At 72.7% G+C, this 113337-nt stretch carries 106 protein-coding genes and 1 tRNA gene (2 of these 107 running past the window's edge); 72 read left to right on the top strand and 35 right to left on the bottom strand.

Annotated elements, in window-relative coordinates:
• Positions 1-953, bottom strand: the 5' portion of a protein-coding gene (locus tag O7603_RS20300) for a TlrC/CarA/OleB/SrmB family ABC-F type ribosomal protection protein (protein ID WP_281571383.1). The gene continues 733 nt to the left of window position 1, outside the view; the window shows 953 of its 1686 coding nt (coding positions 1-953); the start codon lies at positions 951-953; its stop codon lies off the left edge, out of view.
• A gap of 125 nt (positions 954-1078) precedes the next feature.
• Entirely contained in the window at positions 1079-1699 is a 621-nt protein-coding gene (locus O7603_RS20295; RefSeq protein ID WP_281571382.1) for a TetR/AcrR family transcriptional regulator, read from the bottom strand.
• A 123-nt stretch (positions 1700-1822) separates the two neighbouring features.
• Here O7603_RS20295 and O7603_RS20290 point away from each other — a divergent pair, with 123 nt between their 5' ends.
• The 6 genes from O7603_RS20290 (at position 1823) to O7603_RS20265 (ending at position 8594) form a co-directional block, all read left to right on the top strand.
• The gene (locus tag O7603_RS20290; protein ID WP_281571381.1) at positions 1823-2683 is read left to right on the top strand and encodes an SDR family oxidoreductase; all 861 of its coding nucleotides are present in this window, start codon (positions 1823-1825) and stop codon (positions 2681-2683) included.
• Between the two features lie 592 nt (positions 2684-3275).
• Positions 3276-3632: a PadR family transcriptional regulator gene (locus O7603_RS20285; RefSeq protein WP_281571380.1), complete on the top strand. Its 357-nt coding sequence runs from the start codon at positions 3276-3278 to the stop codon at positions 3630-3632.
• Between the two features lie 281 nt (positions 3633-3913).
• Positions 3914-4489 (top strand): hypothetical protein, encoded by a 576-nt coding sequence (locus O7603_RS20280; protein WP_281571379.1) that lies wholly within the window; start codon positions 3914-3916, stop codon positions 4487-4489.
• Positions 4490-5150: 661 nt separating this feature from the next.
• Positions 5151-6443, top strand: a complete 1293-nt coding sequence (locus tag O7603_RS20275; RefSeq protein ID WP_281570686.1) for an IS110 family transposase — start codon at positions 5151-5153, stop codon at positions 6441-6443.
• Between the two features lie 331 nt (positions 6444-6774).
• Complete coding sequence (locus O7603_RS20270) at positions 6775-7950, top strand: low temperature requirement protein A (RefSeq protein WP_281571378.1); 1176 nt, start codon at positions 6775-6777, stop codon at positions 7948-7950.
• A 131-nt stretch (positions 7951-8081) separates the two neighbouring features.
• The gene (locus O7603_RS20265; protein ID WP_281571377.1) at positions 8082-8594 is read left to right on the top strand and encodes a hypothetical protein; all 513 of its coding nucleotides are present in this window, start codon (positions 8082-8084) and stop codon (positions 8592-8594) included.
• 498 nt (positions 8595-9092) lie between these two features.
• Here the strand turns inward: O7603_RS20265 and O7603_RS20260 are convergent.
• Positions 9093-9164, bottom strand: a tRNA-Lys gene (locus O7603_RS20260).
• Positions 9165-9279: 115 nt separating this feature from the next.
• Here O7603_RS20260 and O7603_RS20255 point away from each other — a divergent pair.
• Entirely contained in the window at positions 9280-10362 is a 1083-nt protein-coding gene (locus O7603_RS20255; protein WP_281571376.1) for an NAD-dependent epimerase/dehydratase family protein, read from the top strand.
• A gap of 147 nt (positions 10363-10509) precedes the next feature.
• Here O7603_RS20255 and O7603_RS20250 read toward each other — a convergent pair whose 3' ends face one another.
• From O7603_RS20250 to O7603_RS20240, 3 genes are all read right to left on the bottom strand, one after another.
• Positions 10510-11706, bottom strand: a complete 1197-nt coding sequence (locus O7603_RS20250; protein ID WP_281571375.1) for a hypothetical protein — start codon at positions 11704-11706, stop codon at positions 10510-10512.
• A gap of 111 nt (positions 11707-11817) precedes the next feature.
• Positions 11818-13014: a GNAT family N-acetyltransferase gene (locus tag O7603_RS20245; protein WP_281571374.1), complete on the bottom strand. Its 1197-nt coding sequence runs from the start codon at positions 13012-13014 to the stop codon at positions 11818-11820.
• Positions 13015-13017: 3 nt separating this feature from the next.
• The gene (locus O7603_RS20240) at positions 13018-13740 is read right to left on the bottom strand and encodes a protein phosphatase 2C domain-containing protein (protein WP_281571373.1); all 723 of its coding nucleotides are present in this window, start codon (positions 13738-13740) and stop codon (positions 13018-13020) included.
• Between the two features lie 62 nt (positions 13741-13802).
• Here O7603_RS20240 and O7603_RS20235 point away from each other — a divergent pair, with 62 nt between their 5' ends.
• Positions 13803-14855 carry an AAA family ATPase gene (locus O7603_RS20235; RefSeq protein ID WP_281571372.1) on the top strand — a complete coding sequence of 351 codons (1053 nt, stop codon included), beginning with the start codon at positions 13803-13805 and terminating at the stop codon, positions 14853-14855.
• Between the two features lie 65 nt (positions 14856-14920).
• Here the strand turns inward: O7603_RS20235 and O7603_RS20230 are convergent, their stop codons facing one another.
• Positions 14921-15508, bottom strand: a complete 588-nt coding sequence (locus O7603_RS20230; RefSeq protein WP_281571371.1) for an XRE family transcriptional regulator — start codon at positions 15506-15508, stop codon at positions 14921-14923.
• Between the two features lie 80 nt (positions 15509-15588).
• On the opposite strand from O7603_RS20230, the gene O7603_RS20225 reads away from it, so the two are divergent.
• Positions 15589-16980, top strand: coding sequence for a benzoate/H(+) symporter BenE family transporter (locus tag O7603_RS20225; RefSeq protein ID WP_281571370.1), 1392 nt, complete (start codon positions 15589-15591; stop codon positions 16978-16980).
• A gap of 662 nt (positions 16981-17642) precedes the next feature.
• On the opposite strand, the gene O7603_RS20220 is transcribed toward O7603_RS20225, so the two are convergent.
• The 4 genes from O7603_RS20220 to O7603_RS20205 form a co-directional block, all read right to left on the bottom strand.
• Complete coding sequence (locus O7603_RS20220) at positions 17643-18017, bottom strand: hypothetical protein (RefSeq protein WP_281571369.1); 375 nt, start codon at positions 18015-18017, stop codon at positions 17643-17645.
• 67 nt (positions 18018-18084) lie between these two features.
• Positions 18085-18336 (bottom strand): hypothetical protein, encoded by a 252-nt coding sequence (locus O7603_RS20215; RefSeq protein WP_281571368.1) that lies wholly within the window; start codon positions 18334-18336, stop codon positions 18085-18087.
• An 81-nt stretch (positions 18337-18417) separates the two neighbouring features.
• Entirely contained in the window at positions 18418-18891 is a 474-nt protein-coding gene (gene mscL / locus O7603_RS20210) for a large conductance mechanosensitive channel protein MscL (protein WP_281571367.1), read from the bottom strand.
• Between the two features lie 39 nt (positions 18892-18930).
• Positions 18931-19608: an FCD domain-containing protein gene (locus O7603_RS20205; RefSeq protein WP_281571366.1), complete on the bottom strand. Its 678-nt coding sequence runs from the start codon at positions 19606-19608 to the stop codon at positions 18931-18933.
• A gap of 179 nt (positions 19609-19787) precedes the next feature.
• On the opposite strand from O7603_RS20205, the gene O7603_RS20200 reads away from it, so the two are divergent.
• Positions 19788-20942, top strand: coding sequence for an MFS transporter (locus O7603_RS20200; protein WP_281576746.1), 1155 nt, complete (start codon positions 19788-19790; stop codon positions 20940-20942).
• Between the two features lie 10 nt (positions 20943-20952).
• On the opposite strand, the gene O7603_RS20195 is transcribed toward O7603_RS20200, so the two are convergent.
• A complete protein-coding gene (locus O7603_RS20195; protein ID WP_281571365.1) occupies positions 20953-21309 on the bottom strand; it encodes an STAS domain-containing protein in 357 nt (118 codons plus the stop codon).
• 165 nt (positions 21310-21474) lie between these two features.
• On the opposite strand from O7603_RS20195, the gene O7603_RS20190 reads away from it, so the two are divergent.
• From O7603_RS20190 to O7603_RS20165, 6 genes are read left to right on the top strand one after another with little or no spacing between them, the layout of a single operon-like run.
• Complete coding sequence (locus O7603_RS20190; protein WP_281576745.1) at positions 21475-22338, top strand: STAS domain-containing protein; 864 nt, start codon at positions 21475-21477, stop codon at positions 22336-22338.
• The gene (locus O7603_RS20185; RefSeq protein WP_281571364.1) at positions 22338-22757 is read left to right on the top strand and encodes an STAS domain-containing protein; all 420 of its coding nucleotides are present in this window, start codon (positions 22338-22340) and stop codon (positions 22755-22757) included. Before O7603_RS20190 ends, O7603_RS20185 begins: the two co-directional genes overlap by 1 nt.
• A complete protein-coding gene (locus tag O7603_RS20180) occupies positions 22754-23173 on the top strand; it encodes an ATP-binding protein (RefSeq protein WP_281571363.1) in 420 nt (139 codons plus the stop codon). The genes O7603_RS20185 and O7603_RS20180 overlap by 4 nt, the downstream gene beginning before the upstream one ends.
• Positions 23161-24186, top strand: a complete 1026-nt coding sequence (locus tag O7603_RS20175; RefSeq protein ID WP_281571362.1) for a SpoIIE family protein phosphatase — start codon at positions 23161-23163, stop codon at positions 24184-24186. The genes O7603_RS20180 and O7603_RS20175 overlap by 13 nt, the downstream gene beginning before the upstream one ends.
• On the top strand, positions 24183-25544 hold the full coding sequence (locus O7603_RS20170) for a sensor histidine kinase (RefSeq protein WP_281571361.1): 1362 nt from the start codon (positions 24183-24185) through the stop codon (positions 25542-25544). Before O7603_RS20175 ends, O7603_RS20170 begins: the two co-directional genes overlap by 4 nt.
• A gap of 1 nt (position 25545) precedes the next feature.
• On the top strand, positions 25546-27081 hold the full coding sequence (locus tag O7603_RS20165) for a SpoIIE family protein phosphatase (RefSeq protein WP_281571360.1): 1536 nt from the start codon (positions 25546-25548) through the stop codon (positions 27079-27081).
• A 91-nt stretch (positions 27082-27172) separates the two neighbouring features.
• On the opposite strand, the gene O7603_RS20160 is transcribed toward O7603_RS20165, so the two are convergent.
• Complete coding sequence (locus O7603_RS20160) at positions 27173-27988, bottom strand: AraC family transcriptional regulator (RefSeq protein ID WP_281571359.1); 816 nt, start codon at positions 27986-27988, stop codon at positions 27173-27175.
• Between the two features lie 31 nt (positions 27989-28019).
• On the opposite strand from O7603_RS20160, the gene O7603_RS20155 reads away from it, so the two are divergent.
• Positions 28020-28607, top strand: a complete 588-nt coding sequence (locus O7603_RS20155; RefSeq protein WP_281571358.1) for a TIGR03086 family metal-binding protein — start codon at positions 28020-28022, stop codon at positions 28605-28607.
• Positions 28608-28801: 194 nt separating this feature from the next.
• Positions 28802-29098, top strand: coding sequence for a hypothetical protein (locus O7603_RS20150; protein ID WP_281571357.1), 297 nt, complete (start codon positions 28802-28804; stop codon positions 29096-29098).
• A 270-nt stretch (positions 29099-29368) separates the two neighbouring features.
• Here O7603_RS20150 and O7603_RS20145 read toward each other — a convergent pair whose 3' ends face one another.
• The gene (locus O7603_RS20145) at positions 29369-29548 is read right to left on the bottom strand and encodes a hypothetical protein (protein ID WP_281571356.1); all 180 of its coding nucleotides are present in this window, start codon (positions 29546-29548) and stop codon (positions 29369-29371) included.
• A 109-nt stretch (positions 29549-29657) separates the two neighbouring features.
• Here O7603_RS20145 and O7603_RS20140 point away from each other — a divergent pair, with 109 nt between their 5' ends.
• Positions 29658-30605, top strand: a complete 948-nt coding sequence (locus O7603_RS20140; RefSeq protein WP_281571355.1) for a threonine/serine dehydratase — start codon at positions 29658-29660, stop codon at positions 30603-30605.
• A gap of 73 nt (positions 30606-30678) precedes the next feature.
• Here O7603_RS20140 and O7603_RS20135 read toward each other — a convergent pair whose 3' ends face one another.
• The gene (locus O7603_RS20135) at positions 30679-32775 is read right to left on the bottom strand and encodes a S9 family peptidase (RefSeq protein WP_281571354.1); all 2097 of its coding nucleotides are present in this window, start codon (positions 32773-32775) and stop codon (positions 30679-30681) included.
• A 100-nt stretch (positions 32776-32875) separates the two neighbouring features.
• Between O7603_RS20135 and O7603_RS20130 the strand changes: the two genes are divergently transcribed.
• On the top strand, positions 32876-34228 hold the full coding sequence (locus O7603_RS20130; RefSeq protein WP_281571353.1) for an FAD-binding oxidoreductase: 1353 nt from the start codon (positions 32876-32878) through the stop codon (positions 34226-34228).
• A gap of 437 nt (positions 34229-34665) precedes the next feature.
• Here O7603_RS20130 and O7603_RS20125 read toward each other — a convergent pair whose 3' ends face one another.
• The gene (locus O7603_RS20125) at positions 34666-36765 is read right to left on the bottom strand and encodes a SpoIIE family protein phosphatase (RefSeq protein WP_281571352.1); all 2100 of its coding nucleotides are present in this window, start codon (positions 36763-36765) and stop codon (positions 34666-34668) included.
• A gap of 167 nt (positions 36766-36932) precedes the next feature.
• Here O7603_RS20125 and O7603_RS20120 point away from each other — a divergent pair, with 167 nt between their 5' ends.
• The gene (locus tag O7603_RS20120; RefSeq protein ID WP_281571351.1) at positions 36933-41297 is read left to right on the top strand and encodes a HAMP domain-containing protein; all 4365 of its coding nucleotides are present in this window, start codon (positions 36933-36935) and stop codon (positions 41295-41297) included.
• Entirely contained in the window at positions 41294-41848 is a 555-nt protein-coding gene (locus O7603_RS20115; RefSeq protein WP_281571350.1) for a response regulator, read from the top strand. The genes O7603_RS20120 and O7603_RS20115 overlap by 4 nt, the downstream gene beginning before the upstream one ends.
• 179 nt (positions 41849-42027) lie before the next feature.
• On the opposite strand, the gene O7603_RS20110 is transcribed toward O7603_RS20115, so the two are convergent.
• Positions 42028-42363, bottom strand: coding sequence for an STAS domain-containing protein (locus O7603_RS20110; RefSeq protein WP_281571349.1), 336 nt, complete (start codon positions 42361-42363; stop codon positions 42028-42030).
• A gap of 138 nt (positions 42364-42501) precedes the next feature.
• Here O7603_RS20110 and hemL point away from each other — a divergent pair, with 138 nt between their 5' ends.
• From hemL to ccsB, 6 genes are read left to right on the top strand one after another with little or no spacing between them, the layout of a single operon-like run.
• On the top strand, positions 42502-43839 hold the full coding sequence (gene hemL, locus O7603_RS20105; protein WP_281571348.1) for a glutamate-1-semialdehyde 2,1-aminomutase: 1338 nt from the start codon (positions 42502-42504) through the stop codon (positions 43837-43839).
• Between the two features lie 5 nt (positions 43840-43844).
• Positions 43845-44492 (top strand): histidine phosphatase family protein, encoded by a 648-nt coding sequence (locus O7603_RS20100; protein ID WP_281571347.1) that lies wholly within the window; start codon positions 43845-43847, stop codon positions 44490-44492.
• Entirely contained in the window at positions 44492-45064 is a 573-nt protein-coding gene (locus O7603_RS20095) for a TlpA disulfide reductase family protein (RefSeq protein WP_281571346.1), read from the top strand. The genes O7603_RS20100 and O7603_RS20095 overlap by 1 nt, the downstream gene beginning before the upstream one ends.
• The gene (locus O7603_RS20090) at positions 45064-45912 is read left to right on the top strand and encodes a cytochrome c biogenesis protein CcdA (protein WP_281571345.1); all 849 of its coding nucleotides are present in this window, start codon (positions 45064-45066) and stop codon (positions 45910-45912) included. Before O7603_RS20095 ends, O7603_RS20090 begins: the two co-directional genes overlap by 1 nt.
• Entirely contained in the window at positions 45912-47573 is a 1662-nt protein-coding gene (locus O7603_RS20085; protein ID WP_281571344.1) for a cytochrome c biogenesis protein ResB, read from the top strand. Before O7603_RS20090 ends, O7603_RS20085 begins: the two co-directional genes overlap by 1 nt.
• Positions 47573-48559, top strand: coding sequence for a c-type cytochrome biogenesis protein CcsB (gene ccsB, locus O7603_RS20080; RefSeq protein ID WP_281571343.1), 987 nt, complete (start codon positions 47573-47575; stop codon positions 48557-48559). The genes O7603_RS20085 and ccsB overlap by 1 nt, the downstream gene beginning before the upstream one ends.
• Before the next feature lie 95 nt (positions 48560-48654).
• Here ccsB and O7603_RS20075 read toward each other — a convergent pair whose 3' ends face one another.
• Positions 48655-48867 (bottom strand): hypothetical protein, encoded by a 213-nt coding sequence (locus tag O7603_RS20075; protein ID WP_281571342.1) that lies wholly within the window; start codon positions 48865-48867, stop codon positions 48655-48657.
• Between the two features lie 101 nt (positions 48868-48968).
• A complete protein-coding gene (locus O7603_RS20070; RefSeq protein ID WP_281571341.1) occupies positions 48969-49445 on the bottom strand; it encodes a MarR family transcriptional regulator in 477 nt (158 codons plus the stop codon).
• Positions 49446-49554: 109 nt separating this feature from the next.
• Here O7603_RS20070 and O7603_RS20065 point away from each other — a divergent pair, with 109 nt between their 5' ends.
• The gene (locus O7603_RS20065) at positions 49555-50115 is read left to right on the top strand and encodes a carboxymuconolactone decarboxylase family protein (protein WP_281571340.1); all 561 of its coding nucleotides are present in this window, start codon (positions 49555-49557) and stop codon (positions 50113-50115) included.
• 41 nt (positions 50116-50156) lie between these two features.
• Here O7603_RS20065 and O7603_RS20060 read toward each other — a convergent pair whose 3' ends face one another.
• Entirely contained in the window at positions 50157-50972 is an 816-nt protein-coding gene (locus O7603_RS20060) for an alpha/beta hydrolase (RefSeq protein ID WP_281571339.1), read from the bottom strand.
• 195 nt (positions 50973-51167) lie between these two features.
• Here O7603_RS20060 and O7603_RS20055 point away from each other — a divergent pair, with 195 nt between their 5' ends.
• Together O7603_RS20055 and mqnP are read left to right on the top strand one after the other, a co-directional pair.
• A complete protein-coding gene (locus O7603_RS20055) occupies positions 51168-52625 on the top strand; it encodes a menaquinone biosynthesis decarboxylase (protein WP_281571338.1) in 1458 nt (485 codons plus the stop codon).
• A complete protein-coding gene (mqnP, locus tag O7603_RS20050; RefSeq protein WP_281571337.1) occupies positions 52625-53536 on the top strand; it encodes a menaquinone biosynthesis prenyltransferase MqnP in 912 nt (303 codons plus the stop codon). The genes O7603_RS20055 and mqnP overlap by 1 nt, the downstream gene beginning before the upstream one ends.
• Positions 53537-53585: 49 nt before the next feature.
• Here mqnP and O7603_RS20045 read toward each other — a convergent pair whose 3' ends face one another.
• Positions 53586-54644 carry a terpene synthase gene (locus O7603_RS20045; protein WP_281571336.1) on the bottom strand — a complete coding sequence of 353 codons (1059 nt, stop codon included), beginning with the start codon at positions 54642-54644 and terminating at the stop codon, positions 53586-53588.
• A gap of 218 nt (positions 54645-54862) precedes the next feature.
• On the opposite strand from O7603_RS20045, the gene O7603_RS20040 reads away from it, so the two are divergent.
• Positions 54863-55492 carry a UbiX family flavin prenyltransferase gene (locus O7603_RS20040; protein ID WP_281571335.1) on the top strand — a complete coding sequence of 210 codons (630 nt, stop codon included), beginning with the start codon at positions 54863-54865 and terminating at the stop codon, positions 55490-55492.
• A gap of 87 nt (positions 55493-55579) precedes the next feature.
• On the opposite strand, the gene O7603_RS20035 is transcribed toward O7603_RS20040, so the two are convergent.
• Complete coding sequence (locus tag O7603_RS20035; RefSeq protein WP_281576744.1) at positions 55580-55846, bottom strand: BldC family transcriptional regulator; 267 nt, start codon at positions 55844-55846, stop codon at positions 55580-55582.
• Between the two features lie 270 nt (positions 55847-56116).
• Here O7603_RS20035 and O7603_RS20030 point away from each other — a divergent pair, with 270 nt between their 5' ends.
• The 3 genes from O7603_RS20030 to O7603_RS20020 are packed head-to-tail and all read left to right on the top strand — an operon-like array spanning position 56117 to position 58562.
• Positions 56117-56575, top strand: a complete 459-nt coding sequence (locus O7603_RS20030) for an Lrp/AsnC family transcriptional regulator (protein WP_281571334.1) — start codon at positions 56117-56119, stop codon at positions 56573-56575.
• A gap of 48 nt (positions 56576-56623) precedes the next feature.
• Positions 56624-57454 carry an SDR family NAD(P)-dependent oxidoreductase gene (locus O7603_RS20025; protein WP_281571333.1) on the top strand — a complete coding sequence of 277 codons (831 nt, stop codon included), beginning with the start codon at positions 56624-56626 and terminating at the stop codon, positions 57452-57454.
• A gap of 16 nt (positions 57455-57470) precedes the next feature.
• Positions 57471-58562: a PLP-dependent cysteine synthase family protein gene (locus O7603_RS20020; RefSeq protein ID WP_281571332.1), complete on the top strand. Its 1092-nt coding sequence runs from the start codon at positions 57471-57473 to the stop codon at positions 58560-58562.
• Between the two features lie 7 nt (positions 58563-58569).
• Here O7603_RS20020 and O7603_RS20015 read toward each other — a convergent pair whose 3' ends face one another.
• From O7603_RS20015 to O7603_RS20005, 3 genes are all read right to left on the bottom strand, one after another.
• On the bottom strand, positions 58570-59199 hold the full coding sequence (locus O7603_RS20015; RefSeq protein ID WP_281571331.1) for a putative glycolipid-binding domain-containing protein: 630 nt from the start codon (positions 59197-59199) through the stop codon (positions 58570-58572).
• 117 nt (positions 59200-59316) lie between these two features.
• On the bottom strand, positions 59317-61203 hold the full coding sequence (locus O7603_RS20010) for a DEAD/DEAH box helicase (RefSeq protein WP_281571330.1): 1887 nt from the start codon (positions 61201-61203) through the stop codon (positions 59317-59319).
• Positions 61204-61511: 308 nt separating this feature from the next.
• Complete coding sequence (locus tag O7603_RS20005; RefSeq protein WP_281571329.1) at positions 61512-61976, bottom strand: hypothetical protein; 465 nt, start codon at positions 61974-61976, stop codon at positions 61512-61514.
• Here O7603_RS20005 and O7603_RS20000 point away from each other — a divergent pair.
• Entirely contained in the window at positions 61957-62400 is a 444-nt protein-coding gene (locus O7603_RS20000) for a hypothetical protein (RefSeq protein ID WP_281571328.1), read from the top strand. The genes O7603_RS20005 and O7603_RS20000 overlap by 20 nt on opposite strands.
• A 726-nt stretch (positions 62401-63126) precedes the next feature.
• Here the strand turns inward: O7603_RS20000 and O7603_RS19995 are convergent.
• Complete coding sequence (locus O7603_RS19995; RefSeq protein ID WP_281571327.1) at positions 63127-64653, bottom strand: C40 family peptidase; 1527 nt, start codon at positions 64651-64653, stop codon at positions 63127-63129.
• A gap of 238 nt (positions 64654-64891) precedes the next feature.
• On the opposite strand from O7603_RS19995, the gene mqnE reads away from it, so the two are divergent.
• From mqnE to O7603_RS19915, 16 genes are all read left to right on the top strand, one after another.
• Positions 64892-66061 carry an aminofutalosine synthase MqnE gene (mqnE, locus tag O7603_RS19990; protein WP_281571326.1) on the top strand — a complete coding sequence of 390 codons (1170 nt, stop codon included), beginning with the start codon at positions 64892-64894 and terminating at the stop codon, positions 66059-66061.
• Between the two features lie 107 nt (positions 66062-66168).
• Positions 66169-66930, top strand: a complete 762-nt coding sequence (locus tag O7603_RS19985; protein ID WP_281571325.1) for a hypothetical protein — start codon at positions 66169-66171, stop codon at positions 66928-66930.
• A gap of 317 nt (positions 66931-67247) precedes the next feature.
• Positions 67248-67754 (top strand): hypothetical protein, encoded by a 507-nt coding sequence (locus O7603_RS19980; protein ID WP_281571324.1) that lies wholly within the window; start codon positions 67248-67250, stop codon positions 67752-67754.
• Positions 67754-68794 (top strand): phosphate ABC transporter permease subunit PstC, encoded by a 1041-nt coding sequence (pstC, locus tag O7603_RS19975; protein WP_281571323.1) that lies wholly within the window; start codon positions 67754-67756, stop codon positions 68792-68794. The genes O7603_RS19980 and pstC overlap by 1 nt, the downstream gene beginning before the upstream one ends.
• 10 nt (positions 68795-68804) lie before the next feature.
• Positions 68805-70151, top strand: a complete 1347-nt coding sequence (pstA, locus tag O7603_RS19970) for a phosphate ABC transporter permease PstA (RefSeq protein ID WP_281571322.1) — start codon at positions 68805-68807, stop codon at positions 70149-70151.
• A gap of 3 nt (positions 70152-70154) precedes the next feature.
• Positions 70155-71858: a substrate-binding domain-containing protein gene (locus O7603_RS19965; RefSeq protein ID WP_281571321.1), complete on the top strand. Its 1704-nt coding sequence runs from the start codon at positions 70155-70157 to the stop codon at positions 71856-71858.
• Positions 71855-74563, top strand: coding sequence for a hypothetical protein (locus tag O7603_RS19960; protein WP_281571320.1), 2709 nt, complete (start codon positions 71855-71857; stop codon positions 74561-74563). Before O7603_RS19965 ends, O7603_RS19960 begins: the two co-directional genes overlap by 4 nt.
• 187 nt (positions 74564-74750) lie before the next feature.
• Entirely contained in the window at positions 74751-75920 is a 1170-nt protein-coding gene (locus O7603_RS19955; RefSeq protein WP_281571319.1) for a hypothetical protein, read from the top strand.
• 126 nt (positions 75921-76046) lie between these two features.
• Positions 76047-77735 carry an Ig-like domain-containing protein gene (locus O7603_RS19950; protein WP_281571318.1) on the top strand — a complete coding sequence of 563 codons (1689 nt, stop codon included), beginning with the start codon at positions 76047-76049 and terminating at the stop codon, positions 77733-77735.
• A gap of 76 nt (positions 77736-77811) precedes the next feature.
• Complete coding sequence (locus O7603_RS19945) at positions 77812-78819, top strand: sortase (protein WP_281571317.1); 1008 nt, start codon at positions 77812-77814, stop codon at positions 78817-78819.
• 187 nt (positions 78820-79006) lie between these two features.
• Complete coding sequence (gene pstB / locus O7603_RS19940; RefSeq protein WP_281576743.1) at positions 79007-79771, top strand: phosphate ABC transporter ATP-binding protein PstB; 765 nt, start codon at positions 79007-79009, stop codon at positions 79769-79771.
• Positions 79772-79941: 170 nt separating this feature from the next.
• Positions 79942-81147, top strand: coding sequence for an Ig-like domain repeat protein (locus O7603_RS19935; RefSeq protein WP_281571316.1), 1206 nt, complete (start codon positions 79942-79944; stop codon positions 81145-81147).
• 121 nt (positions 81148-81268) lie between these two features.
• A complete protein-coding gene (locus tag O7603_RS19930; RefSeq protein ID WP_281571315.1) occupies positions 81269-82309 on the top strand; it encodes a DUF916 domain-containing protein in 1041 nt (346 codons plus the stop codon).
• Positions 82306-82851 carry a hypothetical protein gene (locus O7603_RS19925; RefSeq protein ID WP_281571314.1) on the top strand — a complete coding sequence of 182 codons (546 nt, stop codon included), beginning with the start codon at positions 82306-82308 and terminating at the stop codon, positions 82849-82851. The genes O7603_RS19930 and O7603_RS19925 overlap by 4 nt, the downstream gene beginning before the upstream one ends.
• Before the next feature lie 87 nt (positions 82852-82938).
• Positions 82939-83361, top strand: coding sequence for a hypothetical protein (locus O7603_RS19920; RefSeq protein ID WP_281571313.1), 423 nt, complete (start codon positions 82939-82941; stop codon positions 83359-83361).
• Between the two features lie 66 nt (positions 83362-83427).
• Entirely contained in the window at positions 83428-83718 is a 291-nt protein-coding gene (locus O7603_RS19915; protein WP_281576742.1) for a DUF4229 domain-containing protein, read from the top strand.
• Between the two features lie 72 nt (positions 83719-83790).
• Here the strand turns inward: O7603_RS19915 and O7603_RS19910 are convergent, their stop codons facing one another.
• Positions 83791-85152, bottom strand: coding sequence for a C39 family peptidase (locus O7603_RS19910; RefSeq protein WP_281571312.1), 1362 nt, complete (start codon positions 85150-85152; stop codon positions 83791-83793).
• 213 nt (positions 85153-85365) lie between these two features.
• Between O7603_RS19910 and O7603_RS19905 the strand changes: the two genes are divergently transcribed.
• The 4 genes from O7603_RS19905 to O7603_RS19890 all read left to right on the top strand — a co-directional run bounded on the left by O7603_RS19905 (position 85366) and on the right by O7603_RS19890 (position 90521).
• Complete coding sequence (locus O7603_RS19905; RefSeq protein ID WP_281571311.1) at positions 85366-87240, top strand: M14 family zinc carboxypeptidase; 1875 nt, start codon at positions 85366-85368, stop codon at positions 87238-87240.
• A 377-nt stretch (positions 87241-87617) separates the two neighbouring features.
• Positions 87618-88553 (top strand): ABC transporter substrate-binding protein, encoded by a 936-nt coding sequence (locus tag O7603_RS19900; RefSeq protein ID WP_281571310.1) that lies wholly within the window; start codon positions 87618-87620, stop codon positions 88551-88553.
• 31 nt (positions 88554-88584) lie between these two features.
• Positions 88585-89673, top strand: a complete 1089-nt coding sequence (locus tag O7603_RS19895) for an iron ABC transporter permease (protein WP_281571309.1) — start codon at positions 88585-88587, stop codon at positions 89671-89673.
• A gap of 86 nt (positions 89674-89759) precedes the next feature.
• Positions 89760-90521 carry an ABC transporter ATP-binding protein gene (locus O7603_RS19890; RefSeq protein WP_281571308.1) on the top strand — a complete coding sequence of 254 codons (762 nt, stop codon included), beginning with the start codon at positions 89760-89762 and terminating at the stop codon, positions 90519-90521.
• Between the two features lie 121 nt (positions 90522-90642).
• Here the strand turns inward: O7603_RS19890 and O7603_RS19885 are convergent, their stop codons facing one another.
• From O7603_RS19885 to O7603_RS19860, 6 genes are all read right to left on the bottom strand, one after another.
• Positions 90643-91410, bottom strand: coding sequence for a VOC family protein (locus tag O7603_RS19885; protein ID WP_281571307.1), 768 nt, complete (start codon positions 91408-91410; stop codon positions 90643-90645).
• 94 nt (positions 91411-91504) lie between these two features.
• Positions 91505-92242 carry an ABC transporter permease gene (locus tag O7603_RS19880; protein ID WP_281571306.1) on the bottom strand — a complete coding sequence of 246 codons (738 nt, stop codon included), beginning with the start codon at positions 92240-92242 and terminating at the stop codon, positions 91505-91507.
• A gap of 10 nt (positions 92243-92252) precedes the next feature.
• Complete coding sequence (locus tag O7603_RS19875; protein WP_281571305.1) at positions 92253-93230, bottom strand: ABC transporter ATP-binding protein; 978 nt, start codon at positions 93228-93230, stop codon at positions 92253-92255.
• The gene (locus O7603_RS19870) at positions 93227-93538 is read right to left on the bottom strand and encodes a transcriptional regulator (protein WP_281571304.1); all 312 of its coding nucleotides are present in this window, start codon (positions 93536-93538) and stop codon (positions 93227-93229) included. Before O7603_RS19870 ends, O7603_RS19875 begins: the two co-directional genes overlap by 4 nt.
• Positions 93535-94173, bottom strand: a complete 639-nt coding sequence (locus O7603_RS19865; RefSeq protein ID WP_281571303.1) for a transporter — start codon at positions 94171-94173, stop codon at positions 93535-93537. Before O7603_RS19865 ends, O7603_RS19870 begins: the two co-directional genes overlap by 4 nt.
• A 54-nt stretch (positions 94174-94227) precedes the next feature.
• Positions 94228-96381, bottom strand: a complete 2154-nt coding sequence (locus O7603_RS19860) for an AAA family ATPase (RefSeq protein ID WP_281571302.1) — start codon at positions 96379-96381, stop codon at positions 94228-94230.
• Between the two features lie 213 nt (positions 96382-96594).
• Between O7603_RS19860 and O7603_RS19855 the strand changes: the two genes are divergently transcribed.
• The 5 genes from O7603_RS19855 to O7603_RS19835 all read left to right on the top strand — a co-directional run bounded on the left by O7603_RS19855 (position 96595) and on the right by O7603_RS19835 (position 100554).
• The gene (locus O7603_RS19855; protein ID WP_281571301.1) at positions 96595-97278 is read left to right on the top strand and encodes a hypothetical protein; all 684 of its coding nucleotides are present in this window, start codon (positions 96595-96597) and stop codon (positions 97276-97278) included.
• Complete coding sequence (locus tag O7603_RS19850; RefSeq protein WP_281571300.1) at positions 97275-97637, top strand: transcriptional regulator; 363 nt, start codon at positions 97275-97277, stop codon at positions 97635-97637. Before O7603_RS19855 ends, O7603_RS19850 begins: the two co-directional genes overlap by 4 nt.
• Before the next feature lie 61 nt (positions 97638-97698).
• The gene (locus O7603_RS19845) at positions 97699-98280 is read left to right on the top strand and encodes a helix-turn-helix domain-containing protein (RefSeq protein ID WP_281571299.1); all 582 of its coding nucleotides are present in this window, start codon (positions 97699-97701) and stop codon (positions 98278-98280) included.
• Between the two features lie 39 nt (positions 98281-98319).
• The gene (locus tag O7603_RS19840) at positions 98320-99669 is read left to right on the top strand and encodes an MFS transporter (RefSeq protein ID WP_281571298.1); all 1350 of its coding nucleotides are present in this window, start codon (positions 98320-98322) and stop codon (positions 99667-99669) included.
• 33 nt (positions 99670-99702) lie between these two features.
• Complete coding sequence (locus O7603_RS19835; protein WP_281571297.1) at positions 99703-100554, top strand: menaquinone biosynthesis protein; 852 nt, start codon at positions 99703-99705, stop codon at positions 100552-100554.
• A gap of 68 nt (positions 100555-100622) precedes the next feature.
• Here O7603_RS19835 and O7603_RS19830 read toward each other — a convergent pair whose 3' ends face one another.
• Complete coding sequence (locus O7603_RS19830; protein ID WP_281571296.1) at positions 100623-101564, bottom strand: serine hydrolase; 942 nt, start codon at positions 101562-101564, stop codon at positions 100623-100625.
• Positions 101564-102547, bottom strand: coding sequence for a hypothetical protein (locus tag O7603_RS19825; RefSeq protein WP_281571295.1), 984 nt, complete (start codon positions 102545-102547; stop codon positions 101564-101566). The genes O7603_RS19830 and O7603_RS19825 overlap by 1 nt, the downstream gene beginning before the upstream one ends.
• A gap of 372 nt (positions 102548-102919) precedes the next feature.
• On the opposite strand from O7603_RS19825, the gene paaA reads away from it, so the two are divergent.
• From paaA to O7603_RS19770, 11 genes are all read left to right on the top strand, one after another.
• Entirely contained in the window at positions 102920-103984 is a 1065-nt protein-coding gene (paaA, locus tag O7603_RS19820; protein ID WP_281571294.1) for a 1,2-phenylacetyl-CoA epoxidase subunit PaaA, read from the top strand.
• The gene (gene paaB, locus O7603_RS19815; protein ID WP_281571293.1) at positions 103981-104301 is read left to right on the top strand and encodes a 1,2-phenylacetyl-CoA epoxidase subunit PaaB; all 321 of its coding nucleotides are present in this window, start codon (positions 103981-103983) and stop codon (positions 104299-104301) included. The genes paaA and paaB overlap by 4 nt, the downstream gene beginning before the upstream one ends.
• On the top strand, positions 104298-105023 hold the full coding sequence (gene paaC / locus O7603_RS19810; RefSeq protein ID WP_281571292.1) for a 1,2-phenylacetyl-CoA epoxidase subunit PaaC: 726 nt from the start codon (positions 104298-104300) through the stop codon (positions 105021-105023). Before paaB ends, paaC begins: the two co-directional genes overlap by 4 nt.
• A gap of 40 nt (positions 105024-105063) precedes the next feature.
• Entirely contained in the window at positions 105064-105540 is a 477-nt protein-coding gene (gene paaD, locus O7603_RS19805) for a 1,2-phenylacetyl-CoA epoxidase subunit PaaD (protein WP_281571291.1), read from the top strand.
• On the top strand, positions 105537-106673 hold the full coding sequence (gene paaE / locus O7603_RS19800; RefSeq protein ID WP_281571290.1) for a 1,2-phenylacetyl-CoA epoxidase subunit PaaE: 1137 nt from the start codon (positions 105537-105539) through the stop codon (positions 106671-106673). The genes paaD and paaE overlap by 4 nt, the downstream gene beginning before the upstream one ends.
• A 172-nt stretch (positions 106674-106845) precedes the next feature.
• Positions 106846-108699 (top strand): FG-GAP-like repeat-containing protein, encoded by a 1854-nt coding sequence (locus O7603_RS19795; protein ID WP_281571289.1) that lies wholly within the window; start codon positions 106846-106848, stop codon positions 108697-108699.
• Positions 108700-108859: 160 nt separating this feature from the next.
• A complete protein-coding gene (gene mqnC / locus O7603_RS19790; RefSeq protein ID WP_281571288.1) occupies positions 108860-110050 on the top strand; it encodes a cyclic dehypoxanthinyl futalosine synthase in 1191 nt (396 codons plus the stop codon).
• A 559-nt stretch (positions 110051-110609) separates the two neighbouring features.
• On the top strand, positions 110610-111806 hold the full coding sequence (locus tag O7603_RS19785) for an LPXTG cell wall anchor domain-containing protein (protein ID WP_281571287.1): 1197 nt from the start codon (positions 110610-110612) through the stop codon (positions 111804-111806).
• A 100-nt stretch (positions 111807-111906) separates the two neighbouring features.
• Positions 111907-112617: a demethylmenaquinone methyltransferase gene (locus tag O7603_RS19780; RefSeq protein ID WP_281571286.1), complete on the top strand. Its 711-nt coding sequence runs from the start codon at positions 111907-111909 to the stop codon at positions 112615-112617.
• 63 nt (positions 112618-112680) lie between these two features.
• Positions 112681-112905: a hypothetical protein gene (locus O7603_RS19775; protein WP_281571285.1), complete on the top strand. Its 225-nt coding sequence runs from the start codon at positions 112681-112683 to the stop codon at positions 112903-112905.
• Between the two features lie 139 nt (positions 112906-113044).
• A protein-coding gene (locus O7603_RS19770) for a geranylgeranyl reductase family protein (RefSeq protein ID WP_281576741.1) crosses the window boundary here: on the top strand, positions 113045-113337 show its 5' portion. It continues 985 nt past the right edge of the window; only the first 293 of its 1278 coding nucleotides appear in the window; it begins with the start codon at positions 113045-113047; the stop codon falls past the right edge of the window.

The following is a 113337-nucleotide window of genomic DNA, read 5'->3' as shown; positions in this document are numbered from 1 at the left end:
GCATTGCGGATGCGCCCCATCGCACCGTGGTCGCGGCCACGGGCCCGGAAGGCGCCGTGCCCGAACTTGGCCATCGGCGCCTTGCGCGGGATCGCGTCCAGGCGGACCGCGTTCGCGGCAGCCAGTTTCCGGTTGCGGGCCAGCTCGGCGCGCCAGTCCTCGTATTCCTGGAGCCGACGCTGGCGTTCGGCGGACTTGGCGGCGAGGTAGCCGTCGTAGCCGTCGCCGTAGCGCGCCACCGTGCCCTCGCCGACTTCCAGGATCGTGGTGGTGACCCGGCCCAGGAACTCCCGGTCGTGGGTCACCGTGAGCACCGTGCCGCGGTGCGCCCGCAGGTGCGCCTCCAGCCAACCCACGGCCTGGTCGTCCAGGTCGTTGGTCGGTTCGTCGAGCAACAGCAGTTCCGGCTGGGACGCCAAGGTGGCGGCCAAGGCCAGCCGCGACCGCTCCCCGCCGGACAGCGTGCCGAGCAACCTCGTACGGTCCAGAGCCGGTAGGCCGAGCCCGTGCAACGCGATGTCCACCCGGGTGTCCGCCGCGTACCCGCCACGCGCCTCGTACCGGGCGACCAGCCCGGCGTAGGCCTCCAGAGCGGCCGCGAGTTCCGCTTCCGCCAGGCTGTGCAGTTCGGTCTCGGCGTCGCGCATCCGCGACTCGAGCTCGCGCAGGTCGGCAAGGGCGAGGTCGATCGCGTCCTGGATCGTGGCTTCAGGCGGCAGCGCCAGCGACTGGGCGAGGTAGCCGACGCCGCCGGGCGCGACCACCGTCACCTCGCCGTTGTCGGGCCGGTCCGCCCCGGCGAGGAGCCGCAACAGCGTGGACTTACCCGCGCCGTTGTCGCCGATGATGCCCGCCTTCTCGCCCGGTTTGACGGTGAAGGACACTGCGTCCAGCACCACGCGGTCGTCGTAACGGCGGGTGACGTTGTGTAGCGAGAGTTGGGCAGTAAGCAAGGAAGAGTCCCCTGATCTCGGCCGAGCCGATCAGAACGGGCAGGCTTGTCGGCGGACACGTCACGGATCTCGATTGGCGACAGGCCCCGATCGGCCCGGCGCGCTGCCGCCGGCCACGGGGGGACTCAACGACCAGACGGGCGTGGACGCAATCCGTTGAGGGCGGTGGTGACGACGCGGTCGGTGTAATCGGCGGTGAGCGGCCCTGTGCGTTGCAGCCAACGGTTGAGCACGGGTCCCCAGATCATCTCTACGGCTACGTCGAGGTCGAGGTCTTCGGCGAGTTGCCCGGCCCGTTGAGCGCTGCGCAGCCGTTGTCGCTTGGCCTCCTTCAACGGCCCGTCCAGCCGTTCGGCGTAGGCGGCTGCCAGCTCGGGATCGTGCGCGATCTCGGTGGCCAGCGCGCGCATCGGCTGGTCGTACCGGGGATCGTTCAACTCCGCGACCGTGGCGCGCAGCACCGCTGTGAGGTCTGCTTCCAGGTCACCGGTGTCGGGCAGCACCGGGGGCTCACCCTCAGCGCCCTCACTGAGCATGAGGAAGGCATCGAAGATGACCGCACCCTTGGACGGCCACCAGCGGTAGATGGTCTGCTTGCCGACGCCGGCACGCGCGGCGATGCCCTCGACACTGAGTTTGGCGTATCCGACCTCCTGCAGGAGATCGAACGCCGCGGTGAGGATCGCCTGCCGCGAGGCTTGGTTCCGGCGGGCCGCGTTGGGCGTCGCTCTGCGCTGCGTCGTCATATGCGCAGCCTAGCAGAACCGAGACGGACCGTCTCGTCTTGACGCATGGCGAGCGAGGCCCTAACGTTGCGGCACAAGCGAGACGGACCGTATCGGCTCGCACCGTCGAGAGGAAACCCGTACATGCGCACCTCCGTCACCACCACTCCGCGTACCTGGTTCATCACCGGCGCCAGCCGCGGTCTGGGCCGCGCGTTCACCGTCGCGGCGCTCGAACGCGGCGACCAGGTGGTCGCCGCTGCCCGGACCATCACCCGAGACGACTTCGATGAGCGATACGGTGACCGGCTGCTCGCCCTGCGGCTCGACGTGACCGACCGGGCGGCGGTCTTCGCCGCCGTGGCCACCGCGGTCGAGCACTTCGGACGGCTCGACATCGTCGTCAACAACGCCGGCACCATGTACATGGGCATGATCGAAGAGTTCACCGAGGCGCAGGCGCGGGCCCAGTTCGAGGTCAACCTGTACGGCGCGCTCTGGGTCAGCCAGGCCGTGCTGCCGCACCTACGCGCCCAGCGGGCCGGCCACATCGTGCAGATCTCCAGCATCGCCGCACTCGGCGGCTTCCCGAGCACCGGCATGTACAGCGCGAGCAAGTTCGCCCTCGAAGGCATGAGCGAGTCCCTGGCGATGGAGGCGGCGGCCTTCGACGTCAAGGTCAGCATCGTGCAGCCCGGCGGCTACTGGACCGACCTGTACACCAGCATGACCTCCACGACGCCCATGGAGGCCTACGGTCCACTGCGCGCGGAGCTGGAACGGCAGTGGGCGGAAGACTCGATCGACAGCGAGCCCCGGCTGGCTGCCGAGGCGCTGCTGAAACTGGTCGACAGCGACGACCCACCGCTGCGGCTCCTGCTCGGCAGCATGGTCTACGACCTGGCGTTCGACATCTCACGCCGGCGAGTGGACACCTGGGCAGGCTGGGAACAGGTCAGCCGAGCCGCCGAGCATGCCGTCCCGGCCACTGGCGGTGCACACTGACGACCCATCGCGATACCAACGGTCGTAGGGCCTCAACGGCCCCCTCCACGCGGTGTGCGCCCGCACCTCGAACATCCAGATCAGTGCGAAGGTCACCGGCAACCACGGCGCGATCCTCAAAGACCAGGTGCAACGCACCACCACGGCCCCCGGGACACGCACGTTTACCCAGATCACGGCGCATCTTGCCAAAGCGGTTCGCGTGCCGCCCATCCGATCTCACGTTTGCTCAGCCGAGGCGCTATGGGCTGCCCTGGCACTGTCAGCTTGGGAATCGGATTGATCTATACCGAGAGTGGCCCTGCTGGTTGGCCGACGAGTACGCAGCGTCTCGATCCGGTGTTGCCGGCTTGCCGTTGTGGACCGGGTTGACCCCTGTGCCGGGCACACACATCGGGCACGTTCGCCGCCTCGGTTTACGAACACTGACCGTGGATGCGACCGGGGCGGCACGGGTGGGCTCGGCCATCGCGTGGGTCGTCGCAGCGCGGCATCCGTGTGGGTGCACGGCGACCCGCTGAGAGTCGAAATGCGAGTCGCCCGTCGTACGTTGACACTTGCGATGCGCGTGTAACACGTATATAAACTTGGCATGAGTATGGGTCAGGGGAGACTTCAAGCTCCCAGCTACTTCGTGCTGGCGTCGTTGCTCGACGGCCCGCGCCACGGTTATGCGATCCTCGGCCAGGTCGAGGCCCTGTCCGAGGGGACGGTGCGGCTGGCCACTGGCACGCTGTACGCCGTGCTCGACCGGCTCCGTGGAGCTGAGCTAGTCGAAGTCGTCAGCGAGGAAATCGTCAATGGGCGCGGCAGGCGGTCTTACGCCTTGACGCCTGCCGGTCGCGAAGTACTTCAAGCGGAGGCAGCCAGGTTGGCCTCTGCCGCGAGCATGGTGACTGATTCCGCTAAGCGGTCGGCTGTTCAGTCGTCAGCGGTGAGGTTCGCGTGAGCGACGAGCTGGCTCGCCGGTACGAGCTTTTGCTTCGCGCCTACCCGGGCCGGCACCGTCGGCAGTGGGGTGATGAGCTACTCGGAACGTTGATGATGCGAGCCGATTCCAGTCGACGTTGGCCGCCGGCTAGTGAGGCGTTAGCGCTGCTGGCGTCCGGGGTGCGTGTTCGGCTGAACTCCGACAAAGATCGGGCGCCACGGGCCGCCTGGCGCACTGGGCTTCGCGTAGCGGTAGTTCTCCTGTTTGCGTCCCAGTTAGGGGACCTGATCATTCGGAACGTGACGTTCGGGCCCGCCGGTCGCAGTGGCCTGTTCGTGCTGGCCTTCGGCACGCTCGCCTTCTTCGCCGTGCTGCGAGATCTTGGCTGGGTGGCGCTGCTGGCCGCACTCGGGTGGCAAGCGACTTATGTGTGGTCGTATGACTCGGTGTCCTGGCCGGTGGCTACCGCGATCATTGTTCTAGCGGTCGTGGTGCTCATCAAGCGCACGCACTCGGGTGCGTTACCAGGCTTCTGGTGGCTATCCGTGCCGGCGGTGACGGCAATCTTCTGGGGGCCCTATTTGCTCTCCGAATCGGTCTACCTCTTCCGCTACCAGCAAGTGATGATGCTGACAGTTGTGGCGCTTTGCGCCGTTGGGACGCTGCTCGACTCGCGGGCTGCGTTCGCAGCGGTAGGCCTGCTCCTGGCGGAAGTCTTGAACGAGACGGTGGCCATTACGTGGGCGGGTGACAATCCGGCTGGCGAGATCTTCTATGCCGTTTCGGTGTCGTGGTGGAGCGCGGTTATGGGCACCACAGCGGCGGCGCTGCTCGTCGGCGGGCATCTGGTCGCTCTGCGCAGGGCCAGTCTGTAGAGCCCCATTTGCCTGCGTGGTCAAGGGCGGCCCGCAGGGCCGTCGCGCAGCGATGCGAAGCACCCTGGAGGTCGGAGGGGCGGCCCCGCATCCTCCGCGCCGCATCCCCACCACGGCCGGCGGTGACTCGCCCTACGGCGCGGCGGTGCGACGACCGCCGCGCCCGGCCGGCTGCCGGCCAACGATCATCAACCACTCTCGGCGCTATCGTCTGCGGCGGCCCTCGGGGCTTCCCGCTGTCCGCGCCAGCCGCCGGGCGTTCTGCCTGGCCGACGTGGAGCGACAGCGGAGCGTCGGGCGCGCGCCCAGGCAGCGGCGCGTGCGGCCCGTCAGGGGCCGCCTTGATATACGTGCATATATGTACAGAAAGTTCTCCCACACCGGCCGGCTGCCGGCGATGTCGTGTCTCAGGACCTGCGTGACAGATCGGTATCAGTTTTCTGGTCCATGGGGACGCCGCGCGTGCGGGAAAATCGGGTTGGTCGCCCGCCGACGTCGGTCGTCCTTGGCGCAGGTGAGGCCGTGTATCAGTTTGACGCTGGGAGCCGCCACGAGGGGCTGCGCATTGTAGCTACGAGCACGAGGGTCCGACTCTTCCTGTTTCCCCGATGGCTCCCGCGGGTGACCGTCCCCGATCCCCCTTTCCTCCTCAGAGGTTGTCATGGAAGAAGTCGATGAGCAGGAGCTACACGTCGAGCGGGTAGCCGCGCTTGATCTTGGCAAGGCGGTGTTGGAGGCGTGTGTGCGGGTGCCGCACGAGTCCAGGCCGGGCCGGCGGATGCAGGAGGTGCGGACCTACCCGACCACCACGGTGGCGTTGCTGCAGATGGCGGACTGGTTCCGCATCTGGGGTGTGACCCGGGTGGTCATGGAAAGCACCAGCGACTACTGGAAAGGTGCCTACTACCTGCTGGAGGCGGAGGGCTTCGAGTGCTGGCTGGTCAACGCCCGGGACGTCAAGAACGTCCCGGGCCGAGCCAAGACCGACAAGCTCGATGTGGTGTGGCTGGCCAAGGTTGCCGAGCGGGGTATGTGCCGACCGTCGCTGGTGCAGCCCCGACCGATCCGGGAGTTACGCAACCTGACCCGGTACCGGCGTTCTCTGATCCGCGATCGCACCCGGGAGATGCAACGGGCGGAGAAGCTGCTTGAGGACGCCCAGATCAAGCTGTCCTCGGTGGTCAGTGAGCTGTTCGGGGTGACCGGGCGGCTGATCCTGGACGCGTTGGTCGCCGGGCAGCGCGACCCGAGGGTGCTCGCGCAGTTGGCCAAGGGCCGCCTACGGCCGAAGATCGCACAGCTGCAGGAGGCGTTGCGCGGGTTCTTCACCGATCATCACGGTGCCATCCTGGCGATGATGCTTTCCAACATCGACCGGCTCACCGCCCAGATCGCCGCCCTGGACACGATGGTCGAGCAGGCGATCACCCCGTTCGCACATCAAGCACAGCAGTTGGCGCAGATCACCGGAGCCGGCCCCATCGCCGCGCAGGAGATCATCGCCGAAGTGGGCGTAGACATGGCCCGGTTCCCGTCCGCCGCCCACCTGGTGTCCTGGGCCAAGTTCTGCCCACAGACCCACGAGTCGGCCGGCAAGAAGAAGAACAAGGGCCGTGCCAAGGGCAACCCCTGGCTGGCCGCCACCCTGGGCAACATCGCCGCGACCGTCGCCCGCAGCGGTGCCGGCTTCCTCGGCGCCCGGCACCGACGCATCGCCCGACGCCGCGGGCCGCAGAAAGCGATTGTCGCCACCGGCAACTGCGTGCTGACCATCGCCTACCATCTGCTGTCCGACCCCACCGCCCAGTTCCACGACCTCGGCGCCGACTACTTCACCACGCGCATCGACAGGAACCGCCGGGCCCGCAGCCTGGCCGCCGCACTGCAAGCCGTCACCGGCCAGAAGATCACCATCCGGGATGGCCAAGCGATCATCGAAGTCCAAGCCGCGTAACCTCACCGCTGTCACGCAACGACAGCACTCCACACGGCACGCTGTCGGGGCGCTGCCCCGACGCTGCCGCCTGCCCACACGTCCGTTGATTTACGGGTCAGGACCTGCGTGACAGTTTGCCACCTCTAGCAGCCCCGACGCCTGGGCCAAGGTCGACGAGCTGGTCAGAACCGGCGGCGACGGCTGGCGGGACCTGATCGGCCTCTACCGTCGCCCGCCACGAGCGGGGCCGTTCGATCCCGGGCCGCAGCAGCACATCCACATCAACCAGCGGTGCCGGGTGGTACGACTGCTTCAAGGCTGACAGAAGCGGCAGAAACGGGGCGAACCGATGACGGGTGGCGCAGCCCGGCTGGTGCGGGGACCGGAGGAGAAGCGGGCGACGTTCCTGGACCTGTTCTTCGACCTGGTGTTTGTCTTCGCGCTCTTCCGGCTCTCGCACGGGCTGCGGGAACAGCTGGACTGGAGCGGCGCCTTCCAAACGCTGGTGTTGCTGCTCGCCGTGTGGTGGGTGTGGGACCAGTCGGCGGCGGCAGGCGACAGGTTCGACCCGCGACGGCCGGCGATGCAGGTGCTGGCCATCGGGTGCATGTTCGGCAGCTTCGTGCTGGCAGCCGCGGTGCCTGAGGCGTTCGGCGCGCATGGCCTGGTCTTCGCCGGCGCGTACGTCGCCGTCCAGGTCGGTCGCAGCCTGTTTCTCGTGATCGTTACGCGGGGCGACAAACGGCAGCGTCCCGAGACGCGGGCGCTGTTCTGGTTCGGCGTGTCGGCGGTGCCATGGCTCGCGGGCGCTGCCGTGCAGGGTTGGCCGCGTGGGGCGCTATGGGCGCTGGCGGTGGTGGTGGAATACACGGTGGCCATACTCGGCTGGCCCACGCCGAGGCTGGGCCGCGTCAGTGCGGCGGAGTTTTCGATCTCGGGTGAGTTCCTGGCCGAGCGGCATCGGCAGTTCGTCATCATCGCGCTCGGCGAGCTGATCCTGGTGGCAGGGCTGGGGCTCAGCAGCAACGGCTTCGAGGCGGACCGCAGCGCGGCGGCCGTGGTGGCGTTCGCGACCACGGTGCTGCTGTGGCGGATCTACATCCACCGTGCTGGGGAGGTTTTGGGCGAGGCCGTCGCCACGGCCCGTGATCCGCTCCGCGTTGCCTTGCCGGCGAGATTCGCCCACCCGGTCATGGTCGGCGGCATCGTCGCGATCTCCGTCAGCGACGAGCTCGTCATCGAGCACCCGCTCGGGAACACACCACCGGCGTGGGCCGCCGTCATCCTCGGCGGACCCGCACTGTTCCTCGCCGGACGGGCCATCTTCGAGTACTCGGTGTTCGGCCGAGTGTCCCGAGGCTGCGTGGCCGGGATCCTCGTACTCCCCGCCACCTCCCCGGCAACGGTCGTCCTGCCGCCGCTCCTGGTCGCCGCCACCGCTGCTCTCGTCCTGGCCGGGATCGCCGTATCCGACGCAGCCCGCGCCCGAGGACGCCCACCCGAGCCGCCCGCACCACCGGGCTAGCCGGAAAGTGTCACCCACGTCCCGAGGCTGTTCTGTCACGGACGTTCTGAGACCCGACATGGCCGGCCGTCGGCCTGTCCCGGCAGCCGGTGGCCGGCAGCCGGGCTGTTTCGTCAGGGCATGCTGGTCACGTGCACATCCCTTGGCGGACCAGCCTTGATGTGTTCGCGCAGATCCTGCGGCGGCACGGTGTCGATCAGGACTCTGTGACCGATGTCGAGGCGGCATGGTGCGCGCTCGCTGAGTTCCTGCAACTGGACATTGACGGCGTCGACCCAACTCCGGACTCCGATGCCGATGGCTTCATCATCCAGTGGGGCCGACGGTCCTGGAGCGACAACCGCCTGATTCTGACGTTCACCCGGCAGCTGGCCATCGCTGATGTCGTTGACCACGACGATCCCTACTGGCAGCGCGACCTATGGCAGCTCGACTTGGAGATGGCCTTCGACGACAAGGCCGATTTGCTCGGCCTTGACAGCCTCGACGTCCATGACACGGGGTTCAGGTTCCCTCCCATCGGGCCGCTGCGCGCCGCGGCGCTGGCGGATACCTGGGCGGAGACGCATCGGCATGTCCCTGTCCGGGCAGCTTGGATCGCGATCCCAGCGAGTAGCGGCTTGTCTTTCGAGTGCGCCTGCTGACACTCAGAAGCGTAGGGTCGAGTGGGCTCGTCAGTCAGGGAAGCGGCGTCACGGCGGCTTGACGTGTCGGCATTCGGCGCTACTCTGGCGCTCGTCGAGCACGCCAGCGCGGCCTTCCTGCCGGATCGCTGGACTCGACGTCGGAGATGCCGAGCGGCCTTCCTGCCGCTGATGCGGGCCACGTCCCGCCGGCTCCTGATCGCATGGCCGCTGTGCCAGTTCCCCGAATCCGCTGAGCGGCCCAGTACGGCCTTCGATGCCGCTGCCGGACATCGGGCCCTTGAATGATCTCGACGAACAGGCCGAGCAGTCGCGAATTGCGCACGAGCGGTCCGTCCGTCATCGTCCGCCCTTCAGCTGTTCGCTTCGTCGCCGCTTCCGAGTGCATCCCCGACACGGAAGTCAGGCTGGCGTCGGTCCGCTGCTGTACTTCGCTGCTGTACCGGCCCTGATCGCAGCCCTCCAAAGCCCGGCCAGGGCCGCTGAGCTGCGGAAGAGTGGGCCGCCAGGGACTCGAACCCTGAACCTATGGATTAAAAGTCCACAGCTCTGCCATTGAGCTAGCGGCCCGCCCGCTCAGGTTACCGGACGGTGGTGAACCGGGAGTGGATCAAGTCCACCGGCGGGGCGAGGGTCGGGGCGGACCGGGGCGGTTGGGGGGCGGCTGGGCGGGTACGAGCCTGGCATGCGGATCGTGGTGGTGGGGGCGACCGGCAACGCGGGCACGGCCCTGTTGCGCCGGTTGCGCCGGGAGCGGGGCGTGGAGCTGGCCGGGGTGGCCCGCCGGTTGCCCGGCCCGGACGCGGGTGAGCCGTACGACCAGGTGGAGTGGCACTCCTGCGACGTGGGCCTGCCCGGCGCGGCGGACCAGCTCGCCGAGGTCTTCGCCGGCGCGGGCGCGGTGGTGCACCTGGCCTGGCAAATCCAGCCCAGCCACGACCAGCGGGTGCTGCGGCGGACCAACGTCGACGGCAGCCGGGCCGTGGTCGACGCGGTGGTCCGGGCCCGGGTGCCGGCCCTGGTGTACGCCTCGTCGGTCGGCACGTACGCGTCCGGGCCGAAGGACCATCCGGTGAGTGAGCGGTGGCCGGCGACGGGGGTGCCCGCGTCGTCGTACAGCCGGGACAAGGCGGCGGTGGAGGCGCTGCTCGACCAGGTCGAGCGGGAGCACCCGGAGCTGCGGGTGGTACGCATGCGGCCCGGGCTGAACTTCCAGCGCGACGCGGCCACCGAGATCAGCCGCTACTTCCTCGGGCCGTTCGCGCCGGTGCGGCTGCTCCGGTTCGGCCGGATCCCGCTGGTGCCGACGCACCGCCGGCTGCGGATGCAGGCCGTGCACACCGATGACGTCGCCGAGGCGTACGCCCGGGGGGCCCTGGGCGACGCGCGCGGCGCCTTCAACCTGGCCGCGGATCCGGTGCTGACCCCGGAGCTGGTGGCCCGGCACTTCCACGGCTGGACGGTGCCGGTCGCCGCCCCGCTGCTGCGCGGCGCGGCGGCGCTGACCTGGCACGCCCGGCTGCAACCGGTCGACGCGGGCTGGGTGGAGCTGGCGCTGAACGTGCCGCTGATGTCCAGTGAGCGGGCTGAGACCGAGCTGGGCTGGCGGCCGACGGTCGACGCGCTGGCGGCGCTGCGGGAGCTGTTCGAGGGGATGGCTGCGCGCGCCCACACGGCCAGCCCGCCGATGTCCGGCGCCGCCGACCTCCCCGGCCGCCCCGCCGGACTCCTCCACGGCCACCTGGCGGGCCACCCCAACCCCTACTGACCCACCCCGCCGCGCATCCCGGCCCGGCCCGGCTCGGCCGGCCGGCGTCGGTGATCATGAAGTTATTGCCGTCGGAGCCGGCGTGTCGGGGCAATAACTTCATGATCAACGGGGTGGTCGACCGGGGTCGGGGGAGGGAGGACGGGGTCAGCTCAGGCGGGAGCCGGGGGTGGCGGGGTTGCGGGCGCCCAGAAAGAAGATGCCGGGGTAGCCGCGGGTCTCGAACTGCTTGCTCGGGTTCTTGCGGAGGGTGGAGTTCTCGATCGTCATGGTGCCGGTGCGGTCGTTGCTGACGAAGAAGATGGCGCCGCCGCCCTCGTTGGCCCGGTTGTTCTCGATCACCGTGCCGGCGATCCGCACCGTGAACGCGTTGCCGTCGCAGTAGATCGCCCCGCCGCTACCGCCGCCGGGCGTGCCGGCCTTCGCCGGGTTGGCGCCGCTGCCGACCGCCGAGTTGCCGGTGAAGACGCTGTTCAACACGGACCACGAGACGCCGATGCTGCTCAGCGCCCCGCCGTTGGCGCAGGTCCCGCCGTCGAAGGTGCTGTTGACCACGTACACCGGCTTGTTGTCGTGCTGGCTGAGCACCCGCAGCGCCGCGCCGCCCAGGTCCGGCCCGGTGCGGTCGCAGCGGTTGTGGACGAAGCGCGAGTTGACCACCTTGACCCGGCCGCCGCGTACGAAGATCGCCCCGCCTCCGCCGCCCTCCGCCTTCTCGCCGGTGGAGTTGCCGTCGGCGAAGGTGAGGTTCTGCACGGTGAGCTGCGGGTGGTCCTGGTTCTGGCAGTGCGACGTGGTCCATCCCTGCGCCTCGTCGCAGGTGTTCATGTAGAGGATCCGGCGCTGGCCCTGCCCGCTCAGGGTGACCTTGCCGCCGCCGTCCAGGACGACCTTCGGACCCTTGGCGTTGCGTACCTTGGCCGTGGCGGTCATCTTGATCGTCACCGGGTCCGGCCCGCAGTTGAAGGTGATGACGCCGCCGGCCGCGACCGCCTTCACCACCGCGGCCGAGGTGCAGCTCGCCGGGGTGCCGGTGCCGACGGTCCGGGTCGGTCGGGAGGTGTCCACCGCGCGCGCCTCGGCCGGCACCGGCGCGTCGCCGTTCGGGTTGCCTGCCCGGAACGCCGGTGTCGGTTTCCGCGACGGGCTCGGGCTCGCGCCCGGGCCGCCGAGACCCGTCCGGGCGGCCGGCGCGACCTGCTGGTCGGCGGTGGACAGGCCGGCGGTCGCCGAGGGCGTGGCACCGGCCGGTGTGTCGGAGTCGCGGTTCGACGAGCCGCAGGCCGGCAGGGTGGCGGCGACGACGCCGAGGGCGAGCAGGACGAGGACAGGCTTGGCGCGCACCCCCCGATGCTAGGGGCCGACACGGCCGGAGGCCCGCCGCGCCGGGCCGGCTTAACCCGTTGCTAAGCCGACCGCGTCCGGATCGACGTCGAGCGGGTCACGGCCGATGGATCAGAAGTCGGCGAAGAGGTACGGCACCTCGCGCGGGAAGATGCGGCGCAGCTCGACGGCGGCGTCCGGCGGCACGTCGCCGAGCCCACGCAGGTGCACCTCGACCGGGTCGAGCACCCCGTACGCCAGGGCCGAGAGCCCGGCGGCGGTGAGCGTGGCGGACGGCGCGGCAGCGTCGACGCCCGAGCCGCTCAGCAGCTCCAGCGACCCGGTGGTGCCGTCCAGCAGGTGGCTGCCGGTCAGCCAGCGGTCCCCGGCCAGCTCGACCCGCACCCGTCCCGGCCCGGCCGGCAGGCCGGTCAGCGCGTCCAGCGAGAGCAGCCGGGCCATCGGGGCCGACGAGCCCGGCCGGGCCACCCGCGCCTCGACGTGCACGGCCAGGTCGGTGAGCCAGAGCTCGGGCAGTTCGTCGGCCGGGACCTGGACGCTGATCCGCTCCACCTGGTCGACGTGCCGGGCGAAGAACTGCAACAGCAGAGCCCGGGCGTACGGATCGGCGGCGAGCAGGTCGTCGGCGGCCAGCTCGCCGCCGTGGTCGTCGATCCGGTACGTCACCACGCCGGTGACCACGTCACCGACCCGGGCGGTGAGCAGCCAGCGCTCGTCCCGGTCGCGTAGCCCGACGTCCCGGTAGTCCGGGAAGGTCGCGAAGCCGTGCCGCTCGCGCAGGAGGCGTTCGGTGAACTCGCGCCAGACCGGGTAGCCGGTGCCGATCCGCTCCCAGCCGACCTCGCCGGGAAGGTCGGCGCCGAGCAGTTGGCCGAGGTCGGCCGGCGAGAACGTGACCGTACGCGGCTTGGGCAGCCCGACGTAGCCGAACCTCGCGTAGAAGCTGGGCCGGAACGGGTAGAGCGCGGTCAGCGTGTGCCCCTCGTCGCGCATCTCGTCGAGGAGCTGGTGCAACAGCGTCCGGACGTGCCCCTGGCGGCGAGCCAGCGGGTGGCTGGCCACCCCGGCGACGCCGGCCATCGGCAGCACCGCGCCGCGCAGGTTCTGCCGCATCGGGATGGCCGAGGCGGCCGCCAGCGGGGCGCCGTCCTCCTCGACGATCAGCGTCCGGTTGCCCTCGTTGTACGGCAGGTAGCCGCGGAACTCGTCGGCCCGGCGCGCGCTGCGCGGGGACGCCTCGAAGGCGTACGCGCCCAGCACGAAGCTCGTGGTCAGGCGCTCCTCGGAGCTGACCCGGCGGATCGCCATGTCTCAGGCCACCAGGGTGACGTCGGAGACCACCACGGTCACGTTGTCCGGCGCGCCGGCCTGGTGGGCGAGCTTGACGAGTTGCTCGCCGCAGAGCTGCCGGTCGCCGTACGCGCCGAGGGCCACCGCGATCGCCTCGTCCTCGACGTAGTCGGAGAGGCCGTCGCTGCACAGCAGCAGCCGGTCGCCGGCCAGGACGGTGAGCGTGCTGATCGACGGCGGAGCGTCCGCGCCCTGCACCGCCCGGGTCACCAGCGACCGCTGCGGGTGGTGTCGCGCCTGCTCGGGGCTGAGCGCCCCCTGGTCGACCAGCGCCTGCACGAAGGTGTCGTCCCGGGTGAGCTGGATCAGCTTGGTGTCCCGGAGCAGGTAGCAGCGGGAGTCGCCGACCTGCGCGAGGACCAGCGTGTCGGCGGCGAGCAGGGCCGCGGTGAGCGTCGTACCCATGCCCTCGCGAGCGGGATCCACGGTGATGGCGGCGTGGATGCGCTGGTTGGCGGTGCTCACCACGGCGCGCAACGCGTCGGTCGCCTCGTCCGGGTCGGTCGGCGGGGTCAGCTCGTCCAGGATCCGGATGACGATCTCGCTCGCCACCTCGCCCGCGGGCAGGCCGCCCATGCCGTCGGCGACGGCGACCAGCCGGTCGCCGGCGAGGGCGGAGTCCTCGTTGTTGGTCCGGACCAGACCGATGTCGTTGAGGATGGCCGAGCGGAGGATCAGCGTCATGGGTCCAGCTTGCCAAGAAGACCCCACCCCCGTCTCTACGCACTACTGCGTAGGGTTGAGGAATGATGCCGGTGTCCATGGTCGGGCGCGCCGGCGAGCTGGCCGAGCTCGACCGGGCGTGGTCCACCGTGGTGGCCGGTCGGCGGCCGGCGCCGACCGTCGCGGTGATCACCGGGGCCGCCGGGGTGGGCAAGAGTCTGCTGGTCGCCGCCGCGCTGGACGGCTTCGCCCCGCGGCCGGCGGTGGTCCTCTCCGGCGCCGCGCGGGTGCACAGCCCCGCACCCTACGACTGGCTGGCGGCGGGGCTCAGCGGGCGGGACACCAGCCGGCTGGACCTGCCTCCCGACGCGCTGGCGTGGTTGGCCCAGCAACCCACCGCTCCGCGCGAGCGGTACGCCCCGGGCACCCTCCTGCGCCTCGCCGTGCGTACCGTCCGGCTGCTGGTCGGCGCCGGGCCCGCTGTCCTGGTGGTGGAGGACCTGCACGCGCTCGACCCGGCGAGCCTCAACCTGATCGGCGAGCTGGCCACCGCCGCCGACCTGCCCGCGCTGCTGGTCGTGGCGACGCGGCCCGCCGCCGAGTCGGTCGCGCCGGATCTCGCGGTCCGCGTCCTGTCCCGCCTCTGCGGGGTACGCGGCGCGGTCCGCCAGCACCTCGGGCCGCTGCGCCCGGCCGAGGTCGCCGAGGTGCTGACCCAGGTGTACGCCGATTCGACCCCGTCCGGCCGGCTCGCGACCGCGGTCTGGCGGCGCACTGGCGGCAACCCGTACGCGCTGACCGAACTGCTCGCCGCGCACTCCGGTGAGCCGCCGGAGGCCCTGCTCCGGTCGCCGCACCGCCCACCGGCGCAGCACGCGCCGGCACGACGTCCGGCGGCGTCCCGGCCGGCCGGCTCCGACGAGGCCGAGTTGACCGGCCGGGAGGTCGAGGTGCTCGGCTGCCTGGTCGCCGGGATGTCCAACAAGCAGGCCGCGAAGGCGCTGGGCATCTCGGTGCGGACCGTCACCGTGCACGTGTCCAACCTGCTGCGCAAGACCGGCTCCGCGTCCCGGACCGAGGTCGCGCTCTGGGCGGTGCAGCACCGGCTCGCGACACCCGCGCCGGTGGACGGCTGAGCTGCCCGCCCCTCCCGGCGTGACGCGGCGGGGCGCTGCGCGGATCGGTAGCGGTCCCCCGCGGCTCAGCCGGTTGCCGGCCGGTCTCCGCCTCCGTGTCGCGGGTAGCGCAGCAGCAGGCTCGCGTCGACCTCGTCGTCGCCCACCGCCGCGTAGCTGTGCGGCACGTCCGAGGTCCAGCGCAGGTGCCCTCCGGCGGCGGCGGTCAGCGGCGCGTCCAGCGGACCGGCCCGTAGCACCCCGGCGAAGACCGTGACGTGCTCGGTGACCCCGGATTGGTGGGCGGGGGAGAGCTGCCCCGGCCCGGGAGCCACCCGCATCCGGTACAGCTCGTAGGTCGCGTCGGTGTCGGTGAAGACCTCCAGCAGGGTGGCGTGGACGGCCGCCCCGTGCACGGTCGGCGTCGCGGCCGGCTCGGCGAGCACGGCGGTCAGCGGCACCCCGAGCTGGGCCGTGACCGCGTACAGCGTCTCCAGCGTCGGGTTGCGGGTGCCGTTCTCCAGACCCGAGAGGGTCGCCTTACCCACCCCGGCGAGCCGGGCGAGGGCGGAGAGCGAGATCCCCCGTTCCTCGCGCAGACCGCGGACCCGGCCGCCGATCACCGTCGGGTCGGCGTCGAGCGGGCGGCGGCGGTCTGGTGACGGCTGGGGCATCCCGCTATGGTGCTACAGACCATCGTTCCGTAAACGGAACAGCGTGCCGAGGCGGCGGGACGGCGTACGGGAGGGCGATCGTGGCGGGACGGATCCAACCGGTGCTGGCCGGCGTGGTGACCGCGCTGGTCGGCTTCGCCAGTTCGTTCACCGTGGTGCTGGCCGGTCTCCGGGCCGCCGGGGCCGATGCCGGACAGGCGGCCTCGGGGCTGCTGGCGCTCTGTGTGGCGTCCGGGCTCGCCGCCGCCTGGCTGGGGCTGCGGCACCGGCTGCCGATGAGCGTTGCGTGGTCCACCCCGGGCGCGGCGTTGCTGGTGGCGACCGGCCCGGTGCCCGGCGGCTGGCCGGCCGCCGTGGGCGCGTTCGTCGTTTCCGGTCTGTTGATCGTGGCGGCCGGGCTGGTCCCGGCGCTGGGCCGCGCGGTCGCGGCCATCCCCAAGCCGGTCGCCGGCGCGATGCTCGCCGGGGTGCTGTTGCCGCTGTGCACCGCGCCGGTGCGCGCCCTGGTCGAGGTGCCGCGGCTGGCCGGCCCGGTGGTCGTCGCCTGGCTGCTGCTGCACCGGTACGCCCGCCGCTGGGCGGTGCCCGGTGCGCTGGTGGTCGCGGTGGTGGCGATCGCGTGGACCTCCACCGGTGCCGGCCTCGGTGCGATCGGGCTGCGGCCGGTGGTCGAGCTGACGCCGCCCGCCTGGGACGCGGCCGCCCTGGTCGGCGTCGCGCTGCCGCTCTTCCTGGTGACGATGGCGGCGCAGAACGTACCCGGGATGGCGGTGCTGGTCGGCTACGGCTACCGGCCGCCGTTCTCCGCCGCGCTGCGGACCACCGGTCTGCTCAGCGTGCTGGCCGCCCCGGCCGGTGGGCACGCGGTGAACCTGGCGGCGATCACCGCCGCGCTGGCCGCCGGGCCGGACGCCCACCCCGACCCGGACCGGCGGTGGATAGCCTCGGTGACGGCCGGCGCCGGGCTGGCCCTGCTCGGGCTGGGCGCGGGGGCGGCCACCGCGCTGGTGGCGACCGCCCCGCCGATCCTGATCGAGGCGGTGGCCGGGCTGGCGCTGCTGGGCGCGCTGGCCACCGCGCTGGCCTCGGCGGTGGCCGAGCCGGCAGGCCGCGAGGCGGCCGTGGTCACCTTCGTGGTCACCGCCTCCGGGGTGACCCTGGTCGGCGTGGGCGGCGCGTTCTGGGGGCTGGTCGCCGGCTGCCTGATGCTCCTGCTCTTCCGCCGCCGCCGCCGACCGGCCGAGCCCGCGCCCGCCGCCGGGCCTGCGTCCGCCACTGGGCCTGCGTCCGTCGCTGAGCCCGCGCCCGTCCCTGAGCCCGCGCTCGCCGGTGGGCCCGGGCTCACTGGTAGGCCCGCGCTCGCAAGTAGGCCGGCTGCGGCGTCGGAGCCGGCTCCGACGGCAGCGGCGACCAGCGCGCCGGGTCACGACGGCGGACCCGGTCGGCCCGGTCGGCGCTCCCAGGCGGACTGAGCTGCGGGAAGCGGCGGAGAAGTTCGTCCGCTGCCGCGGGAGCACCTCGCCACCCCGACGGCCGACACGGCGCCCGGATGGGCGCAGACGGTGCAGCTCGCTCGCCTCACCCAGGTGCGCCTCCAGCCCCCAGCCCGCCGTCACCGGGTCACCGGCGCGCACGCGGACACCGCTCCTTGCCGGTGCTTTAGAGCTGAGTCATTTGGGACATCAGTGGGCCGCGGCGATCGTCGCTCCGGCTGGGCCCGTCGGAGCTGCCCGGGGTGCTCAATGGACGCTGTCGACCTGCCCCAGATCTGGGGCAGCCGATACCGCGAGAGCCCGAACGGCGAGCGGCGACGAGCCGGACCCCGGCTGATCGTGCCGAGCGTCGGCCGAGTCGTTGACGACATCAGCTCTAAGGACGCCGGCGACAGCTGCAGGGGACGCTGGCGGGCGGCAGCTCGGGAGGCGTCGGCGACACGGACGGCCGCTGTGGCGGTGCGATCCGTGCCCCAGACCTGGGGCAGCTCGACAGGACCTGCGGCCCCGCGGCGGCCGACGCCCACCCGGTGAGCCGGCTTCGTCCCGACAGGGCCGTCCGGTCCCTGGCGCCGTGGCCGCCGACGCGGCCGTGCGACGGGAGACCTGCCGACTGAGAGCCGGCGGCGGGAGGTCGGGGCTCACTCCTCGGGGGGTAGGTCGCCGACCGGTACGTCGAGGCGGACCCGGCCGTCGGTGACGGTGGCGATGCGTTCGGCGGGCACGTAGACCGCTCCGGTGCGGGTCAGTTCGGTGGTGACCTTCAGGTAGCCGCCGTGCAGCAGCCGGGCCGCCAGGTCGGCCGGGACGTCCGGCTCCTCGACCGCGGTCGACTCGATCAGCTCGTCCAGGCTGCTGCCGGGGTCGGCGCTCGGCACCTGCGCCGTCGGCGCCTGCACCGTCACCGCGTTCGGGTCACCTCGCTGGACGAGATCCACCGTGCCGACCTCGGTGCCGGCGGCATCGATCACCGGCATGCCGGTGGTGATCCGGGAGATGGTCGTCTGCTGGTTCATTCTGGCGCGGTTCCCGGGGCGGCGCGCCGCTAAACGCCGCCCCGGACCGGTCGACTGGTCGGGCTGGTCAGGCGGTCGGTTGGGTCCAGCCGCCGGGTGGCCGGGGGGAGAGTTCCCGCCAGGTGTCCGTTCCCTCGAGCAACGCCCGGACCGTCTCCTCGGCCTCGTCCGCACTGCCGTGCTCGTAGAAGCGGGAGATCCCCTCGGCGCCGCCGGCCCGCTGCTCGACGTGCCAGCGGTCGCCGTCCACGCGGAGGAACACGTCCCGCCGCGCCAGGCGCCCCCACTTCCCGTTCCACCAGTGCTTCCGCTGCTCCATGCGCGGACTCTATCGAACACACGTACGAGAATGTGCGGCCCCTGCGGGAATCCCGCAGGGGCCGGTGCGCGGGTGTCGGGTTCAGCGCTGGGTGGGCGGTTCGTTCCGTCGGCCGAGCACGTCATCGAGCGCGCCACGCTGCTGCACCGGCGAGTGGTGACCGGCCGCGACCAGGGCGTCCCGGATCTCGGTGAGCAGCTTGATCTCCTCGCTGGGCGCCGCGGGCGGCGGCTCCTCGCCCCGCCGACGCCGCTCCGCCAGCCGGTTCATCGGGTAGACGACCAGGAAGTACAGCGCCGCCGCGGTGAGCAGGAACGTGATCACCGCGTTGATGAAGGCGATCCAGTCGAACGGGATGCCACGGAACTCGGGCGCGGTGCCGGCGAGGCCCTTGTCGCTGCCGGTGATCAGCAGCACGAAGACCCGGATCAGCGGGTCCAGGAACGACTTGGTGAGCTGGGTGACCACTCCGGTGAACGCGGCACCGATGACGACACCGACCGCCAGGTCGACCACGTTGCCGCGCATGATGAAGTCTTTGAAGCCCTTGAGCATCCGTACTCCCGTGCTGTCCGGTTTTCCGTCCGGGACAACCTATGCCCCGGGAGGGGGCTCCAGAAAAGCGGCGGCCTCGCGGGCGGCCCGCTCGGCGTCGCCGGCCCGGATCGCGTCCACCAGTCGGGAATGGTCGACGTGGCGCTCCGGGGCGTCGCCGATCGCCTGGGCGAGGGTGCTGCGCAGGGCCGCGCCGACCGACGCGTACAGCTCGGCGAGCATGGGATTGTGCGCGGCGGCCATCACGGCGCCGTGCAGCGCGCTGTCGGCGGCCACGAACTCGTCGACCCGGCCGCCGCGCCAGGCCGCCTCGCGGGCGTCGAGCGCGGCGTCGAGCGCGGCCAGGTCCGCGGGCGTACGCCGCCGCGCGGCGAGCCGGGCCGCCTCCACCTCGAAGGCGCGCCGCACCTCGATCACCTCGGCCATCCGGTCGTCGGTGAGCCGGCGGGCCACCACCGGGGCCAGTTCGTCGGTCGACACCACGTACGTCCCGGAGCCCTGCCGGCACTCCAGCACGCCGGCGTGCGACAGCGCCCGGACCGCCTCGCGGACCGTGTTGCGCCCCACCCCGAGCGCCGCCACCAGCTGAGGCTCGGTCGGGATGCGGCCGCCGACCGGCCACTCGCCGCCGAGGATCCGCTCCCGGAGCTGGGCGATCGTCTGCTGCACGCGGTGCCCGCGCGGCGGCACCGACACGGAATCAAGCGACGGTGGCACTGGTTACATCACCGGCCCGAAATTCATCCCATGATTGTAGGTTCGTAAGCATGACACCGCCACCAACCGCCGCCGCGACGGAACCGACCATCGGGTCGACCGAAGGCCCGGCGCCCGGCGCCGGCCCGGCGCCGCGCCCGGTCGCTCCGCTGGCCGGCGGCGCCCTGGTGCTGGTCGGCATGCTGCTCGTCGCACTCAACCTGCGCGTCGCGATCACCAGCCTCGGCGCCCTGCTCGACGAGGTCCGTGGTGGTCTCGGGCTCTCCGGCGCGATGGCCGGAGTCGTCACCACGCTGCCCACCCTCGCCTTCGCCGCCTTCGGCGCGCTCACCCCCCGCCTGGTCCGCCGGCACTCCCCGGCCCGGCTGCTGGTGGTGGCGATGGTCGTGCTCACCGCCGGGCAGTTGATCAGGGTCGCGACCGGCTCCGCGGCGGTCTTCCTCGCCGCCAGCGCCCTCGCCCTGGCCGGGATCGCGGTGGCGAACGTGCTGCTGCCGCTCCTGGTCAAGCAGCACTTCCCGCACCGGGTCGGGCTGATCACCGGCGCGTACTCGATGACGCTCACGGTGGGGGCCGCGACGGCCGCCGCGGCGGCGGTGCCGGTCGCGCACCTGTTCGACTCCTGGCGGGCCGGGCTCGCCGTCTGGGCCGGGCTGGCCGCGGTGGCCGTACTCCCGTGGGTGCCCCTGTCGCTGCGGGCGCGGGCGGCCCGGCGGAACCCGACCGCGACGGCGGCCGTGGCCACCGGTCCGCGGATCCGCCCCGGGCGGACCCGGCTCGGCTGGGCGATGGCGATCTACTTCGGGACGCAGTCGCTCGGCGCCTACGCGGTCATGGGCTGGCTGGCCCAGCTCTTCCGGGACGCCGGCTACCGGCCGGAGGACGCCGGCCTGCTGCTGGCCGGAGGGACCGCGCTGGGCGTGCCGATCGCGCTGCTGATGCCGGCCCTCGCCGGTCGACTGCGCTCGCTGCGGCCGCTGATGCTCACGCTCTCCGCCGCGATGGCGCTCGCCTACCTCGGAATGGCGTTCGCGCCGCACGGTGGCGCGTTGATCTGGGTGGTGCTGCTGGCGATCGGGCAGAGCGCCTTCCCGCTGATCCTGGCCGTCATCGGGCTGCGGGCCCGGACCCCCGAGGGGACGGTGGCGCTGTCCGCGTTCACCCAGAGCACCGGGTATCTCATCGGCGGGCTCGGCCCGCTGCTGGTCGGGATCCTCTACGGGGCCACGGGTGGCTGGACGGTGCCGATCGGCTTCCTGCTGGTCGCGCTCGCGGTGCAGACGGCCACCGGCATGGTGATCGCCCGCCCCCAGCACATCGAGGACGAGCGCTGACCAGTACGGGTCAGGAGGTGGCCGGCGTCGGGTCGCCCGCGACGGCCTGCTCGACCGTCGGGTACGTGTGCAGCACCTCGACCAGGCCGCTGACCTCGAGGATGCGCAGCACGCCGCGCTGCGGGGCGGCCAGCCGGACCACGCCGCCGACCTCGTCGCAGCTGTTCTTGGCCCGCACGAACACCGACAGCCCGGTGGAGTCGCAGAAGGAGAGCTCCGCCAGGTCGAACACCAGGCGGCTGCGGCCCTTGTCGAGCAGGTCGGTGATCTGGTCCTGGAGCTGCGGTGCGGTCGCCATGTCCAACTCGCCCGCGACCGACACGACGACCACGTCGCCGCGCTGTTCCGTGTGCACCGTCAAGGACATTCGCCAGACCTCCTGTTATCGGTGGAACGGTATCCCACGATCGGGGTGGAACGCAGAACGGGAGCCGGTATCCGGTGGCGACGATCATTCCTTTGCCCTGGGGCAAGTAGTTGGGCCGGACCCGGTGATAGAGTCCGGCCGGTCCAGGTCGAGGGGGGTATGGCAATGCCGTTGAACGCCGAGGAGAGTGGTCGGCTCACCGCCCTGCTGAGTGAGCAGGCCGAGCGGGTCACGCAGCGCTGGACGGAGATCGTCGCGGAGTCGCTCCGCGGCCGACTCAGCCAGGTCGAGCTGCGCCGGCAGGTCCAGGAGCTGCGCCGCGCGATGATCGCCGCGGGCGAGCAGGGGGTCATCGACCTGGAGGCCGAGCGCGCCGCCGAGCTGCGCGCGGTGCTCGCCGAGCTGTCCCGGGGCCGGGCCCGGCAGGGGTTCTCCGCCACCGAGACCGCGATCAGCGTGTTCGCCCTGAAGGGTGTGCTGCTGGAGCTGCTGGAGACCACGGGCGGCGAGACCACGCTCCGCGACTACGTCGCGTTCTCCGCCCTGGTCGACGACATGGGGCTGTTCACCTTCGACGCCTACGTCCGGACCCGGGAGAGCCTGATCGCCGACCAGGCCGAGCAACTGCTCGAACTCTCCACCCCGGTGGTGAAGCTCTGGGAGGGCGTGGTCGCCGTGCCGCTCGTCGGCACGCTCGACTCGGCGCGGGCCCAGGTGGTGATGGAGCGGCTGCTCCAGACGCTGGTCGACACCGGCTCGCCGTACGCGATCATCGACATCACCGGCGTCCCGGCCGTGGACACCCAGGTCGCCCAGCACATCCTGAAGACCGTGGTGGCCGCCCGGCTGATGGGCGCGGACTGCATCATCTCCGGCATCCGGCCACAGATCGCCCAGACGATCGTGGCGCTCGGCATCGAGTTCGGCGACATCGCCACCAAGGCGAGCCTGGCCGACGCGCTGCGACACGTGCTGCGGCTCTCCGGCGTCGAGACGACGACGCGCCGCCGCCCGCGTCGGGAGGCCTGATGGAACGGGTACCCATCCTCAAGATCGGCGACATCCTGCTGGTCTCCATCCAGGTCGACATGTCCGACCAGACGGCGGTCCAGCTCCAGGAGGATCTCGCCGAGCGGATCGTGGCGACCGGCAGCCACGGCGTGATCATCGACATCACGGCGCTGGACATCGTCGACTCCTTCGTCGGGCGGATGCTCTCGACCATCGCCTCGATCTCCAAGGTGCTCGACGCCGAGACCGTGGTGGTCGGGATGCGCCCGGCGGTCGCCATCACCCTGGTCGAGCTGGGCCTGTCGCTCAACGGCATCCGGACGGCGCTGAACGTGGAACGGGGCATGGAGCTGATCGCGGCCGCGCGCCCCGACGAGTGGGACGAGGACGACGCGCTCGACGACGAGGCGGACGCCGAGACGACGGCGTCGGCATGACCGCCGGCGTCGACCTGGGCCACCCACAGGCGCAGGCGATCCAGAGCGACGAGGACGTGGTACGCGTCCGGCAGCTGGTGCGTACGGTGGCGGTGGCCGCGAAGCTCTCGCTGGTCGACCAGACCAAGCTGGTCACCGCGGCCAGCGAGCTGGCCCGCAACACCCTGGTCTACGGCGGGGGCGGCACGGTCGAGGTGGCGACCGTGGACAACGGCCGGCGCCGCGGCGTACGGATCGTCTTCGCCGACTCCGGCCCCGGCATCGCCGACCTCGACCTGGCGCTCACCGACGGCTACACCACCGGCGGCGGCCTCGGCCTCGGGCTCAGCGGCGCCCGCCGCCTCGTCGACGAATTCGACATCGAGACCGGGGCCGGCATCGGCACCAGGATCACCGTCACCAAGTGGTCCCGGTGACCGAGGACCTGGCCGCCGGGCGCGGCCTGTGGTTCCGGGTCGAGACGAGCAGCGCCGGCAGCGCCGTACGGCGGGCCGCCGAACGTCTAGGCCAGGACCTGGAGCTGGGTGACGCCCGGACGGCCGACCTGGCCATCGTCGCCGCCGAGCTGACCAGCAACCTCGTCAAGCACGCCGACGACGGTGTGCTGCTGCTGCGCCCGGTGCGCCGCGAGAAGATGGCCGGTGTGGAGCTGGTCGCCATCGACTCGGGGCCGGGCATGGCCGACCTCACCGTCTCCTCCCGGGACGGGCACTCGACCGTCGGCACCCTCGGTATCGGCCTCGGGGCGATCGTCCGGCAGGCCACCTGGTTCGACGGCTACTCGCTGCCCGGCCGGGGGACCGTCCTCGCCGTGCAGGTCTGGCCGTCCGGAACGGACGACGAACCGCACTGGGCCGAGGCGCTCACCCGCCCGCTCACCGGCGAGACGGTCAGCGGCGACGGGTTCGCCGTCAGGGTCGCGGAGGGGCGACACCAGGTGCTGGTCTGCGACGGCCTGGGGCACGGCCCGCTGGCGGCCGCCGCGACCGACGCGGCGATCGCCGCCTTCCACACCGCGCCGGTCGGTTCGCCGGCGGCGGTGGTCCAGCACCTGCACCGATCCATGTCGCACACCCGCGGCGCCGCGCTGGCCGTGGCCGAGCTGGACCCGGCGGCCGGTGTGCTTCGCTACGCGGGGCTGGGCAACATCTCCGCGCAGGTGGTGGCCACGGGCGCCCGGCGCCGGGGTCTGGTCTCGCTGCCGGGCATCGCCGGTCACCAGCGCCCGACGGTACGGGAGTACGACTACCCCTTCGAGCCGGGCGCCCTGCTGGTGGCGCACAGTGACGGGGTGGCGGACCGCTGGCAGCTCGACGACTACCCGGGTCTGGCCGAGCGGTCCCCCGTGGTGGTCGCGGCGACACTGCTGCGCGACGCCGGCGTCCGGCGCGACGACGCCTGCGTGCTCGTGGCGAGGGCCTGGGCATGACGGACCAGCTCGACCGCCCGCCCCTGCTCCAGATGGCGCTGCGGGTCGAGCACGACATCTTCGTGGTCCGGCAGCGTGGCCGGGAGGTGGCCGCGGCGGTCGGTCTGGAGCACCAGGACCAGGTCCGGATCGCCACCGCGCTCAGCGAGGTGGCCCGGGACCTGCTGCGCTCGGTCGGCGGCGCGGACGTGAGCTTCCACGCCGACGACGGCCCGGACAGCCGTTGTCATCTCCGGGTGGACCTCGTCCCGATCGGCCCGCTCCCCGGCGACCGGTACGAGCCGGAGTCCGGCGCGGTGGCGCGGCTGGTGGACAGCCTAGGCGTGGTGCGGGTCGGTCGGGATACGGTCGTGAGGATGTCCCGACGTGTGCCGGTCACCGCGCAGGCGCTGACGCCGGAGCGGCTGACCGAGCTTCGTACGGAACTCGGCCAGAGCGTTCCGGGCAGCGCCCTGGACGAGTTGGCGGCGCAGAACGCGCAGTTGATCGCCGCGCTCGACGAGGTACGCAGCCAGCGGGACGAGCTGGCCGTGCTGAACGAGGAGCTCCAGGAGACCAACCGTGGGGTGATGGCGCTCTACGGGCAGCTCTCCGAGGAGTTGGAGGAGACGAACCGGGGCGTGGTGGCGCTCTACGCCGAGTTGGACGAGAAGTCGGCCCAGCTGCGGGCGGCGAGCGAGTCCAAGAGCCGGTTCCTGGCGAACGTCAGTCACGAGCTGCGCGCCCCGGTGACCGCGATCATCGGGCTGGGCCGGCTGCTGGCCGACTCCGCCTCCGACCCGCTCACCGAGGAACAGGCCCAGCAGGTCGGCCTGATCCGCTCCTCGGCCGCCGACCTGCTCACCCTGGTCAACGAGCTGCTCGACCTGGCGAAGGCCGAGTCCGGCCGGATCGAGCCGGAGTGGGCGGAGGTGGATCTCCGGCCGGTCTTCGGCCAGCTGCGTGGCACGCTGCGCGCGCTCGCCACCCGGCCCGGTGTGGAACTGGTGGTGGAGGAGCCGCCGAGCCCCGCGACGCTGCGCACCGACGAGGTGCTGCTCGGCCAGGTGCTGCGCAACCTGCTGCACAACGGCCTCAAGTTCACCGAGCGGGGTGAGGTCCGGCTGCGGGCGCGGCGGACCGACGAGCACTGGTCGTTGAGCGTCTCCGACACCGGCCCCGGCATCGCCCCGGAGCAGCACGAGCGGATTTTCGAGGAGTTCTACCAGGTGCCCGGCGCGACCCGGGTCGGCGGCACCGGTCTCGGCCTGCCGTACGCGCGGCGGCTGGTCACCCTGCTCGGCGGCACCCTGGAGCTGTCCAGTGAGCTGAGCCGGGGCAGCACCTTCACCGTCACCCTGCCGGTGGCCGGAGCCTGACGTGGACGCCCAGTCGACGGTGCTCGTGGTCGACGACAGCCGGACCAAGCGGTATCTCCTGGTCAGCTGGTTGACCCGTGCCGGTTTCCGGGTGCTGGAGGCGGAGAACGGCGCCGAGGCGCTGGCCCGGGTCGACATCGACCCGATCGACCTGGTGGTGCTCGACGTGCGGCTGCCGGACCTGAGCGGGTTCGAGGTCTGCGAGCGGATCAAGGAAGCCCACCCGGCGATGCCCGTGATCCACGTGTCGGCGCACGCGGTGGACGTGGTGGACCGGACCCAGGGGCTGACCCGGGGCGCGGACGCGTACCTCGCCGAGCCGATCGAGCCGGAGGAGCTGGTCGCCACCGCGCACGCGGTGCTCCGCTACTACCAGGCCCGGCAGCGGGCCGAACTGCTCGCCGAACGGCTGCTCGGGCTGGCCGACACCACCGTCGCGGTGCACACGGCGCCGACCTTCACCCGGCTGCTCCAGGCGGCGGCGACCGGCGCCGCGGAGATCTTCAAGAGTCCGGCCGCGGTGGTGGCGGAGACCTTCGACGGTGACTGTCTCGCCGGGGTCACCGTCGGTCCGGGCCGGGAGGCCACCATCGTCCCCTGGGTCGTGGACGACACCGGGGTGCCGATCGGCGCCACGGTCCGGGTCACCGAGCCGGCCGAGTGGGCGCTGGTCGACTGGCCGGTGGACGACACGGTGACCGTGGCCGCCGCCCGGCTCCGGGAGGACCGTGCGCCGCTCTACGTGGTGGTCCCGACCAGCACGCAGACCGCCCGTACGCCGGTGCTGGTGCAGCTCGCCCAGGCGGTGGCGGCGGCGGTGGAGGCGCAGCGCTCCTTCGACGAGGAGCACCGGATCGCGGTCACCCTCCAGCGCAGCCTGCTGCCCCGCCGGATCCCCGAGATCAACGGCCTGGACCTGGCGGTGCGGTACGAACCGGCCAGCGCGCAGACCGAGGTGGGCGGCGACTTCTACGAGCTGGTGATGCTCGACGGGCACCTGCTGCTGGCCATCGGCGACGTGGCCGGGCACTCGCTGCACGCGGCGACGGTGATGGCCGAGTTGCGGCACGCGGTCCGGGCGTACGCGGTGGAGGGGCACCAGCCGGGAGCGATCCTGCACCGGGTGAACGAGCTGATGCGCACGCTGCTCCCCGCCGAGCTGGCCACGCTCTGCGTGCTGCTGCTGCATCCGCCCACCGGCCGCGTCCGGCTGGCCAGCGCGGGCCACCTGCCGCCGCTGCTCAGCCTGGACGGCAAGGTGGAGTTCGTCCAGCACTCCGCGCCGCTGCTCGGCGTCCGGGCCGAGCGCCCGGACGACCTGGAGTTCGTGCTGCCGCCCGGCGCGACGCTGGTCTTCTACACCGACGGCCTGATCGAGCGGCGGGACGCCACGATCGACGACGGCCTCGCCGCGTTGGCCGCGGTCGCCGCGCAGGTCGACGACGACCTGGACCGGTTCTGCCAGCGGCTGCTGGTCGAGCTGGCCCCGGCCGAGATCCAGGACGACGTCGCGGTGGTCGCCCTCCGCCGTCGCTGAGCCGCCGCCCCTGAACCGTCGTCGCTGGGCCGCCGGTGGAGCCGCGACAGCGCCGCGCCGTCCAGCGGGTCGGCCGCCGGGCGCTGCCGGGTCAGCCGAGCGAGCGGGCGTACGCGGCGGGCGAGGTGCCGGTGACGGCGCTGAACTCGCGGACCAGGTGCGCCTGGTCGCTGTAGCCCAGGTCGGCGGCGAGGCGGGCCCAGTCCGGCGGCGGGCCGGTCGCGGCCTGCTCGATCGCCTCCTGGAGGCGGTAGCGGCGGATCACCCACTTCGGACCGACGCCGACCCGGTCCAGGAAGAGGCGCTGCAGCCGGCGGGTGGAGAGCCCGTGGCGGCGGGCGAAGGCGTCCACCCGCAGCACCGCGCGGTCGGTGCGGATCTCCTCCACCAGCCGGATCACCTCGTCGGTCACCGGGTCCGCCTCGGGCGCCCAGCCGGCGAGCAGGTCGTCCAGGGCGTGGCAGCGCTGGGCGTCCGTGCCGTCGCAGATGTTGCCGGAGTGGACGGCGGCCGGCGGCCAGGACGCGGCGAGGTCGGCGAACGGCCGACGGTGGCCGGTCAGCTCGGCGACCGAACGGCGCCAGAAGGGGCGGAAGCCGCCGGGCCGGAACTGCACCCCGCAGACCCGGCCGGTGCCGGACAGGGTGATGGAGAAGAGTTCCAGCCCGACACCCGACACCTCGCCAGCCTCCGGGGCGTCGCCGTGGCGCTGGAAAACCACGTTCACGGCCGGGTGCGGCACGACGTGCTGCGCGAACGGCTCGGTCAGGTCCCAGTCGATCAGCCAGTAGTGCTCGACGTGCCGGCGCAGCGCCTCGGCCGGCAGGTGCCGCCGGAAGTGGACCTGCCGCAGCAACCGGCCCGGGTCGAGGATGCCCCGGTTGTCGCCCCTCGGCTGCTGTCGCATTTCTTCAAGACCACCCTCATACGCTGGCCCTATGGCCACTCAGACTAGCGACCTGCTGGCGGCTGCGGCGCCGCGTACGGTGGCGGTGGTGCGGGGCGTCGCCGACGACCAGCTGCACCTGCCGACGCCCTGCCACGACTATTCGGTCCGAGACCTGCTCAACCATCTCTTCCAGGTGGTGGTCAACTTCCAGGACCTCGCCGCGAAGAGACCGGTGGAATGGTCGGACAAGCCGGACCACCTCGCCGACGGGTGGCGGGACCGGTTCGAGGTGGAGACCGGCCGGTTGATCGCCGCCTGGTCCGACCCGGCCAGCCTGGAGGGCGTCTCGCCCGGGATGGGCATGCCGCAGGCCACGGTGGGCGGCATGGCGCTGCTGGACCTGACCGTGCACGGCTGGGACCTCGCCGCCGCGACCGGCCAGCCGTACGCGCCGGCGCCCGACGCGGTGACCGAGCTGCACGGCCTGGTCGAGCAGTTGGGTCCGACCGCCCGCAAGATGGGCGTCTTCGCCGATCCGACCCCCGACCCGGCTCCCGACCCCGATCCCGAGCTCCAGAGCCTGCACCGCCTCCTGGCCCGCACCGGGCGTAGCCTCACCTGGCCCGCCACCCCCTGACCAGCCGGTCTTCCGCATTTTGCGGAGAAACCGGACTCCTCTTCCGAATGAGTGTGGATCCGTATTCACAGTGCCGACCCCGCATTTTCGGCGGTCGGGCCGCCCATCGACACCCTTGAATGGACTATGTGGATGGGCTAGGTTCACTGCCATCGCTTGATGGAAAGCCCTCAATGTTCGGGGGAGAGGGTCTTGTGAAGAAGCGGTCATTCTTGCTGGCGACATTCGTCGCGGCGTCGGTAGTTCTCCTGGGTGTCTCGGGGCCGGCGCAGGCCGCGCCCACCGGATGCACGACGGGGGCCACCGGCTACACCGCCGGGGCGTACTGCGAGAGCGGCACCGGGCAGTTCCGGGCGAAGACCAGGTGCAACAAGCCATGGGCGCCCGACTACGCCCGCTATGGCGAGTGGATGGGCGTCGGCACGTGGACGTCATTCGCCAAGTGCGACAACGGGCACCTTGCGTTCAATCCCACGTGGGAGACGCGGTAATCACACTGTGCGGTGGGCGCCGGATTCACGATCCGGCGCCCACGCGTGTTCCTGGCGATTTCCCTCCCGGTGAAATGCCGAGCGTTGGTGCTCGTTCCCTGCCGATGGAATGGCGAATAGTCGGCCTGTTCGGGTGTCGCGCCGCGGCATGGCCGTCGACATTCGTCGGTCCGCGGCTGTTCGTTCCGTTCCCGATTGATTTCTCGGAACAGGCTCTCCTGCTGCCGTTCAGCGCGCCGGCTGACCCGGTCGCGGCCGGTCGCGGCGGGGTCAGCCGGCGCCGAGCAGGCCGCTGGACCAGGAGATGACGAGCCCGACGGCGGCCGAGCAGCAGCACACCAGCACGGCCGCGACGATCCCGAGGATCGCCCACACCCGCCGGTCGCCCGCCACGGCCCGCAGGCTCGGCCGGCGGGCCGGCTCCTCGGGCTGGCCGTCGTCGGTGCTCACCGTGCTGTCCCGATCACTCCGGCAGTCTAGGCGGGGTGCGGACCGCGTGCCGGCATCGCGTTCCGTCCGGGGCATGGTGCCCCCCGACCGGGCGGTCCAGGATGGGGAGATGAAGCTGATCTCGATCGCGGACGTCCGGACCGCCGCCGCCGACATCGCCGGTGCGGTGCTGCGTACCCCCCTGCTGCGGGCCGGCTGGGACGCGCGGCTGTGGCTCAAACCGGAGAGCCTGCAGCCGGTGGGGTCGTTCAAGCTGCGGGGGGCGACCCACGCGGTCGCCCGGCTCGACCCGGCGGCCCGGGCTCGTGGCGTCGTCACCCACTCGTCCGGCAACCACGGGCAGGCGCTGGCGTACGCCGCCCGGGAGGCCGGCATCCCGTGCACGGTCGTGGTGCCGGAGGGCGCGCCGGGGGTGAAGGTCGACCGGATCCGGGCCCTCGGCGCCGAGGTGGTGCTCGTGCCACCGGTCCGCCGGCTCGCCGAGGCGGAGCGGATCGTCGCCGAGGCCGGAGCCGCGCTGGTGCCACCCTTCGACGACCGGCGGATCATCGCCGGCCAGGGGACCGTCGGGTTGGAGATCGTGGCGGACCTGCCCGACGTGGACGTGGTGCTGGTGCCGGTCGGCGGCGGCGGTCTCTCCTCCGGGGTGGCCACGGCGGTCAAGGCGCTCCACCCGTCCACCGCGGTGATCGGGGTCGAGCCGCTGCTCGCCGCGGACGCCCGCGAGTCCCTCGCCGCCGGCGAGGTGGTGGTCTGGGACGTCGAGCGGACCTACCGGACGAGTGCCGACGGGTTGCGCACCCAACTATCCGAGCTGACCCTCGCCCACCTGTCGGAGCGGCTTGACGGCATCGTCACGGTGACCGAGGAGGAGATCGCCGCCGCGATGGGCCGGCTGGTCCGCGACGCCCGCCTCGTCGTCGAGCCGAGCGGCGCGGTGGCGGTCGCCGCCCGCCTGTTCCGCGCTGCGGAGCTGCCGTCGGGGCGTACGGTCGCCGTCGTCACCGGCGGCAACGTCGATCCCGCGCTGCTGGCGCGCGTCCTCACCCCGGCCTGATCCCGCCCCCCGCTCACTCCCGAGGGGTGGCCGTCGCGCGTCGGACAGCCACCCCTCCGGGGCCGGTCCGGGGTCAGGCGCGGTGGAGGCGGTCGAGGATCCAGGCGTTGATGAACGCCTCCTCCCGCCACGAGTCGTACCGGCCGCTGGGACCGCCGTGGCCGGCGCCCATCTCGGTCTTCAGCAGGTAGTCGCCCTGCGGCGCGGTCGCCCGCAGCCGGGCGATCCACTTCGCCGGCTCGTGGTAGAGCACCCGGGTGTCGTTCAGGCTGGTCACCGCGAGGATGGCCGGGTAGTCCACCGCCGTCACGTTCTCGTACGGCGTGTAGGACTTCATGTACGCGTACACCTCCGGGTCGTCGAGCGGGTTGCCCCACTCCTCCCACTCGGTGACGGTCAGCGGCAGCGACGGGTCGAGGATCGAGGTGAGGGCGTCCACGAACGGCACCTGCGCGACGATGCCGGTGAAGGCGTCCGGCGCGAGGTTGGCCACCGCGCCCATCAGCAGCCCGCCGGCCGACGCGCCGCGGGCCACCAGCCGGTCGCTCGCCGTCCAGCCCGCCTTGACCAGGTGCCGGGCGCAGGCCACGAAGTCGCTGAAGGTGTTCTTCTTGGCGAGCAGCTTGCCCTGGTCGTACCAGCGACGGCCCAGCTCGCCGCCGCCGCGGATGTGCGCCACCGCGAAGATGACGCCGCGGTCCAGCAGGGAGAGCCGGGCCACCGAGAACCACGGGTCCATGCTGGCCTCGTACGAGCCGTAGCCATAGATCTCGCAGGGGGCGGAACCGTCGCGCGGGGTGTCCCGGCGGCAGACCAGCGAGATGGGCACACGGGTGCCGTCGTCGGCCAGCGCCCAGTCCCGGTGCTGCTCGTAGTCGTCCGGGTCGTACGGCCGCCCGTCCGGGCCGGGCAGCACCGGCTTCCGCTTGCGCAGCACCATGCGCCGGGTCACCAGGTCGTAGTCGTAGATCGAGTCCGGGGTGATCAGCGAGGAGTAGCGCAGCCGGATCTCCCCGGTCCGGTACTCCGGGTTGGCGTCCAGCCCGACGCTGTAGAGCGGCTCGGGGAAGTCGATGTCGTAGGGGTCGCCGCCGCCGATCGGCAGCACCCGCAGCCCGGTGAGCCCGTTGGTCCGCAGCGAGACGACCAGGTGGTCGGCGAAGGCGTCCACCGACTCCAGCCGGGTGCCCGGTGAGTGCGCGATCAGCGGCACCCAGTCACCGGGCGCGTCGGCGGACGTGTAGGCGAGCGCGAAGTCCTCGGCGCCGTCGTTGTGCAGGATCAGGAAGCGGTGCCCGTGGTGCTCCACCGTGTACTCGACGCCCTGCCGGCGGGGCGCGACCACGGCCGGCAGGCCGGTCGGGTTGCCGGCCGGGATCACCCGCACCTCACTGGTGATCTTGCTGTGCACGTCGACCAGGATGAACTTCTCCGACCGGGTCAGCTCGACGCCCACCCAGAACCGCTCGTCGTCCTCCTGGTGCACCACCACGTCGTCCGTGGCCGAGGAGCCGATGGTGTGCCGCCAGACCCGGTACGGCCGCCAGGCGTCGTCGACGGTGACGTAGAAGAGCACCGAGGCGTCGCTCGACCAGGCGGTGCCGTAGAACGTGTCGGGCACCTCGTCGGGGAGCAGCTCGCCGGTGGTGAGGTCCTTGACGCGCAGGGTGAACCGCTCGTCGCCGGAGAAGTCCGTCGAGTACGCGAGCCAGCGCCCGTCCGGGCTCACGTCGAACGCGCCCAGGGAGAAGAAGTCGTGCCCCTCGGCCAGCAGGTTGCCGTCGAGCAGCACCTCCTCGCCGTCCAGCGGCGCGCCGTCGGCGCTGACCGGCGGCTCCGTCTCGCCGTCGCGGACCGCGCGCCGGCAGTGCACGCCGTACTGCTGCCCCTCGACGGTCCGGGTGTAGTACCAGTAGCCGTCCTTGCGGGTCGGCACCGACAGGTCGGTCTCCTGCGTGCGCCGGCGGGTCTCCTCGAACAGCTCCGCGCGCAGCTCGGCGAGGTGCGTCGTGCGGGCCTCGGTGTACGCGTTCTCGGCGGTCAGGTACGCGATCGTCTCCGGGTCGTCCTTGGCGGCCAGCCAGGCGTACTCGTCGACGACGGTGTCACCGTGGTGGGTGCGGTCGCTGGGCACCCGCTTGGCCACGGGCGGGGAAGTCTCGGTGGTCACGGCGTCACGTTACCGGCCGGCTGCCGCCCGCCGCCGGGTACGCGCGCCCGCTTCTGCGTATCGCCACCACGGCCTTTCGAACACATGTACGATGACCGCCATGGCGGCTGCAGCGAGTTCCATCGACAGGTCCGGAGCCCTCGAGATAACCCAGCGGTTGACGGAGATCTGCGGTCCGCCGTTCGCCCGGTTCGCCGGTCCGGCCGACGAGGTCGCCGGTCGGGCCGCCCGCTGGGTCGCGGTCCCGGGCGGCCCGGCCGCGGCGGCGAAGGTGCTCCGGCTGGCGGCCGCGCACGGTCTCACGGTGGTGCCCCGCGGCGCCGGCACGAAGATCGACTGGGGTGCCGTCCCCGAGCAGGTCGACATCATGCTCGACACCGGGCGGCTGGCCGGGATCGGGCACGAGCCGGTGGGTTCCCCGGTGGCCGAGGTCGGCGCGGGCACGCCGCTGCGCGCCGTGCAGGCGACGCTGGAACGCACCGGCCAGCGGCTTGCGGTCGACGCCCCGTCGCCCGGGGCGACGCTGGGCGGCGTGCTCGCCGCGGGTGAGGCGGGGCCGCTGCGGCACCGGCACGGCAGCCCCTGCGACCAGCTGGTCGGCGTCCGCTATCTGACCGCCGACGGTGAGCTGGTCAGCGCCGGCGGAGGCGCGCCCGGGCTGGATCTGGCGCGGCTGCTCTGCGGGTCGCAGGGCGCCCTCGGCGTGCTGGTCTCCGCCTCCCTGCGCGTGCAGCCCGTGCCGGCGAGCCGGCTGTGGGTGTCCCGTCCGGTGTGGACCCCGCTCGAGGTCAACGACCTGGTGCGCACCATCCTCGCCGCGCGCCTCGACCCGGCCGCGATCGAGGTGGACCTGTCGGCCAGCCGGCCGCGTCGACCGATCCGCCCCGACGACCTGGCCGCCGTGGCCCGGGCCCGCCATCCGTCCATGGCCGGGCGGGCCCACGTCCCGTCCCGTGCGGGCAGCCTCGTGGTGCTCCTGGAGGGCGGCCCGGCCGACACCGTCGAGCGGGCCGAGCGCCTGGTGGCCCTGCTCGACGGCGACGCCACGATCACCCACTCCCCGCCGACCTGGTGGCGGCGCTACCCGTTCGGGCCGGGCGACACCGCGCTGCGGATCGAGGTGCCGATCACCGACCTGCACGCCGCCGTCTACGCGCTGCGCGACGCGGCCGGCACGCCGGTGCCGATCCGCGGCTCCGCCGGGCTGGGCGTGGTGCACGCGGCGTTGCCCGGGTCGCTGCCGGCCGACCGGGTGACCTCGATCCTGTCCGCCGTCCGCGGCGTGCTGCTGGCGCGAAAGGGCCGCTGCGTGGTCCTCGCCGCGCCCCCGCCGGTCCGCCGCACGGTCGACCTCTGGGGTCAGCTGACCGGAATTCCCCGGCTGCGCGCGGCCAAGGAGCACCTCGACCCGCACCACCGGCTCGCCCCCGGCCGCCTTCCCGGCGGCCTGTGAGCCAGGAGCCTCGCCACTCCGCGCTGCGGCGTCAACCCCGCAGCTCCGGTCGACCGCCAGCTTCGGTCGACCGCCAGCTTCGGTCGACCGGCGGCTTCGGTCGACCCGTAGCTCCGGTTGACCCGTAGCTTCGGTTGACCCGCAGCTCCGTCACCTTGCTGGTCCGGTCGCTGGCCCGCCGGGATCAGGCGGCCGATGCACTGACGGCATCCTTTAGAGCTGATGTCGTAAACGCATCACGGCCGTCGCCCGGCGCGACGACTTCGCCGGTCGCGTCACCGACCAACGATCCTCGCGGTCGCCCGGAGCGGATCCTGTCCCCGGTCCCTGATGTCGTAGATGACTCAGCTCTAAAGCGTGCGCGAAGGACGTTGTCAGCGAGAGCGGAATCAGCGGGGCAAGGCCAGCGGAGGCACGCTCGGGCTCCGCGGTGTCGGTCAGACGGCGTCGTTGCGGACGACCAGGATGGCGATGTCGTCGCGGGGCGGCTCCACCGAGAAACCGAGCGCGGTGGCCCGCAGCCGCGCGGCGACCACGTCGGCCGAGTAGCCGGCCAGCGGTGCGGCGGCGTCGCGCAGCCGATCAGTGCCGAACAGCTCCCGCCCGCGCCGCCGTTCGGTGACCCCGTCCGTGTAGAAGACCAGCGCGTCCCCCGGGCCGAGCGGCACGTCGGCGGTGGGCGAGGCGATCGTGTCGAGCAGGCCGAGCGCGGTGCCCCCGGCGCCGACGAAGGCGCCGCCGCCCCTGCCGCGCAGCAGCACCGGCCGGTCGTGCCCGGCGAGGTGCAGCGAGACGTCCAACTGGTCGCCGTCGCCCGGCCCCACCGCGGCCAGGGCCAGCGTGCAGTAGCGGCCGCCGCCCCGCTCCACCAGCGTCTCGTTGAGACGGGCGAGCACCTCGGGCAGCGGCTTGCCGTCGCCGACCAGCACCCGGATCACATCCCGGACCAGCCCGGTGACCGCCGCCGCCTGCACCCCCTTGCCGGAGACGTCCCCGATCACCACCAGCCACCGCCCGTCGGGCAGCGGCAGCACGTCGTAGAAGTCGCCGCCGACGTCGGCGTCGCCCCCGGTCGGGACGTACTCGGCGGCGAACCCGATCCCCTCGACCAGCGGCAGCACCGGTGGCAGCAGCGACTGCTGGAGCGTCTGGGCCACCCGGCGGCGTTCGGCGTGGATCCGAGCGTTCTCGATCGCCAGCGCGGCCCGCCGGGCCACGTCCTCCAGCACGGCGACCTCGTCCGGGTCGTGCCGGTGCCGTTGGTGCCGGCCGACGGCCAGGGTGCCGAGCCGCTGACCCCGGGCGATCAGCGGGACGGCGAAGCCCTCCATCGGCCCGCCGAGCGGCACCTGTGCGGCGCTGCGGGACGCCTCGCGCAGCCGGGCCTGGACCGAGTCCGGGCCGGTCTCGGCGAGCACCTTGTGCAGCTGCGGCAGGACCGACTCGTCAGCGTGGGTGGCCGCCGCGAGCCGGAGCCGGCCCCACTCGTCGGTGGTGTGCACCGCGCACCACTGCCCGAGGCGGGGCACCACCAACTGCGGGATGAGCGCCATGGTCAGCTCGACGTCCAGCGACTGGGCGAGCAGTTCGCTCGCCTCCGCCAGGAACGTCAGCCAGGCCTGCCGCCGGACGTCCGCCCGGCGCAACCGGTCGTTCTCGAGGTGCAGCGAGAGCCGCTCGGCCACCAGGACCGCCAGCGGCCGGGCGTACGCCGACGGCGCGGCGTCCAGCTCCAGCTCACCGGCGTACGGGCGGTGCACGCTCAGCGAGACCCGCAGCAGCTCGTTTCCGGGTCGGGGCTGCCGGCCGTAGCGGCCCAGCACCTGCGGGCCGGTCCCGTCGCCCCGGTCCAGCCGGATCACCCCGCCGGCCGCGCCGACCATCTCGGCGACCCGGCTGAGGAGGCTGGTGGCGAAGTCCGGCAGCGGGTCGTCCGCGTTCGGGTCGGGGCTGATCTGCATCAGCTCGCTCATCGCGCCGGCGCTCGGCGCGGAGCTGGACGGCGCGGCCGCGCCGCCCCCGCTGGTGGCCCCGGGCGTGCCCCGGGCCTCGGCGGCGGCCCCCGGAGCGGCCCCGGCGGTGTCCGCCCGGTCGAGCCGGAACCAGACACCCTTTCCGGTGGGCAGGTAGGTGGTGCCCCAGCGGCTGGAGAAGTGGTCGACCAGAAGCAGCCCGCGGCCCCGCTCGGCCACGTCGGCGATCTCGCTGGCCTCGTTGCGGACGCCGACGATCAGCTCCTCGACCGGGCCCGAGGCGAAGTCCGAGACGGTGACGGTCAGCCCCACATCGTCCGCGGCGACCTCGATGTCCAGTTCGGTGCCCGCGTGTTCCACGGCGTTGGTGGTGAGTTCCGTGGTGAGCAGGAGTGCCTCGTTGAGCAGTTCGTCCAGGTGTGCCTCGTCCAGCACCGAGCGGACCAGGGCACGCGCAGCCGCGGGCGTACGCCGGTCGGCGGGAAGGCGGACGCGCCGGACATGCCCGTCCGGGCCGCCGGCCGCCGTGGGCCTCGTCTCCGCCGACACCCCCGTATCCTCCATCGCCGACCCGGTGGGTGCCAAGCCGGTCCCCGGTCGGAGCGTCGCCGATGGCCGTCGCCGGGCGTGGCGCGTGGTCGCCCGGCCTGGCATCGGCGCGTCCGCGGGCACAATATGGGGTGGCCGGTGTGTCGGCAGCGCCGGTGGCCCCCGAGCTGAGACGAGGAATGATGACCACGGCGAAGCAGTCGGTGGCGGATCCTTCCGTTTCCGACCATGAGGCGGTCCTCGGTGAGTTGACCGAGGCGCTGCGCCGCGTGCGTCGCGGTGACCTGAAGGTCCGTCTGCCCCGGCGCGCCGGGCGGGCGGGGGAGGTCGCGGACGCCTTCAACGAGGTGGTCTCGTTGCAGGAGCGGCACCACCTCGACCTGCGGCGGATCAGCCGGATCGTCGGTCGGGACGGTCGGCTCACCGAGCGGCTGGACGACGAGGGACTGGACGGCTCGTGGGCCGAGGGACAGCGGGCGGTCAACTCGCTCATCGACGACCTGGGCCGGCCGACGACCGAGATCGCCCGGGTCATCGTGGCGGTCGCCGACGGCGATCTCTCCCAGCACATGGCGCTGGAGATCGACGGGCGGCCGCTGCGGGGTGAGTACCTGCGCATCGGGCGCACGGTCAACACGATGGTCGACCAGCTGTCGTCGTTCGCCGACGAGGTGACGCGGGTGGCCCGCGAGGTGGGCACCGAGGGCAAGCTGGGTGGTCAGGCCGACGTGCGGGGGGTGGCCGGCACCTGGAAGGACCTCACCGACTCGGTGAACACCATGGCCTCCAACCTGACCGGCCAGGTGCGGTCGATCTCGCAGGTGGCCACCGCGGTGGCGAAGGGCGACCTGTCGCAGAAGATCACGGTCGGGGCGCGCGGCGAGGTCGCCGAGCTGGCCGACACGATGAACTACCTCACCGACACGCTGCGACTCTTCGCCGAGCAGGTGACCCGGGTGGCCCGCGAGGTGGGCACCGAGGGCAACCTGGGCGGCCAGGCCGACGTGCCGAACGTGGCCGGCACCTGGAAGGACCTGACCGACAGCGTCAACTCGATGGCGTCGAACCTGACCAGCCAGGTCCGCAACATCGCCCAGGTCTCCACCGCCGTGGCGCGGGGCGACCTGTCGCAGAAGATCACCGTGGCCGCGCAGGGCGAGATCCTGGAGCTGAAGGACACCGTGAACACGATGGTGGACCAGCTGTCGTCGTTCGCCGACGAGGTGACGCGGGTGGCCCGTGAGGTGGGCATCGAGGGCAAGCTGGGCGGTCAGGCCCAGGTGCGTGGGGTCTCCGGCACCTGGCGGGACCTCACCGAGAACGTCAACCAGCTGGCCGGCAACCTGACCAGCCAGGTCCGCAACATCTCACAGGTCTCCACGGCGGTGGCGAAGGGCGACCTGTCGCAGAAGATCACGGTCGACGCCCAGGGCGAGATCCTGGAGCTCAAGAACACCGTGAACACGATGGTCGACCAGCTCTCGTCGTTCGCCGACGAGGTGACGCGGGTGGCCCGTGAGGTGGGCACCGAGGGCAAGCTGGGCGGTCAGGCGCAGGTCAAGGGGGTCAGCGGCACGTGGCGGGACCTGACCGACAACGTCAACTCGATGGCGTCGAACCTGACCAGCCAGGTCCGCAACATCGCCTCCGTCACCACCGCGGTCGCCAAGGGCGACCTCGGCCAGAAGATCACGGTCGACGCCCGGGGCGAGATCCTGGAGCTGAAGTCGACGGTGAACACGATGGTGGACCAGCTGTCGTCGTTCGCCGACGAGGTGACGCGGGTGGCGCGTGAGGTGGGCACCGAGGGCAAGCTGGGCGGTCAGGCCCAGGTCCGGGGCGTCGCCGGGACCTGGCGGGACCTCACCGACAACGTGAACTCGATGGCCTCGAACCTCACGGCGCAGGTGCGGAACATCGCGCAGGTCTCGACGGCGGTGGCGAAGGGCGACCTGTCGCAGAAGATCACGGTCGACGCCCAGGGCGAGATCCTGGAGCTGAAGTCGACGGTGAACACGATGGTGGACCAGCTGTCGTCGTTCGCCGACGAGGTGACGCGGGTGGCCCGTGAGGTGGGCACCGAGGGCAAGCTGGGCGGCCAGGCGCAGGTGAAGGGCGTCAGCGGCACGTGGCGGGACCTCACCGACAACGTCAACTCGATGGCGTCGAACCTGACCGGCCAGGTCCGCAACATCGCCTCGGTCACCACGGCGGTGGCGAAGGGTGATCTGGGCCAGAAGATCACCGTCGACGCCCAGGGCGAGATCCTCGAGCTGAAGGACACCATCAACACGATGGTCGACCAGCTCTCCTCGTTCGCCGACGAGGTGACCCGGGTGGCCCGCGAGGTGGGCACCGAGGGCAAGCTCGGCGGTCAGGCCCAGGTGCGCGGCGTCTCCGGCACCTGGCGCGACCTCACCGAGAACGTCAACCAGCTCGCGTCCACGCTGACCACCCAGCTCCGGGCGATCGCCCAGGTCTCCACCTCGGTCACCCGGGGCGACCTGACCCAGCGGATCAACGTCAAGGCGCAGGGCGAGGTCGCCGAGCTGAAGGACAACATCAACCAGATGATCGTCACCCTCCGGGAGACGACGAAGAAGAACGCCGAGCAGGGCTGGCTCGACTCCAACCTGGCCCGGATCAGCGGCCTGCTGCAGGGTCAGCGCGACCTCGGCGAGGTCTGCCGCATGATCATGGTGGAGGTGACCCCGCTGGTCGACGCGCAGCTCGGCGCGTTCTTCCTGGAAGACACGTCCGAGGGGACCATGCGGCTGCGGCTGACCGCCTCCTACGGATACGTGGCTCGCGGGCACGACGTCACCTTCGGACCGGGCGAGGGGCTGGTCGGTCAGGCCGCGCTCTCCCGCCGGACCATCCGGGTCAGCGCCTCCCCGGACCGCGCGCTGACCGTACGCTCCGGGCTGGCCGACACGCCGCCGGCCGATCTGGTCGTGCTCCCCGTGCTGTTCGAGGGCGAGCTGCTCGGGGTGATCGAGTTCGCCAGCGTGGTGCCGTTCTCCGAGCTGCACCTGTCGTTCCTGGAGCGGCTGGTGCTGACCATCGGCATCGCGGTCAACACCATCCAGGCCAACCGGCGTACGGAGGAGCTGCTCGCCCAGTCGCAGCGGCTGGCCCACGAGCTCCAGGAGCAGTCGGCGGAGCTGCAGCGCACCAACGCCGAGCTGGAGGAGAAGGCCACCCTCCTGTCGGAGCAGAAGGGCAACATCGAGACCAAGAACCGGGAGATCGAGCTGGCCCGGATCGGTCTGGAGGAGAAGGCGCAGCAGCTCACCCGGGCCTCCGCGTACAAGTCGGAGTTCCTGGCCAACATGAGCCACGAACTGCGGACCCCGCTGAACTCCCTGCTCCTGCTGGCCCGGTTGCTCGCCGAGAACTCGGAGGCGAACCTCACCGCGAAGCAGATCGAGTTCGCCCGCACCATCCACAGCGCCGGGTCCGACCTGCTCTCGCTGATCGACGACATCCTGGACCTGTCCAAGATCGAGGCGGGCCGGATGGACGTCGAGCCGAACGAGGTGCGGTTCTCCGAGATCCGCGGCTACGTCGAGCAGGCGTTCGCCCCGCAGGCCGAGGAGAAGGGCCTGGACTTCCAGGTGCGGGTCAGCAAGGACCTGCCGCCGGCGCTGGTCACCGACGCCCTGCGGCTCCAGCAGATCCTGCGCAACATGCTCTCGAACGCCGTGAAGTTCACCGACAACGGTGCGGTGACGCTGCGCATCGCTCCGGCGGCGGACAACGCGGTGTTCGACGTGCCGGCGCTGACGAACGCCCGTCAGGTGATCGCGTTCACCGTGATCGACACCGGGATCGGGATCTCCGACGACAAGCTGTCGATCATCTTCGAGGCGTTCCAGCAGGCCGACGGCACCACCAGCCGCCGCTACGGCGGCACCGGCCTCGGTCTGTCGATCAGCCGTGACCTGGCGCGACTGCTCGGCGGCACCATCACCGTCTCGTCGGCGCCGGGGCAGGGCTCCACGTTCACGCTGTTCGTCCCGGACGTGCTGGCGCCGGACGCGGTGGTCGCGCCGCTGCCGCCGTCGCCGGCCCGGGCGGGCCTGCCGTCGTCGCTGCTGATGCCGCCGCTGGAGCTGCCGGAGCCGGCTGCCGGCCCGACCACGCGGCAGTTGGACGGGGCGACGGTGCTGATCGTCGACGACGACGTGCGGAACGTGTTCGCCCTGACGTCCGCATTGGAACTGCACGGGATGACCGTGTTGTACTCGGACAACGGGGCGGACGGCGTCCGCCTGCTGGCCGAGCACCCGGAGGTGGACATCGTCCTGATGGACGCCATGATGCCGGACCAGGACGGGTACGAGACCACGCGCCAGATCCGGCGTAACCACCGCTTCGCGGACCTGCCCATCGTCTTCCTAACCGCGAAGGCGATGCCGGGGGACCGGGAGTCGGCGCTGGCGGCCGGGGGCAGCGACTACATCACCAAGCCCGTCGACCTGGACGAGTTGATCGAACTCATGTCGTCCTGGATCAGCGGCAGCCGGACCGAGGAGAACTCGTGACCCAGATGGCGAAGGCGCTGCTCGTCGACGACCGCCGGGAGAACCTGATGGCCCTGGAGGCGATCCTCCAGGGCCTGCCGGTCCAGTCGGTGGCCGTGGAGAGCGGCGAGGCGGCGCTCAAGCAGTTGCTGGTGGACGACTTCGCGGTGATCCTGCTCGACGCGCAGATGCCGGACATGGACGGGTTCGAGACGGCCAGTCACATCAAGCGCCGCGAGCGGACCCGGCACGTGCCGATCATCTTCCTCACCGCCGCCGACCGGGACGCCCAGTTGGCGCTGCGCGGGTACGCGGTCGGCGCGGTCGACTACCTGACCAAGCCGTTCGACCCCTGGGTGCTGCGGGCCAAGGTGTCGGTCTTCGTGGAGCTGTGGGTGAAGACCCGCCAGTTGGCCGCGCAGTCGGACCTGGTGCGGGAGCGCGACGCGCAGTGGCGGATCCTGACCGACGCGGTCGACGAGGCCACGGCGCTGCTCCGCGCCGACGACCCGGACGCCCGCGACCGCGCCGTCGACCTGCTCGAACAGGCACGCTGGGGCAACACCGGCTGACCCCCCCACCCACCCAGCCCCCTGCCCACCCGCCCCGCCCGCCGGCACTCACCCGGTTGATCATGAACTTTGCGGCGCCAAATCCGGCAATCGGTGCCGTAAACCTCATGATCAACGGGGCCCGAAGGGCGGGGGCCGGAAGGGCGGGGGCGGGGAGGGTGGGGGCGGTGCTGGGTGGCTCAGCTGGCCGTCTGGTCGTTGCGGATCATGAGGGCCGAGCGCAGCCCGGTGATGTCCAGCACGCGGAGCAGGAAGTCGCCCACGTGGGTGAGAACCAGGAGACTCTGCGCGTGGCTCGCCTTGCGGCTGAGCACGACCAGGGTGCCCAGCCCCTGCGAGTCGCAGAACGTGACCCCGGCGAGGTCGAGCACGATCCGCGGTGGCGGGTCGGTGAGCACCTCGTTCACGACGGTCGACAGCTGGGCGGCCGTGAGCATGTCGATCTCACCGGCCAGGCGCAGCACAGCTTCGTCGCCCGTCCGGTGTACCGTGATGGACAGTTCGGCACGATCCACCCGGTCAGCCTAACGCGATCCGGTCGACCCGGCCTGTCGAGGCACGACCCAGATCCACTTCCGGCCCGGGTGAGCCGGGTAACCCCTGCCAGGGGTCGTTGCCGTCGCATCCGCCGGCGCTGACACAATGGCGGCATCGTGACCGAGACCCATTCCGCCGGATCCGGCCGCTATCCGGCCGACGCCCCGGCCTCCGAGGCCCTCTTCGACCGCGCCCGCGCCATCGTGCCGGGCGGGGTGAACTCCCCCGTGCGTGCCTTCCGCGCGGTTGGCGGCACCCCGCGCTTCATGGTCCGGGGGGAGGGGCCCTGGCTCTACGACGCCGACGACCGGCGTTATGTGGACCTGGTCTGCTCCTGGGGCCCGCTGGTCCTCGGTCACGCCCACCCGGAGGTGGTCGCCGCCGTGCAGGCCGCAGCCGCCCGGGGCACCAGCTTCGGCACCCCCACCCCCGCCGAGGTGGAGCTGGCCGCGGAGATCGTCGACCGCACCCCGGTCGAGCAGGTCCGGCTGGTCAACTCCGGCACTGAGGCCACCATGTCGGCGATCCGACTGGCCCGGGGCTTCACCGGCCGCTCCAAGATCATCAAGTTCGCCGGCTGCTACCACGGTCACGTGGACGCCCTGCTCGCCGCCGCCGGCTCCGGGGTGGCCACCCTCGGCCTGCCCGACTCGCCCGGGGTCACCGGCGCGGCGGCCAGCGAGACGATCGTGCTGCCGTACAACGACCTCCGCGCGGTGGAGGAGGCCTTCGCCGCCGAGGGGCAGCACATCGCCGCGGTGATCACCGAGGCCGCCGCCGGCAACATGGGCGTCGTCGCCCCGCGCGACGGGTTCAACCAGGCGCTGGCCCGGCTCGCGCACGCGTACGGCGCCCTGCTCGTCGTCGACGAGGTCATGACCGGGTTCCGGGTCTCCCGCTCCGGCTGGCACGGCCTCGACCCGTCCGACGCGGACCTGTGGACGTACGGCAAGGTCATGGGCGGTGGCCTGCCCGCCGCGGCCTTCGGCGGGCGGGCGGAGATCATGGCCCGACTCGCCCCGGCCGGCCCGGTCTACCAGGCGGGCACGCTCTCCGGGAACCCGCTCGCCTGCGCCGCCGGCCTGGCCACCCTGCGCCTCGCCGACGACGCGCTCTACCAGCGCCTCGACGAGACGGCCGCCGTCGTGGGCAAGCTCGCCGCCGACGCGCTCGCCGCCGCCGGCGTCCCGCACCGGCTGTCGTACGCGGGCAGCATGTTCTCGATCTTCTTCACCGACGCCGACGTGGTCGACTACGACAGCGCCCGGACCCAGCAGGTTCCGGCGTTCAAGGCGTTCTTCCACGCGATGCTCGCCGCCGGCGTGTACCTGCCGCCGAGCGCGTTCGAGTCGTGGTTCGTGTCGGCGGCGCTCGACGACGCCGCTCTGGAGCAGATCGCCGACGCGCTGCCCTCGGCTGCGCGGGCGGCGGCAGCGGCGGCTAACGGGGGGTAGGCGCGGTGAGCAAGACGGTGGTCCACGTGCTGCGGCACGGCGAGGTGCACAACCCGGACAAGATCCTCTACGGCCGGCTGCCCGGTTTCCGCCTCTCCGAGCTCGGCGTGCAGATGGCCAAGGCCGCCGCGCAGGGGCTCGCCGAGCGGGATGTGGTGCACGTGGTGGCCAGCCCGCTGGAGCGCGCGCAGCAGACCGCCGAGCCGATCGCCGGGCAGTTCGGCCTGCCGGTCGGGGTGGACGAGCGGCTGATCGAGAGCGCCAACTGGTTCGAGGGCAAGAAGGTCTCGCCGGGCGACGGCTCCTTCCGCGACCCGCGCAACTGGTGGGTGCTGCGCGACCCGGTCACCCCGTCCTGGGGTGAGGCCTACCGGGCGATCGCCGAGCGGATGTTCGCCGCACTGCACGCCGCCCGGATCGCCGCCGAGGGGCGCGAGGCGGTGCTCGTCTCGCACCAGCTGCCGATCTGGACGCTGCGCCGGCACGTCGAGCGCAAGCGCCTCTGGCACGACCCGCGCCGGCGGCAGTGCGGCCTGGCGAGTCTCACCTCGTTCCACTTCGACGGCGCCAAGGTCGTCGGCATCGGCTACTCCGAGCCGGCCGCCCACCTCATCGCGATGTCGCCGACCGCCCGGACGGCCAAGGGGGCCTGATGCGTACCCGGAGGTGGACCGCCGGTCTGCTCGCCGCCGTCGCCGCGGTGGCGCTGGTCGGTTGCACGTCGCAGAGCCAGGAGAAGACCTGCGCCACCTCCGCCGAGGGCGTGATCGAGTGCGCGCCGGACCAGCGGTCCGCGCCACCGAAGATCGCCGGTGACCTGCTCACCGGCGGCAGCTACGACGTCTCCCAGGCCCGCGGTCAGGTCGTCGTGGTCAACTTCTGGGGCTCCTGGTGCGCGCCGTGCCGCGCCGAGGCGGACGACCTGGAGGCCACCTACCAGGCCACCAAGGCCTCCGGCGTGACGTTCCTCGGCATCAACGTGCAGGACAACAAGGACAAGGCGCTCGCGTTCGAGGAGGGCCGGGTCACCTACCCGAGCCTCTTCGACCCACCGAGCCGCCTGGCGCTCGCTCTGGACATCCCGCCGAACACGATCCCGGCCACCGTGGTGCTCGACCGGGACGGCCGGATCGCCGCGGTGATCCGCGCCGCGGTCAAGCAGGACGGCCTGCAACCGATCGTCGAGCAGATCGCCGCCGAGCAGCCCGCGTCCGGTTCCCGCTGATGGGCGAGACGTTCCGGCAGGTCGCCCTCGACGGCCCACTGCTGCTCGCCATCGGCGCGGCCGCCCTCGCCGGGCTGGTCAGCTTCCTGTCGCCGTGCGTGCTGCCGCTGATGCCGGGCTACCTGTCGTACGTCACCGGCCTGGCCGGCGCCGACCTGGAGGGGCGCGGCGCCCGGTCGGGGCCTCCGGTGACGGAGGCGGCCGACGGGCCGAGCGGGGGCACGGCCGTCGCGCTGCGCCAGCGGAGCGCCCGGGCCGCGACCGCGCTGGTGAAGGGCCGGGTGCTCGCCGGGACGCTGCTCTTCATCGCCGGCTTCACCGTCGTGTTCACCGCCACCGCGATCCTCTTCGCGAGCGTGGGGAAGGTCTTCTTCACGTACGAACGGACGCTGGAGATCGTCATCGGCGCGCTGATCATCGTGCTGGGGCTGGCCTTCGTGGGCCTGATCCCCGGCATGGAGCGCGAGTTCCGCATCTCCCGGCTCCCGTCCGCCGGCTTGCTCGGGGCGCCGGTCTTCGGCGCGGTCTTCGCGCTGAGTTGGGTGCCGTGCGTCGGCCCCACCCTGGCGGCCGTGACGGGAATGGCCACCGTCAGCGGGCAGATCGACCGGGCGGTGGTGCTCGCCGTGGCGTACTGCCTCGGGCTGGGGATACCGTTCGTCATCTTCGGGCTGGGCTTCGAGCGCCTGCTCGGGGTCTTCCGCGCGATCCGGCGCAACAGCCGCTGGGTCACCCGGGTCGGCGGGGCCCTGCTGATCCTGATCGGCCTCGCGCTGGTCACCGGTGGCTGGACGAACGTCGTGATCTGGCTGCAGACCACCGTCGGAGTGGGCGAGGTGAGCATCTGATGACCGTCGTGGACGAGCGACCGGCCACGCCCGCGGAGGCGCCCCGGCGCCGCCCCAACCGGGTGCTGGCCCTGCTGCGCAATTCCTGGCGGCAGCTGACCAGCATGCGTACGGCACTGGTGCTGCTGTTCCTGCTCGCGGTCGCGGCCATTCCCGGCTCGGTGCTGCCGCAGCGGAACATCAGCCCGGAGAAGGTCAGGGAGTACTTCGCCGACCACCCCGACCTGGCTCCCCGGCTGGACCAGATCGGCGGCTTCGACGTCTTCAGCTCGGTCTGGTTCTCCGCGATCTACCTGCTGCTCTTCATCTCGCTGATCGGCTGCATCACGCCGCGGCTGCGCGACCACGTTCGGGCGCTGCGGGCCAAGCCGCCGGCCGCGCCGAAGCGGCTGGACCGGCTGCCCCAGCATGCGGTGCTGGCCGCACCGGCCGGGGGCGCGGCGGCGATCGCCGAGGTGCTGCGCCGGCGGCGCTGGCGGGTGACGGTCCGTGGCGACGAGGTCTCCGCCGAGAAGGGCTACTTCAAGGAGTCGGGCAACCTGCTCTTCCACAGCTCGCTGGTGGTCGTGCTGATCGGCGTCGCGCTCGGCTCGTGGTTCGGCTGGAGCGGCAACCGGCTGCTGGTGGCCGGTGAGGAGAAGGCCTTCTGCAACACCCGCCAGCAGTACGCCGAGGCGAAGCTGGGCCCGCGGGTGGACAGCGCTCGACTGCCCGGCTTCTGCCTGACCCTGGACCAGTTCCAGGCCCGGTTCCTGGAGTCGGGGCAGCCGGAGTACTTCAACGCCACGGTGACGGTGGAGGAGCCCGGCCGGGCCACCCGGACCGCCGACTTCTCGGTGAACTCGCCCCTGCGGCTGGACGGTGCCAGCGTCTACCTGCTCGGCCACGGGTACGCCCCGGTCATCCGCTACACCGACCGCTACGGGCGCAGCCAGGTCAGCGCGGAGCCGTTCCTCACCACCGGCGACATGGGCCTGACCAGCGAGGGCCTGGCGGCGTTCCCGGACGCCAACGTCGACCCGGCGACCGGTAAGCGCGACTCGGACCTCCAGGTGGCGTTCACCGGCCTCTACCTGCCGACGGCGCCGGACTCTCCGCCGTACGTGCGGTCGCAGTACCCGACCGAGCGCAACCCCGCGCTCAACCTGGTCGCCTACCGCGGCAACCTCGGCCTGGACGCCGGCATCCCCGGCTCGGTCTACGAGCTGGACCAGCGGCAGGTCCGGATGGGCAAGGTGAAGCAGGTCGGCGAGAAGGTGCTCAAGCAGGGCGAGACCTGGAAGCTGGACGACGGCACCACGGTCGAGTTCCTGGGCACCAGGAGCTACGTCACCCTCAGCGTCCGGCACGACCCCGGGTCGACGCTGCTGCTGGTGAGCTGCGGGACGCTGCTCCTCGGGCTGATGGGGGCGCTGTTCGGCCGGCGGCGCCGGGTCTTCTTCCGGGTGATGCCGGACGGATCCGCGGCCCCCGGGAGCGCAACTCCGACGAGCGGTAGTAGTTTGGTCGAGGTCGGTGGGTTGCCGCGCACCGACTATCCAGGGTTCGCCGACGAGTTCGCGCAGCTCGTCGCCGCGGTGAGCGGTGACGGGCGGCCGGACGACGAGCGGGCCGGCACGGAACGGACCGACCGGGCCGCGGCGCGGGAAGGGACAGAGTGATGTCCGCACTCTCCGATCAGCTGGTGACGTTCGCGATCCTGGCGTACCTCGTCGCGATGATCAGCCACGCCGTCGAGTACGCGCTCGGCAATGCCCGGACGCGGGCCACCGCCGCCGCGCCCGCCCGGGAACTGGTCGGCGCGGGCGTCGGCGCGTCCGGCGGGACGATCACCGCCCCGGCCGCGCCGGTGCCGCCGGTGGTCGTCGCGGCGAACCGGTCCGCCGATCGGGGCCGGCTGGGCGGCCGGGTCGCCGTCTGGGTCACCGCGGTCGCCGTCCTGCTGCACCTCGCGGCCCTGGTCACCCGCGGCGTCGCCGCCGACCGGATGCCGTGGGGCAACATGTACGAGTTCGTGCTCACGGTCTCGTTCATCGGCGCCGCCGCGTGGCTCGTGGTGCTCGCCAAGCGGCCGTCGCTGCGCCGGCTCGGGCTGTTCCTCACCCTGGTGATGGTGCTGCTGCTGGCCACCGCCGAGCTGGTGCTCTACGTGCCCGTCGTTCCGCTGGTGCCTGCGCTCAACTCGTACTGGTTCGTCATCCACGTGTCGACGATCGTCTTCTCCTCCGGGATCTTCCTGCTCGGTGTGGTGCCGGCGGTGGCCTTCCTCATGCGCAACGGCTACGAGCAGGGACGGAACCGCTTCCCGTACACGCTGGCCAAGCGGCTCCCGGCGGCGGCCGCGCTGGAGCGGCTGACCTTCGTGCTGCACGCCTTCTCGTTCCCGGTCTTCACGTTCGCGGTGATCGCGGGCGCCATCTGGGCCGAGGCCGCCTGGGGGCGGCCGTGGGGCTGGGACCCGAAGGAGACCTGGGCGTTCATCTCCTGGGTGGTCTACGCCGGCTACCTGCATGCGCGGGCCACGCCGAGCGTGAAGCGCAACGTGGCGACCTGGATCGCCGTGCTCGGCTTCCTCACCATGCTGATGAACCTGTTCGGCGTGAACATCTACTTCACCGGCCTGCACTCGTACGGCGGCCTGGACTGACGACGCGACTTGTCGGACTGCGCCCATGAGAAACGTCGTTCTACAACTGCGGCGGGCGGCCGTCCGGCGGCCCGACGTGGTCCTGCGCGCCGCTGTCAGGGTGACTGAACGACCCGTGGCCGGCGCTGCCGGAGCAGCTCGTCGACCCGCAGGGTGACCTGGTAGGAGACCTCGGGCACGTCGGCGAGTTCGATCCGCTCGGCGCGCAGCGCGAGCTGGGCGTGCAGTTCCCGGGCGATCGCGTCGCGCACCTCGGCGAGCAGCGGCGACAGGCCGTCCGGGTCCCCGACCACGTAGACGTCCGACATGTCCCCAGCTTCCGCCCCGGCCGGTCCGGCGCGCCAGCGTCGGTGAGTTTTCTCGCCGGCCGGCGAACCTGACCGGGCGCGCCGGTCTGTGCGCATAGCGGTCAGACTCCGAACCAGCCCGGCACGTCGAGGCGGAACCAGTTGGCCGGGGTGACGGCGCGCAGGTCGTCCTCGATGGCGGCCACCCGGTCCGGGCCGAGCGTGGCCACCCACCGCTCACGCAGCTCGTCGAAGACGACCGCCGAGCGGCGTAGCCCGTCGCGCCCGCGCGGGGTCATCCGGACACGCTTTCGTCGGGCGTCGCGCGGGTCGTCGGCGCGCTCCAGGTAGCCGAGTTCGACCAGCCGGTCCACCGTCTTGCCGGCGGCCTGCTTGGAGATGCCCAGCCGCTGGCCCAGCTCGGTCGCGGTGGTCCCGTCGACGCCGACAGCCTGGAGCACGAAGCCGTGCAGCGGCCGCAGCTCGCTGTGCCCCTGCCGCGCCAGCTCCGTGTGCAGGTCGTCGATGAGCGTACGGAAGCCGGCCAGCAGGAGCAGGGGCAGCAGGAAGCCGGGCCGCTCGGGATCAGCGCTTGCCACGTTCGACAACCACGTTTACTATTTCGTCAACCACGTTGACGATCGTACGCCGAGCACCCCCGCCCGCCGGCCCCGGCCGGCGCTGCCCCGCCACGGAAAGCAGGTCATCGTGCCCGAGCGCGACTTCCCCACCCACACGTCCGAGACCGCGCCCGCCGCCGTCCGCCCGACCATGGAGGGCGTACGGCAGAAGTTCGGCTACCTGCCCGTGGCGGTCGCCCGGATGGCCGAGTCGCCGGAGGCCCTCAAGGGGTTCCTCACCGTCAACCGGTTCTTCGAGGCCGCGGCGCTCGCCCCGATCGAGCGGGAGGTGGTGGTGCTGACCGTCGCCACCCGCAACGAGTGCCACGTCTGCGTGGCGCTGCACACCGGCGTCCTGCACCGGAGCGGCGCCGCGCCCGAGTTGATCGAGGCGCTCCGCGCCGGCACGCCGCTGCCCGCGCACCGGCTGGAGGCGCTCCGGCGGTTCGTGCTGGCGGTGCTGGACCATCGGGGCGACGTCCCGGACGACGAGCTGCGCGCGTTCCTCGCGGCCGGCTTCGCCAAGCGCAACGCCCTCGACGTGGTGCTGGGCGTCGGCGCGTACACCATCTCGACCTTCGCCAACCGCCTGGTCGACGCCCCGCTGGACGCCCCGCTCGCCGAGTACGCCTGGACACCCGCCGCCTGACCCTGGCTGCGGCGCCGTGTCGGTGCCCGTTCGTCGTGTGCTCAGACCTCGGCGGCGACCCGGTCGAGCCACTCGGACACCAGCGCGTCGAACAGGGCCGGCTGCTCGATCTGCAGGTTGTGCCCGGCGACGTCCAGCACCGCGAACGTCGCTCGCGGGTAGTGCGGCAGCAGCGCGAACTGGTCGAGGTAGCCCACGCTGTCGTCCTGCCGGCCGGTGAGGACCAGGGTGGGGCGGGGGAACACCGGGCCGTCCTCGGGATCCCGCGCGAGCGTCCACCGCTGCCGGATCCGGGCCATCGCCGCGGCGTCCCGGAGATCGAGGCCGACCAGGATCTCGTCGCTGAACCGCCGCAACGTCTCCGGTGACTGGACGACCGCGATGTCCGCGAACTCCTCGGCGGCCAGGGGATCGGCCGACGCGAGCAGTTCTGGGTCAGCACGCAGCACCTGCCGCCGCGGCACCCGGCGTTCCGCGTGCTCCACCGCCGTGCCGATGGGGCAGATCAGGGCCAGGCCGAGCACCTGGTCGGGGCGGGCCCGGACGAGAGCGCGGGCGAGGTAACCGCCGTAGGACTCGCCGACGAGCAGGAACGGCGTGTCGCCGAACGCCTCGTCCACGACATCCTGAACGGCGTCGAGCACGTCGTCGGAGCTGGCGATCTCCGGCGGGGCCGGCGACGCGCCCATGCCGGGCAGATCCGGGTACAGCCGGCGGTATCCGGTGCGCCCGGCGAACACCGGCTCGAGGCAACCGAGCATCAGGCGGTGGTCGGGCGACCAGCCGTGCAGGGCCAGCACCGGTGCGCCGGCCCCGCGCTCGACGACGTTCAACCGCACCGACGTTCGACGTGACATGGCGGACCCCCTCGCTTCGCGACGCGCCCACGGATGATGCTGCTCGGCACCGACAGATCCGGCCGGGTCGGTGGCTGTTGTGGCGTGGCTCACGGAGACCCGGCGGACCGTTCCGATGGCGCGCGACGCCGACCGGGCCACGGCGCCCCGACCCGGCCGGGAGGGCCCGGGCGGTGGTGGGGGAGACTTGCGGGCATGGCGGCTCGCTTCCCGTACACCGATCTGAAGGAATTCCTCGCCGCGCTGGAGCGCGCGGGCGAACTGCGGCGGGTGGACGTCCCGGTCGACCCGAGCCTGGAGATCAGCGAAGTGGTCACCCGGACGGTCCGCGCGGGCGGGCCGGCGCTGCTCTTCGAGCGGCCGACCCGGGGTGAGATGCCGGTGGCGATCAACTTGTTCGGCACCGAGAAGCGGATGGCGATGGCGCTCGGCGTCGAGTCGCTCGACGAGATCGGCGCGCGGATCGGCGCCCTGGTCAAGCCGGAGCTGCCGGTCGGCTGGTCGGGGATCCGCGAGGGCCTGGGCAAGGTCATGCAGCTCAAGTCGGTGCCGCCGCGCAAGGTGAAGACCGCCCCCTGCCAGCAGGTGGTCTACCGGGGCGACGACGTCGACCTGAACCGCCTGCCAGGCCTGCAGGTCTGGCCGGGCGACGGCGGGATCTTCCACAACTTCGGGCTGACCCACACCAAGCACCCGGAGACCGGCAAGCGCAACCTCGGCCTCTACCGGCTCCAGCAGCACTCCCACAACACGCTCGGGATGCACTGGCAGATCCACAAGGACTCCACCGCCCACCACGCGGTCGCCGAGCGTCTCGGGCAGCGGCTGCCGGTCGCGGTGGCGATCGGCTGCGATCCGGTGGTGTCGTACGCCGCGTCTGCGCCGCTGCCCGGTGACATCGACGAGTACCTGTTCGCGGGCTTCCTGCGGGGTGAGCGGGTCGAGATGGTCGACTGCCTCACCGTGCCGCTCCAGGTGCCGGCGCACGCCCAGGTCGTGCTGGAGGGCTACCTCGAGCCCGGCGAACGGCTGCCCGAGGGGCCGTTCGGCGATCACACCGGCTTCTACACCCCGGTCGAGCCGTTCCCGGTGCTGCACGTCGAGGCGATGACCATGCAGCGCGACCCGGTCTACCACTCGATCATCACGTCGAAGCCGCCGCAGGAGGACCACGGCCTCGGCAAGGCCACCGAGCGGATCTTCCAGCCGCTGCTCAAGCTGCTGATCCCGGACATCGTCGACTACGACCTGCCGGCGGCCGGCGTCTTCCACAACTGCGCGATCGTCTCGATCCGCAAGCGCTACCCGAAGCACGCCCAGAAGGTGATGAACGCGATCTGGGGCGCCCACCTGATGTCGCTGACCAAGCTGATCGTGATCGTCGACGAGGACTGCGACGTGCACGACTACGCCGAGGTCGCCTTCCGCGCCTTCGGAAACGTCGACTACGCCCGGGACCTGCTGCTCACCGAGGGCCCGGTGGACCACCTCGACCACTCGTCGTACCAGCAGTTCTGGGGCGGCAAGGCGGGCATCGACGCGACCCGCAAGCTGCCGGCCGAGGGCTACACCCGGGGCTGGCCGGAGGAGATGCGCATGTCGCCCGAGGTGGTCTCGCTGGTCGACAAGCGCTGGAAGGAGTACGGGATCTGATGGCGGTACTCGACGCGCCGGCGGAACGCCCCGGCCGGGTGAAGTCCTTCCTCCGGCTGGTCACCATCGAGCACTCGGTCTTCGCGCTGCCCTTCGCGTACCTGTCGGCGCTGACCGCGATGCGGGTCCACGGCGGGCACGTGCGCTGGCTGGACCTGCTGCTGATCACCGTGGCGATGGTCGGGGCGCGGACGTTCGCGATGGCCGCCAACCGGATCCTGGACCGGCGGATCGACGCGCGGAACCCGCGAACCGCCGGGCGGGAACTGGTCACCGGGGCGGTCAGCGTGCGGACCGCCTGGACCGGCGCGGTGGTCGCGCTGGTGGTCTTCCTGGTCGCCGCCGCCCTGCTCAACCCGCTCTGCCTGGCGCTCGCCCCGCTCGCCGTGGTGCCGCTGGTCGTCTACCCGTACGGCAAGCGGTTCACGAACTGGCCGCACGCCATCCTGGCGATCGCCCAGGCGGTCGGCCCGGTCGGCGCCTGGCTGGCGGTCACCGGCACCTTTGCCGACTCCGGGCCGGCCTGGCTGCTCGGCGCGGCGGTCGGTCTCTGGATCGGCGGCTTCGACCTGATCTACGCCTGCCAGGACTCCGAGATCGACCGGCAGATCGGGGTGCACAGCGTCCCGGCCCGGTACGGCCGCCGGTTCGCGCTGCACGCCTCCACCGTCGCGCACGTGGTGACCTTCGCGCTGTTCATCTGGTTCGGCGCGCTGGTCGGGTTCGGCTGGCTCTGGTGGATCGGGCTGGCGCTGACCGCGGTCGCCTTCGGCTACCAGCACCTCGTGGTCAGCCCGACCGACCTGAGCAAGGTCAACCGGGCGTTCTTCACCGCGAACGGGTTCGTCGGCATCGCCCTGTTCGTGTTCGCCCTGCTCGATCTGGTGATCCGGCTCGGCCTGCGGCCGTGACCCGGGCCGCCGGCGGTCGAGCCCGGCGTCGCCGGTGGGCGGCCCGCGGTCAACAGCCGGCGGCCGCCGGCGCGGGCTGCGGGGCGGGCTCGATGCGTGCGGCGGGCGCGGGCGGCGTGGCGGGCTCGGGGCGGCTCGCGGGCTCGGGGCACGCACCTGGATAGCGGGCGCTCTCGACCGTCCAGTCGATGGTGCCGCGGACCGCGTTGGCCACCCCGTCGAGCAGGTCGGTGACCGCCTCGTCCAGCGCCGGCCCGAACGACGGCACCGCCGCGCGCACCTCGACGAAGCGCCGCATCGAGGCGCGCCAGCGGTCGGCTACCAGCTGGACCGCCGCCTCGGCCGGCACGCCCCGCTCGCCGGCGACCGCCAGCACCAGGTTGTGCCCGCCGGAGGTGGCCCGGTCCCGCTCCAGCGATGCCAGGTCGTTGTACCAGGAGAGCAGGTCGTTGCCGATGTCGGCGATCTCGCGCAGCAGCGGGTGGTGGTAGACCGGGTCGGGCAGCGGCCGCCCGGTGACGAACTCCACCAGCGGGAACGAGACGTAGGCCGCCGAGGTGGCCCGGCGCAGCTCGACGTACGCGGCGACGCCGGGCGGCCGGCCGGCGGACTTGTCGACCGCCTCGCGCCAGGTGCCCGTCAGGTGGTGGGCGACCGCGTCGGTGAAGCGCTGCCGCCAGCGGGCCGGCATCCGGCGGTGGGGCTCCCGCCACGCCCTGACCAGCAGCCGCCGCAGCGGCCCGACCAGTCCCGGGTGCCGGTGGCGGTGCCCGCCGTGCAGCACCGCCAGCGCGCCGTCGCGCAGCGCCCGGATCCGCGCCGGATCGAGCCGGTCCGGCCCGTCGCAGGCGTCGTCGACCAGGAAGAACCAGGTGAACAACGCGGTCAGCACCCGCAGGTCGGCCTCGGTCGCGGCGGGGTAGAGCCGGCCGGCGTACCGGGCGAAGCCGGCGCGGGCGAGCCGCTGCGCCCCGGCGTCGTCCAGCGGGAGGCCGAGGTCCGGCAGCAGGTCGGCGACCAGCCACTCCTGCACCCGGTCGGCGTACGGCGACAGCCGGGGCGGGATCGGGCACTCGGACCGTAGCGACCAGAGGACTGCGCCGGTCATCCCCCGTCTCCTCCCCGTGCGGCGGGCTGGTGCGATGTGTTGCCGTGCGCATCGACTCGGGCAGCATGTCAGGTGGGCGGGAACACGTGTGGCCCCGCCGGACAACCGGGCGGGAGCGGGACAACCGCCGTTCCCGTGGACATCGCGGCGGGTGGCCGTGGGCCCGAACCTCGGGGGCGATCGCCGGCGGGCAGCGGTGACCAGGCACGCTGGACGGCATGCGTGAACCATGGGTGGTCGGGATCTCCGGTGCGTCCGGCACGCCGTACGCGGCGGCCGTCGTACGCGGGCTGCTCGACGCCGGAGAACCGGTGGACCTCATCGTCTCCCGGGCGGCCCGGCTGACCCTCCTCGACGAGACCGGCCGTCCGTTCCGTGACGCGCACTGGGCCGACGACCTCGCCGGCTGGCTCGACCGTGACCTGGCCGACGCCGACGTGCGGCACTGGCCGGCGGGTGACCTGGCGGCCGGGCCGAGCAGCGGCTCCTACCCGGCGCGCGGGATGGTGGTCGTCCCGGCGAGCACGGCGGCCTGCGCCGGCATCGCCATCGGGCTGTCGAAGGACCTGCTGCAACGGGCGGCCGAGGTCAACCTCAAGGAGCGGCGGCCGGTGGCGGTGGTGCCCCGGGAGACCCCGGTGACCCGCAGCCACCTGGAGCACCTGATCGCGTTGCACGACGCCGGTGCGGTGGTGCTGCCGGCCAGCCCCGGCTTCTACGGCGCAGGCGCGGCGGCCTCGGCCCAACAGTTGGTCGACTTCGTCGCCGGCAAGGTGCTGGACGCGGTCGGTGTGCCGCACACGCTGTTCCGCCGCTGGTCGGGGCAGCTCGGCGCGGCCCGGGACTGACGCCGGGCGGCGGCGGTCAGCGGAGTGTCGGGCCGGAACGCGGACCGGATCCTGTCGCCCGGCCCGCGCGGCGAGTCCCGTACGAGCTCAGTACATCCCGGCGTTGGCCGGACCGGGGCCGGTCGAGGCGGCCGGGCCGACGTTTCGCGGCCTTCCCATGTCGTCGGTCTCGTCCAGCATGCCCTCCCCCTCGAGAAGGGCCCGCACCTCGGATTCCCGAAACCGGCGATGCCCTCCTGGAGTCCGGATGCTGCCGATCCGACCCGCTGCCGCCCATCGCGTCACAGTCTTCGGGTCAACCCGAAACAGCGCGGCGACCTCACCCGGTGTCAGCAGGCGATCTCCAGTGTCCACAGCCCCCTCCTCGCGTTCGACGAAGCCCCCGGCTGAACACACTGCCCCCGGCCGGTGCGAGCCCAGAGCCGTCATGAGGGACGTATGGCAATTACAGCACCAGCGACCTGGCCTGTCCGCCAAACGCGAAAAACGCACTGAGTGGGAAGTTAGTCAATGGTACCGGCGTCGCACTCCCTTGACTCTCCGTACGCGAACTGTCACCTGCTGTCATGTCCAACGGACGCCGGAGTCCGGGCGTTACGCCTCAACCGTTAGGGTCTACAGTCCGTGGACGCCATCGACCTCAGCCTCGTGGAGCTTTTGCGCGGCAACGCCCGCCTCTCCTACGCCGAACTGGCCCGCCAGGTCGGCCTCTCCGCACCGGCGGTGCACGAGCGGGTCGGGAAGCTGGAGGCCGGCGGCGTCCTGCGGGGCTACCGGGCGGACGTCGCACCGGAGGCGATCGGGCTCGGCGTCACCGCCCTGATCGGCATCGTCGAGGACTCGGGCGCGGACACCGACGACGTCCTCGCGGCATTCCGGGCCATGCCCGAGATCGAGTCCTGCTACTTCATGGCCGGAGTCGAGTCGTTCCTGCTCAAGGCGCGGGTGGGCACCATCGCCGAGTTGGAGCAGCTGATCGTACGGCTCAACCGGACGCCGGGCGTGGCGTCCACCCGCACGAGCATCGCGCTCTCCACGAAGTGGGAAAACCGCCCGCAGCCGGTCACCCCGCCCTCCGCCTGACCGGGCGTAGCCCTGGCGCAAGTCGACCGGCGGCGATAGGTTGCGCCGATGATCGCCCCCGCTTCCGGCGCCGCCGTGGTGACCGGCGCCGCCGGCGGACTGGGCCGGGCCGTCGCCGCGGCGCTGCACGCCGACGGCTGGCCCGTCCTGCTCACCGACCTCGACCGGGACGCCGTGGCCACCGCGGCCACGCCGCTCGGTGGCTGGTCCCGCCCGTTGGACGTCCGCGACGAGGCCAGCTGCGCCGAGGTGGCCGCCGAGGCGGCCGCGCACGCCGGCGGCCTGGGCCTCTGGGTCAACAACGCCGGCATCTTGGTCACCGGGCCGGCGTGGGAGCAGGACGGGCCGACTCGCCGCCAGGTGCTCGACGTCAACGCGCTCGGCGCGATGAACGGGACGCTCGCCGCGCTGGACGTGATGCGCGCGCAGGGACGCGGTCACGTGCTCAACATCGTCTCGCTGGCCGGGCTGGTGGCGGCGCCGGGCGAGACGGTCTACGCGGCCAGCAAGCACGCCCTGCTCGCGTTCAGCCTCGGCACCCTCGCCGACCTCCGCATGGCCGGCCACCGCGAGATCCACGTGTCCTGCCTCTGCCCGGACGGGATCTGGACCCCGATGCTGCACGACCGCCTCGACGATCCGGGCGCGGTGGCCTCCTTCACCGGATCGATGCTCACGCCCGACCGGGTGGCCGCCCGGGTCGTCCGGCTGGCCCGGCGGCCACGCCCGGTGGTGGCCCTGCCGCGCTGGCGCGGTGCGCAGGTCCGGCTGCTGGACGCCGCGCCCCGGCTCGCCCTCGGGCTCACCCCGCTGGTCCGCGCGGTCGGCCGAGCCGGACAGCGCCGGCAGCGCCGACGGGCGGGTCCCGGCCCCGCCTGACTGCTACGTTTCCGGGATGGCTCACCTGGATCGATGCGACGAGGCCGGCCGTCGGTGGGTGACCGGGGCGATCGCCACCGTGGAGGCGGACGCCAACCGCTCGGCCGACACGCACCTGCTGCCCTTCCCGCTGCCCCGCGACTGGGGGATCGACCTCTATCTCAAGGATGAGTCGGTGCACCCGACCGGGTCGCTCAAGCACCGGCTGGCCCGCTCGCTCTTCCTCTACGGGCTGTGCAACGGCTGGATCGGGCCGGCGACGACGATCGTCGAGGCGTCGTCCGGCTCGACCGCGGTCTCCGAGGCGTACTTCGCCCGGATGCTGGGGCTGCGGTTCATCGCGGTGATGCCCGCGTCCACCTCGCCCGAGAAGATCGCCCTGATCGAGTTCCAGGGCGGCCGCTGCCACCTCGTGGACGACCCGGCGCAGGTGGTCGTCGAGGCCCGCTGGCTCGCCGAGGACACCGGCGGGCACTTCATGGACCAGTTCACGTACGCCGAGCGGGCCACCGACTGGCGGGGCAATAACAACATCGCCGAGTCGATCTACGCGCAGCTCGCCCTGGAGCGGCACCCGGTGCCCGACTGGATCGTGGTGGGCGCCGGCACCGGCGGCACCAGCGCGACCATCGGCCGCTACGCCCGCTACCGCCGGCTGCCCACCAAGCTCTGCGTGGTCGACCCGGACAACTCGGCGTTCTATCCCGCCTGGCTCGCCGCCGACTGGTCGGTGCAGACCGGGAAGGGCTCCCGAATCGAGGGGATCGGCCGGCCGACCGTCGAGGCGTCCTTCCTGCCGTCGGTGGTGGACCGGATGATGCAGGTGCCGGACGCGGCCTCGATCGCCGCGATGCGGGCCGGCTCGGCGGTGCTCGGCCGCCGCGTGGGCGGCTCGACCGGCACCAACCTGTGGGGTGCCTTCGGGCTGATCGCCGGCATGCTCGCCGACGGGCGGACCGGCTCGGTGGTCACCCTGATCTGCGACGCCGGCGCCCGGTACGCCGACACCTACTACGCCGACGAATGGGTGACCGGCCAAGGCCTCGACCTGGCTCCGCACCTGGCCACCGTCGAACGCTTCCTGAGCACCGGCGCCTGGCCGGCCTGATCCCGGGTCAGCTCGACCCGGCGCGCTCGGCCACTCCCGGGTAGCGCAGCACGTAGCCGTCCGGGTCGAGGTCGATGTCGGCGGTGAACGTGTCGCTGGCGAACCGCACCCGGTCCGGCCCCAGCGGCGTGTAGACCTGCTCGGCGGGGAACACGACCAGGCTGGGCAGGAGCACCCAGGCGACGGTGATCCGCCGCGCCCGCTCGGCGGGCCCCTTGGTCAGCCCGAGCCGGTGCACCGGCAAGGCGTTGAACAGGGGCGAACCGCCGAGGTCGACGTCGAGGGCGTCGGCGAGTCGATCGGGGTCGTCGGTGCCGGGCAGGCCGGCGGGCGCGTGCCCGGCGGCCGACAGCACCGCGTCCAGGTCACCCTGCTCGGCGGTGGTCACCCGCCAGCGCTCGGCCGCCCGTTCCACGCGTACGCTGCGCAGCCAACCCGTCCCCTCGACTTCGATCTCGAACCGGGTGGTGGTCCAGTCCGGCGCGGTGGCCAACTGGTATCGCGCGGTCCACGGGATCGGGTCGACGGCGAGCATGGTGCCCCGGGCAGCGAGCCCCTGGCTGTCGTCGAACAGGGCGTGCTCGCTGCCGGCGGTGTCGGTCCGGGTCCAGAAGAGCGACTTCGGCATGGTCGGCATGAGCCGCACGTTACGCGACCGGACCGACACTGGCAGCGCATGCAGCGCTCAGGCCGCGCGGATCCTGGTCGGCGACCGGCCCGCCAGGGTCGGAGCCCGCCAGGATCCGCGCGCCCGTCAGTGGGTGCGCGCCGGCGGGCGGGCGCCCGGGCCGCGGCGGTCGTCGCGCGGGCGGTCGTCGCGGCCGCGCCCGTCGCCCCGGAAACCGGTCGGGCGGTCGTCGCGGCCGCGCGCGTCGCCGCGGAAACCACCCCGTCGGTCGTCACGCGCGTCGCTGCGGAAACCACCTCGTCGGTCGTCGCGCGCGTCGCCGCGGAAGGCACCAGGCCGGTCGTCGCGGAAGCCGCCTCGCTGCTCGTCGCGCGCGTGCGCGTCGCTGCGGAAACCGGCCGGGCGCTCGTCGCGTCCGCGTCCGTCGGCGCGGAAGCCACCCCGCCGGTCGTCACGCGCGTCGCCGCGGTCGGCGTACCGCCGCTCGCGGTCGCCGTGCCAGCGGCCGCCCGGCGTGTCCCCGTACCGGCGCTCGCCGTACGGCCGGTCGCCGTCCCGCCGCTCGTCGCGGCCGCCGACGTGCCGGTCACCCTGCGGGCGGTCGCCGTAGCCGCCGAAGCGGCGCTCACCGCGGCCGGACCGCTCGCCGAAGCGACGCGGGCCGCCGGCGCGCTCGCCGTGGCGGCGGGGCTCCTCCGGCTCCTCGCGGACCGGCACACCGCTCGGCTCGCGGGCCCCGGTCAGCTCGGCGAGCGCCGGGTCGCCGGCCCGGACCCGGGTCTGCGCCGGCTCGACGCCGGCCTTCTCCAGCATCGCCAGCGTGGTCCGGCGCTGCTTCGGCAGCACCAGCGTGGCCACCGCCCCGGACTCGCCGGCGCGCGCGGTCCGGCCGGCCCGGTGCAGGTAGTCCTTCGGGTCCTTCGGCGGGTCGACGTGCAGCACCAGCGAGACGCCGTCCACGTGGATGCCGCGGGCGGCCACGTCCGTGGCGACCAGCACGTTCATCCGGCCCTCGCGGAACTCGGCTAGGGTGCGCGTACGCATCCGCTGGGTCTTGCCACCGTGCAGCCCGCCGGCCCGTACGCCCACCGCGGCGAGCTGCGAGACCAGTCGGTCCACGCCGAGCTGGGTCCGGGCGAACACCATCGTCCGGCCCTCGCGGGCGGCGATGGACGCTGCCACCGGGAACTTGTCGTGCGGCGGGATCAGCAGCAGGTGGTGGTCCATGGTGGACACGGCCGCGGTCGGCGGCGCGGTGGAGTGCGTCACCGGGTCGGTCATGAAGCGCTTGACCAGCGTGTCGACGTCACCGTCCAGAGTGGCCGAGAAGAGCAGCCGCTGCGCGGTGGCCGGGGTCTTCGCCAGCAGCTCGGTGACCTCCGGCAGGAAGCCCATGTCGGCCATCTGGTCGGCCTCGTCGAGCACGGTCACCTCGACGTCGTCGAGGCGGCAGACACCCCGCTCGATCAGGTCGCCGAGCCGGCCCGGAGTGGCCACGACGATCTCGACACCACGGCGCAGCGCGTCGATCTGCCGGTCGTAGGGCACCCCGCCGACGGCGGTCTTGAGGAAGACGCCGACCGCCTTGCCCAGCGGCAGCAGCGCGTCGTTGACCTGCATGGCCAGCTCGCGGGTGGGCACCAGGACCAGGGCGCGCGGGTGCAGGGGCCGGGCCCGCTCACCGGCGGCGACCCGGGCGAGCAGCGGCAGGCCGAAGGCCAGCGTCTTGCCGGAGCCGGTCTGGCCCCGGCCGAGGACGTCCCGGCCGGCGAGCGCGTCCGGGACGGTCGCGCTCTGGATCTCGAACGGGGTGGTGATGCCCTGCCGGGCGAGCGCCCGGACCAGTGGCTCGGGCAGGCCAAGCGCCGCGAAGTCCCTGGTGTCGGTGGTGGTCTCCCCGGCCGGGGCGGTGCCCTCCGGAGCCGAGGTGGCGGGCTCCGACGCGGTGTCCTCCGGCGCCGGGCTGAGGCCGAAAGCGGACGGGAACGTGCTGGGGTCAGCAAACGTGGTCAAGAAGTGCCTTTCAAGCGGGGCGCATCTTCGCGATGGCCTGCCGCAGCTGAACGCCGCCGAATCGCCCGCAAGACCGCCCATGGGCACGCGGGAGGCGCGCCAGGTCAGTGATCTCCACAAGTGTACGGCGGTGACCGTGAGCCGCCACTCGGCCGGAACCGTAGTGGGCGGGCTCACCCGTCGGTGCCGCCCGCCCCATCCCCGGTCGATCATGAAGTTGTTGCCACCGGTCTCGGCGTGTCGGCGCAACAACTTCATGATCGACAGATGCCGGCGGGGCCGGCCACGCGGGCTGGGGGCTGCCCCGGTCAGCCGTTGAGGACGTTGCCGATCAACCCGCTCACCGCGTCATCCGCGAGCAGGACGATCAACACGCTGACGATCACCAGCAGGCCGAGCGCCAACGCCAGGACGACCACCACCCGAGCCGTCCGGGACCGCTCGGTCGGGGTGTCCGACCAGCCCTGGGCGAGGATGTGCCCGGTCAGCGAGCCGGAGGTCTCCACCGGGCTCGGCAGCGCGACGGTGGTGAAGCCCGGGCCCTCGGTGCCGGCCCCGTAGACCGTGCCGTGCAGGTCCGCACCGCCGTCGTACCGCGGGCTGTGCGCGCCGGCGGACGCGCCGCCCGTCTGGGCGCCGCCGATCCGGGCACCGCCGACCTGGGTGCTGCCGGTCTGAGCGCTGACGGCCTGAGCGCTGACGGTCTGGGTGGCGCCGGTCTGGGTGGCGCCGCCCGGACGGTCGCCGGCCGGAGTGCTGCGGGCGCTCGGCACGTTGAACGCCGCGGTGGCGCTTCCCGCCGGTGGCGCTGACACGGGTGCGGCGGCCCGGGCGGTCGGAGCCGGCGCCGGAGCCGACGATGTCGCCGGGGGCGGGGGAAAGGGCGGCGCCGGCATCGGGCCGGGCGGCGGCGGTGGCGGCGGCATCGGCGGTCCGGGCGGCGGCGACGGGGGCCCCGGCGGGGGTGGCACCGGCCTGGGCGGCGGCGCGGGACGCGGGCCCGGCGGGTACGGGCCCGGCGTCGGCGGGTTGGGCTCCGGCACCGGCGGGGCGGGCGACGGCGGCTTCGGCCCGGGCACCGGAGGAGTCGGCGCGGGTGCCGGCTCCGGTTCCGGGGTGGGCGGCTTCGGCGGCTGCGCCGGCTCCGGGGGCTGGGCCGGCTCGGGCGGCTCCGGGTTCACCGGGCCGGACCGGTAGACGGCCGGGGCGCCGACCCGCGCTCCGGCCGCGGCCGCCTCATCGGCCGTGGCCCGGCTCGTTCCCGGTGCCGAGACGGACGCCCGGGCGGCGGCGCCCGTCGCGGCGGACGGCATCCGGCTCGGGCCGGGCACCGTGGCGCTGGCCCGAGCGGCCGGCCGGTCCTCGTCGGTAGAGGTCCGGCCCGTGCCCGCCGCCGCAACGCTGGCGCGGCCGGCCGGTCGGCTCTCGTCGGTTGGGGCTGTCGCAACGCCGGCGGCCGGTCGGCTCCCGTCGGTTGCGCCTGTCGCGACGCCGGCGCGGTCCGCGGCGGCCTCCTCGGCCGTGGCCCGGCTCGTGGCGGGCACCGCGACGGAGGCCCGGGCGGGCGCGGCGGAGCCGTCACGCTGGCCCGGCAGCGGCCCCGCGGGAGTCGCGGTGCCGGTCGTGCCGGAGCCGGCGCCGGCACCCGGGTCGTCCGACGCCGCGGCGCCCGGGTCGCCCGACGCCGCGGCGCCCGGGTCGCCGGCCGCGGGCACGCCACCCTCGGGCGTGGTGGGCTCAGCGGTGGGCGCGGCGTCCTTCCGGTCGACGGGCGTGGAGCCAGGGTCGACCGTCTCCGCCGGAACCTTCTGCTCGGCCATGTCCGCCCTCCGCGCCACGCTCACACCCGGCCGGGAACCCGTGCCTCCGTGCCACGGTGCCACATTCCGCCCCGGCCGCACAGCCGGAGTGGGTGCTTGGGGATCAGCTTCCGGCGCTCGCGCTCACCGAAGAACTCGCCGACGGGCTGCCGCTGGTCGAACTCTCGCTGGTGCTGGCGGACGGCTGCGCCGAGGACGGCGTCGTCGTCGGTGACCCCGTCGGGCTCGGCCCCGTCGTCGGCGGCGTGCTCGGCGGGGTGGTCGGCGGGGTGGTCGGCGGGGTGGTCGGAGGCGTCGTCGGCGTCTTGGTAGGCGTCGGGCTCGGCGAGGTGGTGGGCTTCGGCGTGCCGGTGGCCGACGGCGTCGGGGTGGGGCTCGGGGTGTTCGTGTTGCCGGGCGTCGGGGTGGCCGACGGCGCGGGAACCGCCCCGACCACCCGGGTGGCGGCGTAGAGCCGGGACCAGGTCACCGTGGAGATCTTGACGACGTCGCCGGTGGTCGGTGCGTGCACCATCTTGCCGTTGCCGATGTACATGCCGACGTGGTGGATGGTCGTCCAGCTGCTGCCCGAGGCGAAGAAGAGCAGGTCGCCCGGGAGCAGCGCGGTGCGGTCCACGGTGCGGATGTGGGTTGCCCGGTACTGGTCGCGGGAGACGCGGGGCAGGTCGAAGTAGTCGGCCCCGGGCGACCGGTAGGCCGCCCACATGAGACCGGAGCAGTCGAACCGATTCGGCCCCTCCGCGGCCCAGAGGTAGGGATCGCCGAGCTGGGCGAGGGCGTAGCGTACGGCGGCCATGGCCCGCGGGTGGGCGGTCAGCCCGTTCGCGCTCTGGCCCTGGAGGTAACCGGCGCCGAGCCGCTGTTCGGCGGCCTCCTGCTGGCGTTCGAGCTGGATGAGCTGCGCCTCGTTGTCCCGGCGCAGCTTGAGCAGCTTCGCCTCCTCGGCGTGCAGCGCCTTCTCACCGGCGGTGAACTCGTCGCCGGCGGCGCGGACGGCGGCCTCGGCCGCCGCGTACGCCTGGGCGGCCGTCTGCTCGGCGGCCCGGGCCCGCGACAGCTCGCCGGCGGCGGCGGTGGTCGACCCCTCGACCTTCTCGCCCCGCGTGATCCGCTGGAGCTGGCTCAGCCCCTGGATGTCGTCGGCGAGCTCGCCGGGAGGCAGCGCCGCCCGCGCCTTGAGCGCCTCGGCGGCGGCCGTGTCGGCCCGCTCCTGCGCCCGGGCCAGGGCGTCCCGGGCGATCTTCAGGTTCTGGTCGGCGGTGGCGCGCTGGGCCTCCGCGTCGGTGCGCTTCTGGCGTATCTGGAGCAGTGTGTCGCCGAGCAGCCCGACCTGGGCCTGGGCGGTGTAGATCTGGCTGGCCAGCGGGCCGGTGCCGAGGTTTCCGACCGGGGCGCCCGGGGTCACCGGGGCGACGGGCGCGCCGCCGGGTAGCTGGAGCGTGCCGCTGACGGCGGGCCGCGAGCCGGTGTCCGGAACGGTGGCGGGCGTCGCCGGGTCGGCGTAGACCGGGCTGGCCAGCACCGCGGCGGCGACCGCGCCGAGCAGGGCGGCCCAGAGCCGTGGACGCAGCACGGGCGAGACAATCGGGCTCCGTCGTCGCTGCCGCCGCCCGTGTCGCCTGTCGACCATTCCGCTCCCCGTCCGGCACGCAGTCGCCGGACCCCGGTGGGCACGGCCGGGGGGACGCTACCAGTGCGTCGCTCCCCACCCTGTCTTACCGCAAGCAGGGCATCGCTGTCGATGAGCGGCCGGGTAACGGGAGCCTGAGAATCTGGTGAAGCAGCTCGCTGCCGCCGACCGTGCCGGCGGGGTGAAGAGCGGCCCGACGTAGGCTCGATCGGATCGCAGCAGGTGGAAGGGACGTGCCATGGACGCCGGACTCAAGCGTGAGCTCGAAGCGAAGGTGTACGCCGGGGAGCGGCTGACCCGGGAGGACGGGATCGCCCTCTACGACATTGACGACCTGGCCTGGCTGGGGCGGCTGGCCCACCACCGGCGTACGGAGCTGAACGGCGACCGGGTCATGTTCAACGTCAACCGGCACCTGAACCTGACCAACGTCTGCTCCGCGTCCTGCGCGTACTGCTCGTTCCAGCGCAAGCCCGGCGAGAAGGACGCGTACACGATGCGCATCGACGAGGCGGTGCGCAAGGCTAAGGAGATGGAGGACGAGCAGCTCACCGAGCTGCACATCGTCAACGGTCTGCACCCGACGTTGCCCTGGCGCTACTACCCGAAGGTGCTGCGCGAGCTGAAGGCGGCGCTGCCGAACGTCAAGCTGAAGTGCTTCACCGCGACCGAGGTGCAGTGGTTCGAGAAGATCAGCGGCCTTCCCGCCGACGAGATCCTCGACGAGCTGATGGACGCGGGCCTGGAGTCGCTCACCGGTGGTGGCGCGGAGATCTTCGACTGGGAGGTCCGGCAGCACATCGTGGACCACGCCTGCCACTGGGAGGACTGGTCACGCATCCACCGGCTGGCGCACAGCAAGGGCATGAAGACACCGTCCACGATGCTCTACGGCCACATCGAGGAGCCCCGGCACCGGGTCGACCACGTGCTGCGCCTGCGCGAACTCCAGGACGAGACCGGCGGCTTCGCGGTCTTCATCCCGCTGCGCTACCAGCACGACTTCGTCGACTCGGCGGACGGCAAGATCCGCAACCGGATCCAGGAGCGGACGACGATGGCCTCGCCGGCCGAGTCGCTGAAGACGTTCGCGGTCTCCCGGCTGCTCTTCGACAACGTGCCGCACGTGAAGTGCTTCTGGGTGATGCACGGCCTCTCGGTGGCCCAGCTCTCGCTGAACTTCGGCGTCGACGACCTGGACGGCTCGGTCGTCGAATACAAGATCACGCACGACGCCGACGCGTACGGCACGCCGAACACCATGCACCGCGAGGACCTGCTCGACCTGATCTGGGACGCCGGGTTCCAGCCGGTCGAGCGGGACACCCGCTACAACGTGGTCCGGGAGTACAACAAGGCGCCGAGCCTGGCCGAGCGGCGGGCGGAGCCGCAGCAGGTGTGGGCCTGAGTATTCCCGGGTGAACGCGGGCCGGCCCGGCCCCTGTTCACCTGCTGGCCGTCCGGCGCGTGCGATGCCGTGCACCGGCGGTCGCACCGTGCGCATAGACCGTCGATGTGCCTCGAAACCTGCCCGCCTCCGCGGCGGCCGCCTCGGCGGCGCTCACCGTGGCGGCCACTCTCGTGCTCCCCGTACCGGCCGACGCCGCCCCGCTCGGCGGCGTACGACTCTCCGCGACCAGCGGGACGGTCGACGCCACCCCGATCTTCGCCAGCGCCACCGCCACAGCGCCCTGCCCCACCGGCTTCGGACGCAACGCCCAGTTGCGGGTCGGGCCACCCGGTGGCCCGTACAGCAATCTCGCCCGCCCGCTGTCCGCCGGCGGTTACGACCGGGCCGCGGTGACCGCCCAGCCGAACCGGTCGTTCGCCACCGCGCTCGGCGGCGCCCCTGTCGACGGCGAGTGGTGGGTCGTCGTCGAGTGCGTCAGCGAGACCCAGGGCGTGCACCCGGAGCGCTTCGTCACCCCGATCACCGTCTCGGGTCGACAGTGGCGCGCCGGCCGGCCGGCGGGCGCCGCCCCGGCCCGGCCCGACGCCGACGGCTCCCTGGTCGTGTCCCCGTCCGCCGGCGCCAGCGCCGCGTCCGGCACGCCGTCCACGGCCGCGCCGACTCCGAATCCCGGCGGATCGGTCGACGCGGTGGCGGAGGCGGACGTCGAACGCCGGCTGACCGGCAACGAGGGGTCGGGCTCGGCGTCCCTGGCCAACCTGTGGTGGATCCTCGCCCTGCTGGGGGCGCTCCTGGTGGTCGGCACGACCTGGCTGACCACCCGGCGGCCGGCCCCGCGAGGCCGGGACGCCGCTCGCGGCCGTTGACCCGTCGGATCCGGCACGGCGAGGGCGGTGGCCAGCTGGCCACCGCCCCTCGCGTCCGGGCAGGTCGGCGTGGGCGGCCCGGGACCGGTGCGACGCATCGGCTGACCCCCGAACTGGATGCCGGTCGATCTCGGCTCGACCCGCTGGCGTCGCGGCGTATCCGAACGGTGGATGCCTGAATACTCGCTGTTCACATTCTGCATGTCTGGCGTGAGCGGGCGGCTGCGTGCCGAGTCACCGCCGCTGCCGACGCTGATCCCGTCACTGGGGAGCGGCATCGAGCGGGCGCGTCCGCGCCGAAGCAGGAAGGGATCAGCGTGCAGCGTTCACGGTTCGTGTTCCTTGCCGCACCGACACCCGCCCACCAGCCCGGAGGGCCGGCCGATCGCATCGTCTGGATGCTCGTCTCGCCCAACAACCGGCCGCTCGGGCGCGGCGCCGTCTACCACGACATCTACGCGCGGTGCCGCGAGTCGGTGCTGGACCTGCAGGCCAACGTCGACCGGATCGTGGCCCTGGAGGGCACCGTGCCGGCCAGCGGCCACTGGTCCTGGCGGATCGAGCTCGACGACATGGCGGTGGCGCTGTCGAGCCGGTCGTACCTGCGGGCCCGCGAGTGCACGTACAACCTGGAGCGCTTCCTGGAGGCGCTGCCGCTCGCCGAGGTGGTGCCCGGCACGCGCGACGTCCGCCGCGACCGGCGCCGGGCGCCCGAGCCGCCCCCGCCGTCCGGCGGCACACTCGGCGGCCAGCCGTACCGGCCGGCCCGGCTGATGTACGAGTCGCCCGCACGCCGGGACCTGCGCCAGCGGGACGCCGGCTGATGACCGTGGTCGTCACCGCCCCCGACGCGCCCACCGGCGCGGGGGCGACCGGTCCGCGCCAGGTGCATCAGCGCCGGACCCCCTCCGACCGGCTCTTCCGGGGCGTGATCCGGGTCGCCGGCGTCGTCGTCCTCGCCATCATGCTGCTGGTCGGCATCTTCCTCGCCCTGCGCGCGCTGCCGGCGCTGCGGACCATGGGCTGGCGCTTCCTCAGCGTCCAGGAGTGGGACCCGGCGGGGGCCAACTTCGGGGTGGCCGGCGTCCTCGTCGGCACCCTGCTGATCGCCGCCGTGGCGATCGTCATCGCGGTGCCGATGGCGGTGGGCACCGCGCTCTACATCACCGAGTACGCCCCGCGCCGGATCGCCCCGTTCCTGGTCAACCTGGTCGACCTGATGGCCGCGGTGCCCAGCGTGGTCTACGGGATCTGGGGGCTCTTCCTGCTCGAACCGCACCTGCTCGTCGTCGGTGAGCAGGACGAGGGGCTGCCGCGCTGGCTGGCCACCTACTTCGGCTGGATCCCCCTGTTCAAGGTGGACAACTACGATCCGCGCGATCCCACCAGCGACGGCGCGCTGACCAGCTCGACCTTCGTGGCCGGCATCATCGTGGCGATGATGGTCACCCCGATCATCTCCTCGGTCATGCGGGAGGTCTTCTCCCAGGCGCCGGTGGGTGAGCGGGAAGGCGCCTACGCCCTGGGCGCGACGAAGTGGGGCATGATCCGGTCGGTCGTGCTGCCCTTCGGACGCGGCGGGATGATCGGCGGCACGATGCTCGGCCTGGGTCGCGCCCTGGGCGAGACCATCGGTGTCTACCTGGTCATCTCGGTCGTCTTCGTCATCCAGCCGCACATCCTGCAGACCGGCGGCGGCTCGATCTCCTCGCTCATCGCCCTGCGGTACGCGGAGTCGAACGCGGTCGGTATCGCGGGTCTGATGGCCGCCGGCCTCGTCCTGTTCGCGATGACCCTGGTCGTGAACTTCGGCGCCGGCCTGATCATCAGCCGCAGCCGGTCCGGCGCGGCCAGCGAGGCCTGAGGAGCCAACGGTGAGCACCGAACAGACGCTGATCGCCGAGCCGGCTCCGGCCCCCGTACCGGACGAGCGGGTGAGCGCCGGCGGCCGTGCCGGGTCCGGGACGACCGTCCCGCAGCGGGCCGAGCGGCCGAAGACGCCAGAGGTGCGGCGCACCCTGACGAACACCCGGCGTACCGATGTGTTCGCGCTGCTCGGCGCCGCGACGGCGGCGGTGAGCCTGACCATCCTGATCTTCAGCCAGTTGGCGCCGTTCGACGGGCCGCTCGGCTTCGTGGTCGTCTCCTACCTGGTCTTCCTCGGCCTCTACGCGCTGCTCGTGTCCCTCGACGAGTCGGGCCCCGCGGTGCAGGACCGGCTCGTCGCCGCGATCGTGCACAGCCTGGCGTTCCTGATGCTGCTCGCGCTGGTCGTGGTCATCGGCTTCACCCTCTTCAAGGGCCGGGAGCCGCTGTCGCACCTCAACTTCTACCTGGAGGACGCGCGGCAGGCCGGGCCGCTGGAGCCGCTGTCGATCGGCGGCATCCGGCACGCCATGATCGGAACGCTCCAGCAGATCACCATCGCGCTGGCCATCACGATTCCGCTCGGCATCCTCTGCGCCGTGTTCCTCAGCGAGCTGCCCGGCCCGTTCAGCCGCTTCGTGCGGATCATCGTCGAGGCGATGACGGCGCTGCCCTCGATCGTGGCCGGCCTCTTCATCTACGCCACGGTGATCCTGGCCCTCGGCGAGCTGGAGCGGCGGGGCCGGGACCTGCCGCTGATCGGCCAGAAGTCGGGGTTCGCCGCCGCGTTGGCGATCAGCGTGATGATGCTGCCGATCATCATCCGGGCGGCCGACGTCGTCCTGCGGCTGGTGCCCGGCACGCTCCGCGAGGCGTCCTACGCGCTGGGCGCGTCGCAGTGGCGCACGATCTGGCACGTCGTGCTGCCCACCGCCCGGTCCGGCGCGATGACGGCGATCATCCTGGGCACGGCGCGGGGCATCGGCGAGACCTCACCGGTGCTGCTGACCGCCGGCTTCACCCAGTTCACCAACGTCAACCCCGGCGACGGCCCGCAGGTGTCCCTGCCGCTGTTCACGTTCGACGCGGTGCGCCGCCCGGACGAGGTGATGATCGCGCGCGGCTTCGGCGCGGCGACCGTGCTGATGGCCCTCGTCCTCCTGCTCTTCGTGCTCGCCCGGCTGCTCGGCGGTCGCGCGCCCGGTCAGCTCAGCCGGGGCCAGCGACGGCGGCGGGCCATCGCCTCGCGTCGCGACGCCCTGCGCTTCGCCCGTCGGGAGCGGGAGCGCCTCGCCGCGGCGCCGCGGCCCGGACCGGACCCCGACATCCGCCAACCCGAAGCGACAACGAGGTAGGTCATGCTGAGACAGCGGATCCGTCGCCCCGCGCGGCTACTGGCCGCGGCGGCGGTCGTCGCCCTCGTCGGTGCCGTGGCGCCGCCCGCGACGCCAGCCGCGGAGGCGGCGAAGCGGAACGTGCGGATCGTGGGCATCGGCTCGACGTGGAGCGCCAACGCGGTCGCCGCCTGGGCCGCGAACGTACAGGCGAACGGTCTCGAGGTGCAGTACGAGGCGGCGGGGTCGACCCAGGGGCGGACCCAGTTCCGCGAGGGGAAGGCGCACTTCGGTGTGTCCGAGATCCCGTACGGCCTCCGGGACGCGTTCGGCGGCACCGACAGCAAGGGTGCGCGACCCTCCGGGTACATGCCGATCGTCGCCGGCGGCACCGCCTTCATGTACAACCTGAAGATCAACGGTCGGCGGGTGACCAACCTGCGACTGTCCGGCGAGGTGATCGCCAAGATCTTCACCGGCGGCATCAAGCGGTGGAACGATCCCGCGATCCGCGCGGACAACCCGGGGCTGAACCTCCCGGCGCGCACGATCACTCCGGTGGTCCGGCAGGACGGCTCCGGCACGACCGCGCAGTTCACCCTCTGGATGAGCAAGCAGCACCCGGCGATCTGGAACGCCTACTGCCGGAACTGGAACAAGCCCTCGCCCTGCGGCATCACCTCCACCTACCCCCGCCTCGCGGGCATGATCGGCGCCACCGGCTCGGACGGCGTCTCCGGCAAGGTCCGGCAGGACAACGCCGAGGGCTCGATCACCTATGTGGAGTACTCGTACGCGATCAACGCGCGGTTCCCGGTGGTCCGGGTGCTCAACGCCGCGGGCTACTACGTCGAGCCGACCGCCCGCAACGTCGCGGTCGCGCTGACCAAGGCGCGGATCCAGGACCGCAATCCCGGCGCCGAGGACTACCTCACCCAGATCCTGGACGACGTCTACCGGAACAACGACCCGCGCAGCTACCCGCTGTCGTCGTACTCGTACATGATCCTGCCGGTCGAGCCGGCCTCGGCGCAGGCGCAGTACGCGTTCACCCTCGACCACGGCGAGACCCTCGGCAAGTTCGCCTACTACTTCCTCTGTGAGGGCCAGCAGCAGGCCGAACTGCTCGGCTATTCGCCGCTGCCGGTGAACCTCGTGCAGAAGGGCATGGAGCAGGTCCAGCGGATCCCCGGCGCCCAGAAGCTGAACATCGCGCAGAAGATCGCGAGCTGCAACAACCCGACGGTGTCACCGGGTGGCGGCAACGCGCTGGCCAAGAACGCGCCGCAGCCCTCGCCCTGCGACAAGCGCGGGGCCACCCAGAATCCCGCCGGCACCGCCGGCGCGCCGCAGCAGACGCCGGTGATCGCGGCAGCCGCCTGCCGAGCCGGGGGCGGGAACGCCGGTCCGGGCGGCTCGGCGGGACCCGGTGGCACCGCGGGCCCGAGCACCACCGCCGGGCCGGGAGCCACGGCCGGACCCGCGCCGACGACCGGCGCGCCGGTGGTCGACCCGGACACCGGTGAGGTCCTCGCGGCCGGCACGGCCGGCGGCGGGGAGCAGGCGGCCGCGGTGCCGGTCTCGCTGGCCGGCGCGGGTGGCTGGCGCCTGCGGCACACGATGATGCTGCTCGCCGCCCTGCTGCTGCTCGGCCTGGTGGTCGCTCCGCCGCTGCTGTCCAACTCGCTGCGGTCCCGCCGCACCAGCGACCCGTGGAGCGACCGATGACCCGGCACCCCCGCCGTCGTAGCCGCCTCGTCGCCCGGCGCGGTATCACGCTCACCGTCCTGGCCGTCGTGCTGGGCGCCCTGGCGACGGTGCAACCCGTCCCCACCCGCCTCCCGGTCGAGGCCGCCCGCGCGGAGGCCGCGGCCACCGGCTCGGCGTTCACCGTGAAGGGCCGGAACCTGGGCCCGGACGACGTCATTCCGGGCACCGTGCCGGCGGACTACTCGAAGCTCGAGATCACGGTCAGCCAGACCACCGACCTCGTCAACCAGGCGGTCGTGGTGACCTGGAAGGACGCGACGCCGACACCGCGTGACCGGCTGCTGGGCGTCGACTACCTCCAGGTCATGCAGTGCTGGGGCGATCCCCACGCGGTCGACGATCCGCTCGGGCTGAAGTTCCGGGAGACCTGCCAGTTCGGCGCCAAGCTCGACGCGCCGGACATGCCCAACCGGAACAACGGCGACGCGGAGGGGGTCAGCGCCAACAGCCGGGAGCTGACGAACGGCAACAGCGCCGGCTACCCCGAGCGCGACCCCGGCGAGACGCTGCCGGCCGACGCGCAGATGGTCCCGTTCTGGCCGGTCACCTGCCAGCCGGTCTCCGCCGCCTGCGAGCAGCCGCGGACTCCCGACGGGAGCTCCACCAACCCGTTCCCCATCATCAAGGATCCGAAGAGCGGCCAGGATCGCCAGGCGTTTCCGGAGGAGGTGCTGGCCCGGTACTTCAGCTCCGCCGTCACCAACGAGTACCCGTACGCCCTGACCGCCGGCGACGGCACGGGCCGGGTCGCCTTCGAGGTGCAGAACTCGCTGCGCGCACCCGACCTCGGGTGTGGCGCGTCCTACCAGGACGCCGCTGGCGAGAAGCCGTCCCGCCCGTGCTGGTTGGTGGTGGTGCCCCGCGGCCACACGAACCCGTACACCGGCGCGGACGTCTCGGCCACCGGGGCGGTGCACGGTTCACCCCTGACACCGGCGTTGTGGCAGCACCGGATCGTCGTACCGCTGGAGTTCGAGCCGGTCGGCGACGCGTGCCCGCTCGGCCGGGCGGAGCGTCTCACCTCCGGGACGGAACTGGCGGCCGAGGCGGCGAGGTCGTGGCGGCCCGCGCTGTGCACGGCCGCCGGCGGACCGTCCGTCAGCTACTCGGCGGTGGGTGACTTCGACGCCGCACGACAGCTCCTCTCGCCGTTCGCCACGGCGCCCGGCCTGATCTACAGCGCCGAACCGGTGTCGACCACCGCCGGCGGCCCCCGGATCGTGCACGCCCCGGTCGCGCTGAGCGGCGTGGTGATCGCGCTGAACATCGACGTGAACCTCGACAAGCTGAATCCGGTGGACCCGGAGACGGAGAAGCTGCGCGGCCTCGGCCTGAGCGACCTCAAACTGACGCCTCGACTGGTGGCCAAGCTGCTCACCCAGTCCTACCGCCGGGACGTGCCGGGCAACGGTGGGCCGACGACCAACCCGGGCAGCATCCGGGACGATCCCGAGTTCCTGGATCTCAACCCGGTCTTCCGCTCCTGGGACGACCGTCCGAGCTTCACGCTGCAGGGCCTCATGGCCCCCAACGGCAGCTCGGTGGCTGCGCGGGCGCTCTGGCAGTGGGTGCTGGCCGATCCGGCCGCCGCCGCCTGGGTCAAGGGCACGGCGCAACAGCCCGCGCCCGATCAGGACGGCATGCGGGTCAACCCCAGCTACGCGGAGCTGCTGAGCGGCGGCGCGCCCGACTACTTCCCGAAGGTCGACCAGACCTGCGTGCCCGAGACCTACAAGGACAAGGACGGCAACGACGCCGAGGCGCGCCTCTGCACGCTGGACTACCGGCCGTACACCGGGGGGCTCGGCAAAGGCGCGGAACAGACGCTGCGGTCCGACACCACCGGCCGCAGCGCGCCGCTGGACCTGTTCAACATCCCGATCACCGGGATCCCCGAGTTCAGCAGGATCCCGCGCGACCAGTTGGGCGCGCGGTTCGCGATGTCGGTGACCGACTCGGCCTCCGCCGCCCGGTACGGGCTGTACACGGCCAAGCTGTGCAAGGCGACCTACCGGCAGGCCGACCGGCGCTACGAGGCCACGGACTGCCGCGAGGCCGACGAGGCCGGGATGTTGGCGGCCGCGCGTTCCGCGGCCCCGGCTCAGGTGCAGGTCATCGATCCGGCGAAGGCCTGGTCGGCGCCGGGCGCGTACCCCCTGTCGCTGCTGACGTACGCGGTGGCCGACACGACCGACCCGGCGGACGCCCGTCAGGACTACGCGGCCCTGGTCCGGTACGCCGTCGGCGCCGGCCAGCAGCCGGGTGCCGCCCGGGGCCAACTGCCCGAGGGGTACGTGCCGCTGCCGGAGAACCTGCGCATCCAGGCGCGGGCCGCGGCCGACGCGCTCGAGCAGGCGGTTCCGCCGACGACGCCCACCTCCACCACCGACAATCCGCCGGCGTTCGATCCGCCACCCGCCGCCGGGGCGCCCGCCCCGCCGGCCGCCGTGCCGACCCCCGGCGCGGTCCCCTCGCCGGCCGGCACCGCGCCGTCCCCGCAGCCGTCGACGAACAACGCCGCGCGGGCGTCCCAGGGCAGCCCGTTGGGCAACGTCCGTTATCTGCTCGTCGGCGTTCTCGTCCTCGGACTCGTCGGTGGCGTGGCCGGACCGATTCTGCGGCGGTACGGCACCCGATATCTGCCCACGGATTCCGTCGAATGAGCCCGGAGCGGGCCGGATGGCAATTCGCCAATTGCCGTTCATTCGGCCTACGTGTTGGCGAGAGACAGCAGCGCGCAACGTTTGTCTTTCCCCGGTTTCAACCGGGGTTCGGCCGCGGCGACCATGAATTCGGCTCGCCCGGAGTCGGACGAGCACGAATGTCATGCCCCGCAGAAAGGGAGCACGCATGAAGGTCAAGTCCATCGGCACAATGGCCGCGGCGGCCTTGGCCGCCGTGGTCGCCGCCGGCCTGGTGGCCACCCCGGCCGCCGCTGACCCCTCGCCGATCACCGATTACCGGACCCTGGCCGGCACCGGGTCGGACACCACCCAGGACGTCATGAACGGCCTGGGCAACGTCATCACCTCCGGTGGGAACAAGGTTGTCGCCTCCTGGGACGCCCGCGGTACGGCGAACGTGAAGAGCAAGGCGTCGAACTGCGAGTACCCGCGGCCGAACGGCTCCAGCAACGGCCGCCGGTCGCTGCGGGCCTCGGAGGGTGAGGACATCGGCCAGGGTGGTCCCGGCTTCTGGGCGAACGTCAACGTGGTCGGCTGCATCGACTTCGCGCGTTCGTCGAGCTACGGGGGCGGCACCACGCCGTCGCCCACCGGCGCCTACACCTACATCCCCTTCGGGGTGGACGCGGTCACGCTGGCCCGCAACGTCACCGGCGACCTGCCGGCGACCGTCTCGTTCGCCCAGGCCCAGCGGGTCTACCGCTGCCTGGACGAGGCGATCGGTGGTGTCCCGGTCGAGCCGGTGATGCTCCAGGCCGGTTCGGGCACCTGGGAGTTCTGGTCGCAGCGGGTCGGCATCACCGAGCAGGAGATCACCCTTGGTGACTACCCCTGCCTGGCGGGCGACACCGACGGCAACCCGTCCACCCCGGTCGTCCCGCTGATCCCCCGGGTGCAGGAGCACGACGGCACGGTGCTGAACGGCTTCCCGAGCCGGGTGGTGCCGTTCTCCGCGGCGCAGTACATCGCCCAGTCGAACGCCGCGAAGATCGCCAGCCTGACCGCCGTCACCGTCGCCGACCGGCGCGGCGAGGCGGCGCTGAGCGGGATGCGGCCCACCGGCGGTGCGGCCCAGCAGCCGATCGTGGGCGGCGTGCTCAACATCAACTTCCCGCTCCGCCGGGACGTCTACAACGTCGTGCCGACCGCGGACCTGACCCTGCCGGCGATCGACAGCACCTTCACCGGCCCCGACGCGGCGGTCTGCACCGCCACGGTCCGGGACGGCGACGTCGACCGCAACGTCACCCAGCTCTTCGGCTTCGGCATTCGCTCCACCTTCGCCTCGCCGCTCGAGGCGAACTGCGGCTACACCAACCTGCGGTTCGGCAGCTGATCCGCATGTAACCAGGTCCGGGCGGCCGAAGCCGGCCGCCCGGATCGCCGCACCAGACCGTTCCGAACCCGCCGACCATCGCCCGCCGACGCGAGCGACATCGACCAGACCACCGGAGGTACGCACATGAGCAGGCGTGGGTTCGCCCGCCTGGCCGCGCTGGGAGCCACCCTCGTGCTCTCTCTCGCGTCGCTGATCACCGGCGTGCTGATCACGTTCGCCGGCCCGGCCCAGGCGGCCTCCCTCGGCGAGGTGACGCTCAGCCAGTCCAGTGGCGTGGTGACCGACACCCCCATGTTCGAGAGTGGGACGACCGGGCTGTGCCCGACGGGCTACGGCGAGAACGCCAACCTGCGGGTCGGCAAGGAGGGCCCGCCGTTCTCGAACCTCGCGCCGGTGCTCGGCGGCGGCGGGTACGACAACCCGGAGGAGTATCCCGACGGGATCAGGATCAACCCGAACCGCTCCTTCCAGACCGCCCTCGGGCGCGCGCCGGAGCAGGGCGCGTGGTGGGTCGTCATGGAGTGCTACAGCCTGACCGAAGGCCGTCACGACGACGAGTTCCGCACCCCGATCTTCGTCTGCGGCGACACCTGGCGCATCGGCACGAGCTGCTCGACCGCGGGGGAGCGGACCACCACCACGCTCAGCGTGTCGCCCGAAGACCGGGCGGAGCAGGGCGAGGAGGTGACGCTGACGGCGAACGTGGACCCGCCGGCCGCCGCCGGCGAGGTGGTCTTCCGGCGCACGACGCGGTCCCTGGACGGTACGAACACGGTTGATCTCGGCACGGTGCCGGTGAGCGGCGGCACGGCGGTCTTCCGGACGTCCGAGCTTCCGGTCAACCCGCCGAGCTTCCCCGGGCACGAACTCTTCGCCGTGTTCCAGCCGGCGGACGAGAGCGCCTACCAGGTGTCCACGTCGGAGCGCAAGAGCCTGCTGGTGGTGGAGCCGGGCACGACCACGGTCACGCTGACCTTCGACAAGACCAGCCCGGCGCCGGTCGGGGCGGCGCTGACACTCACCGCGTCGGTGGCGCCGCCGAGCGCGGGGACCATGCACTTCGACCGGTACGTGCCGGGCGGCACCACCGGGACCGAAGTGGGTTCCGCGGCGGTCGCGGGCGGCACGGCGTCGATCACGGTCACCGACCTGCCGCGGGGGCGGTACGAGTTCCAGGCCCGGTTCGTCGCGACGGACGAGGGGGTCGCGGACGGCGTCTCGGTCCGGAAGTTCTTCCAGGTCGGCCCGACCGAGACGGAGGCCACGCTCACCGTCTTGCCGGCCGGGTCCCAGCCGCAGGGCACCGAGCGGACCCTCACCGCGCGCATCACGCCGGCCAACGCGACCGGCACCGTCCAGTTCCGGAACGGCACCAACCCGCTGGGCGAGCCCGCGCAGGTGGTCAACGGTCAGGCCTCGCTCACGACGACCGCGCTGGCGGTCGGCACGCACAGCCTCACCGCGGTCTTCACCCCCGCCCAGTCCGCCGAGTTCGAGGCGACGACGTCTCCCGCGGTGTCGGTCGAGGTGACCGGGCCCGGCTCGCCCACCCCGACCCCGACCCCGACCGGCGAACCCACCGACGAACCGACCGACGACCCGACCGACCCGGCCGGCGGCGGTGGCGGTGGCGGCAGCCTCCCGCGCACCGGTCTGCCGCTGATCGGCGTCGGCCTGACCGGCCTGACGTTGGTCGGTGCCGGGGCGACCGCCATGGTCGCCGCACGCCGCCGTCAGGGCGACCCCGAGCCGGTGCGGTGGCCCGACGACGCCGCGGCCGCGCAGGACGAGGACAGCGGCGGGCAGGACTAGGGAACCGACGCGCGCCGTCCGGGCAACCGCCCGGACGGCGCGCCACAGCAGATCCGGTCGCGAGGAGAACACGAGCATGTCGACGGCCACGATGACCCCACCCGCGCCGCCGGCCGACCCGCCGCCGGCCGACCCGCCATCGGCCGACCCGCCATCGGCCGACCCGCCGGTGCCCGGCCCGCCCTCGCCACCGCCGCTGCGCCGGACGGTCAACCTCGCGCTCCAGGTGCCCGGCACCGCGCTGAGCATCCTCGCCGCGTTGGCGCTGGGCATGGTGCTGCACCTGACGGTCGTCACCCAGCTCCAGTACGAGCGCAACCAGCAGACGGCGTACGCCGACTTCCGTGGCGAGCTGGCCCGGGGCACGGCGCCGGTGGGCCAGTACCGGGTCGACTACAGCGAGGATCCGAACGGGCGGGAGGAGCTGGTGGCCCCCGGCTCGCCGGTCGCGGTGCTGACCATCCCGCGCATCGGCCTCGAGTCGGTGGTCTTCGAGGGCACGGCGGGCGACGTGCTGCGATCCGGGCCCGGCCACCGGAGGGACAGCGTCCTGCCCGGCCAGCGCGGCACCAGCGTGGTCATGGGGCGGCGGGCCGCGTACGGAGGGCCGTTCCGCGACCTCGACCTCCTGATGCCCGGCGACGTCGTCCAGGTCACCACCGGGCAGAGCGAGAACCGGCACGAGTACGTGGTCACCGGGCTGCGGCACCCCGGCGACCCGGCACCGGAGCCCGCGCCGGACCGGGGCCGGCTCACGCTCATCACGGCCCTCGGCACCGAGTTCATGCCCACCGACCTGATGTGGGTGGACGCCGAACTGCGGACCGAGGTCCAGCCGACCCCGGGGCGCCGGTTCACCGCCGCCGCCCTACCGCCGGCGGAGAAGGCGATGGCGACCGACCCGGACGCGTGGACCCCGGTGATGCTCTGGGGCCAGGCCCTCCTCCTCGCCGCGCTGGCCGTCACCTACCTGCGCACACGGTGGGGCGGCTGGCAGGCGTGGATCGTCGGGGGACCGGTGCTCACCGCGATCACCGTCGCCGCCTGTGACCAGGCCGCCCGCCTGCTGCCCAACCTGCTCTAGCCGGAGGACATCCGTGACGCACCTCGACAACCCGTACGCGCCGCCGGCCGGCCCCGCCGGACCCGCGTCGCCGGTCGGACCCGCCGGCGCGCCGACCCTCGTCGACCTTCCGGCGACCGATTCCGCGGCCGGTGCGGCACCGGACGACCTCCTGGCGGGACTGCCCGGGCGAGGGTCGCTCGCCGCCCTGGAGGCACGCTCGATCTCGGCGTGGTTCGGGGATCACAAGGTGCTCGACCGTGTCTCGCTGACCATGCCGGCCGGTCAGGTCACCGCGCTCATCGGCCCGTCCGGCTGCGGCAAGTCCACCTTCCTGCGGACCCTCAACCGGATGCACGAACTTGTTCCCGGCGCGTCGCTCGCCGGTGAGGTGCTGCTGGACGGGCACGACCTGTACGACGCGCAACGCCGGATCACCGATGCCCGCCGGCAGGTCGGCATGGTGTTCCAGAAGCCGAACCCGTTTCCGGCGATGTCCATCTACGACAACGTCGTGGCCGGTCTCAAACTGACCGGCACCCGGAGGGGCCGCGGCGACCGCGACGCGCTGGTCGAGGAGACGCTGACCAAGGCGGGACTGTGGAAGGAGGTGCGGGACCGGCTGCGCCAGCCCGGCGGCGCCCTGTCGGGCGGCCAGCAGCAGCGGCTGTGCATCGCGCGGTCGCTCGCCGTACGCCCGCGGGTGCTGCTCATGGACGAGCCGTGCTCGGCGCTCGACCCGACCTCCACCCGACGAATTGAGGAGACCATCGCGGAACTGCGCGCGGAGGTCACCATTGTCATCGTCACCCACAACATGCAGCAGGCCGCGCGGGTCTCCGATCAGTGCGCGTTCTTCCTCGCCTCGCACGGGACGCCCGGCGTCATTGTCGAATACGGGTCGACCACCGGGATGTTCGACAATCCCCAGGATCAGCGGACGCACGATTACGTCAACGGAAGATTCGGTTAGTCCGGCCGCGCAATAGCCATTCGACCGATACGTCGGCACCGAGAGTTTGCCTGGCGCACGTTCGGCGGAGACGTTGGCCTGAATGGCGTGACACGGCCCGTGTAGAGCCTGATCGGGTGCCGGATCACCAAGGACCCGGCAGGTTTCACCCTCACGAGAGGAAGTGATTCATGAAGCAGCGTATGTTCGCCCGCGCCGGTGCCCTCCTGGGCGCCATGGTGCTGTCGGCCGGCATGATCGCCATCGTCAGCAGCCCGGCGCAGGCGGCGTCGCTCGGGCCGGTGAACATCAGCCAGACCAGCGGCCTGGTGACCGACACCCCGATGTTCGCGAGCGGGAACACCGCTCTGTGCCCCACCGGGTACGGCGAGAACGCCAACCTCCGGGTCGGCAAGGAGGGCCCGCCGTTCTCGAACCTGGCGCCGGTCCTCGGCGGTGGCGGGTACGACGACCCGGCCGAGAACCCGAACGGGATCACGATCAACCCGAACCGGTCCTTCCAGACCGCCCTCGGCCGCGCGCCGGAGCAGGGCGTGTGGTGGATCGTGATGGAGTGCTACAGCCTGACCGAGGGTCGCCACGACGACGAGTTCCGCACCGCCATCGTCGTTGAGGGCAACACCTGGCGGGTGCCGATCGCGGAGGACACCACCACCGCGCTCGCCGTCACCCCGGCCAGCCCGGTCGAGCAGGGCACCGAGGTGACCTTCACCGCCACCGTCACCCCGGCCGACGCCGTGGGTACGGTCGAGTTCCGCCGCGGCGCCTCCGTGGTCGGGACCGCCCCGGTCAACAACGGCACCGCGACCTTCTCCACCACCGCGCTGCCGATCGGCACGTTCAACCTGTCGGCGGCCTTCGTGCCGACCGACGCCACCAAGTTCAAGCCGTCGGCCTCCGCTGCGACGTCCTACGAGATCAAGGCCGGCGACGGCGTCATCACCGCCCCGGTGGAGATCATCGCCGACGTCGCCCCGGGCGCCTTCACCCTCGCGGTGGCGAGCCCGACCACCCAGCTGGCCGGCGGCACCGTCGGCGGCGCCGCGACCGGCGACCTGCCGACCGCGACCGTCACCGACCTGCGCGGCACCAACGTCGGCTGGAACCTCACCGGTCAGCTGGAGGACTTCACGCTGGCCGCCAACACCATCCCTAACAGCAACCTGAGCTGGACCCCGGCCGCCGCCAAGACCAGCGGTTCGGGTGCCGTCACCGCCGGTGCCGCCGCCGACCTGGGCGACACCCGGACGCTCTGCTCGGCCACCTCGGGCTCCAGCGCCGGCACCTTCACCTGCGGCGCCGACCTGAGCCTGGCGATCCCGGACAACGTCCCGCCGGGTGAGTACAGCGCGACCCTGACCCTGACCCTGGCCTGATCCACCGGCCGCACCTGGGTGACCAGAGGCGGAGGCGTCGCGGCGATGTCCGCGACGCCTTCGCCGCGTCCGGCTTTTCCGCGAACTCTCCGGTTCTCCCGCGACCTCCCCGGAGTCGAAGATGATCCAGACCCCCGCTCGCCGTATCCGTCGCCTCGCCGCCTCGCTTCTCACCGCACTGACGCTGCTCGGCGCCCTGGTGCTGCCGTCGTCGGCCGCGACCGCCGCCGCACCCGACGACCCGGCCTGGACGGTGGTGCCGTCGAGCCCGACCGGGCCGAAGGGGCGCAAGCAGTTCGACTACGAGCTGGCGCCGAAGGAGCAGATCACCGACTGGATCTCGATCAGCAACCTGGGCGACAAGCCGATCACCGTCGACCTCTACCCGACCGACGCGTTCACCGCCCTGGACGGCGGCTTCGCCCTGCTGCCGCGCAGTGCGGCGCCCAGCGACGTCGGCACGTGGATCAAGCTGCCGAAGGCCTCGACCACCCTGCCCGCGGGCAAGCGGTCGGACATGCCGTTCCAGCTCTCCGTGCCGGCCGACGCCACGCCCGGCGACCACGTCGGCGGGATCATCGCGGCCGTGACCGAGTCACAGGTGGGCGCCGACGGCCAGCGGGTGAACGTGGAGCGGCGGATCGCCGCGCGGGTCTACCTGCGGGTGGCCGGCCCGGTGCACCCCGCGGCCGAGGTCACCGCCGTCGACCTGGCGTACGACAACCCGGCCGTGCCGGTGCCGGGGGGCCGCCTGGCGGTCACCTACCGGATCGCCAACCGGGGCAACGTCCGCCTCTCCGGCACCGTCCGGGTGCAGGTCACCGGCCCCCTGGGCGTACGCCTGGCGACCGGTGACCTGGTCGACGTCCCCGAGTTGCTGCCGGATTCGGAGATCCGGCTGCGCAAGGAGTTCGACCACGTGGTCCCGGCCGGTTCGGTGACCGCGACGGTGGTGGTGAACGCCCGGACGCCGAAGGAGGCGCTGCCGACGGTCGAGCGGGCCGCGTCCGCGTCCGCCGTCCCGTGGTCGGTGGTCGGCCTGCTGGGGCTGATCGCCGTGCTGCTCGGCTACCGCTGGTATCTGCGGCGGGCCCGTCGGGCGATGGCGCTGCCGGTCGGATTCGCCGAGCCGGCCCCGCTCGCCGAGCGGGCGTCCAGGTGACCAGCTCGACGGAGGTGGCCGCAGGAGCACGGAGGCGGTGGACGACCGCCGTCGTCGGCGTGCTCCTGCTGGCTTCCCCCGCGGCGCTCTGGCCGGCGGGCCCCGGGCTGGCCGCGCCCCGACCACCGGCGGCGCTGCAGCCGGCCGGCGGGGCAGCGCCCCCGGCGGCGCTCGCCGCGGCGGGTCCGAGGGTCCCGCCGGTGCTCCGGGCGGCCCGGTCCGGACCGGTGGCCGCGGCGCCGTCCCCGGGCCCGGAGGTGGCGGTGCGGGTCGGGGTCTCGATCGGACCACGACCGGGCGGCTCGCCGACGCCGACCGGATCGGCCTCCCCGACGCCGACCGGATCGGTCTCGCCGACCGCCCCGGGCGGCGGGCCGGGACCGGGCCAGGGTGGCAACCTGCCGCGGACCGGCGTCGCTCTCTGGGCCGTGCTGCTGGCCGGCGCCGCCCTGGTCGGCGCCGGGGCCGGGCTGCGCTGGGCGGCGCGGCGCCGGGCGACCGCGGAACGGTGGCTCGCCGCCACCGGGCCGCACCGGAGTTGACCCCCGGAGGTTCTCGCCGCCCGTCGGGGCCGCCCCGGGTCGTGCCGGCGTGGTGGTCGCCGCCGGCTCGCGTACCCTCGTAGGGCGATGACGGAGCAGCAGAGCGGTTTTCCCCGGCGTGACGCGGAGGGGCGCATCCGCGCCCTCGGCGACCTGCTGGGCGTGAGCCTCGCCGGCTGGTTGATCGGGGTGCTCGCCCTGGTGCTGTTCGACTGGGCGTTCGCCTCGTTCGGCGCGGGCGACTTCGGGCGGGCCAACGGGTGGCTCGCGGTGATCCTCCCGGCCTGGCTGTTCTGGGAGGACTTCCGCGCCTGGGAGTTCGGGGCGGCGCGCGTGGGCGCGGCGGTGGTCGCCGGCGTGGTCGCGGTGGTCGCCGGGCTGCTGGTGGCCGGCGTGGCGGCCGGGCTGCCGGGCCTGCTCTCCGGCGCGCTGGCGGCGGCGGCCTTCACCGTGGCGTACGCGGTGGTGTGGTTTCCGGGCGTCCGCTGGCTGGCCCGCCGGACGGGCTGAACCGCCCGCCGGGCGGACTGAGGTGTTCGCCGGAGCGGCCGGCGGCGGAGGAACGGAGTGGTGCGAGTGAGTGCGGCGGTCAAGTACACGCTGGGGCGGATCGGGCTGTTCGTCCTCGTGCTGGCGGCCCTCTGGCTGGTCGACATGAACCTCTTCCTGCGGCTGATGCTGGCGCTGGTCTTCTCCGCCGCGCTGTCGTTCTTCCTGCTCAAGGGCTGGCGGGACGAGATGGCCGGGGAGATGGCCGAGTCGTCGGCCCGCCGCCGCGGCGAGAAGGAGCGCCTCCGCTCCGCGCTGGCCGGCGAGGACCAGCCCGGCGAGCCGGAGAAGCCGCGCGACGCCGACCCCACCCGCTGACCGCGCCGGCCTCTCCGGACAGCGGCGCCCCGGCCGCTTGCGCGGACGACCGGGGCGCCGGATCGGTTCAGCTCACCAGTTGGTGGAGCCCTTGACGTGCGGCCAGGGCTTGAGCACCGGCTTGATCAGGTACGCGATGCCGCCGGAGCCGCCCGACACCCCACCGCTGGCGTTGATCCGCTTGGTCCGCAGCCAGATCTGCTCGAACTGCTCGCGCTGGTAGACGTTGCGCACCACGTCGTTGCTCGACGAGGCCGGGTCGTTGACGATCACGTCCCCCTCGGCGGTGAAGCCGACCACCACGAACAGGTGCCCGGACGTGCCGTAGTTCGCCCCGTCCAGCTCGCTGGCGAGGAAGGACTGGCTGGTCACCACCGGGATGCCGGCGGCGATGAAGCGTTCCAGCTCGTCCAGTGAGTGCAGCCGCGTCACGCGTCCCTCCAGACCCGGGAAACTGGCGGCGTACGCGGTGTTGAACGGCCAGTTGCCGGCGCCGTCGTAGGCGTAGTCGTAGGTCATCCGGGCGGCGTGGTTGACCGTCGGGTCGGGGTAGGTCGGGTCCACCCAGGCGGTGTCCGCCACGGAGGGCCTCCGGCCCCAGTACTCGACCACCATCTCGGTCGAGGTGGGGGAGCACCAGGCCTCGCCGCCGCCGTCGTACTCCGGGTAGTGGCCGGAGTGGACGTTCTGCGAGTAGCGCGGCACCGGCAGCTCGACCCCCCAGGCGATGTGCCCGGCGCTCGGCGTCACGGTGAACCGGTCGGGCACGGTCGAGCTCATCGCCCCGAGCATGTGCACCACCGGCGCGGCCTTCTGGCCGGGTGCCCGGTAGAGGGTCAGCCGCAGCTGGTACGACCGCAGCAGCACGCCCGCGGTCGCGTCGTCGATGCTGAACGTGTCGGTCCAGATCGTCGACCAGGGGTCGCCCTGCCGGTTGACGGTGGTCCGCTTGATGTCGGTGTCCCCGGCCGCCCACCGGCCCATCACGTACCACGGGGTCTGGTCGCCGGTGTTGTAGCTGCCCTGCAGCTCCACCTGGATCCAGGTGCCGGCGGGGGTCGTCGCGTTCCAGGAGGCCACCAGTTCGGTGGCGTCGAAGCCGACCGCGGTGACCGGCGAGGTCCAGGTGGCGTACTCCCAGGTGCGGGTGGTCCCGGTGTGCGGGTCGGTGTAGTCGGTGGTGCCAGCCGGCCGGGCCAGTGTCAGACCCGAGCGCAGGCCGAGCACCGCGCGGGTGCCGGCGTGGCTGCCCCGCCGCCAGTCCGGATAGCGGGACCAGTCCTGGAAGGTGATCTGCTCGTCGTGGACGACCGGCCGGGTGGTCGCCGCACTGGCCGGGGCCGGTGCGGCGGCGGTCGCGGGTGCGGCGGTGCCGAGGAGGGTGAGCGCGGTGACGCCGGCGAGGGCGGCCACGCTCAGGCGTGATCTGGCCATGGGTGCTCCGCGAGGGTCGAGATCGGGCATCGTTGCCGGTCAGTGTCTCGCTCGGAAGGAAGTTTCGCCAGATCCTGATGGATGGAAAATCATTGCCGGAGTGATGATCCGCTTGGCATGGAACAGGCAACGACAAATATTGATATGACCATGTGACGGATGGTGAAGTGTGCTCCACCGAACGGGATCTCCCGTACCCCGAGGAGGTTGTCCATGGCCCTCCGCACGTCCATCCCCCTCCGTCGTGCCCAGGCGCTCGCCGTCGCCGCCGGGCTGACGTTCGTCACCGTCGCCGCCACGCCGGTCTCGGCCCGACCGGCACCGGAACCCGGCGGCACGACCTCCGCCAGCTACCGGGTGCTCGGCCCCCGCACCCTCGACGACCGCAACGCGGTGGCCCGCACCGGCGCCGCCATCGACTACAGCGAGCACGGGGTGCTGCACGTCTCGGCCACCTCGACCGAGGCCGCCGCGATCGCCCGGCTCGGCTTCCGGCTGGAGCGGGTCACCGAGCCGTCGGCCGCCGAGCACGACCACGGCGACGTGGGCACCCTCGCCTTCCCGCCGGCCGACTCCAACTACCACGACTACGCCGAGCTGACCGCGGTGGTGAACCAGGTCGTCGCCGACCACCCCACCATCGCCCGCAAGCTCAGCATCGGCAGCTCGTACGAGGGTCGGGACCTGATGGCCGTGAAGATCTCCGACAACGTCGCCACCGACGAGAGCGAGCCGGAGATCCTGTTCAACGCCCAGCAGCACGCCCGCGAGCACCTGACCGTGGAGATGGCGATCTACCTGCTCAACCTCTTCACGGACAGCTACGGCAGCGACTCCCGGATCACCAACCTCGTCAACGGCCGGGAGATCTGGATCGTGCCGACCGTCAACCCGGACGGCAGCGAGTACGACATCGCCACCGGGTCGTACCGGTCCTGGCGGAAGAACCGGCAGCCGAACAGCGGCTCGTCGTCCGTCGGCACCGATCTCAACCGGAACTGGAGCTACCAGTGGGGCTGCTGCGGCGGCTCGTCCGGCTCCACCTCGTCGGAGACCTACCGAGGACCGTCCGCCTTCTCCGCGCCGGAGACCCAGGCGCTGCGGAACTTCGTCAACAGCCGGATAGTCGGCGGCGTCCAGCAGATCAAGGCCAACATCGACTTCCACACGTACTCGCAGCTGGTGCTCTGGCCGTTCGGCTACACCACCGCCAACACGCCGAGCGGCATGAGCGCGGACCAGTACAACACCTTCGCCACCATCGGCCAGCAGATGGCGGCCACCAACGGCTACACCCCGGAGCAGTCCAGCGACCTCTACATCGCCGACGGCACCAGCATCGACTGGATGTGGGCCGCGCACGGCATCTGGGCGTACACGTTCGAGATGTACCCGGGCTCGGCCGGCGGCGGCGGCTTCTACCCACCCGACGAGGTCATCCCCGCGCAGACCTCCCGCAACCGGGAGGCGGTGCTGATGCTCAGCGAGTACGCCGACTGCCCGTACCGGGCGATCGGCAAGCAGGCGCAGTACTGCGGCGGTGGCGGTGGCACCACGGTCTGGTCGGACACCTTCGAGACCGCCACCGGGTGGACGGTCAACCCGAACGGCACGGACACCGCGACCCTCGGCGTCTTCGAGCGGGGCGCCGCCCAGGCGACCACGTCCAGCGGCGCCAAGCAGCTCACCCCGTACGCCGGCAGCAACGACCTGGTCACCGGCCGGCTCGCCGGCGCCGGGGCGGGCGACCACGACGTCGACGGCGGCGCGACCAGCGCCCGGTCCCCGGCGGTGACCCTGCCGTCCTCGGGCACGCTGACGCTGTCGCTGGCCTGGTACCTGGCCCACGGCTCGAACTCCTCGTCGGCCGACTACCTGCGGGTCAGCGTGGTGCACAACGGCGGCACCACGGCCCTGCTCAGCCAGGCCGGCGCGGCGACCAACCGCAACGGCGCCTGGGCGGTGGCGAACCTCAACCTCACTCCGTACGCCGGGCAGTCCGTCCGGATCCTGGTCGAGGCCGCGGACGCCTCGGGCGCCAGCCTGGTCGAGGCGGCTGTGGACAACGTCACCATCACCGCCTCCTGATCCGGTGGGGCCCCGTCCCGCCCCCGACGGGGCCCCACCACCCCGGCCCCCCACCGCCGGATACCGACATTCCGCCACTGAACGACCGTTCCGGCCCGGCCCACACGGGGTCGGATGATCGACGCTGCCCGATGCCGCCCTGATCGATGGGGCACGTCCGGGCGGTGCGCTACCGTCTTACCGACCGTTCCACAGCGAAGCCGGTGCGAACCCGGCGCTGTCCCGCAACTGCGATGCCCCACCGTGTCGACGGTGTGGACGAGCCAGGTCGCCTGTGGAGTGGTCGCGACCCGCGCTCTCGAGGAAGGGCGCCTCGCGGACGGGCGCCCAAATCCCTGTCGGCGAAGCACCACGCTCCTCGACCGACAGGAGGACCGATGTCCAGACGTACCCCCCGGATCCTCGCCGCGACCCTCGCGGTCGCCGCGCTCGCCCTCGGCGCCTGCGCCGAGAAGTCCGACGACCAGCCAGCGGCCGGCTCCAGTTCGTCGACCGCCGCCTACCCGGCCACGGTCGGCAATCTCACCCTCGACAAGCGCCCCGAGAAGATCGTCTCGCTGTCGCCGACGACGACCGAGATGCTGTTCGCCATCGGCGCCGGCCCGCAGGTGGTCGCGGTCGACGACAACTCGAACTACCCGGCGGAGGCGCCGAAGAGCGACCTGTCCGGCTTCCAGCCGAACGCCGAGGCGATCGCGGCCAAGAACCCGGACCTGGTGGTGCTCTCGAACGACACCAACAAGGTGGTCGACCAGCTCACCACGCTCAAGATCCCGGTGCTGCTGACCCCGGCCGCCACCACCCTCGACGACACGTACAAGCAGATCACCGACCTGGGCACGCTCACCGGTCACGCCGACGAGGCCGCCGACGTGACCACGCGGATGCGCGACGACATCGCCAAGCTGGTCAAGGACCTGCCGCAGCGGTCGGAGAAGCTGACCTACTACCACGAGCTGGGTCCGGAGCTGTACAGCGCGACCAGCAAGACGTTCATCGGCTCGCTCTACACGATGGCCGGGCTGGAGAACATCGCCGACCCGACGGACGCGGACGGCAAGAACGGCGGCTACCCGCAGCTCTCCCAGGAGATCATCGTCAAGGCCGACCCGGACTTCGTCTTCCTCGCCGACACCAAGTGCTGCCAGCAGAGCGGCGAGACCGTCAAAGCCCGCAGCGGGTGGGCCGGGCTCACCGCGGTGAAGAACAACCAGGTGGTCGCGCTGGACGACGACATCGCGTCGCGCTGGGGCCCGCGCGTCGTCGACCTGCTCCGAGCCATCGTGGACGCGGTCGCCAAGGTGCCCGCGTGACGGACCCACAGCGGTGACCAGGGCGCTCCCCATGGCACCGCCCACCCGGCCGGCCGCGACGTCACCGGCGTCCCGGCCGGCCGGTCTGCGCCCGGTGTGGCTGGCCGGCGGAGTGGTCGCGGTGCTCGTCGCGCTGGTGGCCGGGGTGTCGCTCGGCCCGGTCAGCCTCCCGCCGGGGAGTGTCGCCGCCGAACTGCTCAACCTGCTGCCCGGCGTGCACCTAGACAGCGGGCTCAACGAGCGGGAGATCGCCATCGTCACCGAGCTGCGGTTGCCGCGGGTGGTGCTCGGCCTGCTGGTCGGCGGGATGCTGGCGCTGGCCGGCGGCTGCTACCAGGGCGTCTTCCGCAACCCGCTGGCCGACCCGTACCTGCTCGGGGTGGCGGCCGGTGCGGGGCTCGCGGTGACCGCGGTGATCGCCCTCGGCGGGGCCGGCACCGAGGGCGCGCTCACCGGGCTGCCGGTGACCATCCCGCTCGCCGCGTTCGTGGGCTCGCTCGGCGCGGTGGCGATGACCTACCTGCTGGGCGCGGCCGGCGGCCGGGGCCGCTCCCCGGCGATGCTTATCCTGGCCGGGGTGGCGGTCTCCGCGTTCCTCTCCGCCGGCCAGACCTACCTGCTGCAACGGCACGCCGACAGCATCCAGGCGGTCTACTCCTGGCTGCTCGGCCGGCTGGCCACCGCCGGCTGGCACGACGTGCTGCTGGTCCTGCCGTACTTCGTGCTGACCGCCGTCGTGGTGCTGCTGCACGGGCGGGAGCTGGACGTGCTCTCGGTCGGCGACGACGAGGCGACCAGCCTCGGGCTGCACCCGCAGCGCTCCCGCTACCTGCTGATCGCCGCGGCCTCGCTGGGCACCGCGGCGGCGGTCTCCGCCACCGGCCTGATCGGCTTCGTCGGCATCATCGTGCCGCACACCGTACGGCTGCTCGCCGGATCGAGCTACCGCGTGATCCTGCCGCTCTCCCTGCTCTTCGGCGCCGCCTTCCTGGCGCTCACCGACGTGGTCGCGCGGACCGCCGCCGCCCCGGCCGAGATCCCGATCGGCGTGGTGACCGCGCTGCTCGGCGGCCCGTTCTTCGTGCTGGTCCTGCGGACCGCGCGCCGGGTGCTGACGTGAGCCCCGCGGGCGCGGGTCCCGATCCGGCAGGCACAGCCGGGGCGCGCGGTGCCGATTCGGGCGGTGCTGGCACGCCCGCCGTCGAAGTGCGGGACCTGCACGTCGCGCTGGACCGAACGCCGATCCTGGCCGGGGTCGACCTGACCGTCGCCGCCGGCGAGTGGGTCACCGTGATCGGCCCGAACGGCGCGGGCAAGTCGACCCTGCTGCGCGCCGTCGGCGGCCTGCTGCCCGCGCCGGGCGCGGTCGCCCTCTTCGGTACGCCGATCGGGTCGCTGCGCCGCCGCGACCGGGCCCGGGTGGTGGCCACGGTCGCCCAGTCCCCGGTGGTGCCGCCGGGCATGTCGGTGCTCGACTACGTGCTGCTCGGCCGGACCCCGTACATCCCGCCGCTGGGCCGGGAGTCGGCCGCCGACCTCGCCGCCGTGCACGAGGTGCTCGGCCGGCTGGACCTGACCGGCTTCCACCGGCGGGAGCTGGCCACCCTCTCCGGCGGCGAACGCCAGCGGGTCTTCCTGGCCCGCGCGCTCGCCCAGGGCGCCACGCTGCTGCTGCTCGACGAGCCGACCAGCGCGCTGGACATCGGCCACCAGCAGGAGGTGCTGGAGTTGGTCGATCAGCTGCGCCGGGAGAGCGGGCTGACCGTGCTCGCGACCATGCACGACCTCTCCATCGCCGGCGAGTACGCCGACCGGTTGGTGCTGCTCGACGCCGGACGGGTGGCCGCGGCGGGGACCCCGCGCGAGGTGCTGACCGAGCGCCTGCTGGCCGCGCACTACCGGGCCAGCGTCCGGGTCGTCGACGGCGAGCACGGCCCCCTGGTCGTCCCCATCCGCCCCCGCCCCTGACCCCACCAGCACCTTCCGCGATCTTGCACTTTTGGCCCCGACAATTCGCCATCAGAGGTGCAAATCAGGGGCACAAACTGCAAGATCGCGGGTGGGCGGCCGGCGCGCAGCGTGGTGGCAGTCAGTCGGAGCCGACGTCGATGACGGAGAAGAGCGCGCCCTGCGGGTCGCGGAGCGAGGCGAACCGGCCGGCCGGAATGTCCCGGGGCGGCACCAGGATGGTCCCGCCCAGCTCGGCCGCACGGGCCGCGGCCGCGTCGGCGTCGGCGACCGCGAAGTAGACGGTCCAGTACGCCGGCAGGTCGTCGGGGAAGTCGTCGGCCAGCGGCGGCATCATCCCGGCCACGATCCGCGCGCCCAGCCGCCAGCCGGTGTACGTCATCGTGCCCACCGGCTGGTCGTCCGGCTGCCAGCCGAAGACCAGCTCGTAGAAGACCTTGGCCCCCTCCGGGTCCGGGGTGACCAGCTCGTTCCAGCTCATCGCTCCGGGGACGTTGAACACCTCGCCGCCGGGCATGGCCATCGGCTGCCAGACGCTGAACGAGGCGCCGGCGGGATCGGCGAAGACGGCCATCCGGCCCCGGTCGAAGACCTCGAACGGCGGCACGACCACCTGCCCGCCGGCCCGCTCGACCCGCCCGGCGACCAGGTCGGCGTCGTCGGTGGCCATGTACGTCGACCAGATCGGCACCTGGTCCGGGATGGCCGGCGGGCCCGCCCCGGCCACCGCGCGACCGTCCAGCTGGAAGACCGTGTACCCGCCCGCCTCCGGCTCCGTCGCCACCTTCCCCGTCCAGCCGAACAGCTGGGGGTAGAAGCGCCGCGCGTCGCTCAGATCGGGGGTGGCGAGGTCGGTCCAGCAGGGCGTACCGGGCGGGACGGTGCTCACGTCGACCCCTCTCGGCTGGGGGTGGCCGGCACGGCCCCCTGCCCGGAATCCTGGCACCGTCCCGCCGCCATACGGGGCGGAAACGGACGAAACGTCAGCTGAACCGGCGACCCTCGTCCCGCCGGTACGCCCATCCGGCGAGGGTCGCCAGCAGCACCACCCAGACCCCGAGCATGGCCAGCGAGAGCGGCCGCACCGGGTAGTCACCCACCGCCGCCCACATCAGCTCGACGGCGCCACGGGTCGGCAGGTACGGCGCGACCGCCTCGATGAAGCCGGGCGCGTCGCCCGGGGCGGAGAGCAGACCGCCGCCGAAGGCGAGCGGGAAGAAGACGATCTGCGCGACCACGATCGCCGCCTTGCTCGGCAGCGAGTATCCGATGGCGAGCCCCATCAGCGTGAACGGCACCGACACCACGGTGACGGTGCCGACGGCGAGCAGGAACGCGGCGGGGGTGATCTCCGCCGCGGTCAGCGTCGCGCCGATGACCACCACCGGGACCAGCGAGAGGTAGGTGAGCGCCAGGCCGGCCAGCACCCGACCGGCGAACCGCGGCGCCGACCCGGCCGGCAGGGTCCGGGTGTACGGGTTCCACGGCTGGTCACGGTCCTCGGCGACCCCCACGCCGTACTGGAAGATGTTGGCGCTCATCACCGAGAACGTGACCATCGAGGCGGTGGCGAAGGTGGCGCCGACCGGGTCCTTGCCGGCGAACGGCACCACGAAGAAGAGCATGGCGGCGGCGGGAAAGAACGCGCTGCCGAAGACGGCGACCGGAATCCGGACGGTCTCCAGCAGTTGGTAGCGCGCGTGGACCAGGGCGAGCTGCACGGTCGGCTCCTCAGGCGGGGGTGGTCGGTCGACCGGCCGCGGCGGCGGTGGTCGGCTGGTCGTCGGCGGCGGGGTCTGCGGCGGCTGGCCCGTGAGCGACGTCGCCGCCGGTGCCGGCGGGCGGTCGCTCGTTGGTGATGGCGAGGAACGCCTCCTCCAGGGAGGTGGGGCGGACCTCCAGGTCGACGAAGGGCACCCCGGCCGTGACCAGGTCCCGGACGAGCTGGTCGGCGTCGGTGGTGAGCAGGTGGGTGCGGCCGTCGATCCGTTCGGTGCGGACCACGCCGGGCAGCGTCGGCAGGTGGTCGGCGACCAGACTGACCCGCCGGACGCCGACCACGGCCCGGATGGCGTCCACGGTGTCGTCGGCGAGCACGCGTCCCTGGCCGATCACCACCACCCGGCGGGCCAGCGCCTCGACCTCCTCCAGGTAGTGGCTGGTCAGCACCACCGTCCCGCCGTCGTCGTGGAACCCGCGGATGGCCTCCCAGAGGGTGTGCCGCGCCTCCACGTCCAGGCCGGTCGTGGGCTCGTCGAGCAGCACCAGCCGGGGCCGGCCGACGAAGGCCAGCGCCACCGCGAGCCGACGGCGCTGGCCGCCGGACAGGCCACCGGTCTGCCGTCGAGTCTGCTCGGTCAGGCCGAAGCGCTCCAGCAGCTCACCCCGGGGAATCGGATCGGGGTAGTGCGCGCCGACGAAGTCGACCACCTCGCCGACCCGCAGCGTGCCGGGCAGGCCGGTCTCCTGGGGGGTCACGCCGATCTGCCGCCGGGACGCCGGGACCCGCGGGTCGCCGCCGAAGAGCTCCACCCGGCCGGAGCTGGGACGACGCAGCCCGACCAGCAGGTTCATGAGGGTGCTCTTGCCGGCGCCGTTGGGCCCGAGCAGGCCGACCAGCTCACCGGCGCGGACCTCGAGGTCGACCCGGTCCAGGGCGAGGACGTCGCCGTACCGGCGGCTGGCCTGGTCGGCGCGGGCGAGGATCATGGCTGCTCCTTCGGATCGGGGGGATCGAGCAGGGCGCTGATGTTTTCGGTGTACTCCTCGAACGCCAACCGGCCGCGCTGGCTGAGCCGGACGAGGGTGGCCGGCGTCCGTCCGCGATGGGTCTTGGTGATCTCGACGTACGCGGCGTCCTCGAGCTTGCGCAGGTGCACCGAGAGGTTCCCGGCGGTCATCCCGAGCAGTTCCTGTAGGCGGGGGAAGGTGATCCGGTCGCCGTCGTCGAGGGCGGAGAGGGTGGCCACCACCCGCAGCCGGGCCTGCGCGTGGATGACCGGGTCGAGGTCGGTCACGGCTGGTGTCGCTGTCGCAGTCGGGCGAGCGCGCCGGCGACCAGGATCCCGCCGCCGCCGGCGACCGCGATCACCAACGCGTGCCAGCCCGGCCCGGCGAACGTGCCGGCCAGATTGATCACGCTGATCCAGACGCCCAGGCGGAACAGGTCCCGGTCCAGCCAGATGGCGCCGCCGGCCATGTGCAGCGCGCCGGTCAGCCCGACCGCGGTCGCCGACCAGAGCAGCTCCGCCAGGTCGTGCGGCAGTTGGTCGTTGATCCGGCCGAGGCCCGCGAAGATGCTCAGGGAGCCCAGGGCCCAGGCGCAGCCGTACCAGCGCCCGCGCCGGGACGAGTCCCCGGTCACCTGACTGTACGCCCGCGCGCCGGCTACGACCTGGACCGCGGCGGCGGCGACGAGCAGGACGAAGAGGACGCTCAGCGGCAGCCAGTCGGGCAGCCGGACCAACACCCGCTCGCCAGGGGAGAACCGCAGGAAGAACAGCCCGAAGCCGACCAGCCAGGCAACGCCCCACGGCCAATAGACGAGTCGGGCATCCGGCTCGAGCCGGCGTGCCGCGGCTGCTCGCTGAGCCTCGATCAGTCGGAGCGCGGCCGCGGCGTCGGCTGGTGGGAGGTCGCCTTCTGTGTCCACGTAAACTACTTTAAACCACAAAGTCAAGGCCGCCGGACAGCGACGGCGAGCGCCTCAGCCCTCTCCGCGCACCGCCCCGGTCAGCAGCGGCGCGGGCAGCGGGGCGGCGTGCAGCACCGCGAGCCGAGAGACCGCCCTGGTGAGCACCACGTAGAGCCGGTGCAGGCCGCGCGGCTCGGCGGCCACGATCGCGGCCGGCTCGACCACCACGACGTGGTCGTACTCCAGGCCCTTGACCAGCGTCGCGGGCACCACCGTGACGCGCGCCGCGGTGGCCACGTCGTCGGCGGTCGCGGTGGACACCCCGGCGGCGTCGAGCGCGGCGCGCAACCCGTCCACCGCGTCGTCCGCGGCGATCACGCCGACCGAGCCGTCGTGCGCGAGCGCCGCGCGCACCTCGGCCACCGCGGCCCCGGTCAGGTCGGTCACCGTACGGATGTCCAGGCCGCCGTCGCGGCGCAGCGACTCGGCCGGGGGCACGTCGACCGCCAGCGCCGGCAGCAGCCGGTTGGCGAACGCGACGACCGCGGCCGGCACCCGGAAGCCCACGGTCAGCGGGACCACCGCCGCGTCCGGCTTGCCCAGGTGGCTCAGGGACTGCCGCCAGTCGGTCGCGGCCCACGGCGCGGTGCCCTGCGCGAGGTCGCCTAGGAGCGTGATCGACCCGTGCTCGCTGCGCCGCGCGATGGCCCGGCACTGCATCGGCGAAAGGTCCTGCGCCTCGTCGACCACCACGTGACCGAACCCGGCCGGCCGCTCGATCAGCCCGGACGCCTCGTCGATCAGCACGGCGTCGGCGGCGCTCCACTTCGTGGCCTTCGGAGTGCGGCCGAGCTTCGTGCCGGTCGCGGCGCTGCCGTGGCCGCCGTCGGACACCCGGCCCTGGAGCAGCGCCTGCTCGGCCTCGGTGAGCAGGCCGTCCGCCGCCGCGGCGAGCGCTGTCGGGTCGCCGAGCAGGGTGTGCACCAGCCCTTCCGGAGTGAGCGCCGGCCAGACCGCGTCGAGGAAGTCGGTCACCGGACGACACTTCCCCATCCGGCGCAGCCAGGCGTCGCTGGGCGACTCGGCCCGGCGCGCCTCGGCCTGCCGTTGCAGCAGGCTGACCACCCGGGCGCGGACCCGCTCCCGGCCCACGCCGTACGGCAGACCCTCCCGCTGGGTCTCCGCGACCACCCGGTGCAGCGGCTCCAGCCCGATCCGCCAGCGGAACGAGCCGTCGGAGACCACGATCGGCTCGGTCGGCTCGCCGATGTGCGCCTCGATCGCGCGACGCAGGATCTCGGCCATGCGGGCGTCGTGCTTCAGGGTGGCGGTGGCGGGGTCGTCGATGGCCCGGACCGGCACCCGGCCGAGCAGGTCCTCCACCGTCGCCTGCTCGACCTCCACCTCGCCGAGCGCCGGCAGCACCGCCGCGATGTACGACAGGAACGCCCGGTTCGGCCCGACGATCAGCACGCCGGCCCGGCGCAGCCGCTCCCGGTGCAGATAGAGCAGGTACGCGGCCCGGTGCAACCCGACTGCGGTCTTCCCGGTGCCCGGCGCTCCCTGCACGCAGATCGAGGTCGCCAGATCGGCCCGGACCAGCTCGTCCTGCTCTGGCTGGATCGTCGCGACGATGTCCCGCATCGGCCCGACACGCGGCCGCTCGATCTCGGCGGTCAGGATCCGGCTGGCGGTGCCCAGCTCCTCGCCCCGGTCGAGGTGCTCGTCCTCGAAGCTGGTCAGCGCTCCCGTGCTGAACCCGAACCGGCGCCGGGTGGCGACGCCCTGCGGGTCGCGGGCGCTGGCCCGGTAGAACGACCGGGAGACGGGGGCCCGCCAGTCCAGCACCATCGGCTCGCCACGCTCGTCGGTGACGTGCCGGCGGCCGATGTGGTAGCGCCGTCCGGCGTGATCGGCGGCGTCCGGCGCGTCCGGGGCGTCGGGCTGGTCCGGAGCGTCGAGGGCGCCACCGGGGACCGTGCCGAAGTCGAGGCGGCCAAAGAAGAGCGGGGTGGTCGAGTCGTCGGCCAGCTCCTTGACCCGCCGCGCCATGTGGCGGCCCAACTGCTCGGCGGTGTAGGCGTCACCGGCGACCTTGTCGCCGGTGGCGAAGAGCGCCTCGGCGCGCTCCCGCATCCGGCCGAGGGCGGCGCGGGAGGCGTCCAGGTGCGCCCGCTCGGCGGCGAGCTCCAGGTCGAGGGACTGTTCTTGGGCGTGCAGGGTCATCCACCTACTCCTTGAAGCGGGAAAAACGCTGCCGCTCGCGTTTCCGACTCGTGGGTCGGCGCGGGGACGTCCGCTGCGGTGCTACACACCTCGGCCGTCGGGCGGGAAACGAGCAGCTTACTCCCGGTCGGCAGGCCGGCAACCGAATTCCACCGTCGCACCAGTTTCGCTGTCGTACTAGCGCCAATAGGTTTGCTGTGGAAACCTATTGGCATGACCACTGATTCGGTACCCACCGGCGGCGATCCCCGCCGGCTGCTGTCCGACGTGCGCTCCCTCGCCCGCCGGGTGCGGGTCGACCAGCGGGTGACCTGGTTCGCGCTGCTGGTGCTGGCCGCGGCGACGTTCGTGGGGATCCCGTTCGACTGGTATTTCCTCGTCCTCAACTGCGTGGGCGACGGCACCGTGTGCCAGTTCTCGCGTCAAGGCGTGCTGTACTACTGGCCGCCGGCGCTGCTGCTGGCGTACGCGGCGATCGCTGTCTGCTACGTGCGGGTGGCCCGAGCGCGGGGGCTGGGCGCCCGGGTGCTGCCGTACGCGGTCACCGGGGTCGCGCTGACCGTCCTGTTCACCGTCGCCTGGGTGGCGGCGCGGCTGTACTTCCCGAGCCACCCCCCTCAGGACCCGTTCCCGTACTGGGTGCTCGTGCTGGACCGGCTGATCGCGCCATGGGGCACGATCGGGGTGGCGCTGCTGGTGCTGGCCCGGCTGGAGCGCAACCTCGGGCTGCTGGTGTTCACCCTCGGGTATCTGGCGGTGGTGCTGGTGCCGATCGACTTCGGCTGGGGTGCCCACTGGGGAGGCCGGACCGAGTTCCTGCCGCAGCAGGCCGTCAACGGCGCCGTGCTGCTGTCGGGCGCGATCGGCTTCGCGCTGGCCGATCGGCGGCGCCGGTGACCGACGAGAACGGGACCCCGGACCCGCCCGCGCCGTCCGACCACCCGGTCACCGGGCTGGACGAGGTGGTGCACCAGCGGGTCCGGCTGGGCATCCTCACCATCGCGCACGAGGCGCGCCGGGCGGAGTTCGGCTACCTGCGCACCCAGCTGGACCTGACCGCCGGGAACCTCTCCAAGCACCTGAGCGTCCTGGAGGCGGCCGGGCTGATCGAGGTCGAGAAGGGCTATGCCGGCAAGCGCGGCCGGACCTGGATCACCCTCACCGCGGCCGGCAGCGCCGCACTCGCCGAGGAGATCGAGCGGCTGAAGCTGCTCATCGCGCGGGTCGAGACCACCGACGCCCGGGAGGACCGATGACCGTCGCCTCGGCAACGCGGGGCGATGGCGCGGCGCCGGGACGGGCCGGGATCATGGGGGGATGACCGAGCCGCGTGCCGAGCGTGCTCGGGTGACGATCAGTGATCCGCAGGTGATGCGGGCGCTGGCGCACCCGGTCCGACTCGCGATCACGGAATATCTCAGCTCGCTTCCGGACGGGGCGACGGCCACCGAGTGCGCCGAGATCGTCGGGCAGTCGCCGAGCGCCACGAGTTACCACCTGCGCGAGCTGGCCAAGGCCGGGCTGATCGAGCCGGCGCCGAGTCGCGGCGACGCGCGGGAGCGGGTCTGGCGGACGGTCAGTGCGAGCTGGACTGTCGACGCCGGCCGTGGAGTGGAGCCGGAGACCCGCGCGGCGGAGCGGGCGCTGGTGGAGGCCTGGCTCGCCCGCGACCTGGAGCGCAGCCGGGACTGGTTGCGGCGCGCTCCGGACGAGCCGGCCGAGTGGTACGACGCCGCCCGGCTCGCCGACATCCAGCTGCTGCTCACGCCGGACGAGCTGGCCGAGCTGAACGAGGCGGTGTTCCAGCTGATGGAGCCGTACCGCAAGCGGGTGCGGACGGACCCGCCGCCCGGCGTGCGCACGGTCTCCGTCCACTACAAGGCGCTGCCGCTGGACTGAGGGGTTGCCCAGGCGAGTGTGAAGGATTATTTTCGAAATATGTCCTTCACGCCTGCTTCGTCGCGCTGGTCGGATGTCTGGCTGGTCACCGCCGCCCGAGGCCTGTCCAGCTGCGGTGACTTCCTCGCCGCGAGCGCGCTGACCCTCGCGCTGCAGAGCGCCGGCGCCGGTGGGCTGGCGGTGTCCGGCCTGCTGCTGGCCGCGACCCTCCCGCTCGTGGTGCTGGCCCCGCTGACCGGGCGGCTCGCCGACCGGGTCGACAGCCGGACGCTGCTGGTGGTCGCGGGCCTGGCCCAGGCCGGCATCTGCGGCGCGCTCGCGTTCGCCGACAGCCTGCCGCTGGTGATCGTCCTGGTCGGCCTGCTCGCCGTCGGCCTGGCGGTGACCCAGCCGGTGCTCGCCGCGCTGGTCCCGGCGATGGTGCGCCCCGCCGACCTGCCCCGGGCCAGCGCGCTGCACCAGTCGGCCGGCACGCTCGGCGCGCTCGCCGGCCCGGCGCTGGCCGGGCTGCTGGTGGGCGGCTTCGGCGCCCGGGTGCCGCTGCTCCTCGACGCGGTCAGCTACCTCGCGTTGGTGGCGGCGGGTCTGCTGATCCGGACCCGGCGGGGTGGCCGCCGGGCGGTGCGGCCGGTGGCGGCCGACGGTCCGGTCACGTCGCCCGGCTGGCGCCTGCGCCGCGACCCGCTGCTGCTCACCACGGTGGTCAGCGTGGCCGGGGTGGTCGGCGCGGTCGGGGCGATCAACGTGGTGGAGGTCTTCTTCATCCGCGAGACGCTGCACAGCAGCACCACGATGTACGGGCTGGTCACCGGCTCCTGGACGCTGGGCATCCTGGCCGGTGGGTGGATCTTCGCGCGGGCGGTCGGGCGGATCCGTCGGGACGCCACCCTGGCCCAGGCCGGCCTCGCACTGCTCGGCGGCTGCTGCCTGATGGTGCTGGTGTCGGCGGCCGTGCCGTCGGCGCCGCTGCTGGTGCCGATCTGGCTCGTCGGGGGAATCTTCAACGGCGGCAACAACGTCTTCGGCACCGTGCTGGTGGCCCGGCGGGTGCCCGAGACGGCCCGCGGCCGGGCCTTCGCGGTCTACGGCGGCGCGGTCCAGGGCGCCGCGATGGTCGGCTACCTGGCCGGAGGCCTCCTGCTGGAGCTGGCCGATCCCCGGCCGCTGGTCGCCGCCGCCGGGGTCGCCGGGCTGGTCGCGGTCGTCGCCCTCGCGGTACCCCTCGGCCGGGTGGCGCGGACGGAACGGCACGACCGCGCGGAGCGGCCGGACGGGGCGGTGGGGGCCGGCCACGACCGGGCGGCCGAGCAGGCGGAGCCGGCACACCCGGAGCCGGGAGTTGTCTGCGCGCCGGATGCGGGGTTGGCCACTCCGGCACCGGGCCGCTGAGCCGGCCACGGCGCGCGGGGTTACGGTCAGATCATGGCTGAGCGCATCGCCCGTCCCCGGGTCGGACACATCCAGTTCCTGAACTGCCTGCCGCTCTACTGGGGGCTGATGCGCTCCGGCGCGCTGATCGACGTCGACCTGCACAAGGACACGCCGGACCGGCTGAACTCCGCGCTGGTCGCCGGTGACCTGGACATCGGCCCGATCTCGCAGGTCGAGTACCTGCGGCACGCCGACGAGTTGCTGCTGCTGCCGGACATCGCGGTCGGCAGCGACGGGCCCGTACTGTCGGTCAACATCGTCTCCACCCGACCGTTGGCCGAGCTGGACGGCGCGCGGGTCGCGCTCGGCTCGACCTCGCGGACCGGGGTGCTGCTGGCGCAGCTGCTGCTCGGCGAGCGGTACGGGGTGCGGCCGGACTACTTCCGCTGCCCGCCGGAGCTGAGCCAGATGCTGCTGGAGGCGGATGCCGCGGTGGTGATCGGCGACCCGGCGCTGCGCGCCCTCTACGAGGCGCCGCGCCGGGGCCTGGAGGTCACCGACCTCGGGCAGGCCTGGCGGGACTGGACCGGGCTGCCCATGGTCTTCGCCGTCTGGGCGGTACGCCGCGACTTCGCCGCCGCCCATCCCGGGGTGGTCAAGGAGGTGCAGGAGGCGTTCCTGCGCTCGCGTGACCTCTCCCTGGCCGAGCTGGACCAGGTGGCGGAGGCGGGCGCCCGATGGGAGCCGTTCGACGCGGCGACACTGGCCACGTACTTCCGTACCCTGGACTTCTCGCTGGGCGAGCGGCAGGTGGCGGGGCTGCGGGAGTTCGCCCGGCGGGCTGCCGCCCTCGGCGAGGCGCCGGCCCTGCCGGCCGGCGGCCCGGAGTTCTTCGCCGGCTGACCCGCCGGCCGGGCCTCGCGCGGCCGGCGGCCGCGCGAGGCGGTACGACCCGTCGGGCCGGCCCGGGATCAGACGCCGGGCTTCAGCAGGGCCTCGGTGATCTTCTGGCAGTTCTTCATGCCGTACTCGTAGCCCATGTCGATCGGGTAGCGGACCATCACGCCCATCGTCCAGGTGTCGCCGATGGCCAGGCAGTTGATGTGCATCTCCTGCTCCCTGGTCCGGTCGATCCAGCCGTTCTTGATGGCGATCTTCTTCTGTTCGGCCGCCGGGAACGCCTTGCGGATGCCGAAGTCACCGGTGCCGCGGACCAGCCGCATCTCGTTGAGCAGCCACTTCGTCCACTCCGGCCCGGCCGCCTTGCCGGTGGCGATGCAGTTGCCCAGCCGGGCGGTGTCCCGCGGCGACAGAGCCGTCCGGCTCCAGCCGCCGTCGGGCGCCACGCTGCTGTCGGTGAGCCCGCACATCGAGATCAGTCGCTTGATCGACGCCGACCGGCCGACGGAGTTGTAGAACTGCTCGGCGCGGGTGTTGTCGCTGTCCCGGATGATCTGGGTCGCGTCGGCGAGCTTGGCGTCGCTGGGCGTCTGGTCGTTCTCGGCGGCCCGACGCAGGTAGTCGGCGACGATCCAGGACTTGATCAGCGACGCGGTGGTGCTGGTCTCGCCCATGTTGTCCGAGCCGATGATCTTCCCGGTCCGGCGGTCCAGCACGCTCCAGCTGTACCAGCCCTCGAGGTCCAGGCCGTCGAGGTCCTTGGCGACGAACGGCAGCGGCTCCAGCGATGGGCTGGGGCTCGGCTGCGCCGACGGGCGGGCGGCGCGGTCGCCGGGCGTGCTGGTGGGGCGGTCGTCCGAGGTCGAGGCATCGCCCCAGCGGGCCACGGCGTCGGCCTGGAACGGCGAGCCGGGGAGGAGTCGCAACGACACGAGCACCAGTCCGATGAGGATCACCGCGATGGCGATCAGCCGCAGCGGGGAAACGTCGCCGCGGCGGCGGTCGCCAGCCATCAGAGCTTCCCGACGGGCTGCTGCGGCACCTTCAGCGCCGCGCCGGGCTGCGGGGTCACCAACTGCGCCGCGACGCTCGCGCAGACCTTGGCTCCGTAGGAGAGTGGCTGCTTGGCCGGGTAGCGCAGCATCACCGCGAGGCTCCACTTGCCGGTGACGGCGAGGCAGTTCACGTGCCAGTTACCGTCGTAGCCCAGTTGCGTCCAGCCGTTCTTGATGCTGACCGGCCCCTGCGCCTTGATCTCCGGCGGCAGGCCGTCGATGATCCCCCACTTGCCGCCGCCGGAGCTCGCCTGCTGCTGTGTCACGGTGCCGCGGACCTTGCTCATCTCGTCCAGCACCCACTTGGTCCACTTCTTGCCGGCCGCCTTGCCGTCGGCGATGCAGTCACCGAGCCGGACCGCGTCCCGAGGCGACATCCGGGTGAAGCTCCACCAGCCCTCGTACTTCGGCACGTTGCCGCGCTTGGTGTCGGTGAGGCCGCAGATGCTGATCGCGCGCTTGATCACCGGGCCGGGCTGCCCGCCCGCCGGAACGGCGTACGAGCCGCCGGCGGCCTTGTAGACCGCGTTGGCGGCGTCGTCGTTGCTGTCCCGGATGGCGGTGCTGGCCGCCTTCAGCATCGAGGTCGGCGGCTCCTTGTCGCCGAGCTGGCGCAGGTAGTCCGACACGATCCAGGCCTTGATCATCGACTCGGTGGAACTGGTCGAGGCCAGGTTCTTCGACCCGGAGATCTTCCCGGTCGCGCGGTCCATGAGGGCCCAGGAGAAGAACTCGCCGTTGAAGCTCACCGACACCGGGCCGGCGGCCAGCGTCGGCGGCGGGGGTGGGGCGGGTGCGGGCGCCGCGACGCTGCCGCCGCCGCTGCCGCCGGTCCCGGTCGCGCCGTCACCGGCGAGCCGGGCGTACGCGGTGGGAACGAGCAGGACGCCACCGAGGAGGACCGCCACGACGGCGAGCACCATGGTCACGCGGGAACGCATGAGTGGGCGAGCTCCAGATGTCAGGGCCGGGGGGACCGGCTGTAGCCAGGACGAACCGGCTGATCGCCGCGGGCCGGGGGTTGGCGGCCGGGGTGGTGACGGCGATCGTCGTCGTCCGATCGGTGTGACCGGGAAAGTCTACGTCCGGAAGTGGCATACGCCAGATTGCGCCACCTGGCAACTTGCCATGAAGGCGGGATATGCGGCCAGTACAAGGCTTTTGCGGTGATTCATCTTTGGTTCGTGACCCAAGTCATAGAACCCGCCGGGCGGATCCGGCAACCCGAAGGGGTCGCCCGGTGACAGAAGGTATCTTCGGTTTCCTGTTACACCCTCTGGTTTCTTGAGTCGCAAGCTGTAACACTTGTGGTCATGTATGGCAACGACTTCGGCGCCCCGGACGACGCGCCCGGCGGCGGCCTGCTCGGCGAGGTCGAGGCGGCGGAGACCGCGCTGCGCGAGGCGGCGGCCCGGCAGCGGCGCGGCGGGACCACCCCGGAGGACCTGGCGGGGTACTTCGACGAGGTCGTGGCGGCCGACCAGAAGATCGAGCCGCGCGACTGGATGCCCGAGGCGTACCGCCGGACGCTGATCCGGCAGATCGCCCAGCACGCCCACTCCGAGATCATCGGCATGCAGCCCGAGGGCAACTGGATCAGCCGGGCGCCCTCGCTCAAGCGCAAGGCCATCCTGCTCGCCAAGGTCCAGGACGAGGCCGGGCACGGGCTCTACCTCTACGCCGCCGCCGAGACGCTCGGGATCAGCCGGGACGAGCTGGTGCGGCTCCTCATCGAGGGTCGGCAGAAGTACAGCTCGATCTTCAACTACCCCACCCTCACCTGGGCCGACGTCGGCGCGATCGGCTGGCTGGTCGACGGGGCCGCGATTGTCAACCAGGTGCCGCTGTGCCGCTGCTCCTACGGCCCCTACGCCCGGGCGATGATCCGCATCTGCAAGGAGGAGTCGTTCCACCAGCGGCAGGGCTACGAGATCCTGCACACGCTGTCGCACGGCACCCCGGAGCAGAAGGCGATGGCCCAGGACGCGGTGGACCGCTGGTGGTACCCGTCGTTGGCGATGTTCGGCCCGCCGGACGGCGAGTCGACGCACTCCGAGCAGTCCATGGCCTGGAAGATCAAGCGCTTCTCCAACGACGACCTGCGCCAGCGCTTCGTCGACATGTGTGTGCAGCAGGCCGAGATCCTCGGCCTGACCATCCCGGACCCGGGCCTGCGCTGGAACGACGAGCGTCAGGCGTACGACTACACCCAGCCGGACTACGACGAGCTGATGCGGGTGATCAAGGGCGACGGGCCGTGCAACCGGCAGCGGATGGAGCACCGCCGGCGCGCCCACGACGAGGGCGCCTGGGTACGCGAGGCCGCCGCGGCGTACGCCGCGAAGCGGGCGGGACAAAAGGAGACGGTGGCGGCGTGAGCGAGCGTAGCGAGCGAACCGGTCAGCTCAGCGCGAGCGACCCGTCGCCCCTGTGGGAGGTCTTCGTCCGCGCCCGGCGCGGGCTGTCGCACACCCACGTCGGCAGCCTGCACGCACCCGACGCCGAGCTGGCCCTGCGTAACGCCCGCGACCTCTACACCCGGCGGCAGGAGGGCGTCTCCATCTGGGTGGTGCCGGCGAGCGCGATCACCGCGTCCAGCCCGGACGAGAAGGACGCCTTCTTCGACCCGGCGGCCGACAAGGTCTACCGCCACCCCACCTTCTACGAGGTGCCGGACGGGGTGGCGCACCTGTGAACGGCCCCTTTGAATTCGCGCTCCGGCTCGGTGACGACGCGCTGATCGCCGCGCAGCGGCTGGCCGAGTGGACCACCCACGCGCCGGAGATGGAGGAGGACGTCGCGCTGGCCAACATCGCCCTGGACCAGCTCGGCGCGGCGCGGCTGCTGCTCACCTACGCGGGGGAGCTGGAGGGCGCCGGCCGGGACGAGGACGCGCTGGCGTACCTGCGCGGCGACCGGGAGTTCCGCAACTGCCTCCTGGTCGAGCTGCCCAACGGGGACTTCGCGGTCACCATGGCGAAGCTGCTCTTCCTGTCGGCGTACCAACTGCCGCTCTACACCGCGCTGGCCGGGTGCGCCGACGAGCGGCTGGCCGCGATCGGCGCGAAGGCCCGCAAGGAGTCGGCGTACCACCTGGACCACGCCTCGCTGTGGGTGAAACGGCTCGGTGACGGCACCGGGGAGTCGCACCGTCGGATGCAGTCGGCGGTCGACCAGGTCTGGCCGTACATGGCGGAGCTGTTCGCGCCGGACCCGGCGGCGCCGGTCGACCCGGCCACGCTGCGGGCGGAGTTCGACGCCACCGTGACGGCGGTCCTGGCCGAGGCCACGATCACCCGGCCGGAGACCCGCTGGGCCCCGGGCGGCGGGCGGGACGGCGTGCACACCGAGCACCTGTCCTACCTGCTCGCCGAGATGCAGGTGCTGCACCGCGCCCACCCGGGAGCGGCGTGGTGACCGCGAGGCGCGCCGCCCCGGCGGTCGCGAAGGGACGGCGGTGGTGAGTCCGAGGGAGGCCGTGGCCGCGGTGGTGGACCCGGAGATCCGGGTGCTCACCATCGACGAGTTGGGCATCCTCCGGGCGGTCGACGAGGATCCGGCCACCGGCCGGGTGGTCGTGACCATCACCCCCACCTACACCGGCTGCCCGGCGATGGACGTGATCCGCGCCGACATCCGCCGCGCGCTGACCGCGGCCGGCCATCCGGACGCCGAGGTCCGCACGGTCCACAGCCCCGCCTGGAGCACCGACTGGATCTCCGACTCCGGCCGGGCCAAGCTCGCCACCGCCGGGATCGCCCCACCCACGCCGGTCCGGGCCGGCGGCGCCGTGCCACTGACCCTCTCCGTGCGGTGCCCGCGCTGCGGGTCGCCGGAGACCGAGCAGCTCAGCCGCTTCGGCTCGACCGCCTGCAAGGCGCTGTGGCGGTGCCGCTCCTGCTCCGAACCCTTCGACCACCTGAAGGCGCTGTGACAGTCACCATCTCGCGGCCGGTCCGTCGCCGGCCGGTCTTCCACCCGCTGCCAGTCGCCGCCGTCGACCGGCTCACCGCCGACGCTGTGGCGATCACCTTCGCGGTGCCCGACGAGTTGCGGGAGACGTTCGCCTTCCGCGCCGGGCAGCACCTCACCGTCCGGCGCCCCGGTGGAGCCGGACCGGCCGGCTCCGCGGGTGACGACGGCGCGGACGTCCGGCGGTCGTACTCCATCTGCTCCACCCCCGAGGAGCTGGCCCGGCACGGCCGGCTGCGGATCGGGGTGCGCGAGGTGCCCGGCGGCGCGTTCTCCGCGTACGCCTGCGGCGCCCTGCGCGACGGCGACACCGTCGAGGTGCTGCCCCCGCTCGGGAACTTCACCACGGCCTTCGACCCGGACCGGGCCCGCCACTACGGCGCGGTGGTCGCCGGCTCCGGGGTCACCCCGGTGCTCGCGCTGGTCGCGACGGCGCTCGCCGTCGAGCCGGCCAGCACCTTCACCCTGCTGTACGGCAACCGCACGGCGAACACGGTGATGTTCGCCGAGGAGTTGGCCGACCTGAAGGACCGCTACCCGGCCCGGCTGCACCTGGTGCACGTGCTCTCCCGGGAGCAGGGCGAGTCGCCGCTGCTGTCGGGGCGGATCGACGCCGACCGGATGGGCCGGTTGCTGGAGACCATCGTGCCGGGCGAGCGGATCGACGAGTGGTTCCTCTGCGGCCCGTACGGGATGGTGGTCGACGTCCGGGGGGTGCTGGCCGCCCGCGGCGTGCCGGACGGGGCGGTGCGCACCGAGCTGTTCCACGTCGACGCGCCGCCGGAGCCGCCGCGCCGGCCGGCCGACGAGCCGGGCGCCGGGGCCGAGGTAACCATCATGCTCGACGGCCGGTCGTCGAGCTTCACGATGGGGCGCGACGAGCGGGTGCTGGACGCCGCGCTCAAGGTCCGCGGCGAGCTGCCGTACGCCTGCAAGGGCGGTGTCTGCTCGACGTGCAAGGCGAAGGTGGTCGAGGGCGAGGTGACCATGGCCCGCAACTACGCCCTGGAGCCGGACGAGGTCGCCGCCGGCTACGTGCTCACCTGCCAGTCGAGCCCGACCACGGACAGGCTGACGGTCGACTACGACGCCTGACCCCGGCCCGGGTGGTCCGAGGCACGGGACCGCACAGATGTTTTTGATCGTCTATATTGCTCCCTGTCGTCGTGACGCAACGGACCGTCCGGTCCGACGCTGGACGACGAGTGCGCCGCGTTCGGCCGAGCGTCCGGCGCGGCCTTCATGCTGTCGAGCCAGGGGGAGCTCCATGGGCGTCAGGATCCATCGTCGGCCGCGCCGACGCGCACTCGCGGTCGGCCTGGCCGCCATCGTGATGGTGGGTGTGGCCGGCAGCGTCCCGGCCAACGCGGTCAGCGGGGGCACGCCGGTGACCGACCCCGCCTTCGCGTTCGTGGCCAAGGTGACGTTCGGTGACGTCCATGCCTGCACCGGCGCGCTCGTCGCGCCGCAGTGGGTGCTCACCGCCCGCTCCTGCGTGACCGACGACGGGCAGCCGCCAGTGGCGGGCGCGCCGGCGCGGCCCACGACGGTCACCGTCGGCCGGCTGGACCTCACCGCCGCTGACGGCCGAGTCTCGACGGCCACCCGGGTGGTGCCCCACCCGGACCGCAACCTGGCCCTCCTCCGGCTCGTGGTGCCCGTGGCCGGTGTCGCGCCGGTCGGGGTCGCAACCGCGGCGCCGGCGCCGGGCGAGCCGCTCCAGGCGCTGGGCTTCGGCCGCACCGCCACCGAGTGGGCGCCGGACAAGCTCCACGCCGCACCCGTTACCGTCGAGGAGGTCACCGCGACCACCGTCGGCATCACCAACCTGGACCCGGGCGGGATCACCACGTGCAAGGGCGACTCGGGCGGGCCGGCGGTACGGGTGGTCGACGGCCGGCTCGAGCTGGTCGCCGTGCACCACACCTCGTGGCAGGGTGGTTGCCTGGCCGAGACGGAGACCCGACGGGGCGCCGTCGAGACGCGGGTCGACGACCTTGCCGGTTGGGTCCGGGCGAGCACCCCGTCCACCTGCAACGCCGCAGGCGGCATCGCCGGCACCGGCGCCCAGGCCGGCGTCGTCCTGGCGAACGACTTCACCGGCGACTGCAAGGACGACCTGCTCGGCCAGGTCGCCGACGGCCGGCTGCGACTCTACGGGTCGAGCGGGAACATGTCCGGCACGTCCGCGCTTCTGCCGTCGCCGTGGCCGTACGTCGGCACCAACTGGACGGCGGCCAACCGGCCCCGGGTCATCACCGGCGACTTCACGGGTGACGGCCGGGCGGACCTGATCGGTCAAACCGTCGACGGCACGCTGACCGCGTGGGAGTCGACCGGCGACGTCTCCGCGGACTACCGGCTGTTCGGCGGCCGTACAGCGGTCGTGGGCACGGGGTTCACGGCGTCGAGCATCCCCCGGATCATTCCTGGCGACTACAACGGGGACGGGAGGACTGACGTGTTGGCGCAGCTGGCCGACGGCACGCTGAAGATCTGGCCGTCGACCGGTGACCTGTCCGCCAGCGGCAGGCTCCTCGCCGGTGGCAACTGGATCGTCGGCAACGGCTTCACCACCTCGGCGGTACCCCGCATCTTCCCCGGCGACTTCGACGGGGACGGGCGCACCGACCTTGTCGCCCAGTACGCCGACGGAAGCATGAAGGCCTACCCGTCGAGCGGGGACCTCTCCGCCAACCTCAAGCTCTTCCCGTCGACCGACGCCGCGAAGGTGGTCGGCAGCGGCTGGCGGAGCAGCTCGATCCCGCGGGTCGCTCCCGCCGACGTCGACGGCGACGGCCGCACTGATCTCATCGCCCAGCTCAGCGACGGCAGGCTGCGCGCCTATCAGTCGAGCGGCGCGACGAGCGGCGGCGGTTCGCTGTTCCCCTCGCCGTACCCCTATGTCGGCACCAACTGGACCACCACCAGCCGGTTCCGGATCATCGTCGGGGACATGACCGGTGACTGGCGCACCGACATCATCGGCAACAACGCCGACGGCGCCCTGCTGGGCTTCGCCTCGACGGGCGACCTCAGCGCCGACTACCGGCTCTTCGGAGGAGACCAGGCCACGGTCGGGTCGGGGTGGACGTCGAGCAGCGTGCAACGGATCTTCTGAACCGGCGGTGGCCGTCCGCGACGACCTCGCGGACGGCCACCGGATCCAGCCCGGGCCGGGCCCTCCGTGGGGATGGCCAGGATCACAATCGGCCGGTGGTGGCGTACGCAGGGGCCGGGCCCGGATCGACGTCGCGGTGCGGCGACGTAGGCTCGGAGGCGTGACGGTGAGCCGGGAGATCGACGACATCCTGCAGCGCGGCGCGGACGGCGGGCGGATCACGCCCGAGGAGGCCCTGCTGCTCTACACCGAGGCGCCCTTCCACGCGCTGGGCGAGGCCGCCGACGCGGTGCGCCGGCGGCGCTACCCGGACAACATCGTCACGTACCTGATCGACCGCAACATCAACTACACCAACGTCTGCGTGACGGCGTGCAAGTTCTGCGCCTTCTACCGAGCCCCCAAGCACAAGGAGGGCTGGACCCACCCGACCGAGGAGATCCTTCGCCGCTGCGGCGAGGCGGTCGAGCTGGGCGCCACCCAGGTGATGCTCCAGGGCGGTCACCACCCGGACTACGGCGTGGAGTACTACGAGGAGTTGTTCTCCTCGGTCAAGCAGGCGTACCCGCAGCTCGCCATCCACTCGATCGGGCCCAGCGAGATCCTGCACATGGCCAAGGTCTCGGGCGTCAGCCTGGACGAGGCGATCGCCCGGATCAAGGCGGCCGGCCTGGACTCCATCGCCGGTGCGGGCGCGGAGATGCTGCCCGAGCGGCCCCGCAAGGCGATCGCTCCGCTGAAGGAGTCCGGTGAGCGGTGGCTGGAGGTCATGGAGCTGGCCCACCGGCAGGGCGTCGAGTCGACCGCCACGATGATGATGGGCACCGGCGAGACCAACGCCGAGCGGATCGAGCACCTGCGGATGATCCGCGACGTGCAGGACCGCACCCGCGGGTTCCGGGCCTTCATCCCGTGGACGTACCAGCCGGAGAACAACCACCTCAAGGGACGGACGCAGGCGACCACGCTGGAGTACCTGCGGCTGGTCGCGGTGGCCCGGCTCTTCTTCGAGACCGTGCCGCACCTGCAGGCGTCCTGGCTGACCACCGGCAAGGACGTCGGGCAGCTCGCGCTGCACATGGGCGTCGACGACCTCGGCTCGATCATGCTGGAGGAGAACGTCATCTCCTCCGCGGGCGCGCGGCACCGGTCCAACCTGCACGAGCTGATCGGCATGATCCGCACGGCGGGTCGGATCCCCGCGCAGCGGGACACGCTCTACCACCGGCTCGCCGTGCACCACACCCCGGCCGACGACCCGACCGACGAGCGGGTGGTCTCGCACTTCTCCTCGATCGCCATGCCCGGCGGTGGCGCCGGCCGGTCCCTGCCGCTGGTCGACGCCCGCTGATCCCGGTCCGCGGGTCCTCGCGCCTCCGGCCCCGCCCGTCGCCCTGACCGGGCCGTACGGCGGGTCGGGCTGACCGTCCGTCGTCGGAGGTCGTCCGTTCCGGCCGAAGCCGTCCGGTCGTACGGCGTTCGGGACGCCTCGACGGGGGATCCCGACGGTGGACACGAACGAGGACACTGGCCGGGCTCGGCTGCCGGAGAGGCGGCGGTTGCGGCGGCGCGCTGGTCCGCAGGCCGGTCTGATCGACGGAATCGGCGTGGCCGTGCTGGTCGCGGGTGGTGTGATGGGTCGTGGCCGCGCGGCGGCGCCGGATGGTCCCGGCGGCGCCGTCCGACGAGCGGCGGGCGACCTGAAGACGTCCTCCATCGGCCCATGAGGGCCGTTCACATAACGCAGGGCAGTGCGGGCGGGATGGTCACCCATCCCGCCCGCACTGTCCATGCGGTCCGGACCGGACGGATGAAACACGCCGTCGGCGCTGGCGCTGGGAGATCGACCTCGGATACCGTCCGCTCGGTTCCGCAAGCAGACCTCTTTCTTCCCTAACCCCGGGGGATCCATGACTCCGTTCCACCGTTCGGCCCTGGCGCGCGCCGGCGTCGTGGCCCTGCTCGCGGCCGGCGGGATGACCGCCGCGACCGTCCCGGCGTACGCCGCCGACCAGGCCGACATCGCCCTCGTCCCGATCAGCTACGAGCTGGCCAAGGGCGTCAAGGCGGCGAAGGCCAAGCCGTTCAAGTTCACCGTTCAGAACCTCACCGAGTCGGTCGACGCCAAGGCCGTCACGGTCACCGTCGACACCGCCGGCCTCAAGAAGAACAGGGTCGGCTTCGTGGTGCCGGACGGCTGCGAGATGAAGGGCAGCACGTTCACCTGCCTCCTCGGTGACCTGCGTGGCGGCACGAGCGAGGACTTCGGCCTTCCGCTGTTCAGCACCGGTGGTCGCGGGGACGCGGGCACGCTGAAGGTCACGATCAGCGCCGCCAACGCGGAGGCCGACACCGTCGACCACGACATCACCGTTGCCAAGCCCGGCTACGACCTGACCGCCTGGGTGCAGGACGTCCAGGCCAACGTCGTGGTCAACGGGGCCGTGGCCGACGAGCCCGACCTGAAGCCGGTCCCCCGCGGGGAAACCGTGCCGCTCGACTGGGCGGTCTACAACGACGGCAGCCGCAAGGCGACCGGCATCTTCTACGGGCTGACCCTCCCGGCCGGCGTCAGCTTCGCGCAGAAGCCGCAGGGCTGCGTCGAGCAGGAGATCCTCGGCAAGGCCCAGCTGTTGTGCGAGAACGCCGGCGCGGTCCTCAAGCCGGGCGAGTACTACACCGCGGACGTGCGGGTGAAGGTCGGCCAGGGCGTCACCGAGCCGGTGCTCAAGGAGGGCGACCTGTTCGCCTACGGCCTGGACGGCGCCGAGGGCCCCGCCGAGGAGGAGCCGGAGGTCGCCACCCAGGCGCAGCGCCGGACCTTCACCGAGGCCGACGAGGGCGACAACCACGCCACCTTCGAGGCGTTCGTGGACCTGTCGGCGCAGCCGACGCCGACCCCGACCCCGACGCCGGGCGGCACCGCGTCCCCGGGCACCGGCGGTGGAGCCGGCGGCGGTGGCGGCCTGCCGGTGACCGGTGTGCAGGCCGGTCTGATCGGCGGGATCGGCGCGGCCGTCCTGCTGGCGGGTGGCGCGCTGCTGCTGCTCTCCCGCCGCCGCAAGGTCGTGCTGGTGACCCCGGGCGACGAGAAGTCGACCGACTGAGCGGCGCTCACCGAAGGGCGGGGTGGCTGCGGCCATCCCGCCCTTCGTCGTCGGCGGACCCAGCGGCCGTCCGGCCGGCGGCGGCTGGCAGAGTGGAGGGGTGAGTCGCACACCGCAGGGCCACCGCGCCAGCCTGGACAAGCAGCCGCACGAGGTCGCCGCGATGTTCGACGGCGTGGCCGAGCGCTACGACCTGACGAACACCGTCCTCTCCTTCGGGCAGGACCGGTCCTGGCGGCGGGCGACCCGGGCCGCGCTCGGGCTGCGCCCCGGCGAGCGGGTGCTCGACGTCGGCGCGGGCACCGGGGTCTCGACCGAGGAGCTGGCCCAGTCCGGCGCGTACGCGGTGGGCGCGGATCTGTCCCTCGGCATGCTGCACGCCGGCAAGCGCACCCGCCCGGGAGTGCCGCTGCTGGCCGGTGACGCGCTGCGGCTGCCCTTCGCCGACGCGAGCTTCGACGCGGTGACCATCTCGTTCGCGCTGCGCAACGTCGCCGACACCGACGCCGCCCTGCGCGAGCTGGCCCGGGTCACCCGGCCCGGGGGCCGCCTGGTGGTGTGCGAGTTCAGCACCCCGGTCAACCCGGCGTTCCGCACGGTCTACCTGTCGTACCTGATGCGCTCGCTGCCGGCGGTGGCGCGCGCGGTGTCCAGCAACCCCGAGGCGTACGTCTACCTCGCCGAGTCGATCCGGGCGTGGCCCGACCAGGCCGCGCTCGCCGGGCGGATCGGCGCGACGGGCTGGCGGAAGGTGGCCTGGCGCAACCTCACCGGCGGGGTCGTCGCCCTGCACCGCGCTGTTCGCGAATAGGGCACACCACCTTATTTCGTGAATATCCGATTTCCGTCCACTTTGCGTCGTAGGCTCGCCCCCATGACGGACCCAGAGCGGGCGGACCCTGCGGCCGCCACCGACGACGACGCGGCCGAACTCATCGCGCAGCTGCGGGAGTTGGCCGGCGCCGACCCGGCCGACGTCCGTCAGGTCGTGGCCGAGGTGCTCGCGGCGTTGGATCGCGCGGCCGGCGGCGCGCTGCGCGAGCATCTGCCCGAGACCATCCGGGTCGACGCGGGTCTCGACGCGCCCAGTCGGGCCTGACACCACGTGGTCGAAAACGTTTCCCGCCTGTCACATCGGCAACTTAGGCACCCCTGATGGGGCGGGGGTGAGACGCCGGTCATAGACTCCCAGCGTCTGGCTTGTGAAGCATTTCACGAGCATGCGGGAGGAGGCGCGGATGACCGCGGTGGAACACGACGCCGATGTGATCGTCGTGGGTGCCGGTCCCGGTGGGTCGGCGACCGCGTACCACCTCGCCCAGCACGGTGTGCGGGTGCTGCTGCTGGAGAAGACCGAGTTCCCCCGGGAGAAGGTCTGCGGCGACGGGCTGACCCCGCGCGCGGTGCGCCAGCTCATCCGGATGGGCGTCGACACCTCGCCCGAGGCGGGGTGGCTGCACAACCGTGGCCTGCGGGTCATCGGCGGCGGCGTCCGGCTGGAGCTGGACTGGCCCGACCTGGCGAGCTTCCC

Source organism: Micromonospora sp. WMMD812 (assembly GCF_027497215.1).
Lineage (GTDB): Bacteria > Actinomycetota > Actinomycetes > Mycobacteriales > Micromonosporaceae > Micromonospora.
Note: the sequence above shows the minus strand (reverse complement) of the source record. Positions and strands in the feature narration are given on the sequence as shown.

Bases quoted from the DNA above. Each gene is read 5' to 3' on its own strand.
- O7603_RS19860 (WP_281571302.1), bottom strand. From the start codon at position 96,381: ATGACCCTGCACGCCCAAGAACAGTCCCTCGACCTGGAGCTCGCCGCC.
- O7603_RS19775 (WP_281571285.1), top strand. From the start codon at position 112,681: ATGACGGACCCAGAGCGGGCGGACCCTGCGGCCGCCACCGACGACGAC.
- O7603_RS20090 (WP_281571345.1), top strand. From the start codon at position 45,064: ATGGGCGAGACGTTCCGGCAGGTCGCCCTCGACGGCCCACTGCTGCTC.
- O7603_RS19900 (WP_281571310.1), top strand. From the start codon at position 87,618: ATGTCCAGACGTACCCCCCGGATCCTCGCCGCGACCCTCGCGGTCGCC.
- O7603_RS19895 (WP_281571309.1), top strand. From the start codon at position 88,585: ATGGCACCGCCCACCCGGCCGGCCGCGACGTCACCGGCGTCCCGGCCG.
- O7603_RS19825 (WP_281571295.1), bottom strand. From the start codon at position 102,547: ATGCGTTCCCGCGTGACCATGGTGCTCGCCGTCGTGGCGGTCCTCCTC.
- O7603_RS20125 (WP_281571352.1), bottom strand. From the start codon at position 36,765: ATGGAGGATACGGGGGTGTCGGCGGAGACGAGGCCCACGGCGGCCGGC.
- mqnE (WP_281571326.1), top strand. From the start codon at position 64,892: ATGGACGCCGGACTCAAGCGTGAGCTCGAAGCGAAGGTGTACGCCGGG.
- O7603_RS20295 (WP_281571382.1), bottom strand. From the start codon at position 1,699: ATGACGACGCAGCGCAGAGCGACGCCCAACGCGGCCCGCCGGAACCAA.
- O7603_RS19910 (WP_281571312.1), bottom strand. From the start codon at position 85,152: ATGGCCAGATCACGCCTGAGCGTGGCCGCCCTCGCCGGCGTCACCGCG.
- O7603_RS20270 (WP_281571378.1), top strand. From the start codon at position 6,775: ATGACGGGTGGCGCAGCCCGGCTGGTGCGGGGACCGGAGGAGAAGCGG.
- O7603_RS20220 (WP_281571369.1), bottom strand. From the start codon at position 18,017: ATGAACCAGCAGACGACCATCTCCCGGATCACCACCGGCATGCCGGTG.
- mqnP (WP_281571337.1), top strand. From the start codon at position 52,625: ATGGCGGTACTCGACGCGCCGGCGGAACGCCCCGGCCGGGTGAAGTCC.
- O7603_RS20255 (WP_281571376.1), top strand. From the start codon at position 9,280: ATGCGGATCGTGGTGGTGGGGGCGACCGGCAACGCGGGCACGGCCCTG.
- O7603_RS20185 (WP_281571364.1), top strand. From the start codon at position 22,338: ATGGAACGGGTACCCATCCTCAAGATCGGCGACATCCTGCTGGTCTCC.
- O7603_RS20015 (WP_281571331.1), bottom strand. From the start codon at position 59,199: ATGCCGACCATGCCGAAGTCGCTCTTCTGGACCCGGACCGACACCGCC.
- paaA (WP_281571294.1), top strand. From the start codon at position 102,920: ATGTATGGCAACGACTTCGGCGCCCCGGACGACGCGCCCGGCGGCGGC.
- O7603_RS20055 (WP_281571338.1), top strand. From the start codon at position 51,168: ATGGCGGCTCGCTTCCCGTACACCGATCTGAAGGAATTCCTCGCCGCG.
- O7603_RS19930 (WP_281571315.1), top strand. From the start codon at position 81,269: ATGATCCAGACCCCCGCTCGCCGTATCCGTCGCCTCGCCGCCTCGCTT.
- mscL (WP_281571367.1), bottom strand. From the start codon at position 18,891: ATGCTCAAGGGCTTCAAAGACTTCATCATGCGCGGCAACGTGGTCGAC.
- O7603_RS20170 (WP_281571361.1), top strand. From the start codon at position 24,183: ATGACGGACCAGCTCGACCGCCCGCCCCTGCTCCAGATGGCGCTGCGG.
- O7603_RS19945 (WP_281571317.1), top strand. From the start codon at position 77,812: ATGTCGACGGCCACGATGACCCCACCCGCGCCGCCGGCCGACCCGCCG.
- O7603_RS19840 (WP_281571298.1), top strand. From the start codon at position 98,320: ATGTCCTTCACGCCTGCTTCGTCGCGCTGGTCGGATGTCTGGCTGGTC.
- O7603_RS19855 (WP_281571301.1), top strand. From the start codon at position 96,595: ATGACCACTGATTCGGTACCCACCGGCGGCGATCCCCGCCGGCTGCTG.
- O7603_RS20230 (WP_281571371.1), bottom strand. From the start codon at position 15,508: ATGCCCCAGCCGTCACCAGACCGCCGCCGCCCGCTCGACGCCGACCCG.
- O7603_RS20195 (WP_281571365.1), bottom strand. From the start codon at position 21,309: ATGTCCTTGACGGTGCACACGGAACAGCGCGGCGACGTGGTCGTCGTG.
- O7603_RS19960 (WP_281571320.1), top strand. From the start codon at position 71,855: ATGACCCGGCACCCCCGCCGTCGTAGCCGCCTCGTCGCCCGGCGCGGT.
- O7603_RS19905 (WP_281571311.1), top strand. From the start codon at position 85,366: ATGGCCCTCCGCACGTCCATCCCCCTCCGTCGTGCCCAGGCGCTCGCC.
- O7603_RS19835 (WP_281571297.1), top strand. From the start codon at position 99,703: ATGGCTGAGCGCATCGCCCGTCCCCGGGTCGGACACATCCAGTTCCTG.
- O7603_RS20020 (WP_281571332.1), top strand. From the start codon at position 57,471: ATGGCTCACCTGGATCGATGCGACGAGGCCGGCCGTCGGTGGGTGACC.
- O7603_RS20120 (WP_281571351.1), top strand. From the start codon at position 36,933: ATGACCACGGCGAAGCAGTCGGTGGCGGATCCTTCCGTTTCCGACCAT.
- O7603_RS20045 (WP_281571336.1), bottom strand. From the start codon at position 54,644: ATGACCGGCGCAGTCCTCTGGTCGCTACGGTCCGAGTGCCCGATCCCG.
- O7603_RS19830 (WP_281571296.1), bottom strand. From the start codon at position 101,564: ATGGCTGGCGACCGCCGCCGCGGCGACGTTTCCCCGCTGCGGCTGATC.
- O7603_RS19785 (WP_281571287.1), top strand. From the start codon at position 110,610: ATGACTCCGTTCCACCGTTCGGCCCTGGCGCGCGCCGGCGTCGTGGCC.
- O7603_RS19950 (WP_281571318.1), top strand. From the start codon at position 76,047: ATGAGCAGGCGTGGGTTCGCCCGCCTGGCCGCGCTGGGAGCCACCCTC.
- O7603_RS19795 (WP_281571289.1), top strand. From the start codon at position 106,846: ATGGGCGTCAGGATCCATCGTCGGCCGCGCCGACGCGCACTCGCGGTC.
- O7603_RS20235 (WP_281571372.1), top strand. From the start codon at position 13,803: ATGATGCCGGTGTCCATGGTCGGGCGCGCCGGCGAGCTGGCCGAGCTC.
- O7603_RS20025 (WP_281571333.1), top strand. From the start codon at position 56,624: ATGATCGCCCCCGCTTCCGGCGCCGCCGTGGTGACCGGCGCCGCCGGC.
- O7603_RS20060 (WP_281571339.1), bottom strand. From the start codon at position 50,972: ATGTCACGTCGAACGTCGGTGCGGTTGAACGTCGTCGAGCGCGGGGCC.
- O7603_RS20245 (WP_281571374.1), bottom strand. From the start codon at position 13,014: ATGGCGATCCGCCGGGTCAGCTCCGAGGAGCGCCTGACCACGAGCTTC.
- O7603_RS20180 (WP_281571363.1), top strand. From the start codon at position 22,754: ATGACCGCCGGCGTCGACCTGGGCCACCCACAGGCGCAGGCGATCCAG.
- O7603_RS20095 (WP_281571346.1), top strand. From the start codon at position 44,492: ATGCGTACCCGGAGGTGGACCGCCGGTCTGCTCGCCGCCGTCGCCGCG.
- O7603_RS19935 (WP_281571316.1), top strand. From the start codon at position 79,942: ATGAAGCAGCGTATGTTCGCCCGCGCCGGTGCCCTCCTGGGCGCCATG.
- O7603_RS20285 (WP_281571380.1), top strand. From the start codon at position 3,276: ATGAGTATGGGTCAGGGGAGACTTCAAGCTCCCAGCTACTTCGTGCTG.
- O7603_RS20075 (WP_281571342.1), bottom strand. From the start codon at position 48,867: ATGTCGGACGTCTACGTGGTCGGGGACCCGGACGGCCTGTCGCCGCTG.
- O7603_RS20215 (WP_281571368.1), bottom strand. From the start codon at position 18,336: ATGGAGCAGCGGAAGCACTGGTGGAACGGGAAGTGGGGGCGCCTGGCG.
- O7603_RS19920 (WP_281571313.1), top strand. From the start codon at position 82,939: ATGACGGAGCAGCAGAGCGGTTTTCCCCGGCGTGACGCGGAGGGGCGC.
- pstC (WP_281571323.1), top strand. From the start codon at position 67,754: ATGACCGTGGTCGTCACCGCCCCCGACGCGCCCACCGGCGCGGGGGCG.
- O7603_RS20290 (WP_281571381.1), top strand. From the start codon at position 1,823: ATGCGCACCTCCGTCACCACCACTCCGCGTACCTGGTTCATCACCGGC.
- O7603_RS20275 (WP_281570686.1), top strand. From the start codon at position 5,151: ATGGAAGAAGTCGATGAGCAGGAGCTACACGTCGAGCGGGTAGCCGCG.
- O7603_RS20160 (WP_281571359.1), bottom strand. From the start codon at position 27,988: ATGCGACAGCAGCCGAGGGGCGACAACCGGGGCATCCTCGACCCGGGC.
- O7603_RS20130 (WP_281571353.1), top strand. From the start codon at position 32,876: ATGGCGGCTGCAGCGAGTTCCATCGACAGGTCCGGAGCCCTCGAGATA.
- O7603_RS20155 (WP_281571358.1), top strand. From the start codon at position 28,020: ATGGCCACTCAGACTAGCGACCTGCTGGCGGCTGCGGCGCCGCGTACG.
- O7603_RS19955 (WP_281571319.1), top strand. From the start codon at position 74,751: ATGAAGGTCAAGTCCATCGGCACAATGGCCGCGGCGGCCTTGGCCGCC.
- O7603_RS20200 (WP_281576746.1), top strand. From the start codon at position 19,788: ATGCTGCTCGTCGCACTCAACCTGCGCGTCGCGATCACCAGCCTCGGC.
- O7603_RS20040 (WP_281571335.1), top strand. From the start codon at position 54,863: ATGCGTGAACCATGGGTGGTCGGGATCTCCGGTGCGTCCGGCACGCCG.
- O7603_RS20085 (WP_281571344.1), top strand. From the start codon at position 45,912: ATGACCGTCGTGGACGAGCGACCGGCCACGCCCGCGGAGGCGCCCCGG.
- ccsB (WP_281571343.1), top strand. From the start codon at position 47,573: ATGTCCGCACTCTCCGATCAGCTGGTGACGTTCGCGATCCTGGCGTAC.
- O7603_RS19875 (WP_281571305.1), bottom strand. From the start codon at position 93,230: ATGATCCTCGCCCGCGCCGACCAGGCCAGCCGCCGGTACGGCGACGTC.
- O7603_RS20190 (WP_281576745.1), top strand. From the start codon at position 21,475: ATGCCGTTGAACGCCGAGGAGAGTGGTCGGCTCACCGCCCTGCTGAGT.
- O7603_RS19965 (WP_281571321.1), top strand. From the start codon at position 70,155: ATGCTGAGACAGCGGATCCGTCGCCCCGCGCGGCTACTGGCCGCGGCG.
- O7603_RS19845 (WP_281571299.1), top strand. From the start codon at position 97,699: ATGACCGAGCCGCGTGCCGAGCGTGCTCGGGTGACGATCAGTGATCCG.
- O7603_RS20140 (WP_281571355.1), top strand. From the start codon at position 29,658: ATGAAGCTGATCTCGATCGCGGACGTCCGGACCGCCGCCGCCGACATC.
- O7603_RS19995 (WP_281571327.1), bottom strand. From the start codon at position 64,653: ATGGTCGACAGGCGACACGGGCGGCGGCAGCGACGACGGAGCCCGATT.
- O7603_RS20240 (WP_281571373.1), bottom strand. From the start codon at position 13,740: ATGACGCTGATCCTCCGCTCGGCCATCCTCAACGACATCGGTCTGGTC.